At 65.3% G+C, this 100,416-nt stretch carries 98 protein-coding genes and 1 rRNA gene; 43 read left to right on the top strand and 56 right to left on the bottom strand.

The window, feature by feature from the left end:
• Positions 1–199: 199 nt before the first annotated feature.
• On the bottom strand, positions 200–1,525 hold the full coding sequence (locus CR919_RS19395; protein ID WP_099821410.1) for a GTP-binding protein: 1,326 nt from the start codon (positions 1,523–1,525) through the stop codon (positions 200–202).
• 69 nt (positions 1,526–1,594) lie between these two features.
• Here CR919_RS19395 and CR919_RS19390 point away from each other — a divergent pair, with 69 nt between their 5' ends.
• On the top strand, positions 1,595–1,966 hold the full coding sequence (locus CR919_RS19390; RefSeq protein WP_099821409.1) for a MerC domain-containing protein: 372 nt from the start codon (positions 1,595–1,597) through the stop codon (positions 1,964–1,966).
• 90 nt (positions 1,967–2,056) lie between these two features.
• On the opposite strand, the gene CR919_RS19385 is transcribed toward CR919_RS19390, so the two are convergent.
• The gene (locus tag CR919_RS19385; protein ID WP_099821408.1) at positions 2,057–2,341 is read right to left on the bottom strand and encodes a metal-sensing transcriptional repressor; all 285 of its coding nucleotides are present in this window, start codon (positions 2,339–2,341) and stop codon (positions 2,057–2,059) included.
• A gap of 46 nt (positions 2,342–2,387) precedes the next feature.
• On the opposite strand from CR919_RS19385, the gene dmeF reads away from it, so the two are divergent.
• From dmeF to CR919_RS19365, 4 genes are all read left to right on the top strand, one after another.
• Entirely contained in the window at positions 2,388–3,356 is a 969-nt protein-coding gene (gene dmeF / locus CR919_RS19380) for a CDF family Co(II)/Ni(II) efflux transporter DmeF (RefSeq protein WP_099821407.1), read from the top strand.
• Between the two features lie 91 nt (positions 3,357–3,447).
• Positions 3,448–3,864, top strand: a complete 417-nt coding sequence (locus tag CR919_RS19375; protein ID WP_099821406.1) for a hypothetical protein — start codon at positions 3,448–3,450, stop codon at positions 3,862–3,864.
• A 75-nt stretch (positions 3,865–3,939) separates the two neighbouring features.
• Positions 3,940–4,263 (top strand): hypothetical protein, encoded by a 324-nt coding sequence (locus CR919_RS19370; protein ID WP_099821405.1) that lies wholly within the window; start codon positions 3,940–3,942, stop codon positions 4,261–4,263.
• A gap of 76 nt (positions 4,264–4,339) precedes the next feature.
• On the top strand, positions 4,340–5,182 hold the full coding sequence (locus CR919_RS19365) for an MnmC family methyltransferase (protein WP_099821413.1): 843 nt from the start codon (positions 4,340–4,342) through the stop codon (positions 5,180–5,182).
• Positions 5,183–5,185: 3 nt separating this feature from the next.
• On the opposite strand, the gene CR919_RS19360 is transcribed toward CR919_RS19365, so the two are convergent.
• The 3 genes from CR919_RS19360 to CR919_RS19350 form a co-directional block, all read right to left on the bottom strand.
• The gene (locus CR919_RS19360; protein WP_099821404.1) at positions 5,186–6,154 is read right to left on the bottom strand and encodes a polysaccharide deacetylase family protein; all 969 of its coding nucleotides are present in this window, start codon (positions 6,152–6,154) and stop codon (positions 5,186–5,188) included.
• An 82-nt stretch (positions 6,155–6,236) separates the two neighbouring features.
• Entirely contained in the window at positions 6,237–6,953 is a 717-nt protein-coding gene (locus CR919_RS19355; protein WP_099821403.1) for a hypothetical protein, read from the bottom strand.
• Between the two features lie 98 nt (positions 6,954–7,051).
• Positions 7,052–7,720, bottom strand: coding sequence for a hypothetical protein (locus CR919_RS19350; protein ID WP_099821402.1), 669 nt, complete (start codon positions 7,718–7,720; stop codon positions 7,052–7,054).
• Between the two features lie 120 nt (positions 7,721–7,840).
• Here CR919_RS19350 and CR919_RS19345 point away from each other — a divergent pair, with 120 nt between their 5' ends.
• Positions 7,841–8,530, top strand: a complete 690-nt coding sequence (locus tag CR919_RS19345; RefSeq protein WP_099821401.1) for a hypothetical protein — start codon at positions 7,841–7,843, stop codon at positions 8,528–8,530.
• A gap of 4 nt (positions 8,531–8,534) precedes the next feature.
• On the opposite strand, the gene CR919_RS21255 is transcribed toward CR919_RS19345, so the two are convergent.
• Together CR919_RS21255 and CR919_RS19335 are read right to left on the bottom strand one after the other, a co-directional pair.
• A complete protein-coding gene (locus CR919_RS21255; protein ID WP_099782623.1) occupies positions 8,535–8,705 on the bottom strand; it encodes a hypothetical protein in 171 nt (56 codons plus the stop codon).
• A 24-nt stretch (positions 8,706–8,729) separates the two neighbouring features.
• Complete coding sequence (locus CR919_RS19335; protein WP_099821400.1) at positions 8,730–9,542, bottom strand: alpha/beta hydrolase; 813 nt, start codon at positions 9,540–9,542, stop codon at positions 8,730–8,732.
• A 224-nt stretch (positions 9,543–9,766) separates the two neighbouring features.
• On the opposite strand from CR919_RS19335, the gene CR919_RS19330 reads away from it, so the two are divergent.
• The gene (locus tag CR919_RS19330) at positions 9,767–10,246 is read left to right on the top strand and encodes a DUF4440 domain-containing protein (protein WP_099821399.1); all 480 of its coding nucleotides are present in this window, start codon (positions 9,767–9,769) and stop codon (positions 10,244–10,246) included.
• A gap of 22 nt (positions 10,247–10,268) precedes the next feature.
• Here CR919_RS19330 and CR919_RS19325 read toward each other — a convergent pair whose 3' ends face one another.
• Complete coding sequence (locus tag CR919_RS19325) at positions 10,269–10,727, bottom strand: hypothetical protein (protein ID WP_165787294.1); 459 nt, start codon at positions 10,725–10,727, stop codon at positions 10,269–10,271.
• Positions 10,728–10,961: 234 nt separating this feature from the next.
• Here CR919_RS19325 and CR919_RS19315 point away from each other — a divergent pair, with 234 nt between their 5' ends.
• A complete protein-coding gene (locus CR919_RS19315; protein ID WP_243380336.1) occupies positions 10,962–11,360 on the top strand; it encodes an XVIPCD domain-containing protein in 399 nt (132 codons plus the stop codon).
• A 49-nt stretch (positions 11,361–11,409) separates the two neighbouring features.
• Here the strand turns inward: CR919_RS19315 and CR919_RS19310 are convergent, their stop codons facing one another.
• From CR919_RS19310 to CR919_RS19285, 6 genes are all read right to left on the bottom strand, one after another.
• Positions 11,410–12,510 (bottom strand): hypothetical protein, encoded by a 1,101-nt coding sequence (locus CR919_RS19310; RefSeq protein ID WP_099821395.1) that lies wholly within the window; start codon positions 12,508–12,510, stop codon positions 11,410–11,412.
• A gap of 42 nt (positions 12,511–12,552) precedes the next feature.
• Positions 12,553–13,128: a hypothetical protein gene (locus tag CR919_RS19305; RefSeq protein ID WP_099821394.1), complete on the bottom strand. Its 576-nt coding sequence runs from the start codon at positions 13,126–13,128 to the stop codon at positions 12,553–12,555.
• A gap of 144 nt (positions 13,129–13,272) precedes the next feature.
• Positions 13,273–14,421 carry a YncE family protein gene (locus CR919_RS19300; RefSeq protein WP_099821393.1) on the bottom strand — a complete coding sequence of 383 codons (1,149 nt, stop codon included), beginning with the start codon at positions 14,419–14,421 and terminating at the stop codon, positions 13,273–13,275.
• A gap of 180 nt (positions 14,422–14,601) precedes the next feature.
• The gene (locus CR919_RS19295; protein WP_099821392.1) at positions 14,602–15,609 is read right to left on the bottom strand and encodes an XVIPCD domain-containing protein; all 1,008 of its coding nucleotides are present in this window, start codon (positions 15,607–15,609) and stop codon (positions 14,602–14,604) included.
• Between the two features lie 3 nt (positions 15,610–15,612).
• Positions 15,613–16,242, bottom strand: a complete 630-nt coding sequence (locus tag CR919_RS19290; protein WP_099821391.1) for a hypothetical protein — start codon at positions 16,240–16,242, stop codon at positions 15,613–15,615.
• On the bottom strand, positions 16,242–17,168 hold the full coding sequence (locus CR919_RS19285; protein WP_099821390.1) for an XVIPCD domain-containing protein: 927 nt from the start codon (positions 17,166–17,168) through the stop codon (positions 16,242–16,244). The genes CR919_RS19290 and CR919_RS19285 overlap by 1 nt, the downstream gene beginning before the upstream one ends.
• 341 nt (positions 17,169–17,509) lie before the next feature.
• Between CR919_RS19285 and CR919_RS19280 the strand changes: the two genes are divergently transcribed.
• The 6 genes from CR919_RS19280 (at position 17,510) to CR919_RS19250 (ending at position 22,658) form a co-directional block, all read left to right on the top strand.
• Positions 17,510–18,268: a hypothetical protein gene (locus CR919_RS19280; protein ID WP_243380333.1), complete on the top strand. Its 759-nt coding sequence runs from the start codon at positions 17,510–17,512 to the stop codon at positions 18,266–18,268.
• Between the two features lie 20 nt (positions 18,269–18,288).
• Positions 18,289–19,614: an XVIPCD domain-containing protein gene (locus CR919_RS19275; protein WP_099821388.1), complete on the top strand. Its 1,326-nt coding sequence runs from the start codon at positions 18,289–18,291 to the stop codon at positions 19,612–19,614.
• A 117-nt stretch (positions 19,615–19,731) separates the two neighbouring features.
• Entirely contained in the window at positions 19,732–19,941 is a 210-nt protein-coding gene (locus CR919_RS19270) for a hypothetical protein (RefSeq protein WP_207761054.1), read from the top strand.
• Between the two features lie 91 nt (positions 19,942–20,032).
• Positions 20,033–20,458: a TonB family protein gene (locus CR919_RS19265; RefSeq protein ID WP_099821386.1), complete on the top strand. Its 426-nt coding sequence runs from the start codon at positions 20,033–20,035 to the stop codon at positions 20,456–20,458.
• Between the two features lie 452 nt (positions 20,459–20,910).
• Positions 20,911–21,279, top strand: coding sequence for a hypothetical protein (locus CR919_RS19260; RefSeq protein WP_099821385.1), 369 nt, complete (start codon positions 20,911–20,913; stop codon positions 21,277–21,279).
• A 767-nt stretch (positions 21,280–22,046) separates the two neighbouring features.
• Complete coding sequence (locus CR919_RS19250; RefSeq protein WP_165787293.1) at positions 22,047–22,658, top strand: HNH endonuclease; 612 nt, start codon at positions 22,047–22,049, stop codon at positions 22,656–22,658.
• Positions 22,659–22,957: 299 nt separating this feature from the next.
• Here the strand turns inward: CR919_RS19250 and CR919_RS21135 are convergent, their stop codons facing one another.
• The 4 genes from CR919_RS21135 to aceE all read right to left on the bottom strand — a co-directional run bounded on the left by CR919_RS21135 (position 22,958) and on the right by aceE (position 30,196).
• The gene (locus tag CR919_RS21135; RefSeq protein ID WP_133119644.1) at positions 22,958–24,157 is read right to left on the bottom strand and encodes a hypothetical protein; all 1,200 of its coding nucleotides are present in this window, start codon (positions 24,155–24,157) and stop codon (positions 22,958–22,960) included.
• Positions 24,154–26,175, bottom strand: a complete 2,022-nt coding sequence (locus tag CR919_RS19235; protein WP_099821380.1) for an ATP-binding protein — start codon at positions 26,173–26,175, stop codon at positions 24,154–24,156. Before CR919_RS19235 ends, CR919_RS21135 begins: the two co-directional genes overlap by 4 nt.
• A 119-nt stretch (positions 26,176–26,294) precedes the next feature.
• Positions 26,295–27,374, bottom strand: a complete 1,080-nt coding sequence (locus CR919_RS19230; RefSeq protein ID WP_099821379.1) for a DNA cytosine methyltransferase — start codon at positions 27,372–27,374, stop codon at positions 26,295–26,297.
• Positions 27,375–27,508: 134 nt separating this feature from the next.
• Positions 27,509–30,196 (bottom strand): pyruvate dehydrogenase (acetyl-transferring), homodimeric type, encoded by a 2,688-nt coding sequence (aceE, locus tag CR919_RS19225; RefSeq protein ID WP_099821378.1) that lies wholly within the window; start codon positions 30,194–30,196, stop codon positions 27,509–27,511.
• A gap of 635 nt (positions 30,197–30,831) precedes the next feature.
• On the opposite strand from aceE, the gene CR919_RS19220 reads away from it, so the two are divergent.
• A complete protein-coding gene (locus tag CR919_RS19220) occupies positions 30,832–31,392 on the top strand; it encodes a PadR family transcriptional regulator (RefSeq protein WP_099821377.1) in 561 nt (186 codons plus the stop codon).
• A gap of 60 nt (positions 31,393–31,452) precedes the next feature.
• Complete coding sequence (locus tag CR919_RS19215) at positions 31,453–32,250, top strand: siderophore-interacting protein (RefSeq protein WP_099821376.1); 798 nt, start codon at positions 31,453–31,455, stop codon at positions 32,248–32,250.
• A 92-nt stretch (positions 32,251–32,342) separates the two neighbouring features.
• Here CR919_RS19215 and CR919_RS19210 read toward each other — a convergent pair whose 3' ends face one another.
• Positions 32,343–33,164, bottom strand: a complete 822-nt coding sequence (locus CR919_RS19210) for a hypothetical protein (protein ID WP_099821375.1) — start codon at positions 33,162–33,164, stop codon at positions 32,343–32,345.
• A 91-nt stretch (positions 33,165–33,255) separates the two neighbouring features.
• Between CR919_RS19210 and CR919_RS19205 the strand changes: the two genes are divergently transcribed.
• Positions 33,256–33,657, top strand: a complete 402-nt coding sequence (locus CR919_RS19205) for a hypothetical protein (RefSeq protein ID WP_099821374.1) — start codon at positions 33,256–33,258, stop codon at positions 33,655–33,657.
• 149 nt (positions 33,658–33,806) lie between these two features.
• Here CR919_RS19205 and CR919_RS19200 read toward each other — a convergent pair whose 3' ends face one another.
• Positions 33,807–34,517, bottom strand: coding sequence for a YceI family protein (locus tag CR919_RS19200; protein WP_099821373.1), 711 nt, complete (start codon positions 34,515–34,517; stop codon positions 33,807–33,809).
• A gap of 85 nt (positions 34,518–34,602) precedes the next feature.
• The gene (locus tag CR919_RS19195) at positions 34,603–35,193 is read right to left on the bottom strand and encodes a malonic semialdehyde reductase (protein WP_025878215.1); all 591 of its coding nucleotides are present in this window, start codon (positions 35,191–35,193) and stop codon (positions 34,603–34,605) included.
• A gap of 122 nt (positions 35,194–35,315) precedes the next feature.
• Here CR919_RS19195 and CR919_RS19190 point away from each other — a divergent pair, with 122 nt between their 5' ends.
• From CR919_RS19190 to CR919_RS19165, 6 genes are all read left to right on the top strand, one after another.
• Complete coding sequence (locus CR919_RS19190) at positions 35,316–36,275, top strand: mitochondrial fission ELM1 family protein (protein WP_099821372.1); 960 nt, start codon at positions 35,316–35,318, stop codon at positions 36,273–36,275.
• Between the two features lie 78 nt (positions 36,276–36,353).
• Positions 36,354–36,572, top strand: coding sequence for a hypothetical protein (locus CR919_RS19185; RefSeq protein ID WP_032975596.1), 219 nt, complete (start codon positions 36,354–36,356; stop codon positions 36,570–36,572).
• 57 nt (positions 36,573–36,629) lie between these two features.
• Positions 36,630–37,478 (top strand): DUF2145 domain-containing protein, encoded by an 849-nt coding sequence (locus CR919_RS19180; RefSeq protein WP_099821371.1) that lies wholly within the window; start codon positions 36,630–36,632, stop codon positions 37,476–37,478.
• An 18-nt stretch (positions 37,479–37,496) separates the two neighbouring features.
• Positions 37,497–37,991, top strand: a complete 495-nt coding sequence (locus CR919_RS19175) for a hypothetical protein (RefSeq protein WP_099821370.1) — start codon at positions 37,497–37,499, stop codon at positions 37,989–37,991.
• 33 nt (positions 37,992–38,024) lie between these two features.
• Positions 38,025–38,540 (top strand): hypothetical protein, encoded by a 516-nt coding sequence (locus tag CR919_RS19170; RefSeq protein WP_099821369.1) that lies wholly within the window; start codon positions 38,025–38,027, stop codon positions 38,538–38,540.
• A gap of 74 nt (positions 38,541–38,614) precedes the next feature.
• Entirely contained in the window at positions 38,615–39,175 is a 561-nt protein-coding gene (locus CR919_RS19165) for a queuosine precursor transporter (RefSeq protein ID WP_099821368.1), read from the top strand.
• Between the two features lie 437 nt (positions 39,176–39,612).
• Here the strand turns inward: CR919_RS19165 and glnE are convergent, their stop codons facing one another.
• Positions 39,613–42,408, bottom strand: coding sequence for a bifunctional [glutamate--ammonia ligase]-adenylyl-L-tyrosine phosphorylase/[glutamate--ammonia-ligase] adenylyltransferase (gene glnE, locus CR919_RS19160; RefSeq protein WP_099821367.1), 2,796 nt, complete (start codon positions 42,406–42,408; stop codon positions 39,613–39,615).
• Positions 42,409–42,776: 368 nt separating this feature from the next.
• Here glnE and CR919_RS19155 point away from each other — a divergent pair, with 368 nt between their 5' ends.
• The gene (locus tag CR919_RS19155; protein ID WP_099821366.1) at positions 42,777–44,291 is read left to right on the top strand and encodes an acetyl-CoA hydrolase/transferase family protein; all 1,515 of its coding nucleotides are present in this window, start codon (positions 42,777–42,779) and stop codon (positions 44,289–44,291) included.
• Between the two features lie 100 nt (positions 44,292–44,391).
• Here CR919_RS19155 and CR919_RS19150 read toward each other — a convergent pair whose 3' ends face one another.
• From CR919_RS19150 to CR919_RS19110, 9 genes are all read right to left on the bottom strand, one after another.
• Positions 44,392–45,753: a VOC family protein gene (locus CR919_RS19150; protein WP_099821365.1), complete on the bottom strand. Its 1,362-nt coding sequence runs from the start codon at positions 45,751–45,753 to the stop codon at positions 44,392–44,394.
• Between the two features lie 162 nt (positions 45,754–45,915).
• Positions 45,916–46,404, bottom strand: a complete 489-nt coding sequence (locus tag CR919_RS19145) for a hypothetical protein (protein WP_099821364.1) — start codon at positions 46,402–46,404, stop codon at positions 45,916–45,918.
• Positions 46,405–46,435: 31 nt separating this feature from the next.
• A complete protein-coding gene (locus tag CR919_RS19140) occupies positions 46,436–47,188 on the bottom strand; it encodes an HAD family hydrolase (RefSeq protein WP_032975604.1) in 753 nt (250 codons plus the stop codon).
• Between the two features lie 97 nt (positions 47,189–47,285).
• On the bottom strand, positions 47,286–47,705 hold the full coding sequence (locus CR919_RS19135; RefSeq protein WP_099821363.1) for an EF-hand domain-containing protein: 420 nt from the start codon (positions 47,703–47,705) through the stop codon (positions 47,286–47,288).
• Between the two features lie 227 nt (positions 47,706–47,932).
• Entirely contained in the window at positions 47,933–48,304 is a 372-nt protein-coding gene (locus CR919_RS19130; RefSeq protein WP_025878234.1) for a hypothetical protein, read from the bottom strand.
• A gap of 604 nt (positions 48,305–48,908) precedes the next feature.
• On the bottom strand, positions 48,909–49,622 hold the full coding sequence (locus CR919_RS19125) for a M15 family metallopeptidase (protein ID WP_099821362.1): 714 nt from the start codon (positions 49,620–49,622) through the stop codon (positions 48,909–48,911).
• Entirely contained in the window at positions 49,555–51,105 is a 1,551-nt protein-coding gene (locus CR919_RS19120) for a serine hydrolase domain-containing protein (protein WP_099821361.1), read from the bottom strand. The genes CR919_RS19125 and CR919_RS19120 overlap by 68 nt, the downstream gene beginning before the upstream one ends.
• Before the next feature lie 55 nt (positions 51,106–51,160).
• Complete coding sequence (locus CR919_RS19115; protein WP_099821360.1) at positions 51,161–54,184, bottom strand: TonB-dependent receptor; 3,024 nt, start codon at positions 54,182–54,184, stop codon at positions 51,161–51,163.
• Between the two features lie 50 nt (positions 54,185–54,234).
• Complete coding sequence (locus CR919_RS19110) at positions 54,235–55,707, bottom strand: transglutaminase-like domain-containing protein (RefSeq protein WP_099821359.1); 1,473 nt, start codon at positions 55,705–55,707, stop codon at positions 54,235–54,237.
• A gap of 132 nt (positions 55,708–55,839) precedes the next feature.
• On the opposite strand from CR919_RS19110, the gene CR919_RS19105 reads away from it, so the two are divergent.
• The 6 genes from CR919_RS19105 to CR919_RS19080 all read left to right on the top strand — a co-directional run bounded on the left by CR919_RS19105 (position 55,840) and on the right by CR919_RS19080 (position 61,909).
• Positions 55,840–57,285: an SH3 domain-containing protein gene (locus tag CR919_RS19105; RefSeq protein WP_099821412.1), complete on the top strand. Its 1,446-nt coding sequence runs from the start codon at positions 55,840–55,842 to the stop codon at positions 57,283–57,285.
• Positions 57,286–58,380 (top strand): dipeptide epimerase, encoded by a 1,095-nt coding sequence (locus CR919_RS19100; RefSeq protein ID WP_099821358.1) that lies wholly within the window; start codon positions 57,286–57,288, stop codon positions 58,378–58,380.
• Between the two features lie 190 nt (positions 58,381–58,570).
• The gene (locus CR919_RS19095) at positions 58,571–59,419 is read left to right on the top strand and encodes a MurR/RpiR family transcriptional regulator (RefSeq protein WP_099821357.1); all 849 of its coding nucleotides are present in this window, start codon (positions 58,571–58,573) and stop codon (positions 59,417–59,419) included.
• A 12-nt stretch (positions 59,420–59,431) separates the two neighbouring features.
• Positions 59,432–60,196 carry a L,D-transpeptidase family protein gene (locus CR919_RS19090; protein WP_099821356.1) on the top strand — a complete coding sequence of 255 codons (765 nt, stop codon included), beginning with the start codon at positions 59,432–59,434 and terminating at the stop codon, positions 60,194–60,196.
• A complete protein-coding gene (locus CR919_RS19085; protein ID WP_099821355.1) occupies positions 60,193–61,494 on the top strand; it encodes an amino acid permease in 1,302 nt (433 codons plus the stop codon). Before CR919_RS19090 ends, CR919_RS19085 begins: the two co-directional genes overlap by 4 nt.
• A gap of 82 nt (positions 61,495–61,576) precedes the next feature.
• Positions 61,577–61,909, top strand: a complete 333-nt coding sequence (locus tag CR919_RS19080; protein ID WP_099821354.1) for a hypothetical protein — start codon at positions 61,577–61,579, stop codon at positions 61,907–61,909.
• A 184-nt stretch (positions 61,910–62,093) separates the two neighbouring features.
• Here CR919_RS19080 and yiaA read toward each other — a convergent pair whose 3' ends face one another.
• Positions 62,094–62,546 (bottom strand): inner membrane protein YiaA, encoded by a 453-nt coding sequence (yiaA, locus tag CR919_RS19075; protein ID WP_099821353.1) that lies wholly within the window; start codon positions 62,544–62,546, stop codon positions 62,094–62,096.
• A gap of 172 nt (positions 62,547–62,718) precedes the next feature.
• On the opposite strand from yiaA, the gene CR919_RS19070 reads away from it, so the two are divergent.
• Positions 62,719–63,882, top strand: a complete 1,164-nt coding sequence (locus tag CR919_RS19070; RefSeq protein WP_099821352.1) for a PQQ-dependent sugar dehydrogenase — start codon at positions 62,719–62,721, stop codon at positions 63,880–63,882.
• A gap of 70 nt (positions 63,883–63,952) precedes the next feature.
• Here the strand turns inward: CR919_RS19070 and CR919_RS19065 are convergent, their stop codons facing one another.
• From CR919_RS19065 to folB, 4 genes are all read right to left on the bottom strand, one after another.
• Positions 63,953–64,543, bottom strand: a complete 591-nt coding sequence (locus tag CR919_RS19065) for a hypothetical protein (protein ID WP_099821351.1) — start codon at positions 64,541–64,543, stop codon at positions 63,953–63,955.
• Positions 64,544–64,682: 139 nt separating this feature from the next.
• On the bottom strand, positions 64,683–66,857 hold the full coding sequence (locus CR919_RS19060; protein WP_099821350.1) for a glycoside hydrolase family 3 N-terminal domain-containing protein: 2,175 nt from the start codon (positions 66,855–66,857) through the stop codon (positions 64,683–64,685).
• A 128-nt stretch (positions 66,858–66,985) separates the two neighbouring features.
• Entirely contained in the window at positions 66,986–68,257 is a 1,272-nt protein-coding gene (locus tag CR919_RS19055) for a mechanosensitive ion channel domain-containing protein (RefSeq protein ID WP_099821349.1), read from the bottom strand.
• A 62-nt stretch (positions 68,258–68,319) separates the two neighbouring features.
• Positions 68,320–68,673: a dihydroneopterin aldolase gene (gene folB, locus CR919_RS19050; RefSeq protein ID WP_025878255.1), complete on the bottom strand. Its 354-nt coding sequence runs from the start codon at positions 68,671–68,673 to the stop codon at positions 68,320–68,322.
• A 329-nt stretch (positions 68,674–69,002) separates the two neighbouring features.
• On the opposite strand from folB, the gene CR919_RS19045 reads away from it, so the two are divergent.
• Positions 69,003–69,686, top strand: a complete 684-nt coding sequence (locus CR919_RS19045; protein WP_343124864.1) for a hypothetical protein — start codon at positions 69,003–69,005, stop codon at positions 69,684–69,686.
• 41 nt (positions 69,687–69,727) lie between these two features.
• On the opposite strand, the gene tsaD is transcribed toward CR919_RS19045, so the two are convergent.
• On the bottom strand, positions 69,728–70,753 hold the full coding sequence (gene tsaD / locus CR919_RS19040) for a tRNA (adenosine(37)-N6)-threonylcarbamoyltransferase complex transferase subunit TsaD (protein WP_099821347.1): 1,026 nt from the start codon (positions 70,751–70,753) through the stop codon (positions 69,728–69,730).
• Between the two features lie 167 nt (positions 70,754–70,920).
• On the opposite strand from tsaD, the gene rpsU reads away from it, so the two are divergent.
• The 6 genes from rpsU to CR919_RS19010 all read left to right on the top strand — a co-directional run bounded on the left by rpsU (position 70,921) and on the right by CR919_RS19010 (position 76,100).
• Positions 70,921–71,136 (top strand): 30S ribosomal protein S21, encoded by a 216-nt coding sequence (gene rpsU / locus CR919_RS19035; RefSeq protein ID WP_002808376.1) that lies wholly within the window; start codon positions 70,921–70,923, stop codon positions 71,134–71,136.
• Positions 71,137–71,269: 133 nt separating this feature from the next.
• On the top strand, positions 71,270–71,713 hold the full coding sequence (locus CR919_RS19030; RefSeq protein ID WP_099821346.1) for a GatB/YqeY domain-containing protein: 444 nt from the start codon (positions 71,270–71,272) through the stop codon (positions 71,711–71,713).
• A 200-nt stretch (positions 71,714–71,913) separates the two neighbouring features.
• On the top strand, positions 71,914–72,762 hold the full coding sequence (locus CR919_RS19025) for a YihY/virulence factor BrkB family protein (protein ID WP_240196691.1): 849 nt from the start codon (positions 71,914–71,916) through the stop codon (positions 72,760–72,762).
• Between the two features lie 59 nt (positions 72,763–72,821).
• A complete protein-coding gene (gene dnaG, locus CR919_RS19020) occupies positions 72,822–74,561 on the top strand; it encodes a DNA primase (protein ID WP_099821345.1) in 1,740 nt (579 codons plus the stop codon).
• Positions 74,562–74,587: 26 nt separating this feature from the next.
• Positions 74,588–75,088 (top strand): protein tyrosine phosphatase family protein, encoded by a 501-nt coding sequence (locus tag CR919_RS19015; RefSeq protein ID WP_099821344.1) that lies wholly within the window; start codon positions 74,588–74,590, stop codon positions 75,086–75,088.
• A gap of 40 nt (positions 75,089–75,128) precedes the next feature.
• Positions 75,129–76,100, top strand: coding sequence for a bile acid:sodium symporter family protein (locus tag CR919_RS19010; RefSeq protein ID WP_099782541.1), 972 nt, complete (start codon positions 75,129–75,131; stop codon positions 76,098–76,100).
• A 134-nt stretch (positions 76,101–76,234) separates the two neighbouring features.
• On the opposite strand, the gene CR919_RS19005 is transcribed toward CR919_RS19010, so the two are convergent.
• From CR919_RS19005 to CR919_RS18985, 5 genes are all read right to left on the bottom strand, one after another.
• Positions 76,235–77,041 (bottom strand): calcium-binding protein, encoded by an 807-nt coding sequence (locus CR919_RS19005; RefSeq protein ID WP_099821343.1) that lies wholly within the window; start codon positions 77,039–77,041, stop codon positions 76,235–76,237.
• Positions 77,042–77,241: 200 nt separating this feature from the next.
• Complete coding sequence (gene cyoE / locus CR919_RS19000) at positions 77,242–78,135, bottom strand: heme o synthase (RefSeq protein WP_099821342.1); 894 nt, start codon at positions 78,133–78,135, stop codon at positions 77,242–77,244.
• A 4-nt stretch (positions 78,136–78,139) separates the two neighbouring features.
• Complete coding sequence (locus CR919_RS18995; RefSeq protein ID WP_099821341.1) at positions 78,140–79,303, bottom strand: COX15/CtaA family protein; 1,164 nt, start codon at positions 79,301–79,303, stop codon at positions 78,140–78,142.
• A 10-nt stretch (positions 79,304–79,313) separates the two neighbouring features.
• A complete protein-coding gene (locus CR919_RS18990; protein WP_089238227.1) occupies positions 79,314–79,883 on the bottom strand; it encodes a hypothetical protein in 570 nt (189 codons plus the stop codon).
• Positions 79,884–79,933: 50 nt separating this feature from the next.
• Positions 79,934–80,650, bottom strand: a complete 717-nt coding sequence (locus CR919_RS18985) for an SURF1 family protein (RefSeq protein WP_099821340.1) — start codon at positions 80,648–80,650, stop codon at positions 79,934–79,936.
• A 57-nt stretch (positions 80,651–80,707) separates the two neighbouring features.
• On the opposite strand from CR919_RS18985, the gene CR919_RS18980 reads away from it, so the two are divergent.
• On the top strand, positions 80,708–80,926 hold the full coding sequence (locus CR919_RS18980; RefSeq protein WP_099821339.1) for a twin transmembrane helix small protein: 219 nt from the start codon (positions 80,708–80,710) through the stop codon (positions 80,924–80,926).
• Positions 80,927–80,979: 53 nt separating this feature from the next.
• Here CR919_RS18980 and CR919_RS18975 read toward each other — a convergent pair whose 3' ends face one another.
• From CR919_RS18975 to CR919_RS18950, 6 genes are all read right to left on the bottom strand, one after another.
• A complete protein-coding gene (locus tag CR919_RS18975) occupies positions 80,980–81,855 on the bottom strand; it encodes a cytochrome c oxidase subunit 3 (RefSeq protein ID WP_099821338.1) in 876 nt (291 codons plus the stop codon).
• A 14-nt stretch (positions 81,856–81,869) separates the two neighbouring features.
• Positions 81,870–82,460: a cytochrome c oxidase assembly protein gene (locus CR919_RS18970; protein ID WP_099821337.1), complete on the bottom strand. Its 591-nt coding sequence runs from the start codon at positions 82,458–82,460 to the stop codon at positions 81,870–81,872.
• Entirely contained in the window at positions 82,457–82,711 is a 255-nt protein-coding gene (locus CR919_RS18965; RefSeq protein ID WP_099821336.1) for a hypothetical protein, read from the bottom strand. Before CR919_RS18965 ends, CR919_RS18970 begins: the two co-directional genes overlap by 4 nt.
• A gap of 8 nt (positions 82,712–82,719) precedes the next feature.
• Positions 82,720–84,327, bottom strand: a complete 1,608-nt coding sequence (gene ctaD, locus CR919_RS18960) for a cytochrome c oxidase subunit I (RefSeq protein WP_025878294.1) — start codon at positions 84,325–84,327, stop codon at positions 82,720–82,722.
• A 61-nt stretch (positions 84,328–84,388) separates the two neighbouring features.
• Positions 84,389–85,345 (bottom strand): cytochrome c oxidase subunit II, encoded by a 957-nt coding sequence (gene coxB / locus CR919_RS18955; RefSeq protein WP_099821335.1) that lies wholly within the window; start codon positions 85,343–85,345, stop codon positions 84,389–84,391.
• An 11-nt stretch (positions 85,346–85,356) separates the two neighbouring features.
• A complete protein-coding gene (locus CR919_RS18950) occupies positions 85,357–85,833 on the bottom strand; it encodes a DUF2244 domain-containing protein (RefSeq protein ID WP_089238213.1) in 477 nt (158 codons plus the stop codon).
• A gap of 273 nt (positions 85,834–86,106) precedes the next feature.
• Between CR919_RS18950 and putA the strand changes: the two genes are divergently transcribed.
• On the top strand, positions 86,107–89,325 hold the full coding sequence (gene putA, locus CR919_RS18945) for a bifunctional proline dehydrogenase/L-glutamate gamma-semialdehyde dehydrogenase PutA (protein WP_099821334.1): 3,219 nt from the start codon (positions 86,107–86,109) through the stop codon (positions 89,323–89,325).
• 89 nt (positions 89,326–89,414) lie between these two features.
• On the opposite strand, the gene CR919_RS18940 is transcribed toward putA, so the two are convergent.
• The 4 genes from CR919_RS18940 to CR919_RS18925 all read right to left on the bottom strand — a co-directional run bounded on the left by CR919_RS18940 (position 89,415) and on the right by CR919_RS18925 (position 93,094).
• Positions 89,415–90,482, bottom strand: a complete 1,068-nt coding sequence (locus tag CR919_RS18940; protein ID WP_099821333.1) for an AAA family ATPase — start codon at positions 90,480–90,482, stop codon at positions 89,415–89,417.
• Positions 90,469–91,068 (bottom strand): nicotinamide riboside transporter PnuC, encoded by a 600-nt coding sequence (gene pnuC, locus CR919_RS18935; protein WP_099821332.1) that lies wholly within the window; start codon positions 91,066–91,068, stop codon positions 90,469–90,471. Before pnuC ends, CR919_RS18940 begins: the two co-directional genes overlap by 14 nt.
• A gap of 42 nt (positions 91,069–91,110) precedes the next feature.
• Complete coding sequence (locus CR919_RS18930) at positions 91,111–91,587, bottom strand: hypothetical protein (RefSeq protein WP_099821331.1); 477 nt, start codon at positions 91,585–91,587, stop codon at positions 91,111–91,113.
• Between the two features lie 79 nt (positions 91,588–91,666).
• On the bottom strand, positions 91,667–93,094 hold the full coding sequence (locus CR919_RS18925; RefSeq protein ID WP_099821330.1) for an outer membrane protein transport protein: 1,428 nt from the start codon (positions 93,092–93,094) through the stop codon (positions 91,667–91,669).
• Positions 93,095–93,320: 226 nt separating this feature from the next.
• On the opposite strand from CR919_RS18925, the gene CR919_RS18920 reads away from it, so the two are divergent.
• The gene (locus tag CR919_RS18920) at positions 93,321–94,013 is read left to right on the top strand and encodes a rhomboid family intramembrane serine protease (protein WP_025878304.1); all 693 of its coding nucleotides are present in this window, start codon (positions 93,321–93,323) and stop codon (positions 94,011–94,013) included.
• 118 nt (positions 94,014–94,131) lie between these two features.
• Here CR919_RS18920 and CR919_RS18915 read toward each other — a convergent pair whose 3' ends face one another.
• The 3 genes from CR919_RS18915 to CR919_RS18905 form a co-directional block, all read right to left on the bottom strand.
• Positions 94,132–94,542, bottom strand: a complete 411-nt coding sequence (locus tag CR919_RS18915) for a hypothetical protein (protein WP_099821329.1) — start codon at positions 94,540–94,542, stop codon at positions 94,132–94,134.
• A gap of 83 nt (positions 94,543–94,625) precedes the next feature.
• Positions 94,626–96,107, bottom strand: coding sequence for a S41 family peptidase (locus CR919_RS18910; protein WP_099821328.1), 1,482 nt, complete (start codon positions 96,105–96,107; stop codon positions 94,626–94,628).
• Between the two features lie 107 nt (positions 96,108–96,214).
• Positions 96,215–97,447, bottom strand: coding sequence for a peptidoglycan DD-metalloendopeptidase family protein (locus CR919_RS18905; protein ID WP_279324061.1), 1,233 nt, complete (start codon positions 97,445–97,447; stop codon positions 96,215–96,217).
• Between the two features lie 169 nt (positions 97,448–97,616).
• Here CR919_RS18905 and CR919_RS18900 point away from each other — a divergent pair, with 169 nt between their 5' ends.
• Together CR919_RS18900 and CR919_RS18895 are read left to right on the top strand one after the other, a co-directional pair.
• Positions 97,617–98,279 (top strand): hypothetical protein, encoded by a 663-nt coding sequence (locus tag CR919_RS18900; protein ID WP_099821326.1) that lies wholly within the window; start codon positions 97,617–97,619, stop codon positions 98,277–98,279.
• Positions 98,280–98,356: 77 nt separating this feature from the next.
• Positions 98,357–100,072, top strand: coding sequence for a M28 family metallopeptidase (locus CR919_RS18895; protein WP_099821325.1), 1,716 nt, complete (start codon positions 98,357–98,359; stop codon positions 100,070–100,072).
• A gap of 231 nt (positions 100,073–100,303) precedes the next feature.
• On the opposite strand, the gene rrf is transcribed toward CR919_RS18895, so the two are convergent.
• Positions 100,304–100,416: ribosomal RNA gene (gene rrf, locus CR919_RS18890) — 5S ribosomal RNA — on the bottom strand; the annotation flags it as partial.

The following is a 100,416-nucleotide window of genomic DNA, read 5'->3' as shown; positions in this document are numbered from 1 at the left end:
CGACGTTAAGGTGCGGGATGGGGATCGCTCGGCTCGTCTGTCGGCTGCTACCCGCAGATATCATGTTGACGGTCCCTCCACCCTGGCTCCTACATACCTCGTAGGAGACGGGAGGAACATACAAGCCCATGCTCGGCTCCTGCCGGCTGGCATCCACGCATGGCGTGGATCTACTGCCAGCCGAGCATTCATCCACGCATCAACGTTTCCACACTGGGAACGTCTGCGGCATCTGCTGCCACAGCAGGGGCCCGGCCTGCAGTTCGTCGTCGTTGAGCAGGCATGCGTCCAGCGCATTCCGCACCGCGCGCTCGTCCATGTGCACGCCAATCACCACCAGCTCCTGCCGACGGTCACCCCACAGCGGGTGCCACAGGCCTGCCATCGCCGCGTGCGCGGCCGCGTCCGGGAATTCCTGTGCATCGGGCAACGGCGCGCTCCAGCAGTCGGCCTGCTGCCGGGCCCAGCCCAGATCGCTGTAGGGCAGTGGCGTCGGCGGCAGCAGCGGCGTGGTGTCCTCCTGCCCAGCGCGCACGCGCTCGCGCGCCGCATACCAGAAGCCCGCGGCCTGCGTGCGCGTGGCCGCGCCCACACTGTTCAACTCACCCACCCAATCCATGCGGTTGGCCAGCCAGAACCAGCCCTTGCTGCGGATCACCCCGGGCATGCCGTGCTGCAACGTGCGTGCGAAGCGGGCCGGATGGAACGGTCGCCGCGAGCGGTAGACGAAGCTGGCAATGCCGTATTCCTCGGTTTCCGGCGTGTGCTCGCCGCGCAGCTCCTTCACCCAGCCCGGAGCCTGCTGCGCACGCTCGAAATCGAAGCGGCCGGTATCCAGCAGCTCGGCAAGCGGCACGTCGCCGAAGCGGGACAGCAGCAGCTTCGCGTCGCGGTTCAAGCCGCGCAGCACCGCCAGCGTGTCCTGCAGCAGCTCCTCTTCCACCTGGTCCACCTTGCTGACCACGATCACGTCGGCGAACTCCACCTGCTCGCACAGCAGGTCGACCACGCCGCGGTCGTCGTCCGGCCCTGCCTGCTGGCCACGCTCGGCCAAGCGCAGCGTCGACCCGAAATCGGCCAGGAAGGCGCTGCCATCCACCACCGTCACCATCGTGTCCAGCCGCGCGATATCGCTCAGGCTGAAACCGTGCTCATCGCGTACCGCGAAGGTGGCCGCTACCGGCATCGGCTCGCCGATCCCGGTTGATTCGATCAGCAGGTAGTCGTAGCGGCCGCTGTCAGCCAGGCGCCGGACCTCCTGCAGCAGATCATCGCGCAGCGTGCAGCAGATGCAGCCGTTGCTGAACTCCACCAGCGTCTCTTCGGTGCGACGCAGCTCCGCGCCGCCATCGCGTACCAGCTGCGCATCGATGTTGACCTCGCTCATGTCGTTGACGATCACCGCCACCCGCAGGCCATCGCGGTTGCGCAGGATCTGGTTGAGCAGGGTGGTCTTGCCGGCCCCAAGGAAGCCGGAGAGCACGGTGACCGGAAGGCGACGGTCGGCGCGGGAAACAGTGTTCATGTCGGAGCGGGTTGGCTGCGGAACGGAAATGTTACTGTATAACAATTGTCGCGCAAGGAACCTCCCCGCATGAAGTCGCCCTCCGCCGCCCTGCTTGATGCCGGTGCCGTCGCCCTGTCCAGCCTGTGCCTGCTGCATTGCCTGGCACTGCCCCTGCTGGCGGCCGCGCTGCCGCTGTTCGGCGTCTGGGCCGAAGCGGAATGGGTGCACCTGGTCTTCGTGGCCATCGCGCTGCCGCTGACCGGCTTCGCCCTGTGGCGGGCCGAACGCCGCCATCCTCTGCCCGCACTGGCGTGGCTGAGCGCCGGCATCGGCCTGGCCCTGTTGATGGCCGGCGCGCTGGCGCTGCCCTCGCACGCGTGGGAGACCCCGCTGACGGTCACCGGCAGCCTGCTGCTGGCCGCCACGCACCTCTGGAACGCGCGGCACCGGCACCGCTAACGCCGCAGGGGTGGTGCCGGCCGTTGGCCGGCAACCTCATGACCTGCGGAAGTCGTCTGCAGTTGCCGGCCAGCGGCCGGCACTACCTGTCTACTTGCCGTAACGCCGCAGCAGCTCCACCAGCACCTCGGCTTCGGCCGCCCGCTGGGCCGGGTCTTCCGCGCCCACCACGTGTTCCTGCAGGTGCTCGTGCAGCAGTTCCATCAACAGGCTGTGGGCAGCGCCACGCACGGCGGCTACCTGCACCAGCATGTCGGCGCAGTCGCCTGCCTCGCTCTCGGGCGTGTTCAACGCCTGCTCCAACGCCGCCACCTGCCCGCCAATGCGACGGACCCGGGTCAGCAGCTGCTTTCGATTCCTGTGTACATGCGCCATGAGCGGATCATATACCCTATGGGGGTATCCATCCATCACTGCCGCCATGCACCTGGACGCTCTCGCCGCCGCCCGCCGCCACGAACACCGCTTCGACGACGGCAACCCGCTGGCCGAACGCAATACCCGTCGCGCGATGTGGCTCACCGTCAGCATGATGCTGGTCGAGATCGTCGGTGGCTGGTGGTTCAATTCCATGGCCGTGCTCGCCGACGGTTGGCACATGAGTTCGCACGCACTGGCGCTGGGCCTCTCGGTGTTCGCCTACCGCTGTGCACGCCGCTACGCGCACGATCCGCGCTTTGCATTCGGCACCTGGAAGATCGAGATCCTGGCCGGCTACACCAGCGCCATCGCCCTGCTTGGCGTTGCCGCCCTGATGGCCGTGCAATCGCTGCAACGGCTGTGGGTGCCTGCGCCCATCCATTACAACGAGGCCATCGCCATCGCTGCAGTCGGCCTGGGCGTGAACCTGCTGTGCGCGTGGTGGCTGCACGACAGCCCCGGTCATGCGCATCACCATCATGGCCACGGACACGGGCACGACCATGGCGATCATGGACATGACCACGATCACTCCCACGGGCACGACCTCAACCTGCGCTCGGCCTACGTGCACGTGCTGGCCGACGCCGCCACCTCGGTGCTGGCCATCGTCGCCCTGCTGGGCGGCAAGCTGCTCGGCCTGACCTGGCTGGACCCGGCGATGGGCCTGGTCGGTGCGGTGCTGGTCACCGTGTGGGCGATCGGTCTGCTGCGCGACAGCGGTCGCATCCTGCTCGACGCGCAGATGGACGCGCCGGTGGTGGCCGAGGTGCGCGAGGTGATCGAGCAGGGCCCGTGGCCGGCACGCCTGGCCGACCTGCACGTGTGGCAGGTGGGGCGTGGCAAGTACGCCGTCGCCGCCAGCGTGGTCACCAGTGATGCCACGCTCGATCCGGACACCGTGCGCCAGGCGCTGGCGATCCATGAAGAGCTGGTGCACGTGACCGTGGAGATCCACCGCAGCGCGTGACCCCGGCGCGCCGCGGTTCTTGCCGAAAATCTGTACCGGGCGCCACCGCGTGCTGCCTACACTGGCCGCACCTGCCCCGTCGGGACATCCCATGCGCGCGCTCCGCCTGCTGCTGCCCGCTGCCCTCCTGCTGCTGGTGGCCTGTTCCGGCGACACCCAGCTGCCGTTCTCCTCCGACCCGATGCTCGGCTGCTTCGCTACGAGCCCGCGCAGGTCCGCCGAGTTCCGCATCGAAAAGGAAGGAAGCCAGTACTTCGTGTCCTTCGAGCGCGACGGCCAATGGCAACGCGAACCCAATGCGCTGTACAAGGCCGGCCGCAGCGACGTCCAGCAGTACTTCCGCGACGACGCCGACCAGATCGACAGCGCGCTGATCCGCATGGCCGGCGGCTTCGGCATTTTCCACGTCAAGGATGGCGCCACGTTGAAGGCCCGCGCACGCGACAGCGACTACATGGCCCTGCTGTTGATCGGGGCGGGGCCGGTGTATGCGGTGAAGTGTCAGTAGCGGCCAGATTGCAATTCTTCCCATGGCCTCAGCGATGCCGCTGGCACACGCTGCCGGTTTCGAGGAGGAATACCGATGCTCATTCTTCTCCTGCTGGCCGCTGGCACCGCAAAGACCCAGGGTGCCTATGACGAGGTGCGTGAGACCGATGACGGCAAGGTCGTGGTGATGCGCACCTTTGACTGGGAAATCGAAGGGGAACGCGCCGAGCGTGTAACCGTGCACTGGTTGCTGCAGGAAGATGGCAGCATGCGCTACGACTTCGACCGGCAGCCAGCCGCCACCCAGGATGCCCATCGCCGTTCGTGCGCGTTGCAGGGCATGCAGCCCTCACGAGGCGTCGGCATGATCTCAGGAGAAGGAACCCTCCACGGATTCAGCTGCACCGACCTGCGGTAGCGCCGCGCCCATGCCCGGTTCGGCTGCACAGCGCCTGCGGTACCATGCCCTCCCCCGAACCACCCCAGTACCCACCGTGCCCCACTACTCCGGCCCCCTGCTGACCCGCGACAGTGCTGACACCCTGCGCCGTGCCCACGACAAGGGCGCCACCGAATGGCAGGGCTCGCTCGACCTGGGGCGCAGTGAAGCGGCTGTACAACTGGACGCCGAGGGTTTCACCTTCCGTGGCCAGCACTACCCGTGGCCGGGCAAGCTGAAGGACCGCACGCTGTACTACTGGGATGGCGAGGAGTTCTGCTCCATCTCCCGCTTCAGCGGCTCGCTGATCAAGCTGGTGCCGACCGAATGGGGCGCACCGACCTTCGAGATCGACGGCATCAAGATGCTGCCGACCTCCAAGCTGTCGCCGTTCGAGGACGCGCGCCGCAAGGTCGAGCTGGTCGCCCCGGCCGGCAAGATCATCCTCGATACCTGCGGTGGCCTGGGCTACTTCGCCGCCTGTGCATTGGAGGCCGGCGTCGGCCAGATCCGCTCGTTCGAAAAGAACGCCGACGTGATGTGGCTGCGCACGCTCAACCCGTGGTCGCCCGATCCGGATTCAGCCGCCGCTGGCGGTCGCCTGCACTTCAGCCACGGCGACGTGTCGCAGCAGATCGAACAGGTGGCCAGCAACAGCGTCGACGCGATCCTGCACGACCCGCCGCGCTTCGGCATCGCCGGCGAACTGTACTCGCAGGTGTTCTACGACCACCTCGCCCGCGTCATCCGCAAGGGCGGTCGCCTGTTCCACTACACCGGCGCGCCAAACAAGCTGACCAGCGGCCGCGACGTGCCGCGCGAAGTGGCCAAGCGCCTGGAAAAGGCAGGCTTCAAGGCCGAGCTGGCACTGGACGGTGTGCTGGCCGTCAAGCGCTGAGCCTCACTCGCCATCCACCTTGGCCAGCTTCATCACCCATTTCGGCACCTCCGGCTCGCCAGCATAGAATTCCTTGGGCTTGTTCTCGGCCATCGCCCAGCGGTGCAGCCAGCTCGGTCCATAGCGACCGCTGTAGCCCTCCGCACCGCGCGCATAGGCGGGGTCGCGCACCGCCTCCTGCAGTGACACGAAGCGATAACCGCGACGCTTGGTGGCCGCCACCAGCTCGGCGAAGGTCGCTGCATTGAGTTCGTTGGCATGCATCAGCCACACCTGCGGCAGCGCATACCCCAGCAGCGCCTGCGACTGCTTCTCGTAGTAATCCACCTTGTTCAGCATGTACGGCACATAGCCCTTGCGCAGGCTCGCCAGCGTCGCCTCGCGCTGCGGTGAATCGGGCTGCTCGTTCATCACGTTGGCGTAGGCGAAGGCCCACACCCACTCACCGTTGTCGACCGTCACCGGCGCAACGCGGTAGCCATGCTGCTTGAAGAACACGTCCATCGCCGCGCGATCTTCCGGCGTACGCCCCGCACGCAGATACGGATGACGCATCCACTGTGGCGTCTGCCCGCGTTCGGCCAGCAGCGGCCGCAGTACCTGCTCGCCGCGCAGGAAATCCTGCTGGAATGCCGGCACGCCCTTGGCGTTGAGGTCCATGTGCGACCAGGTGTGGTTGCCCAGCTCGTAGCCGGCATCCAGCCAGTCACGCAGCATCTGCACGCGCGCCGGCTGCACCTGGCCATCCACCTCCAGCTTGTTTTCGTTGACGAAGCCGATCACTGGCACCTCAGCCTGGCGCAGCTGTGCCATCAACGCAGCATGACGCGCCTGCAGATCGGCCGGAACGATCTCATCCAGGCGCGCCCAGGGCAGATCGTCAATGGTCACCGCAATGCGCCGATCGACCTCGGCAGCGTGGACGGTCAGGGACAGCAGCAGCAAGGGCAGTGCATGCAGCAATGAACGCATCAGGTCGGCCTTGGGAGAGAAGGTGTCCGCGACTCTAACCCAGCTTCTGGAGATCGTCCCAGCCCCGCCTCCAGATTCGCCCTTACATCACAAGCATCATGAGTATCAGCGGGACAATCAACAGCGGAATGACCGCAAGATCAACGCACGTCGACGCAAGCGGTGACCCATAAAGCTCAACGTGTGCCGCTCTTCTATTGCGCCAGCCGACGAAGTTGGCGATTCCAAAAACAGCCAATAGCGCAGCAAACCACGGCGATACCACAACACTCTCGATGAGTGCGCGGTGTTCAACACCATAGCGCTGGACCAAGCCGAACAGCACTCCTGCAATGCCATACAGGAACGCCGTTGACGACGTGGAAACGAGAAAGTACTTCCTGGGAATGACCGGCCCCGGCACCGAAAATCGCGCAACCACGCTCCGCGCCAGAAGGTAATAGCCGTGACGGATGTAGGAAGAAGCGACCACCATCACCAGGATCAGCAGCGCCGTTTCCCACTTCACCAGGCTGTTGAGAAGGTTCATGCGGCGATAGGCTGCCATCTCGCCAAGTGTCTCATTCAGTCGTGGAACCAGTTCAGTGGCAACGCCATCAAAAAACAGGACCATGGCATAGACCCAGATGCCTGCTGCCGCAAGGGGAAGCGCGACTGTACCGAACCGCGCCGATGCATAGCTCCTGCGGCCTTCCCCTGCTACAAAGTGCAGCGGCCGGCCGAACATCGGAAACGCCAGCAGAAGCAAATACTTGGCCACGCCGGTGCTGCGCGCCCATTTCCAAAGCGTTTGAATCATTCCTGCTCCTGGTATCGCAGTTTCGTTCTCGTTGAACATCAACACGCAGACAGTGTTCTGACCTGATGCAGCACGATTGCGGCCTTCCACAGGACGCGCTACACAGTCTGTCGCGTCTGTACCCTGTTGTAGCGCAGCTGCGAGGTTGTGCGCCACAGCCACACACCAACCACCATCGCGGCCAGCAACAGCCCACACAGGATGATGGCCAGCGCGTCAGGCGCGTGCGGTGGCGTCAGCTCGGCCCTGGCGAACAGCTGTAGCAACCATCGCCGCATCGAGGACGGCAGCGCCTGCCCGTCCGGTGCCAGATCTGTCATGCATGCAGCAGGCAGTGCCGTGGTGATGCCTTCCCAGACATGCTCATACAGTCGCAGCATCACGCTGGCCAGCAGCAGCGCCGCCGCATGCAGGGAAAGCAGGCCCCACGCACTGCGGCGCAGCGGCGCGTCCACATGCCGCAGCCAGTGCACACAGACCAGGAGCGTACCCAGCAGGGCGAGCAGCAGCGCTGCCATCGGCAACCAGAACAGCGGCTGCCAGTCATCCAGCGCGCTGGCACGCGCCAGCAGATGCTCGGCCACGTGCAGGCGCGCGGCCGGATCGGTACCACCACAGGCCAGCGACAGTGGCTCCAACAGCAGGTCCACGCGGTGATGGAAGTACCCTGCGGCCAGGCCAACCGACAGCAGCGCCACCACCTGCAGCAGCAACAGCATCAGGCCAGCGCCAAAGAAGCGGCCGAGGCGGGCAGTAAAGGCGGTCATCGGTGTATCCCCAGCAAGTGACGCGCATGCTAGCCAAGCCAATCGATGCTGTCGGCTGGCAGATGCGACACCATCGCCGGTGATGCGCGATCATGTGCGTTCAATGCAGGAGTGTTGGCGATGCTGGGGTTGTATCTGTTCGTGCGTACCGTGCTGCCGGCACTGCTGGGCGGGGCGGTTGCGATGCTGGGCGCGCGGGTGATCAATCGACGGCTGGCCCGTCTACCGCCACGCCTTATTGCCCTGCCTGATGACAGCCTGCTGCCCAGCCCCGCTGCACAGCGGCGTTATCGCCGCCTGCGGCGCCGCAGCCCCGGCCTGAACAGCATCACCCTACCGCCCAAGGTGCCGCGGAGCTGGATCTGGCTGGCAGCAATGGTTTTCATCGGCACGATAAGCCTGGCCGTCTACCTGACGCCCGACGGCCCACGCTTTCAGGTGATGGTGGAGAGCTTCGTGGGCTATCCCTCCACCGTCATCGAGGTCCGCGCGCCGGCAGAGCAGCAGTTGCGCCTGCTGGACACCTGCACGCCGGTCCTGCTGCAGACTATCCGTCCCATCACCATGCGCTATCGCAAGACCCGAACCGGCAACCCGGTCGAGGTACATGGCGTGCTGCCGGTGCAGGTGCGTCGCCGAGGCACACTGTTGCAGGTGGCCACGGCGAAGCCGGTGGATGCAGCCGTGCTGCGCGATGCCCTGCGCGCCTGCAGCGCATCGTCCGGCGCTGCACTGACAATGCATGCCCGCACCGTCGCGCCATGGCGGGAATGGGGTTGGCAGCCGTGGGCGGGGCGCGGCAGCCAGTAAGGCTTCAACCGCGCGGCAGTTTCGCCGCCCACATGTTGTCCACCAGGTTCGGGTAACGGCGCCCGTTCTCTTCCGCCCGCTGCCGCGCCGCCGCCTTCTGCGCCTCCGTCAGCGGCTGCGTCTTCTGGCCCTTCGGGTTGGGCTTCTTCCAGGGCGGCGTGCGGGCAGTAGGCATGTGCGGATGATGCCGTAGTCGGTGTTACTTCTTCAGGAATTCCAGCAGGGCCAGATTGAAGTCATCGGCGTGGCTGGTGTTGCAGCCGTGCGGCGCATGCTTCAGCACCACCACCTCGCTGCCGGCGATGGCCGCGTGCGTGCGTTTGCCCGAACCTTCAAACGGCACCGTGGCATCGCTGTCGCCGTGCAGCACCAGCGTCGGTACCGTCACCTTCTTCAGGTCCGCACGGAAGTCGGTGGTGGCAAACGCTTTCATGCAACCCAGCGCGGCGTTCTGGTCGGACTGATGGGCGAGTGCAATGGCGGCCTGGCGCTCGTCCTCGGTGACCATCAGCTTGCCGTCGGCACTGAAGAAGTCACGGGTGAAGCCGTCGAAGAACGCTTCCCGGTCTTTCTCCAGCCCCTGGCGCATCTCATCGGCCTTTTCCTGGGTCAGCGGCCCGTCCGGGTTGTCCGCGCCCTTCAGCAGGTACGGCGGCACGGCCGAAGCGAACACCACGCTGTGCAGGCGATCCTCACCATGGTTGGCGACGTAGCGCGCCACCTCGCCACCGCCCATCGAGAAGCCGACCAGGGTGACATCGCGCAGGTCGCGCTCATCGATCAGGCCGGAAAGGTCAGCGGCCAACGTGTCGTACTCGTAACCATCGGCGGGCTTTTCCGAGCGACCGAAGCCGCGGCGGTCGTAGCTGATCACGCGGTAGCCGGCATCGCGCAGCAACGGCACCTGTGCCTTCCAGGATTCGGCCGACAGCGGCCAGCCGTGGATCAGGATCACCGGACGGCCGGTGCCGCCGGTGTCTTCAATGTGCAGGCGGACGGAGGAGGTAGGCATGGGAGCTCCCGGGGAGAATGGGGAATCCAGCCTAGGCACTGGCAACGGAGCCCCCTGTGATGGAATCGGCGCAGGCCATGACATCGCGTACACGGGCACCGGGTTGCATCGGTTCGCACCCGCCAGTACGGCATTGGTCGGGCCCTCCCCGGGTTTCGTCAGCGACCGCTTACGGTGAGACGGCCCCCGTGGCAGTCTGCGCCGGTCCTCAACGGAGCCTCGCCATGCTGCTCGCCCTGCCCCTGCTCGCCGCCGCACTCGCCGGCACCGCCCCCGCCAGCGACACCCTGCGCGAGCAGATCCGCGCGGCCGACACGCAACTGTTCGCCGTGGCCTTCGATGCCTGCGATGCCGACAGGGCCGCCGCGATGACCACCGAGGACATGGAGTTCTTCCACGACAAGGATGGCAAGTCCGCCAACAGCCGCGAGGACTTCCGCCGCAGCGTGGCCAACCTGTGCGACAGCGCGCGCAAGGGCGGCTGGCACCTGCGGCGCGAGCTGGTGGAGAGCTCGCTGCAGGTCTTCCCGCTGCAGGATGATCGCGCACTGGAGATCGGCGACCACCGCTTCCATGAGCGTGGCACCGATGGCGTTGAACGCTGGACCGGGCAGGCCCGTTTCATCCAGGTCTGGCGCCGGGTGGACGGTCAATGGCAGGCCGAGCGGGTGATCAGTTACGACCACCGCCCGGCGGACAAATGATCATCAGCGCCGCAGCGCCCGCTCAGTCACGCAGGTTGCTGGCGCGCGTCAGCATCCAGCAGCCGTAGCGGCGCGCGAAGGTGTAGGTATCGCGCTCGTCGTCGCTGCCGAAGGTCACGCGCTGTCCGTTGTCGTCGATCGCTTCGATGCGTGTGGGCGCGTTGTAGGTACCTGCGCGCATGCGCTCCAGCGCGACCGGGTCACGACTGACCGGCGAAGGCACGAACAGATCGAACGCAGCGAGGTAGCGGTAGCTGAAACGTTTCAATCGCGCGCCGCCCTGTTCCAGCACGACGTGCGTGGGTGCCAGCCCCTGGTGGTCGTCGCGGACGGTGTGCATCGGCACCTCGTACTCCAGCGGGTCGGAGGTATAGCGCAGGCGCACCCGGTCATCGGCCGGGTCGGCAAAGCGTTGCAGGAAACGCGTGAAGTCCTGCGATGGGCAGGCGGGATCGTCCGCTGCTACCGGCGTGTCAGCCACCGCAGCACCTGCGCAGGCCCACACCCCCACGCCCAGCAGCAACCGCGCGGCCGCCTGTCCCCGTATCCGGATTGTCTCCCCGTGCACCACGCTCTCCCCCGCTGCCATTGCACCGGACGCCATCCCCTGCGTCGCCGGGCCACAGGCTAGCAACAAAGCGGTTACCGGCGCAGCCCGTGACCGTTTTACACTGGCAGCATCCGGCCACACGGTAGCGGCCACATGGAGCCCCCAATGACCCCTGACGATTCCCTCCACCAGCAGATCCGCCAGAACGTGGCCGCACTGGACGAGAAGCACGGCCGCGCGTTCGACGCCACCAGCGAGAACGTGGCCGCCAGCCTGGCCGTCAAAGCCCGCGAACAGGGCCTGGAACGCGCCGACCACGTGGTAGTGAGCAACGCCACGGCCAACCACCCGGCCGGGCACAACATCTTCGTGGTGCAGGGCGACCCGGCCAACCCGGCGCACCTGCGGGCGATGCTGCCGACCGCCGTGGCCGCGCAGACGCCGGCCGAGGAGTCACTGCAGAAGCTGGGACTGGGTGGGCAGCAGCCGGTGCAGGCCGAGCAGCAGACGCTGGATGCACAGGCGCAGGATCAGCAGCAGAACCCTGCGCATCGGATGGGGTGAACACCGGCAGGCGTCGATGCGATCGACGCCTTTGTGGCATGGGCCGATATCAGCCCATTCGCGGCTGGGACTGCTGCGTCTGTTGCTGCAGCTGATCCTCATGCGCAATGCGGCTGGACTCACGCCCCTGATGCTGCACGCTGGCTTGTTGGTACACCTCTTCAACCGTGCCCTGCTGGGCATCGACCAGCGACAAGCGCTGGCGGTTCGCTGCAGGGTCCGGTGAAGCGGTGTCGCCAGTGCGCTGCAGAAAAACATAGCCCGGCGAATCCACAGCGCCGCCACTGCTGAAGGCCACCTGCAAGGTATCGCGTTCGGTGTAGCCCCCCTGCACCGCCAATCGCGTCAGGTGGCCCGCCAAGAGCTCGGGCTGCTGTCCCGCCGGCAGCCCTTGGCGCTCGGCCGCTTCCCCCAGCGCCGCCCGCACCCGCTGGTCGAGCGGATGCAATGCGTCGCCAGGCACGCGTGCGTCGTTGGCCACCCGCTCGCCGCTGCGCTCGCCGATGTCGTCGTTGTCGCTCAGCAGGCGATGCTTCCACGTACGATCGGGCATCGGGTTGGTTTTCGTACGATTGAGATCACTGTTGGGGAACGGCGGATCGATGCTGTCGACGCCGTGGATGTTACGCAGCGGACGATAACCGTCCTTGCCCCCGCCATTGATGTCCAGAGGAATGCGGACATCCGGGAAAAGCTGCCCGGCGGGACCTCCCAGCGCATTCACGTCGATGCTTCTTTTCCGCTCGATGCCCGCGTGGTTCAAGGCTTCCCAGGTGAAGTCCACGCAGTTGTTGCGGACATCCTGGTAGTGCTTGCTGAAGCCAAACCCCTCGGGATCTTTGCCGAAGGTGTCGAGCTTCTTGTATTGCTCCTCGCTGATTTCGAGCGTCCGGGTGTATCGCGGATCCTTATAGATCAGATCATCTTTCTTCACGATGTCGCCCGGCCCATTGATGTCGCCATGCACCACAGGTGCAAAGCCGTAGCTCTGGGGAGGCACACCCGTAGCGTGCAGGACGTAGAACATGTGCCCCGGCGCGGAGGTCTGCAGAACACCATCCACGACCTCCTGCTTACCGGTCGAAAGATCAAGCAGAGGGGTCCCAGGTGCCGCAATGACGATATCTACGGTGTAGCGTGGCTTGTCCATAAGATTGTTCCTTCAGTTCCTTCCAAGGGATGTAAATAGAGCCTACTTACCAACGGGTCGTGCAGCGTGGACGCGAAGACGAGCCGAATACTCGCCCAGTTCCGGGGTCACTTTGACGGTGCGAACCTGCACTCGATAGCGGTTGTCGTTCTGCAGGGGCAAGGCAACGACACTCAGCATGTACTGCCCGCCGCTACCTGACCGCAACATTGCATAGCGCCAAGTATCCGACGTATGCCACGCAGGAAGCGGCTGACCTGCGTTGAGTGCTAGTGCCTGGTAATTGTCGTAGGTAGGCACATCCTTCCAAGCCCCTCCTGTCCAGCGCTGCAGGACCACTTCGAACGGAATGTTCAAGCGCTCCAAGTCCGGCGCATCTGCGCTGTACGGTCTTTGGCGTTGCATCTCGAGTTCCAACGCATGAATGCGGCTGGGAGTGAAGTTGCGTCCGTTCATCTCGAACTCGAAAATCACCTCTTGGCCCGGCTGATCCACAGCGATCGGCTGCGTGAGGTCCAGCGGCTCGGGTGGAACAGGATCACGGCTGGAACAGGCGCCCAGCACGGAGCTCAAGATGATCAACAGGCCAGCGCGCAGCCAGCGGTGGATTCCCAGCATGATTCAGACCCTTTGGCTCCCTGCCATGGGCTTCAACCCTAGCGGGTTGGCGGTCGGCACTGCAACCGGGCAAAGAAAAAGGCAGGGCAAAAGCCCTGCCTTTTTCACGCGTCAGGACGCCGGGCGTGGCCCAGCGTCATCGCATCACAGCTGAATCCGCGCCACGCTCTCTTCCGAGCCCTTGGCATCCTTCTCGCCGTTCTTGATGCTCACGTACAGCACATTGTTCTTCGCATCCAGCGCCAGGCTGTTCGGATGCGTCGGCACGGCGTAGGTAGCCACCTTCTGGTAGCTGTCGCTGTTGTACGCGGCCACCGTACCCGCTTCACGGTTCGTCACGTACAGGCGCTTGCGCGGTGCATCCAGCAGGATGCCCAGCGGGCCGGCGTCGGTCGGGATGCTGGCCAGTTCCTTGCCGTTGCTGCGGTCGAGCACCAGCACGCGCTGGCCCGGGTGCTTGCTGACCAGGCCGCTGCTCTTGGCCTGGTAACCACGCAGCATTTCCGAGCCCTGGTCGGTCACGAACAGGCGCTTGCCGGCCGGGTCCAGCGCGATGTTCATCGGCTGCTCGGCGGCGATCCTGTGCTGGGCTTCCACCTTGTTGGAGTCGGTGCCGACCACCACCAGATCGGCCAGCAGATTGCTGGTGTACACGCGCTTGTTGGCGGCATCCAGCGCCAGGCCCGGCGCCTTGGCATTACCCAGGCCCGGAATGGTGTTGATCACCTTCAGCGTGGTGGTATCGATCACGAACAGCACGCTGCTCACATCGGGCTGGCTGCTGTGGCCGGTCACGTACAGGCGGTTGGCGGCGCTGTCGACCACCAGCTCACGCAGGTCGTGGGTGTAGGCGGCCTTGCCGTCCTTGCCGGTCTTCTTCTCCATCAGCTGCACGGTGACGATGGCCTTGTTCTGTGCGGTGTCGACCACGGTTACCGACAGGTCCACGGTGTTGCCCACGTACAGGCGGTTGTGGGCGTCATCCAGCACCACGCCGAACGCCTTGCGCTCCAGCGGGATGCGGGTTTCCACGGCGAGCGTAGTGGGGTTCAGGCGCAGCACCTGGGCCGGGCCGGCGTTGTCACCGAAGCCACCGGACGAGGCAACGAACACGGCGTTCTGCTTGGGGCTGTAAGCCAGCTCGTACAGGCCCTGCGCGATGGCCTGGCGCTGCACGGCGGTGGCGGGGCTGCTGGCGGCGGCGGCGTCAGTGGCGAAGGCGGTCGGGGCACCAAGGCTCAGCGACACGGCCACGGCCAGTGCGGCCGAACGGAAAAGGGAATTGCGGATCATGCGAGCGTCCTTCAATGGGCACGGAGGGTGTCCTGGCTCGCGGGGCCGTTCTTCGACGGCCCGGCCCTGCATCTGTCTGCGCGGGGTGGGGCTGGCTGGGTAGCGGGGGAATGGTAGCAGGTGAGGCCCGTGGCGTCCGCCTGCGGATGCATGGCGGACGCGCGATCCTGCACCGGGCGCCTACGCCATGCGGGGGGCGTGCGTCTGGGCCAGCTGCTGCTCTTCCTGTTGCCGCTGGGCATCCCGCTGCGGCTGCGCCTGCGCCAGCTGCTCGATGCGCTCGAAGGAGGCCACCACCGGCGTCTGCGCGGCAACGTCAGCCGGCAGGCTGGCGCGCTGGTGCGCCGGGTCGTTGCGGTCGCCTTGCACGATGAAGAGATTGGGGGCCGAATCGCCACGACGTTCGCCGAGCAGCACGTCATCCACGCGGGCGAACTGCTGCTCTTTGGAGAGTGCGAGAAGGCTGGCGCTGACGTTGCCGTTCTGCGCACCGAAGGTACCAAGGTCGGCCACCTGCTGGTGGATCTGGTTGAGGCGAGTGTGATCGGCGTGGGATGGATCGGCGGGCGTTCCGCTCAAGGGATGGGCATCCTGCGTCCGCTCGCCATTCTGCGAAATCCACCACTGACCGAAGGTCTGCGTCGGCATGTCATTCCACTTCACCTTGTCCAGCTCGCTGTCCTTGACCTGCTGCGGGATAGCGTTGATCGCGGGGATGTTATCCAGCACCTTGATCGAGCCTTCGTAGTTCCTGATCTCACCGGCCAGCCCTACCGGGCGCAGACCCGCGTGATTCAACGCCCCCCAGGCGAAGTCGGTGCAGGCATTGGTGACCAGGTTGTAATTGTTCTTGTCGAAACCATGCCTTTCCGGGGCTTCGGCGAACTCCATGATCTTGTCGTACTGTTCCCTGCTGATCTCGATCGTGCGCTCGTAGCGCGGATTCCTGTAGACCAGATTGTCATAGGTATCAACTTCACCTGCGTCCGGGTTGGTTGGCGTGGGCGCACGCGTATAGCCGTAGCTTTTCGGATCACGTCCGCTGCCATCATCGATCGTCAGGAACATGTGCCCCACGGACGAGTTCCCGAGCCGTACTGGCACGGAATCCCTTTCGCCCCAGCGAGGCGTTCCCGGAGCAGCCACATGGATCGTGACGGTGAAACGCTCTGCAGTGTCCTTCTGCATCTCTCATTTTCCCAGTAGTTGGAAGCCGACAATAAACTCGGCCAATATGTCATTGAGCTGGGGTCGATCCTCCAGCAGGTCCACGGTCAAATGGTATCTGCCGGCATCCAGCAGGCCCGCATCGGCCAGTTGCAGCATGTGGTAGGAAACATCCTGCGAGTACAGTCCAGCCTCGATCAGCATCCCGCTTTCAACTTTCCCCTGAACCAACTTGCCGACGTGGCCGTCAGGCGGAAGAGGCTCCATGCTGCGGCCTCCCGGGGCCGTGGTCATCAGCCGCACCGATGTAGCGTGGTCACCCTCCAGGCGCTCCAGGCGAACGCGCGCGGGGACACCGACGTCCCTTATCCGCTCCGCCTCGGCGAGCAGCGGCTTGACGTCTTGAGCCTGCAGGCGGAACCCGATCTTCAAACTGGGAATCGCGGGAGGTACCGCAGGCGGCAAATCAAATGTCACGTCGACGATGCGCCCCGCCTTGTCCAATCGCACGCCGCGCGTGAAAGGCACCACGGTGCGTGCATCAGCCTCGGCCCGGGTCAACAGCTTCGGCACTTCAGCTGGCGGTGAGGCGCTGCCGCAGCCCGCCATCAAGGCAAACGCAGCAAACGCAACAACCGCACGCACTGCCCGCATCATTGCTCCTTCAACCGCAGCGAATCAGCCACATCGGTCTGCGCCGCCACCTCCGTAGCGATGCTCGCACGACGATGCCCAGGGTCATCGCGGTCGCCCTGCACGATGAAGATGCTCTCGGCCTCGTGGCTGCTCTTGGTCGGCCGGCTGAGCAGCACGTGGTCCACGCGGGACAGGTTGTTCTGCTTGGCCAGCACCAGCAAGCTGGCGCTGATGCGCTGGCTGGTGTCGTCAAAGGTGCGGCCGTGGGCGGCGTCCAGCTCAGCGACCTTCTGGATCAGCTGCGCGAACAGACGGTGGTCGGGGTGCGAGGGGTCCAGCAGCGTACCGGCCACTTCCATCGGGCTGGGCGGCGGCTCGTGGCTCGGACGACCGCCCTCGCGGTGCAGCTCGGCCTCGCGTTCGGGCATCGGGTGGTGCTGTTCGCCATTCAGCTCGCTGGCCGGGAACGGCGCCGCAATGCACTGGATTTCCGGCAGGTTGAACAGCACCGCGAACTCGCCCAGATTGCTACCGCCATCCAGCGGTGCCGGCTGCGAATGCAGGCCGGCATAGTGCAGCGCGGCCCAGACGAAATCGCTGCAGCGGTTGATGGTGGCCGGGCGATCGACATCGAAGCCGAACTCGGCCGGCTCCTCGGCGAAATCGCGCAGGCAGCCGTAGTGCTCCTCGCTGATTTCCAGCGTGCGGCTGTAGTACGGGTCGCGGTGCTCGTCGGCATCGTCGTGTACCACCTCGGCGTACTGCACACCGGCAGCGGCCTCACCGGGCGGCAGGCGCGGCGGTGCGAAGCCGTAGCTGTGTACTTCTTCACCGGCGGCGGTCTGGAAATACATGTGGCCACGCGGTGAGCTGCCGCCGCTGTTCAGCGGGGTGCCGGGCGCGGCCAGAAAGAGGGTTACCGTGTAGCGTGTTGCTTGCTCCATGCCTGCTCAGCCTTGTTGGGTACTGCGGTCCTGGCCGGATGATCGCATAGGTGGGTTCGCGGGCAGGTGGAGAGCCCGTGCCGGGGTGGCGGTGGCTTGCTGAATGTGTGAACCAGCGTGCAGTACGGAGTGCTCCCGAGCCTACATGCCAGGCTACGCACTCGGGCAGAAGCTGGAGCTTCCCTCCCCGCCGCTCTATAGTCGTTTTCGATCACGCAAGGAAATCGCCCATGAGCAGAGCACCGGCTCGCCGGCTCGCGTCCTTCGCCTTGGTGGCTGTGTTAAGCGCAACCGCCTGTGCGAAGTCTCCATCCACGGAAAAGGATCAGAACGGAACCGCCATGTCCGAAGACGCAACCAGCCCGCGCACGGTGGGCGGACATACCTATACGACGCAACCGGTCGAGGCCACATTGGGGCCGCACCGTTTCATGTTCCCGGCCAATCTCTACTACAACCAGATCGGTCCCTTCGCCGATGGTGGGGTCATGCTCACCGTGTTCTGGCCCGACTTTGACGCAGCGCCGCCGGGTGACCGTCCAGTACGTACAACCCAGGACAGCCGACGGCAGGTCCTGATCGAGCTGCACTACCTGGACCGGGTACCCATCACCGATTACCTCGCACGACGGTCCAGCAACGACGCCACGACCGAGGCAGGATCGCTGGAACGCAGGGACCCGGTAGAGCGCTTGGACCTGCGGGTAGCACAACCCGAGCGATGGGGATTGACTCCCTATGCAATCGATCCCTTGTTGCTGGCCGCCTATGCGAAGGAGTCGGAACAGGAGCTGGGCGTGCCTTATGTGCACAATCCGAAGATGGAACCGGACTGGTACGTGGCGCGTTCAACAGATGGCCAGCTGAGAACGTTCATCAGCTGCGATCCTGCGGACAGGATTCCCGATGGCTTGGTTGCGCATGGCAAGGCACTTGAACGCGCCGACGGTGATCGAGTTGCCATGTGCCGTCATTCCCTGGTGGATCTGGACGACAGCATCACTATCGAGATGACCTACGCGCGCGTGATGCTGAGCGACTGGCAGCGCATGGAAGCTGCAGTGCGCGAGCTTCTGCGCCGCTATCGCGCCAAGCCGTGATCGAACTTCAAGGATGAACCATGAGCGGACTTACCGATAAGGACATTAAAGTCCTGGATTTCTATGCCAAGCATGGGAACCGAGAGCTTTACTGGAACTACCTCGCACAGCTTCCCGACAACGACGGCTATGGGCTGTTGGCGCTGGGGGTTGTACGCAACGACAGCCTGCCTGGCCGGGTCGCCAACAGCTTTGCAACAGCAGTCGCCGAGCAGCAGGAGAAGCTGTTCGGTAGTAACGAAAATGTAGATTTCACTGAACGCAGGCAGGAGACGTTCGGTCAAGAACTGATCAGCAATGATCTGGCCGAACGCAAAAAGTGGATGGGAGCGGGTAGGCCAGAGCTGGCCCTCAACCTGCCCTATACCAGCACACTCAAATCCCACGATGTCTCGTTCGAGGCCAACGATCTCAACGTGAACTGCTGGACACCGCGAATGCTGCTGGTCGCCACAGAGCACAGCAAGGGCGGGCAGGCGGCAGAAAAAGTCTGGCAGAACATGCTCGACAATACGGCCGGCGGTGCGTTCCGTGCTGGCAAGACCGCGGTCAGCGTGCACCTGGACATGCCCCAGCCCGCCGGGCACTTCTACTTCGTAGAGCTGAGCAAGTTCGAGGCATTGGCGACCCTGCAGCGCGACGCTGTCGACCCCAACGTCATCGGTACCAAGATCGATTACCACACGTACAACGCGAAGGATGGCAGTTGGAGCCACACCCGGGGCATTCCTCCCATCGATGTAACAACGAAGGAAACCGATGCGAAGGAGATTTCGCGCCTGAACGAGACCCGTGAGGTTCGCCTGGAGCGTGAGGTCAAAGCGACTCAGTTCCATCCCGATGATCCCTACAGGGAAATCGCCAAGAGCCCACTTGTGGTTTCCAACCAAGAGCCCGAACTTCCTTCCGGAGAAGGACGCCGCTTGGCGAGTATTGCGCCGGGTCATCCCGACTACGCATTGCACAAGCAGATTCGCCAAGGTGTAGCCGCGCTGGATGAGAAGCACGGCCGGCCATTCGACGCGACCAGTGAGAACTTGACCGCCAGCTTGACCGTGAAGGCGCGTGAGCAGGGCTTGGAGCGTGCCGACCACGTGCTGTTGAGCAATGCAACGGCCAGCCAGCCGGCCGGGCACAACATCTTTGTCGTGCAGGGCGATCTGGCTGACCCTGCCCACTTGCGCGCAGTCATGCCCACAGCGGTGGCGGCACAAACGCCTATGGTGGAATCCCTGCAGCAATTGGCTATTGTTGGCGACCAACGCGCGCTTGCTCGCGAGAACGAGCAGCAGGCGTTGGACGCCCGCATCCAGGAACAGCAGAGTCACTCCATGCGTATGGGGTGAAGTCCGTCGCGATTGGCGCCTCCGCGAATGCTCCCCCAAGAAATTGACTGGGGCAGCGTCATTCCAAGCACATGAGACACCTTCAGGCCATCCTCCCTGCACCGGCGGAGGATGACCATGACCAAGATCGACCCCACATGGCTGGAAGCCTTCGACAAAGAGCTCCTCCACCTGTTCGCCATCGACCATCGCGATGCCGGCATGGATGAGTACCTGTTGCGCTGCTACGCAGACCTTCCACCACGCGAGGCAGCGCTCGCCTTCGGCAGCGACTACGACCTGGAGCGCGACGATGCATTGTGGCCACGACCGGGCGTGCCTGTGTGATCCGTACAGCAGTCCGGCACGCCGACATTCAAGGCAAGCGATGCCAGGGCATGACCGCTATGCTGGCAGCGCACCGGAATGGAAACCACGTATGCCCCGTTTGAACACCGCCCTGGCACTGAACCTTGTTCTGATGCTGCTGGGCGCTACACCTGCCATGGCCATGGCGGCAGACCCGCAGGTTTCCACCGAAGTGTTCGTAGAGCGCGGTGACAACCCCACCTTCGAGCTGCAACAGGCGCCTGCCGTTGTGTATTCGACGGCCCCTGCCACCCTGCCCGATACCGTGCTGCAGGTTCCCATGGAGGTGCTGTTGGTTGCTCAACTGGATGAGCTGGGCCACGTTTCCAACGTGATGGTGGCGCGGTCCAGCGGACTGCGGGAGATTGATCGTGCAGCCTTTACCGCTGTGGACCAGTGGCGCTTCGAACCGGTTGTGGTTGAGGGCGTCGCGCGGCATGCGCGGGTTCGGGTCCGTCTGACCTTCGTGCCCACGGCCGAGGCGCCGCCGGGCTGAACTGCCGCTCCAATCTGTCGTAATTGGTCCTACGCCGTGGGCTTGGCTGTGAGCATCCTGCGCTTGGGGCCAATAGCGCCAAGCCCTTCAAGACCGTTGCGGCGCAATCGCTTGCTGGCTTAACACCGTGTGCGACAATCCCGAAAGCGTCAGGACTGGCAATCGTCAGTTCTGCAGTTTCTTGGCATTTGGCATCTGTGCGGGTATCTCTTGGCGTGCCACCGGAAAAGGGTGGCGCGGGACTCGAAAACCCGTGTATCTGCCAGTTGTATGCGCTTGCCAGCCGGCGTCACCTTTTGTGTGGCGTCGGCTGGCAATCCGTTCGCGTTCCATGGCGGGCGGTGCGTGGGGGCCTTCGTGCCCGCCGGTCTGGCATTTACCGGTTTTCGAGCCACGCATCGTCCGCCGCCTTTATTGGTGGCGCTGCTATCTGTCCTGTACGGAGCATTGCCATGAACACATCGGACTTCCGTTCCCTGCACGCGCAGTACGATCCGGACAACGCTGAAGCCGAGCGCGAACCGTCCGTCGATCCCAACACCTTCGTTGCCACGCTGCGCCGCATCGGAACCGGTGCCGCGGCAGACGGCCAGCCTTGGCCGGAGCGGCATCAACTGCCTGGGCGGTGCCTTCAGTTGGCGGATGCGGATTGCGCGCTGGCTGGGCTGCGCGTGGTGGCGGAGTTGATGCTGGCTGCAGAGCGCACGCGGCAGAATGGCGCGCCCGAGGAGTACCTGGGGGATCGGGTGATGGAAGGGTTGAAGATGGCGTGTGTGGCGTTGACTGCGCAGGTGGCTGAGCGGTTGCAGGTGCGGGGGTAGAGCCCAAGGCCTGAAGCTCGAGCAGTAAGCTGCGGGCTGTCGTCGCTGCCCCCTTATCCGTTCGCCTCTGATCTGCAGGACTTCCGATGAAGTCTCTGACGTACGCAGCACTGTGTTTGGCAGCGTTGATCGGTTCAGCGCTCGCCCACTTCCACCTGCTAAAAGGCGATCTGGAGCTGAAGACCTACCCAAAGGTCTCGGCTACAGAGTTTGCTGTCATGCGCGAGGAAGCCCTAAGCCTAGTGGCTGAAGATGCAGCCCTCGGTGCCGGACGCTTTGATGCAAGGTACTTCGAGCTCACTTGCCGAGGTGAGCCCGCTCTGCTGGTGGACAACTCCTCATCACAGTTGCTCTTCCTAGGCTTCATAGGCCGAGCCAGTGAGACGCCTTGCGATCAACCTCTACTCCAGCCTTGGAGTAGCCGACTACTTCCGGCCGACTAGGGATTTGTAACTGAACTCCATATACGAGACGTACCGACGGGCCTGAATAGTCTGTGGTTTGCGCTGACAGCGCTACGCTCTTCCGTCCCAAGCCATTTGCGGCTCATTGTGTCGTTTACGGCATACTTTCCCCAGAGCGCCACGTGCGGTCGCGGAAAGAGGAAGGCTGTGAGCAGGTGGACTGAAGACGAATTGGCTGCTGCCGTTGAGGCGTATCGCCAAATGGAGGCCCGTCTTGCCAATGGATCAGCCCTTGAGAAGGCGAGGGTCTATCGGGAATTGGCGGCCCAACACGGACGCACGTCCAAGGCGTGGGAGTACCGCATGCAGAACATCTCCCATGTTCTAGATCAGGCAGGTAAGCCTTGGCTACCCGGGCTTCTTCCAGCATCGAACGTGGGTGCAAAGGTTGAGCCGAAACTTGCCAAGCTCCTCGGGCTTTCTGGCGAGACGCTCACGTCGGTCTCTGGTCCTACAAGAGGACTGTTGGATCAAGAGGCCAAAGCGGCGGAGGCATCTGGCAGTTTCTCCCCAACAGACGAGGTGGACGAACGGCAGCGTGTGCTGGCAGCTATCGTTCGGCGCCGCGGGCAGCCCGCCTTCCGTAAGGCACTGCTGGACGCATACGGCGGCCGCTGTGCTATGACGGGATGCAATGTGGTCGATGCGCTTGAGGCGGCCCACATCCGACCCTATTCTGGCCTGAAGAGCAACGATGTCAGGAACGGCCTTTTGCTCCGTGCTGATGTGCACACTCTGTTCGATCTGTATCTAGTGACCATCAACCCCGATTCCCTGCGGATCGCCGTGGCACCTACTCTGCAGAACTCTGCTTACTTAGAGTTGGAGGGCCGTAGGCTGGCTGCTTCAATGCCAGGTGGACTGGCAGCCTGCCTACAGTCGCTCGCTTGGCATCGCTCGCAATGCCCCTGGTAGAAGGCAATTCGCGAGCATTGATTTTCACTTAGCTGATAGCCCAACCTAAACCCGGGGATGAGGTGTTTCTCCCGAGCGGACGCGGGCTCACCAGTGCCAAAACTCCCAGCAATGAGCTATAAAGCGAGCGGAATTCCAGGATCTGCGTTTGGAAAATGAGTCTAAGAGGGCTATTTCAGCGGGCAATACGTCGTCATTCACAGATGATGTGCGACTGATAATCGCACATCGGCCGGCGGCTTGAAATTGGGCCTACCAGATAGCAACCAGCCGCCGCATTTATTTAATCCAATTTCCGCCTACACGACATGAGGCCTAAATCCATGTGCACCTAGCCATTCACGGTACTTTGAAACATCGTAATTCCCAGCTGCCAAAAGAGCTTCTGTCTTTTCCACGAGATTCACAAGAACAGCTCGATCGTTGACAACAGCATCAACATCCACAGTCGCACCTGCCTTGCGTACAATCTGAATCGCACTTGCCATCTCAATAGCAGGTATTTCGATGTTATTTTGCTGCTCCGCAGAAATCATAAGCTTCTCCCTGGGCGTAACCCTGAATACAACAGAGAGCATATCTAGACTCTTCGATTCGACTCTATAGGCGCAACAGCTTGCCAACTCCACCGACGCGGGATCTTGAATTTGATTGTGAAGCAAATGCAATAGATATTTACCCAACCCAACTGCAAATATTTTTATCAGCGGATCCCCGGCGACCTTCCAGTACCGCTCCACATCCTTGGCAATACAGATGTCAACCCCTATGAGTTCCGCGAGCTTCTCGGAGAATTCGGGACCAAGCTCAATATTCTTCCGCAATGGAGGGGAGAACTTCCCTTCCGCCTTGCCGAGGAAATCAGGATGCACCCTCGTAGTCAACATGAATAGCCATGGAGTTGCATACCCCCTTTGATGCAGTACTATTTTCTCGATGACATCAAAGATCCCAGGGCCGGCGGTTTCTGCCCCGAGATGATCACAGAGATCGATATTAATTACATCGAACTTCCCGTAGGACTCCATGATCCGGTAAACATGAGATCGCTTTTCCGCAATATCTTGCAGCCTATCGGGCAGCGTCCTGGAGTCATCAGTGATTATCTTTTCCTGCCGCAGGACAGATTCAGCATTTATCTGACTTCCAGCATCTCCCATCCCGGGCTTTCTAGAGTTAAATCCGAGAAGCCTAACTTTTCCACCCCTTCGCTTCACCGATTCGCCGATTACCCTGACATCAAACATGTCCTCTCCAGGAAGCGAAAGATAGCCAAGATCCCTACCTGGCGCCTGCCCCAATCGCTCTACCTGCAACAACCATTGTTTCTCACGAACAAATTGCTTTACGGGATGGTGCCATGGTTTGAAGTCGGATCTTTTCCTAGCAGAGACAATCTCTTCGGCAACGTCGACCTCCGCCGCCTCGCCATAAACAGTTTCTTGGTCAATCTCGTCCAGAGGATCTAGACCTTGGCCGTTTGGGTCAGCCTGCATCATTTCGATTCCACTCCATAGAATACGTGCAAGATTGCTGCAATCAGATTCTCCTGCTCCGCGTATTCAAGCCCCTGCAGAACGTCGTAGGCGAGAAGGACTTGGACCAGCGCAGTCACCTTGCTTTCGCCTTGGCCCGCAGGCATTTGTTGAAGCGCTTTTACTGAAGTCAACGTGGCCCTATGCAGCGCAACATTACCCATACTTCTGGCGCTTCGCACACCTACTTCGTCGGAAATCGTAACTTCAGGCGGAACATCATCCGACTGCCGCCCGCTCCAAACCGTTCTCACAAACTTATCGAGAGCGCTACTTTCTGCAGCTGCTTTGGTCCCGAGCCGCTCTTTCCTCAACTTGGAAGCTAAGTCTTTGTGCTTATTAGTAAGTTGGCGGATGGAGCGCTGAACCCAGCCAGCTACGAGCTGGACGTGCGGGTGGGAGAAGTTAAAAGACTCCCGATCAATATTCAGCGCCGCGTCCAGCCCTCGACGAATAAATATCTCTGACGTAATCTGACGAAGGCGAGTCAGCTCTGAAACCTGATAATTAAAGAAAGTCGGATCAAATGCGGCACCACTCGCCCCCCGTATTCGCACCAAAACGCCATTATTCTCCTTCGGTACAATCCTTCCCGTCCAGAATGCGTACCCCTCCAATGACAACCCCCCTCCCCGCCTATCCACCGATATCTTGCTGAGATCCGGGTTATAGCTCCCAACGAACAGGAGAGACTTGGATAGATTTTTCTCACCAGCGGGGAGGTACTTAAACCGAACGGGGTGCTTAATCTCAACCGAATCAATGAACACCCTAAAGCCGCCGCCGGCCTGCGCCAGCCCATCAACTAACTCTTTGTTGCCTGGAGCGCGCTCCTTGACGGCTCGCCGCACTGTCTCACCGGGCATCATTTTTACTTCGGTAGCCTGGCCCTTTGCCTCGTTTGATATCCAGAAAAGATCAAAGTTCTCTGATGCCTTCAGATCAAATGGATGCTTATCAACATATCGAACCGGCGCAGATAGCCCCAGCGTCCAGAGCATATTAAGGTATGCGTCAAGCGTCGCAGCAAGATCGGGCCGATCCTTTTTTTCTCCCTGTTTTTCGACAGCATCCATCAGTGCAGCCATTCTATCGCTAGGATCAGTGTCTTCGGTCCACGGGAAGTTTGGCCCAACCTCTACAGTTGATGCTTCACCAGGAGGAGAAGCACCGATCCAACCCGAATGAAATACTGGGCGCTGAACTCGAATCGCATTGGCAGTCTCTTTATCGCCAACGCTTATGGCGCGCTCGCGTTCGAAAACCTTGGCCCATCGATCAGAATCCCTCAGCAGGTCACGAACACGCGGCTTGACGTCCTCGAGTATGAGGTCGGTTCCGTGAGAATCTATGTCTTCCGCGGGCTGGCTGACCACCTCCACAACGCCACTGATGTAGTTATCGTCACCTTCCGCAGAAGCATGATCCAGCTCTGTCCCGTCTTCCGTGTAGGTTCTAAGCGAGATCTCAGCGATCAGGCGATAGCTCTGGCCCTTAACCTTCGTAACAATTCGAAAGCGACGCGCGAGCTGGCTAATTGAGAACAGTCCAATACCGATCTTTCCAATCAGTTGACGTCCACCTGGGGACTTGTCAACATCACCACCAGTTACACCAAGCCCTTCGCCCTTGGCGCTTCTCTTTGCACTACCGCCAATATTTTTAATCAGATGAGATAGGGTTTCGAACGACATGCCATTTCCGTCGTCTCGAACATATACTCGGCCGAATCGAGGAGCGTCGGTGAGAATAGTCACCTGCGTAGCGTCTGCATCCCAAGCATTAGATATCAACTCTCGAAGAGCCGAAGCGGGCTCTCGATAGATGCCATCCGTGACCCTTGCAATTACCCGATCACTTGCCTGGAGATGCGTTCTAACCGGTCTTCCAGCAACACCGGGATCGGACAGATATGAAGCAAGAGCACCTTGCTCTTCGATGTATTTGACCTCATCCTTCCGATTCTTTACGTCGTTCGTCATATCCCACTCCATTGGCGGACTTTCACCCGAGACGCGCGGCATTTCACATGAACGCCAACGACCATATTTAATTCTAACCGCATTGCGAGTTAATTCGAAAATACTGAAACTCAATTGAACTAGCTAAGCTTGAGCTGCTCCTTAATTGAGCTTGCGATAACCTCGGCCAACGGAGGGGGTACCGCTTCACTGACTTGAGTGATTTGAGCGGACAGAGTTCCCTTTAACACGAATCGATCAGGAAACCCCTGCAGCCTCATAGCTTCGAGAACACTGAGTCTTCGATGTTGATCGGGGTGTACATGGACCTCTCGATTGCCATAAGCAACCGTCGGACTCGGCTCATGCCAACTTAGAACCTTGAAACACCGTCTATTCTTGCTCCCCACACTCATCAGCCCGTTACTGAACTTTGGCGACTTCGGCTTCATGCACCAATGGTTAGGGTGAAATGGAATTTCATTCTCCGACAGGCCTCGCTCAAAGTGAACTGGTTCAGGTAGCTCACCAATGGCGTCTCTCACGGTGGCTCTACCACCCGTTGCCTGAGGCGGAATCCACCGCAGCTCTCCATAAATCGACTTATTAAATCCAACGACAATGACTCGCCTCCGACGCTGCGGGAGTCCAAAATCGTGGGCATCTAAGATCGCTTCGCTCAGATTGAAGTCAACCTCAAGATCCTTCTTTAGCTTCTCGAACACATGCGCGTGCTTTGGCCCAACTAGGCCGACTACGTTCTCGAATGCGAAGAAATGTAGCGGCGAATCCGCATTTAGCTCCCGCACTAATCGTGCGTACTGCTCCGGGAGCGAGTGACGTGGATCGTCAATCTTATCAGCCGTGTTCGCACCGCTAAAGCTTTGACATGGCGGGCCACCTATCAAACCGATCGGAGCAAAACTGGCCTTCGCCGAGTCTGCGCGAACCCTCTCGACCGTCAGACCTCGCACATCCGCTACGTGTCCTCTATGTGCACCTGTTCGGTTAGCGTTGTAAGAGTCGATGCTTACCGTACGAATATCGTAAGCGCACGGCACGGTGAAGCCGCTCTGCTCGAAACCCAAATCGAGTCCACCAGCGCCACAGAAAATACTGACTACATCACCGAGACTCTCAGCAATTTCAACTGGTTGCTCAGATCTGTTTGTTTCATCACCACGTAAACAGGCGGCGATTTGATAGACATTCAGAGCCATCCCACATCTCTCGGTTGCGCTGAGGCAAAGGTAGCTAGACGCGTAGCTGTCAGTTTTCTCAGCATATATAAGTTCTCTCAAATGGAATAGGGCGGCACTTAGGCCGCCCTATTCATCACGCGTACTGATCGAAATCAAACCCCAACAGGGTTAGCCTTCTCCGGATCAATCTTGTACTGCTTGATCGCCCGGGCCACATCCTTCGCGGTCATCTTCCCGTCCTTCGCCAGCGCCGCAATCGCGGCATGCGCGATGTAGTACCGGTCAACCTCAAAGAACCGGCGCAGGTTCGCACGCGTATCCGAACGGCCAAACCCATCCGTACCCAGCACCGTGTACGACATCGGCACGAACGCACGGATCTGGTCCGCATACGCACGCACGTAGTCGGTGGCGGCAATCGCCGGGCCCTGGCGGCCTTCCAGCAGCTCGGTCACGTAGGCCTTGCGCTGCTCACCTTCCGGATGCAGGCGGTTGGCACGTTCCACGTCGAAACCATCGCGACGCAGTTCGTTGAAGCTCGGGCAGCTCCAGATGTCGGCGGTCACGCCGAAGTCCTTGTCCAGCAGCTCGGCCGCGGCAATGGCTTCGCGCAGGATGGTGCCCGAACCCAGCAGCTGCACGCGCAGCTCGCCCTTCTTCGGCTTGCCGGCGTCGGTCAGCAGGTACATGCCCTTGACGATGCCTTCGGCCGCACCTTCCGGCATCTCCGGGTGGGTGTAGTTCTCGTTCATCAGGGTGACGTAGTAGTACTCGTCAATCTGATCTTCCATCATCGCCTTGGTGCCGTGCTGCAGGATCACCGTCACTTCGAAGCCGAAGGTCGGGTCGTAGCTGCGCACGTTCGGAATGCCACCGGCCACCAGATGGCTGAAGCCATCTTCGTGCTGCAGGCCTTCACCGTTCAGCGTGGTGCGCCCGGCGGTACCACCCAGCAGGAAGCCGCGGGTACGCATGTCGGCGGCCTGCCAGGCGATGTCGCCCACGCGCTGGAAGCCGAACATCGAGTAGTAGATGTAGAACGGCAGCATCGGCACGTTGCTGACCGAGTAGCTGGTACCGGCGGCCATCCAGGAGCTGATCGCGCCCGGCTCGCTGATGCCCTGCTGCAGCACCTGGCCGCTCTGGTCTTCGCGGTAGAACATCAGTTGGTCGGCGTCGACCGGCTTGTACTTCTGGCCGAACGGCGCGTAGATGCCGATCTGGCGGAACAGGCCTTCCATGCCGAAGGTACGGGCTTCGTCGGCCACGATCGGCACGATGTGCGGGCCCAGTTCCTTGTCGCGCAGGGTGATGTTCAGGCTCTGCACGAAGGCCATGGTGGTGGAGTAGCTGCGCTCGCCGCTGCTCTTCAGCAGGCGCTCGTAGCTTTCCAGCTTCGGTGCATTGAAGCTCTTTTCGGCCTTGCGGCGGCGCTGCGGCAGGTAACCACCCAGCGACGCACGGCGCTCCTGCAGGTACTGCACTTCCGGCGAATCCGGGCCCGGGTGGTAGAACGGCACCTGGCCGTCGGCCAGCTGCGCGTCGGTCACCGGAATGTTGAAGCGGTCGCGGAAGTGGCGCACCGCTTCGTCGTCCAGCTTCTTGGTCTGGTGGGTCGGGTTCAGTGCCTCACCGGCGCTGCCCATGCCGTAGCCCTTGACCGTCTTGGCCAGGATCACGGTCGGCATGCCCTTGGTGTTCACGGCCTGGTGGTAGGCGGCGTACACCTTGTGCGGGTCATGGCCACCACGGTTCAGGCGCCAGATGTCGTCGTCGGACAGGCCGGCCACCATCGCGGCGGTTTCCGGGTACTTGCCGAAGAAATGCTCGCGGGTATACGCGCCGCCGAAGGCCTTGCAGTTCTGGTACTCGCCGTCGACGGTTTCCATCATCAGCTTCTTCAGGACGCCGTTGGTGTCCTTGGCCAGCAGGGCATCCCAGTAACCGCCCCACAGCAGCTTGATGACATTCCAGCCGCCGCCACGGAACACGCCTTCCAGTTCCTGGATGATCTTGCCGTTGCCGCGTACCGGGCCGTCCAGGCGCTGCAGGTTGCAGTTCACCACGAAGATCAGGTTGTCCAGGCCTTCACGGCCGGCCAGCGCGATGGCACCCAGGGTTTCCGGCTCGTCGCTCTCGCCGTCGCCGATGAAGCACCACACCTTGCGGTCGGACTTCTCGATCAGGCCACGGTTTTCCAGGTAGCGCATGAACTGCGCCTGGTAGATGGCGGCCAGCGGGCCCAGGCCCATCGACACGGTCGGGGTCTGCCAGTACTCCGGCATCAGCCACGGGTGCGGGTACGACGACAGGCCGCCGCCGTCCACTTCCATGCGGAACTTGTCCAGCTGCTCTTCGTTGATGCGGCCTTCCAGGAAGGAACGCGCGTAGATACCCGGGGCGCTGTGGCCCTGGATGAACAGCAGGTCGCCCGGGTGGCTTTCGCTCGGGGCGCGCCAGAAGTGGTTGAAGCCCACGTCGTATAGCGTTGCGCCGGAGGCGAACGAAGCGATGTGGCCGCCCAGGTCACCCGGCTTGCGGTTGGCGCGCACCACGGTGGCCATCGCGTTCCAGCGGATGATCGAACGGATGCGCCATTCCAGTTCGGCGTTGCCCGGGCTCTTGGCCTCCAGCTGCGGCTCGATGGTGTTGACGTATTCGGTAGTGGGAGAGAACGGCAGATAGGCACCCGAACGACGGGTCAGTTCCACCATGCCTTCCAGCAGCTGATGCGCGCGCTCGGGGCCCTCGACATCAATAACGGCCTTCAACGACTCGATCCACTCCTGGGTTTCCACAGGATTCGGGTCGTTGTTCAGCACCTCGTTCAACCAGTTCATTAGCGCTCCCATTACCGCACGCACGCGCGCGACTGTTGATAGATTTCTAGACCGCAAAGTGTAGCGCACCAAGGGCTTTCGTCACTTGGCTACGCTGGCGTATGGAGGCAGGCCACCCCTGTCTGCATGGCATGTCCCGGGACGTCCACCGGCGGGACAAAGCACTGCTGCAGGCCGCTGTGGCTGCCTGCAAGGGCTGCGCCAGCTGTCGCTTGCGGCCTGCTGCGCCCATGCGCAGGACGCAGTGTTACTGCTGCGGATGACCGTTGTAGGGCAAGGCCGGCGCCGTGTCGGCGTTGTCTGACGGGCTGCCGCTGAACCCGCGACAACGTGTCGCGCGTGCCTCTCGACGCGGGCGGGGCGGCTGCGCACGGTTGGCGGCGAGCAGGCCCCTTCCCGCGGTTCGCCGCTCGTCTGCTGCGCCCCGCCCGGGGCGAAAACCCGCAGCGCCGTTGCGTGGCCCGATACGGATGTCAGGCCGCGCAACGGTGGCTTGCGTCTCGCGCAACCCTGCCCTGATCCCTTGCAGTACCTGGCTGCGTGGCCCGATCTGGCAAGCGTTGTGGCCGAAACCATGCTTGTCGGGTCCGGCCTATCGATATATCGTTTACGGCACACGTTACCGATATATCGAAATGGGCCGCTCCCCCTCCCCCAAAAGCCGCACCGACGATGCCGCGGTACCCCGCCGCAACGGCCAGCCGCGCGTGCTCAGCCGCGGCGACCTGCGCCTGCTGGTGCTGGCGCTGATCGGTGAGCAGCCGCGCCATGGCTACGAGTTGATGCAGCACATCAGCACCATGTTCATGCAGGCCTACACCCCCAGTGCCGGCACCATGTACCCGCTGCTGGCCAGCTTCGAGCAGGCTGGCTGGGTGGAATCGGAAGAGGTGGACGGCCGCCGTGTGTTCCGCATCACCACTGCGGGCGAGTTCGAGCTGAAGGTGCAGCGCACCCAGGTGCGATTGGCGCAGCGACGTGCGTTCGACCGCGCCCGCGAGATCACCAAGGCCTCGCTGCCGGCGCCGCTGGCCGCTGCGCTGCGCGAGTTCAAGCTGGCGCTGGTGCACCACCACGGGCGCTGGGCCGACGGCGAAGCCGAGCAGGTGGCCGCGCTGCTGACACGCGCGTCGGTGCTGATCAATGGCCAGGCCGGCAACGTGTCCTCTCCCTTTTCTACGACCCAGCCAGACTGAATCCAGCCAGGTCTTCCCCCATGCCGCGCGCCCCCGCGCGACCTTCTGACAGGTACCCCCATGACCGAACATCACAACTCGCGCCTGCGCCTGGATGTGCGCTTCCGTGAACTGACGGTGCTGCGCACCGAGACTGTCACCCCGCACATGCGCCGCATCGTGCTGGGCGGCGACGACCTGGCCGGCTTCGATTCGCCCGGCGCCGACGACCACATCAAGCTGTTCTTCCCCAACGCCAGCGGCGAGATGGTGCTGCCGGTGCTGACCGCCGAGGGCCGCAGCTATCCGGACGGCAAGCAGCCGTCGCCGGCGCGCGACTACACTCCGCGCTGGTGGGACCACGAAACCGGCGAGCTGGCCATCGACTTCGTGCTGCACGACCAGGGCATTGCCGGGCCGTGGGCCGAGCGCGCACAGGCCGGCGACACGCTGGTGATCGGCGGCCCGCGCGGTTCGTTCGTGGTGGCCGACAGCTACGACGCCTATGTGCTGATTGGCGATGAAACCGCGCTGCCGGCCATCGCCCGCTGGCTGGACGTGCTGCCCGAAGGCGCGCAGGTGCAGGCGTATATCGAAGTGGCCGACGAGGACGAGCGCCAGGACCTGCCGCAGTACGAGAACGTGCGCATCCACTGGCTGGAGCGCAATGGCTTCCCGGCCGCCAGCAGCACGCTGCTGGAAGACATGCTGACCGACTTCGAGGCGCCGGACGGCGATGCGTTCTACTGGATCGCCACCGAATCGCGCCGCGCACGGATGATGCGCAAGTTCATCGAAGGCCACCTGGGCGTGCCGCGCGACTGGATCCGCTCGACCGGTTACTGGAAGGCGCACCCGGACGAACAGGACGGCGATTGACCGCAAAACGGTAGGTGCGGACCGTTGGCCCGCACGTCTTTGACTATGTAGAGCCGAGCCCATGCTCGGCTGCTGTTCTATCCGCCCTCGTGCTACGCGCGATGAGCCGAGCATGGGCTCGGCTCTACAGGAGCGCTGGGCGCCACCTGCCGCACCCACCCGAACCGGTGCGCGGCCCAGATCTCCAGCGCCAGCAGCAGCGCGATGATCGCCAGCGGCAGCAGCAACCCCAGGTACACGCCCGGCATCATGCCGTTGATCTGCGCCTTCACCAGCCGCAGCACCCCGCGCGTATGCAGCAGTTCGTCGATACGCATGGTCAGCGCCTCGCGCACCATCTTCGGCTCCAGGCCGACCGTGCCGGCCTTGTCGATCAGCGTGTCTTCCACCATCGCGCGCAGCAGCCCGGCGCGCACCTTGCCGATCACCCAGCCCACGCCACGTGCCATCGGCCCGTCACCCAGCCGGTCCACGCCGGGCAGCGGATGCTCGCTCAGGTAGATCGCAGCCAGCGAATCCGCGACATCCCCCACCGTGCCCTGGCTCTGCAGCGCGGCACGCATGCGCTCGTCCTCCAGCGAAGCGGTGAAGCCACTGCTCCAGCCTTCCACCATCGTCTGCAGGTGCGGCTGGAAGTGATCGAGCTGCTTGAACAGCGCGCGGTGCGCGCCGGCGGTGAAGCCCAGCTGCAGGCCGAAGAACGCGACCAGCAACGGCAGCAGCACCACATACGAGGCCAGCAGCCCGTGGTGCCAACGCCGCTGTCGCCGCAGCCAGCCGCGTCGATGCAGCCAGCGCCAGGCGAAGATGCCCAGCGCCAGCCCCAACAGGGTGCCCAGCACGCTGCCGCCGATCAGATCGAGCACGCTCAGGCCGGTCCAGAATTCGCCGAGCCAGTACTGCGCTTCCTGCATGGTGTTGTCTTCCGTGGTTCAGTGCGGCCGCCATGGTAACCGCGACCCCATGCGACAATCGCGCTCCTTTCCTGCACCAACGAGGCCCCACGTGGGCAAATTGACCCTGAGCGGCGTGGACACGCTGCGTACCCGCCTGGCCGACGACAGCGCCTGCGACGCAGTGCTGTCTGCCTTCGCCGACCCGGCAGCGGCGCGCGCACCGCTGCGTGAGCTGGTCGAAGCGCAGCACCGCTACCTGCAGGCCGAACATGAAGTGGCACAGGTGGCCGACATCCTGCGCCGCGACCAGAAGTACGCGCCGGTCGGTCGTCCGTCGGTGCATATCGTGCAGCTGCGCAAGCAGCAGGCGTCCACCAGGCAGGCGGCGCTGATCGCCCGCCAGGTGGTGGCACAGGCCGCGCAGACGTTCGTGCGCGCGAGCGGGTTGGTGGTGAAGGCCAAGCAGAGCCCGAGCGAAGCGTCGGCCGCGTGGCTGGGTACGCTGCGCTGAGCGCGCATACCCGGTAGTGGCCAACCTTGGTTGGCCTGCGGATTGAGTGTGTGCCGACCAAGGTCGGCACCTACCGGAGCACGCAAAAAAGAAGGCCCGCTTTTCAGCGGGCCTTCTGCCTTCTCACGACGAGTGAGCGGGATATTGCATCAAGCCGCCGGCTTCTCGCCGGTGGCTTCGGTGGTGATGCGGATCTTCACTTCATCGCTGACGTTCGGGGCGTAGGCGCCGACGCCGAAATCGCTGCGCTTGATCGTGGTGGTGGCATCGAAGCCGGCGGCCGGAACCTTGGCCATCGGGTGCTCGCCGCCACCGTTGACGGTCACATCCAGGGTCACCGGCTTGGTGATGTCCTTGATGGTCAGGTCGCCGGTGACGGTCAGCTTGTTGGTGCCGGCCGATTCGACCTTGGTGCTCTTGAAGCTGGCGGTCGGGAACTTGGCAGCGTCGAAGAAGTCGGCGCTCTTCAGGTGCTCGTCGAACTTGGCGGTGAAGCTGTTCAGGCCGCTCAGCGGCAGCTTCACTTCCACGGTGGACTTGGTGACGTCGGTGGCGTCGTACACCAGGGTGCCTTCGGCGTTGCCGAAGTGCGCGCTCGGGTTGGAGAAGCCGAAGTGGCTCCACTGCGCCAGCACGTCAGTGTGGGTCGGGTCGAGCTTGTAGGTGCCCGAGGCGATGGTGATGGCGGCAGCCGCCGGGGCAGCAGCAGCGGCATCGGCGGCCGGGGTGGTGGCAGCCTGCTCGGTGGTGGCCGGGGCAGCAGCATCGGCGGCCGGGGCGGCGGTGTCGGCCGGCTTGGAGCAGGCGGCGATGGCCAGGGTCAGGGCCAGCGGCAGCAGCAGTTTACGGGTGGCGCTCATCTCAGGAACTCTCCGGATCGTAGGGTGGGAACACAGTGCAGCAATGGCCCGCCACGGCGGGCGGGCCCGAAACCGATACAGCGACTTACGCGATGCGCGCCGCTTCGTCGAAGGACAGACGCGGCAGACGGGGGAACAGGCCCGAATCGTCACCGTACCCCAGGTTGACCAGGAAATTCGACTTGATGCTGGTGCCGGCGAAGAACGCTTCATCGACCTTGGCATTGTCGAAGCCGGACATCGGGCCGGCATCCAGGCCCAGCGCGCGTGCGGCCAGGATCAGGTAGGCACCCTGCAGGCTGCCGTTGCGGAACGCGCCTTCGTGGCGGCCTTCGCGCGGGCCGTCGAACCAGGCCTTGGCATCGGTGTGCGGGAACAGGTACGGCAGCTTCTCGTGGAAGTCCTGGTCGAAGGCCACGATGACGGTGACCGGGGCGGCCAGGGTCTTGTTGTGGTTGCCTTCGGACAGCGCCGGTGCCAGTTTGGCCTTGGCTTCGGCCGACTTCACGAACACAAAGCGCGCCGGGCTGCCGTTGGCGGCGGTCGGGCCCCACTTCAGCAGGTCGTACAGAGCGTGCAGCTGTGCGTCTTCGACCGGCTTGTCGAGGAAGGCGTTCTGGGTACGGGCGGTGCGGAACAACTGGTCCAGTGCAGCAGCGTCGAGCGCGTGGGACATCGGTGGATCTCCAGGGCGGCTAAGGTCAGTGCCCGCGGGCGGCGCGGGGCGGAACGTCGATCCGCAGTGTAGAGTGTCGCGACTGTTGCAACACCCAGCAGGATTGAAACGAATTAATGCCAATGGTGAAACGATCGAGCACGCCATGGACGGTCACCGATGGCCGTGCCGGTAATGTCCGCCAGGCGGTCGCGCTGGCGACGGCGCTGCGCCTGGGCAGCCACCGCCCCCTGGTACTGCAACCCCGCGCGCCGTGGCGCTGGCTGTCGCCGCGGCGCTTGCCCGGTGATGTGAACGGCTACGGCGAGGCGTTCGCGTCCCTCGCTGCCGAGGCGCCTGCGCTGGCGATCGGTTGTGGCCGCCAGGCCGCCGGTGCCCTGCGCGTGCTGCGTGCGCGCGGCAGCCAGGTGGTGCAGATCCTCGATCCGCGCATCGGTTCGCGCCACTGGGACGTGGTGGTGGTGCCCGAGCACGACACCCTGCGCGGCAGCAACGTGCTGACCCTGGTCGGCAGCCTGAACCCGGTGGACGATGACTGGCTGGCCTTGGGCCGCGCCGCGTTCGCCAGCTTCAGCACCCTGCCCGGCCCGCGCACGGCACTGCTGGTGGGCGGCCCGACGCCGCTGGCCCCCTGGGATGAGACGGCGATGGTGCACGTGTTCCAGGCGCTGGCCGAACAGATCCGCAGCGAGGGTGGCAGCCTGCTGGCGACGACCTCGCGGCGCACGCCGCCGGCGCTGGCCGAGATCCTGCGGGCGAAGTTCGCCGACCTGCCGCATGTGATCTGGGGCGATGGCGGCGATGGCGTGAACCCGTATGCCGGTCTGCTCGGCTGGGCCAACCGGGTGGTGGTGTCGCCCGATTCGGTGAATCTGCTGTCCGAGGCCAGCGCCACGCGCATGCCGGTGATGGTGGCCCTGGCCGATACGGCGCAGGGACGGCTGGCGCGCTTCCAGCAGCAGCTGCGCGAGCGCGGGCGCTTGCAGCCACGCTGGCTGGACTGGCAGTACGACCGCATCGAACCACTGCGCGAGACCGCGCGGATTGCCGCCGAGGTCAAAGCGCGGCTGGCGTTGGGGTGATGCCGTCCAGCGCTTTTTGAACATTTCGATCCGTCGGCGCAGTTAGAGTCCAGCCTCCCCCTCGGACTGGACGTCCCCATGCGTACCCTGCTTCTGCTGCCGCTGGCCCTGCTGGCGGCCTGTTCCACCACCCCCACCGAACTGGACCCGTTGTCGCACGCGTGCCAGCAGCAGCTGGATGCCTACCGCGAGCAGCCGGCGCTGCGTAATCCGCGCAACGAGCGCCCGCCGTTGCCGATCGCGCCGATCAGCGATGCCTGCGACAAGGAATTGCGGCGCAAGGGCGTGGAGCGTTGATTCCAGCGATACGGGTATGATCGGCGCGCGGGCCTGCCCGCGTCTGGAGCGGTATACATGGAACGTCTGCATCGCCTGCGCTGCGGTCTGCTGTTGTTGATGGGCCTGCTGGCTTCCGCGCCGGCATGGGCCGACAGCGGCACCTGCGTCGAGCGCTACCCCAGCGTCGCCGCACAGGCGGCGATGTTCGATGTGGCGTGGGCCACGGCCGAGCGCCTGGATGCGCTGCCCGGCGTGGAGGTGGTGATCGCCGCGCGTGGTGGCCAGGACCTGAGCCGTTACGGCCTGCGCCACAGCCACCTGGCCTTCCTGCTGCGCGAGGACGACGGCCGCTGGCGGGCGCTGCACCTGCTCAACCGCTGCAAGACCGACAGTTCGCAGCTGTACCGCGAGGGCCTGGGCAATTTCGTCGGCGAGAGCGGCACCCATACCGACCTGCGCATCGGCGTGCCGCCGCCGGCGTTGCAGCTGGCACTGAAGCGGATGCTGGCAGCACCGGCGATCCAGCCCAAGGCGCTGCACGAATCGAAGTACAACGTCGTGGCCTATCCGTTCGCCACCGACTTCCAGAATTCCAACCAGTGGATCCTGGAAGTGCTGGCCGCGGCGATGGCGCAGGCTGAAGGTGGCCCGGTGATCGTCAAGCGCGAACAGGCGCAGCAATGGCTGCGCGCGCAGAAGTACCAGCCCAGCGTGCTGCATATCGGCCTGGGCAAGCGCGTGGGTGCGCGCCTGTTCGTGGCCAACGCCACCACCACCGACCATCCGGCCAGTGAACGTATTTCCGGCAACTACTCGGTGGTGACGGTGGAATCGGTATTCGACTTCCTGCACCAGCACAGCCAGCTGCAGCAGGAACTGACCATTGCGCACGCGACGGCCGACACTGCCGCCGCTGCGCCCTGACCTGGCAAGGAGAAGATGATGCGCAACCTGCCGTTTTCCGCGTTGGCCGTGCTTGTGTGCGGCAGCCTGTTGTCTGCAGCGCCGGCACATGCCGAGCGCCGCATCGTGATCATCCAGAACAGCGTGCCCGAGGGTCCGAGCCTGGAGATGTCCGCACCGATGGTGGAACGGGCGCGCGCTGCCGCGGCTGGGGAAACCAACGATGCGGGCATGCCTCCGGGCCAGGGCCCGCGGGTGACGCTGCCGCAGATGCAGGTCAGCGCCATCTCCACCACCGTCGATGGTCGCCGTGAGGTGCTGCTGCAGGACCCCGCCAACCCGCAGAACACGGCGTCAATGCAGTGGCCCAAGCGACCCGGCGACCCGGCCGTGCAGTTCAACGTAGGCCAGACCGTGAACTTCGAACCCGCTGAATCGGGCAACGGCTGGCGGGTGAGCGACAACCAGGGCCGGCCGCTGGAGTACCTGCCCGAGGCCACCGGCCCACGCGATCTTTTCGATACGCAGCGCTGAGCCGCTGCTTCTCTTCCCGACCAGGAGGTCACCATGCTTCGTTCCCTGCGCGCCCCCGCCGCCGCCCTGCTGTTGTCTGCCCTGACGGTGCCGACCGTGCACGCTGGCGCCGCCCCGCATATCAACAGCGGCCAGGCCAGCGTGCTGGTCACTTCACTGATCGTGGTGTCGGTTCCGCTGGCTACCTCGATGGGCCTGGCCGCGCTGTCCAAGGCGCCGTTCAAGGCCAGCGAGCGCAATGGCAAAGTCGCCGAGCGCACCCCGGCGGTGCCGCTGCCGCCGATGGAAGTGAAGCAGGTGGCGACCACCGCCGCCGGTGAGCGCCAGGTGCAGCTGCAGGTACCGGACAAGGCTGACCAGACTGCCACCCTGCAGTGGCCGGCGATCGAGGGCGATGACCCGGTGGCCGGCTTCGTGGTCGGCCAGCAGGTGCGCTTCGACCCGACCGATGCCGGTGCCGGCTGGACGGTGAAGAACAGCGACGGCAAGGCCCTGGCCTATGTGCCCACGGCCTATGCCGCCGGCGACGCGCTGAGCGAGCAGCTGTAAAGCTGAACGGCCGTTTTTGGCTTTGCGGCGGGCCGGGCGGATAATGGACGATCCCCTTTTTCCCTTGGCTCGCCATGTCCGTGCGTCCTGCGCCTGTTTTTGCCCCGTTGACCGCCCGCGCCCTGGTGCTGGCGGTGCTGGCCATGGGCGCGGTGGTGCTGCTGTCCAACGTGCTGGTGCAGTACCCGATCAATGACTGGCTGACCTGGGGCGCCTTCAGCTATCCGGTCGCGTTTCTGGTCAGCAACCTGATCAACCGCCGCTTCGGCCCGGGCCCGGCCCGCCGCGTGGCGTGGATTGGTTTTGCGGTGGCGGTGCTGCTGTCGGTGTGGGTGGCGACGCCGCGCATTGCGATCGCTTCTTGCTCGGCCTTCATCGTGGCCCAGCTGCTGGACATCACCGTGTTCGACCGCCTGCGCCGTGGCAGCTGGTGGCGCGCGCCGATGGTGGCCACCACCTGCAGCGCGACGGTGGACACCACCATTTTCTGGTCGATCGCGTTTGCTGGCTCCACCCTGCCGTGGGTGAGCTGGGCCGCGGGCGACCTGGCGGTGAAGCTGGCGATCGGCGTATGCCTGCTGGCCCCGTTCCGCGCGCTGCTGTGGAAGATGGCGCCGCCGCGTACGGCGGGCTGACCACCGTTGCACGGGTAGGTGCCAACCTTGGTTGGCACGATCCGTCAGCGTTCATGGCGCCGGCAACAGCGTGCCAACCAAGGTTGGCACCTACCAACAGCGAGCCGTCGCACGGCGGGTGCCAACAGCGGGCCATCACCCGGTAGTTGCCAACCTTGGTTGGCACGATCCGTCAGCGTTCATGGCGCCGGCAACAGCGTGCCAACCAAGGTCGGCACCTACCAACAGCACGCCATCGCACGGTGGGTGGCAACAGCAGGCCATCACCCGGTAGTTGCCAACCTTGGTTGGCACACTTCGTCAGCATTCCTGGCGCCGGCAACAGCGTGCCAACCAAGGTTGGCACCTACCAACAGCGAGCCGTCGCACGGTGGGTGCCAACAGCGGGCCATCACCCGGTAGTTGCCAACCTTGGTTGGCATCCACACCAACTGCACTCAGCCGAACGGCAGCTCCGCGGCGATGCATGCGGCGCTGATCGCCGCACACGCCTCTTCGATGGCCGGCGTCGTCGGCGCCAACCGTGGGCGGCGATCCAGCGTGCAGGCCAGCCCTACTTCCAGCAGCGTGGCGTGCGCGCCATGCAGCGCCTGTGCGGTGGCGTCGGGCAGGAATCCCGCCGCTGCCAACGCGTCGATCAATGCCGGCGTGGCGCGCGGCTGCAGCAACGCAGGTGTCTGCGCACTACGTGCCAGCACGCCGGTCTGCAGCAGGAACTCCAGATCGACCACGCCGCCTGCGCCCTGCTTCAGGTCAAGCCGCGCGGCGTCGCTGCGATCCAGTTCGGTACGCATGCGACCGCGCATCTTCACTACATCGGCATACAGCGTTGCGCGATCGCGTTCGCGGCCCAGCGTCTGCGCGCGTACGTCTTCGAAATCCTGCAACAGGCTGGCATCACCGGCCACGCCGCGCGCGCGCACTAGCGCCTGGTGCTCCCAGGTCCATGCGCGATCACGCTGGTACTCGGTGTAGCTGGCCAGCGAAGACACCAGCGAGCCCTTGCCACCGTCCGGACGCAGGCGCACGTCGATGTCGTACAGGCGGCCGGCGGCGGTGACCGCAGCCAGCAGCGCCATCACCTTCTGGGCCAGGCGCGCATACCAGCGGCCCGGCTCCAGCGGGCGCGCGCCATCGCTGGCCTCCACGCCGGCGGGATGGTCGTGCAGGAACACCAGGTCCAGATCCGACCCAAAGCCCAGCTCCAGGCCGCCCAGGCTGCCGTAGCCGATGATCGCGAAGCGGCCGCCGGCGATAGCGCCGTGCGCGGCGTGCATATCGGCCTCGGCCATCGCCAACACCGTGATGACCACCGCCTGCGCCAGTTCGGCCAGTTGCCGGGTGCTGTCGACCGCGCCCTGGCGGCCGTCCAGCGTGGCCATCGCCATGCGGAAGCTGAGGGCGAGGCGCGTTTCATTGAGCCAACGCAGCGCCGATTCGGGATCCTCCACCGTCAGCACCTGCTGGCATTCGGCCAGCATGCCGGCCGCATCGGGCATCGGCCCGGACACGCGAACATCCAGCAGCTCGTCCAGCAGCAGCGGGTACGCGGCCAGGCGCTCGGCCAGCAATGCACTGCGGGCCAGCACGTCAACCAGGCGCGCAAGCGCGCTGGGCTGTTCGTCCAGCAGCGCCAGGTAGCTGGTACGGCGCAGCACCGCCTGCAGCAGGCCGAGCACGCGCTTGAGTGCAGCGTCGGGCTGCGGTGAACGGGTGGCAGCGTGCAGCAGCGCGGGCAGCACGCGGTCCAGGCGCGCACGTGCCGCATCGGACAGCGACTTCACGCCCGTGCCCTGGGCGAAATCGCGCAGTGACTGGTCGGCGCCATTGGCATCGAGGAACCCCGCCTCGGCCAGCAGCGGCGCGTTGCTGCCCTCGGGCAGGCTGCGCCAGTAATTGGCCAGCGCATCCGGCGCGGCCTGGCCCTTGCGCGGGGCCAGCAATGCGGCGAACTCGGTACTGACGCGCTGCTGCTGCACGGTCAATGCGGCGCGCAGCGCATCCCAATCGGCATAGCCGAGGCCGACGGCAATGCGTTCGCGATCCAGTACATCAGATGGCAGCACATGGGTCTGTGCATCGCGCAGCATCTGCAGGCGGTTTTCCAGCCGGCGCAGGAACAGATAGGCCTCGCGCAACGCGGCGCCATCATCGCGGGCGATCTGCCCGGCGGCGACCAGCGCCTCCAGCGCGACCAGCAGCCGTCGCTCACGCAGCGCCGGCTCGCGGCCACCGCGAATGAGCTGCAGTGCCTGGCACAGGAACTCGATTTCACGGATGCCACCGGCGCCACGCTTGATGTCGTCGTGCATCTCGCGGCGCGCAACTTCGGCGGTGATTGCCGCTTTCATCTCGCGCAGGCCGTCGAGCGCGGTGAAGTCCAGGTAGCGGCGGTACACGAACGGACGCAGGGTCTGCAGCCACGCCTCGCCGGCCGCGATGTCGCCGGCCACGGCTCGCGCCTTCAACCAAGCATAGCGCTCCCAGTCGCGGCCTTCGCGCTGGAAGTACTGATCCATCGCCGCGAATGACAGCGCCACACGGCCGGCGCTGCCGAACGGGCGCAGGCGCAGGTCGACGCGATGGCTGAAGCCATCGACGGTGGTTTCATCCAGCAGCTTGGCCAGGCGCTGGCCGAGCCGGGCGAAATACTCTTCGGCCGCCAACGCGCGCGGGCCATCAGATTCACCGCCCTGCACGTAGGCGTAGACCAGATCGACATCGGAACTGAAGTTGAGTTCGCCCCCCCCCAGCTTGCCCAGCCCGAACACCACCAGCTGCTGCGCTTGGCCGTTGTCATCGGCAATCACCCCGTGGCGCTGGGCGAACTCCTGCTGCAGGGCGTCCAGCGCCAAGCGCAGGCAGTCCTCGGCCAGCGCGGTGGCTCCGGCGAGAGTCTGTGGCACATCGTCGAGCCCGGCCAGGTCGCGCCAGATCAAGCGGGTCGACATCGCCGTGCGCCAGCGCCGCAGCTGCGCCGGCCAGTCGCTGGGCTGCAGTGGGTCGAGCACCGGCGCCGGCAGGGGCGGACAACCGGGCGCGGCCAGTTGCGTCAACAGGCCGGGCTGGCGCACCAGGGTATCCATGGCGAAGTCGCTGCTGACCGCCAGTTGCACCAGCATCGGCTGCAGCTCGGCCGGGATGGGATCGGGCACTGCCTGGGTCAGGCGCGTCAGCGCGCGGTCGACGAGGGGCTGCAGGGTGGCGGGCAATTCGGCGGGGGCGAGGGTCATACCCTGATTCTCGCGGGGTCGGATCCCTTTGCCAACGGCGAAGGGCTGTGACCCGTTGCCGTGGCCTGTGGGGTCAGCGCCTTTTGCCGTTGGCAAAAGGATCCGACCCCGGCACCGCGTATTCATACTGGGCGACAGGCAATAAAAAAGCCCGCTTGCAGCGAACTGCCAGCGGGCTCTGCTCCCTCCCCCACGTCGGGATGCAGGGCCATCGTGCGGTGTACGAAAGTACTTTGCACGCTGCACTGCAAAACAAAACTGGCGGGTATGGGAGAGGCGTTGCCGGAAACACCATTCCACGAAGGTAGAACCCCCCGTACGGCAGGGGATGGCCGATAATCGGGATTCCCCCCAGAAACGCTGTCGTCATGACTGTTGATCGCATCGCCAACGCGCGTCTTCGTGACCGCGTGGTCTCCGCCGAGGCCGCAGCCGCGCTGATCCAGCCCGGTGAAACCGTGGCCATGAGCGGCTTTACCGGCTCCGGTTACCCCAAGGCCGTTCCCGTTGAACTGGCCCGCCGCATGGAAGCGGTGCATGCCCAGGGCCTGCCCTTCCAGATCAGCCTGATGACCGGTGCCTCCACTGCGCCGGAACTCGATGGCGCGCTGGCCAAGGCCGATGGCATCGCCATGCGCATGCCGTTCCAGAGCGACCCGGATGCGCGCAACCGCATCAACGAGGGCAAGCTGGATTACATCGACATCCACCTCAGCCACGTTGCCCAGCACGTCTGGTTCGGCTTCTACGGCGAGATCGATACCGCCGTGATCGAGGTCTCGGCCATCCGCGAGGATGGTTCGCTGGTGCCGTCCACTTCGCTGGGCAACAACAAGACCTGGCTGGACCTGGCCAAGAAGGTGATCATCGAGGTCAACGAATGGCAGCCGGCCGGCGTGGATGGCATGCATGACATCTACTACGGCACCGCGCTGCCGCCGCACCGCAAGCCGATTCCGCTGGTCAATGCCAACGACCGCATCGGCGAGACCGCGCTGCGCTGCGACCCGGACAAGATCGTGGCGGTGGTGCGCACCAATGGCCCCGACCGCAACAGCCCGTTCAGCCCGATCGATGCGACCAGCGAGCAGATTGCCGCGCACCTGATCGAGTTCCTGCAGCACGAAGTGAAGCGCGGCCGCCTGCCGGCCAACCTGCTGCCGCTGCAGTCGGGCGTGGGCAACATCCCCAACGCGGTGCTGGCCGGCCTGGCCAAGAGTGGTTTCCGCGACCTGGCCGCGTTCACCGAGGTGATCCAGGACGGCATGCTCGACCTGCTGCGCGACGGCGTACTGAGCTATGCCTCGTGCACCGGCTTCGCACTGAGCCCGCAGGCCAACGAGACGTTCAAGGAAAACATCGATTTCTACCGCGAGCGCATCATCATGCGCACGCAGGAAATCTCCAACCATCCGGAACTGGTGCGCCGCCTCGGCTGCATCGGCATGAACGGCATGATCGAAGTGGACCTCTACGGCAACGTCAATTCGACGCACGTGATGGGCACGCGGATCATGAACGGCATCGGCGGTTCGGGCGACTTCGCGCGCAATGGTTTCCTGTCCGCGTTCCTGAGCCCGTCGACGGCGAAGAACGGCACCATTTCGGCGATCGTGCCGATGGCCAGCCACGTCGACCACACCGAGCACGACGTGTCGGTGATCGTGACTGAACAGGGCCTGGCCGATCTGCGTGGCCTGACCCCGCGCAAGCGCGCGCAGGTGCTGATCGACAACTGCGCGCACCCGGATTTCCGCGCGCAGCTGCAGGACTACTTCGACCGCGCCAGCCGCGAGAGCTACGGCAAGCACACCCCGCACCTGCTGCCGGAGGCGCTGTCGTGGCACCAGCGATGGCTGGATACGGGCACGATGAAGGGCTGACGCCCGCTTCTGAGGAGCCGAGCATGGCTCGGCTCTACAAATGGCACCACCGCAACATCCCTGCAGAGCCGAGCCCATGCTCGGCTCCGCGGCATGCGGCTTATCCGCGCAGCGCCGCCAGCGATTCGGCCTGGATGCGCTCGTAGATTTCGAACTCATCGTTCACCGCCGCGCCCAGCGCCTGTTCGAAGGCTTCGCGATTGGCATGGGCGGCGTACGCGCGCTGCTCGCCACCACCCAGGTTCGACTGGAAGATGCCGGCGGCGCTGACCGGCAGGAAATCCTCGTAGACGATCGGATCGGCCGTGGCCAGGCCCGCTGCAACCAGCACTTCGGCCGGCAGGTCGGCCACGCGTTCCGGTGCGGCGCGGCCCGCGTCGGTCAGCTGGTAGCGGTAGTAGCCCAGGCCTTCCTGGCGCAGGGTGTCATGGTCATCCGGGAAACTGGCGAACACCGCCTGCAGGCGCTGGCCGTAGTCGCCGCCGGTGCTGCCCGCGCCGCCGGCATCGCGCGCCTGCGTCAACAGCTGGTCGTACAGCGCGCGGCCCTTGGCGGTCAGTGCCAGGCCGCGCTGTTCGATCTCGCCGAAGCGCGCGGTATGGGTACCGGCGTCGCCGCCCTCGTTGTCCGGGAAGTGCACGGCCTCTTCCAGCGCCTTGAAGCTGGTCTGCCGCAGCAGGATCGGGCAGGCGCGGCGCGGCGGGCCCTCGATCACCGCCTTGGCGGCCATGCCGTGCTCGATCATCGCCACCTGCGCAGCGTCGATGTCCAGCGTGCGCGGGGTCAGGTGGTTGATGTGCGGGCCACGGAAGCTGACCACGTCGGCCACCAGCCGGTGCGCCTTGTGCAGCGCGTGGTAGGTCGGCAGATCTACGGTGGCGTCGCCATGCCAGCGGAAGGTCTCCAGCGCCTGTTCGACGAAGCGTTCTGCATCGGCCTGGGTCAGGCCACCGTCACGCTCGGCCTGGTCGATCAGCGCCAGCGCGTCGTCGGTGAAGATGCGGCGGCGGGCGAGAATCTCAGCCGACTGCGCACGCAGCACCTCGTCTTCGATCAGTTCCAGACGCAGCAGCGAGGTGAACACGCGGAACGGGTTCAGTGCCAGCGCAGCGGCGGTCAGCGGGCGGAAGGCCGTGGAATGTACCGGCACGCCGGCCACCGACAGATCGTAGTAGCCCACCGGGTACATGCCCATCACCGCGAACAGGCGGCGCAGGGTCGCCAGTTCCTGCGGGGTGCCGACGCGGATCGCGCCATGGCGTTCTTCGTCCAGGCGGGCGCGCTCGTCGTTGCGCAGCAGCTGCGCGGCCAGCGCCGGGTCCTGCGCCAGGACCTGCGTGTTGATCCGCTCCACCAGTTCCACCAGCGTGCCGTACAGCGGCACTTCGGTGCGGTACATGCGGGACATGGCCTGGGCGAACAGGCGGCGGATCACATCAGGCGAAACGAAAGAGGCGCTCATCAGTCACTCGGTTACGGGAACGGGGAACGGCGAGAACCCGTATTGTCGCCGGAGTGCGCGGCGGCGGCGATACGCATAGCAACATGAGGAACATCGGTAGCGCGGGGCCATGCCCGGCGGATCCCAGGACCGTGCTGCGCGCTCGCCGGGCGTGGCCCGGCGCTACCGTTTCAACTGGCGCTTCAGCGTGGCATCCAGGGTGATCGGCCGGTCCCAGTGCTCGTAACTGGCGACGATGGCGTGGCGCACGGCGCGGTAATGCAGGTTCTGCGGCTTGGCCGGCATCCGCTTCACCACCTCGGCCCAGCCGCCCTCGGGGTCCTGGCTGAAGGCGCGCACGCTGTCGCGGCAGGTCTGGCCACTGGCCTTGGCCCAGAAACAGGCGAAGTAGATGTCGCCGGCCTGCCACTGGTGGGTGGTGGCCAGCGCGGCGATGTAGCCGCGCGGTACACCGGCATAGCGCGATACCTCGTCGAGGAAGGCATCGGGGTAGCGCTCGGCGTAATGGTTGATGTCGGCCAGCTGGGTGTCGACCCAGGTGTCGCCGGTATCCACCTCGTAGGTCGCCGAACGTTCGGCGGTCTGCTGGGCCAGCACGATGGCCGGCGCCAGCAGCAGGGACAACAGCAGCGCGCGCAGTGGCAGTTTCATGACCCGATTCTGCCGCAGCCGCCGCGCCGTGTCAGGCCGCGGCAGCGGCCTTGGCCTCGATCGTCGCCAGCGCGGCCGGCCAGTCCCAGGCGGTATCGGCGTTGACCATGCGCGGTTCGTCGTCGGCCACGCCGTGCTGGGTCTCGTGCGCCCAGGTCACCGCGTACGGGGTATGGATGCCCCAGCCGCCGAGGGTGATCACCGGTTCGATATCCGAGCGCAGCGAATTGCCGACCATCACGAACTGCTGCATCGGCAGGTCGAATTCGGCCAGCACGCGGGCATAGGTTTCCGGGTCCTTCTCGGACACGATCTCGATGCGTGGGAACAGGTCCGCCAGCGCCGCCACCTTGATCTTGGCTTCCTGATGGAACAGGTCGCCCTTGGTGATCAGCACCACCGGGTACTGCGCGGCGATGGCCGCCACCGACTCGCGTACGCCGTCGATCAGTTCGACCGGATGGCGCAGGGTGTCGTGGCCGATGTCGAGGATGCGCTGGATGTCCTTGGCCTCGATACGCTGCGAGGTGATCTCGATGGCCGCTTCGATCATCGACAGCGTCATGCTCTTCACCCCGTAGCCGAACACGCCGAGGTGGCGCTGCTGCACTTCCAGCAGGTGGCGGGCGGTCTGGGTGTCATGGACGTCGATGTAGCGCGACAGCAGGTCCAGGTAATCCTGCTCGGCCTTGCGGTAGTAGTCCTCGCTCTTCCACAGCGTGTCGTCACCGTCAAAACCGACCAGGCCGATGGCGCGCGAAGGCGCAGGCGTGGAGGTGTTCATCGCCCTAGGATACAGGCGCTGAGATGACGAAAAAAACCCGGGTGGCCGAAGCCACCCGGGTTGCCCATGCACCGGTTGTCCCGAATTCAACCGTGGATCAGCGGCCCTGGCCTGCGGCCGTGCCAGCCGCGCCGGCACCGGCCTGCTGGGCGGCCACGTAGGCCTTGTACTCGTCGGCGCTCAACTGGCCGTCCTTGTTGGCATCGGCCTGGTCGAACACCTGGGCAAGGCCCGCATTCACCTGTGCTTCGCTCTTGCTGATGGTGCCGTTGCCATCGGTATCGATGCTGGCCCAGGTCTGGCCACCGCCATTGGCCTGCGCCGACGCTGCTGCGGCCGCATCGGTCGCCTGGTCGGCCGCCTGGCCTGCCTGTGCCGCCGCCTGCTGGGCCTGCGCCGCTTCGTTTTGTGCATGCGCGGCCTGCTGCTTGGCCGACTGCGCCATCGCCGGGATGGCCAACACGCTGCCGGCGGCGACGATCAGGGCGATCAGGGGCTTGCGGTTGCGAATAGTCATCTGGGGTGTCTCCTGAAGGGTGGTAGTGCGCGGTCGTTGTTTCCGCACGGCACCTACCCTGCCACCGCGTTTCTGAATCGATTTTGCGCGGCGATCGCCGCGAACACACATGGTTAACCACCCACGCAGACGCATGCGTTAGCGCGGTGGTTAGTGCGAAGTGAGCAGGGAGTAAGACGAGCATTCAGCGCTACCGGATTTAACCGGCAGCGAACGAAAAACCTGCGTCAGTCGACGGTTTTTTCCGATGACCGCGAACTGAACAACACCCATCCCAATGCAACACCGGAAAGCGCGCCGGCGATCTCCAGCACCACGCGGCTGCCCAGTTCGTTCGGATCGTGGATGGTGGACAGGAACAGGCGCGCATACAGCGGCGACTCCAGCCGCACGATGCCCATGTAGAACAGCTTCCAGGCGTCGATGCCGGCGGAGATGATCACCGCGATGACGCACGACCAGCCGATCGCATGGCCCACGGTCCAGTGCAGCAGGCGGCACAGGTGGTGCCACAGGAAGTACACCAACAGGCCGACCAGCAGGGCGATGAGGCCCGCTTCAAGCGTACCGAGCAGGCCGAAATGCAGGGGAAGGTTCATCGGGCGGGGACGCAGGAGAAGGCGGCCAGTGTAAGGGGTAAGTGTATAGGCAGGGCTGCGCCCTGCACCTGCAGAGGCCACTGCGCAAGCAACAGCAACAGCGGCATTCCGTGGGATGGCGGGACGGTGTGGGCATGCAGGACACGCCGTGAACCCATCCATGGGGGCTCGATGGCGCCATCCATGGCGCCAACGGTCCTGCATGCCCACACCGCCCCACCCTCGACAGTTTCCCGACAACGGTTGGTAGATCCACGCCATGCGTGGATGAATCTCCATCGAAATCGAATATCTCGACAATTGATCGAAGAGCATCCACGCATGGCGTGGATCTACCTGTCGACCAAGGTCGACACCCACCGAGCGCAGGCCATGCCATTCCGACAGATCGCGGAAATCCGTCGAAGGCGGGGTGGGTCCGGTTGCGGGGGTGTCCGCGGCATGGATGCCGCGGCCAAGCCTACAGGGACGTATTTACGGCGTCCCCCGCAACCGGAACCACCCCGCCATCCCACGGAATGCCAGCTTCTGCTGTTGCTGTTGCTTCTGCTGTTGCTCGCGCAGTGGCCTCTGCAGGTGCAGGGCGCAGCCCTGCCGACACCCCCTACCGCACTGGCACGTCGTAGGCGGTACCCGCATCCGGCTCGGGCTGCAGCGTGTAGTGCCACCACTCCTGCGCATAGTTGGCGAAACCACGTCGTGCCATCGCCTGCACCAGCTGTTGGCGGTTGGCGTTCTGTGCATCACTCAAGCCCGGCGTCTGCGTATGCGCGCGTAGGCCGAAGAAATCGAAGTCGGTGCCCATGTCCATCGGCGTGCAGCGCCCGCTGCGGCAATCCAGCAGGCCCAGATCCACGGTGGCACCGCGGCTGTGGCCGGAACGCTCGGCGATGTAGCCGTCGCTCAGCAGCTGCGGCTTGTCCAGATCCGGATACTGCAGCGCCTTGCGCGACTGTTCCTGCGGATCGTTCACCCAGGCCATGAACGCCTGCACCGCGCGCACCGGGCGATAGCAGTCGTAGAGGCGCAACGCGAAGCCCTGCGTGCGCAGGTCCGCCTCCACAGCGGCCAACGCCTTTGCCACCGGCGCCAGCAGATAGCATGCAGGCGCCTCATAACCGGGCACGGGCGCAGCGGTGAAGTTGTTGCCACCGGCATAGCGGATGTCCATCTCGATGCGCGGCGACAGCGTGCGGATATCCACCAGCCCCGCCGCGGTGGCGTCGGTGGCGGGGGAGATGCGTGGTGGCTCAGTGGCGTGGGCCGCCGGTGTCAGCGCAATCGCCAGTACGAGTGAAATGGAGGTCCTGGAAGTCATAGCTGAAGTCGATCTCCGAATCGATGGCGCGCAGCTCCAGCGTCGGCGTGTCTGCGCCGGGATTCAGCCACGCCTGCGCCGAGGGCTCCAGCGTATCCCACTGCAACAGCCAGCGACCTTCCAGCCGCTTCACTGTTGCCTGCAGCGTGGGCGACTTGTCCACGCTGAAGCGCAGGCCATTACTGGTGGGGCATAGCGAGGCGGGGCCAAGCCAGGGATCGCGATAACGCCCCTGCCACTGCGACAGATCGGTGGCGGCAGCCGGTTGCGCAGCCCGGGTGGACGGCGCACGACTGCCCGTGGCGGCACGCACGGCTCGATCGGCGGCCAGCTCGGCCAGGTAGTACCCGACATGTTGCGCGTCTTCCGGCGCGGTGAACTGTTTCAGCGTCGACTGCATCAGCGCGGTACGCGCGTCTTCGGCCTCGCCGTTGATCAGCATCACCACACCGACCTTGCGATCCGGCAGCAGCGCCAGCGAGGAATACATGCCCGACAGTGTCCCGGTGTGCGCGACCTTCCAGTGCCCGTCCATGTCCGACACCCGCCAGCCCAGCCCATAACCGTAGAAACGGGCGTTGTCCCAGTCGCGTTGGCGTTCGCCCAACGGCATCGGCATGTGCAGTGTCCACAGCATGCGGCGTTGCTCGGCACCCAACCACGTCGGCGCCAGCGACGGGTCCAGCAGCACCTGCATCCAGCGCGTCATGTCGCGCAGCGAACAACGGATGCCACCAGCCGCCATCGACGTCAGGTCGGGGCTGAGCGTTCCATCCGCACCGACCACCACATTGCGGCCGTCGCGCCGCACATGCGGTTGGGCGACATTGCCGACCTGCTCCACCGACCATGCGCCCACCTGGCAGCGGGTCAGCCCCAGCGGTTCAAACATCTGCTCGCGCATCAGCTGGTCATACGGCTTGCCACCGGCGGCCGCGGCCACCTCGCCGGCAACGACGTACATCAGGTTGTCGTAGGCGTAGCCGCTGCGGAAGCTGGTGACCGGCTTCAGGTGTGCCAGCCCGGCGATGACGTCGCTGCGGGTGAAGGCATTGGGCTCGGGCCACAGCATCAGGTCGCCGGCACCCAGGCCGAGGCCGCTGTTGTGGATCAGCAGATCGCGTACCTGCAGGTGTTCGCCCACCCACGGGTCATGCATGCGGAACGCCGTCAGATGACGCTGCACCGGATCATCCCAATGCAGCTTTCCCTGCTCCACCAGCGTAGCCAGCAGCGCGGCGGTCATCGCCTTGCTGTTGGAGGCGATCTTGAACAGCGTGTCCTCGTCGATGCGGCCGCCGTCACCGCGCACTCCTTCGGTGTGGCGATAGACCACCTGGCCATCCTCGACCACTGCCATCGCCATCCCCGGCAGGTGCTCGTGCTGGACCACGAAGGCGATGTCGGCGTCCAGGCGTGCCGTATCCACGGCCCCTGCAGGGGCGGCGGCAAGCAGCACGGCTAAGGTCAGCAGGCGATACACGGTCGGTCTCCATCGGCAGCGCCGGGCAACGCCCGGCACTGCGCATCCTCATCGATCAGAAGTTCCAGGTCACCACCAGCTGGGTGTAGCGCGGGGCCTGCCAACGGGTACCGGTGGCGAAGGTGTTCTCGCGGTACTGGCCAGGCTGCGCTTCGTAACGCTGATGCACGTTGATGGTCTTCTGGTTGTTGAAGATGTTGTACACCGACAGTCGGGCACTCAGGTCGATGCCCTCCACCGGCAGACGCCAGGTCACGTTCGCCCCCATGGTCCAGGTCCACGGCAGGCGACCGAAGGCACCACGCGGGCTGTATTCGAACTGGCGCTTGTCATACGGGCCGGAGCAGTTGGCCACGCACAGCCAGCCGGTGCCACCACCACTGCCTTCACTGGACGTGCTGCCACCGGCGATCGAATCGTTCGGCCACATCACGCCATAGGCGGTGATCGGGCCGCCGGACTGCACCTGCAACGTGGTGCCGAACGACCACTGCTTGTTCAGTGCATACGCAGCACGCAGCTTGAACTGGTGACGGAAGTCGTTGAACAGCACGCCATAACGTTCGTTGGTGGCCGGGTGATCCCAGAACTGGACCATGCCGGTGTCGCCGTAGTTGGTATCGGAGTTCACCGGCCCTTCGAAATTGCCCTCGCTCTTGGACCACAGGTAGGACGCGTTGAGCATCCACTTCTCGTCCCACGCGCGGTCGATCTGGAACTCAAGCGCCTTGTAGGTACGCTTCGGCTTGGAATAACCGATCACCTCGCCGCTGCCACCCTTGCGATAGCCGCTGTTGGCGGTATCGATGGTGATCCAGCCTTCGTTGGCGCAGCCGATGCTCTTGTCGCCCCAGATGGTCAGGCTCTCGCCCGGGTTTGCGATCGGCCACAACGTGCTCGGCGTCGGTCCGCAGGGGGTGTAATTGATGCGGATGTCATCCAGTGCGCGGGTCATGCGCCGGTAGGTGGCATTGACGCCCCACGACCAGGCCTGGTTGATCATGTTCTGGAAGCCGAGGATGTACTCGTCCTGGTAGACCGCCTTCAGATCCTTGTCCACGCTCTGCCGCAGGTCGGCACCACCGGTGTTCATGCGGGTGTCGGTCGGCCCGATCTGCTGGCCGATGACCGGTGCCATGTACGCCGAACCGGTGGGCGAGGTTTTCCGTTCCCAGCCCTCAAGCACGTAGTAGCTGTACTCGTCGGTCAGGCCGCCGGCGAAGTTGACGTTGATGTTGTTGGTCACCGGCAGGTAGTAACGGCCCGCGTTGCCGAACAGCTTGGTGCTGCCATCGCCCTTCATGTCCCACGAGAAGCCCACGCGCGGCGCGATCAGATCGTCCATCTTGATGAACGCCTTGCCGGCGGCGGTGCGGTTTTCGAAGCGGTCCCAGCGCACGCCCAGGTTCAGCATCAGGTTGGGGGTGATGTTCCAGATGTCTTCCAGATAGAAGGCATTGGCTTCGGTCTCGAACTTGCCGCCGGATTGCCGGTTGCGCGCGCGCAGCATCTCGGTGACACCGGCCGGTACGTAGGCATTGGCACCGTCCCACACTTCATCCCCGGGACGCGCCACGTACGCGGTGTAGCTCAAGGCGGTCGGCCCGGGATAACGGGTGGTCTGGTCGGTGGTCATCAGCTCGCGGTCGACGCCGAAGCGCAGCAGGTGATCCCCCAGCTGCCATTCGAAGTCCAGGCGCGCCACGTCGCGCGTGTCATCACGTTCGGCCACGGCCGTGCCGGTCGGATGGCAGCCGGCGCGCAGGCCCTGCAGCTTGGACAGACGGGTGCCATAGGTGCTGTCGGTGAACACCGGGCTGCAGGCCTGGTCCAGCGACGAGTTGGTGAACGCGCGCTGGTTGTTCTGGCCGACCATCGCGCGGGCGGTGAAGTTCTGTCCGAAGTGGCCGGTGTAGGTGGCTGACCAGTTCTTGCCGCCAGTCTCGGTGATCGAATCACCGCCCCAGTCGCCAAGGCGGTTGTCATCCCAGTCGTAAGCATAGGACGCGTTGGTGACATCGCCCTCATCGGAGAACGCCAGCAGCGCCAGGCTGTGGTTGTCATTGATGTTCCAGTCCAGCTTGGTGCCCCAGAACCCATTGCCGGACTTGTTCTTGAACCAGGTGCTGCCATCGGACGAGGTGTTGTGGCCGCGGTCGTTGCGGTCCTCGTACATGGCGAACAGGAACAGCTTGTCCTTGATGATCGGCCCAGAGCCCCAGACGTTGGTTTTCAGGAACGAGTTGTTGTCGCGGCTGCCGTAGGAATGCGGCGTACCGTCGCGATGGAAGTGGTCGCCGCCGCTGGAGCGCCCCGCGCTGGGCTCGGCAGTGACTTCCACACCGCCCTTGAACTCGTTGCTGCCCGAGCGGGTGACCGCATTGATCACGCCGCCGGTGGAACGGCCAAACTCGACCGAGTAGCCGCCGGTCTTGACCTGGAATTCATTGAAGAACGCGAACGGTGCCGTGCTGAAGCCGCGTCGCGTGTACATGTCGGTGACGTTGAGGCCGTTGATGAAGACCGCGTTCTCGGCCACCGAGGAACCAGCGAAGGACAGGCCGCCGAACGACGAGTTACCGCCGACCACGCCCGGTGCCATCAACGCGACAGCGGACAGGTCCTGTGCCACCGGCAGCCGGGAAATCTCCTGGCGGTTGATGTTGAATGAGGTCTCGGTGGAATAGACGTCCACCCGGTTGATCACGCGGGTACCGACCACCTGCAGTGCATCGAGGTTGGTGACGCCGCCACCACTGGCCAGGTTGACGGTCGTGGTGCCACCGACAGCGACGCTGACCGCCACCTGTTCGCCCAGCGTCTGCCCATCGCGGCTGAGCTGCAGCCGGTAGTCACCCACCGGCAGCTGGCCGAGGCGGTAGCTGCCATCGGCACCGACGGTGACCGTCCGGGTCAGACCGGTGCCGGCATTGACGACGGTGATCTGGTCGCCCGCGGTCGCGCGGCCGGCAACGGCACCCGACACGTTCTGGGCCATGGCCGTGGTGGGCAGCATGATGCCAAGGCACGTCCCGAGGGCGACGCACAAGGCCGCCCGCTTGATATTGTAAGCCTTCATCCCCTGCTCTCTCCTGCAAGAATTGAATGGTGGTGGGGTGGTGTGTCGCGCTAGCGTTGCCCGGCTGGCAGTACCCGCCACTGGAAGTCATAGCTCCATTGGTCGAAGTACAGGTTGCCGCCTGACCACTCGGCCTCGCCGCGCTGCGAGTCGACCGTTTCCGAGCGGTAGTGCTGTTTGGCCGGCACGAAGGCCTGGCCGAAATCGTCGTTGAACGCGATGCGGTAGCCATCGAGGCCACCGAGGTAGAAATCACGCAGCGCGGGCGTGTCGCTGGCCAGCGCACCGGTGGTCACATCCATCGGCAGCCAGCCATACGGCGCCAGATAGACCTGGCCCCAGTCGTGCAGGTTGTTGTAGCCGCTGCCATCGTCGGAAAACACCATGCCCGACTGCCAGCGCGCGGGAATGCCGTTCATGCGCAGCAGGGCGATCAGCAGCAGGGTCTGCTGCCCGCAATCGGCGTGGCCGGCACGCAGCGCGTAGTCGCTGATGTTGCTGATCGTCGAGTACTCACGCGCCCCTGCCCACGGAATGCGGTCGACCGCCGCGAACAGCCTGCGTACCACTTCATACGGGCGTGTCTCGCCCTGCAGCACCTGGTCGGAGAACAGCCTCAACGCTGGGGTGAAGCGTACGTGCGGCAGCTGCTCGGCCAGATAGGGCTTCAATGCGGGATCATTCGCCGTCGCCGGCACCTTGGTCGCGTCGATTGCCGTGTGACGCGCGAAGATCGTCACCGCGTAGCGGATTTCAAAGCGCGTCGGCTGGCCAGCCACGGCCTTGGCTTCCAGATAGGCGGTTCGCTGCTGCGTGCTGGCCGGGGCGATACGCGCCTTGCCCGGCGAACTGGCAACCCACTGCACGCGCTCCTGCTGGCCGGGAATCTCGCGCGGGTACGGAATCCATGCGCGCACGGTTTCGCCTGCCGGCACTGCGTCCGCTTTCACCGTCAACGACTGGGTGAATTCGATTCGCTGTGGTAGCACGGAAGCGTTGCCGCTCTGTTCGGCGGCAGCAACCACACGCACGTGGTGTGCATTGAGCACTTCATTCGGGCCGGGCGGTGGCATCGGTGCATCTGCCCGACGACGCGCACGCGCCTCGTCGCTGAGCAGGAACAGGTTCGACGGTGCGCGCTTGAAGTACCAGCGTGTGCCGTCGATATCGTAGTGCTCGATCAGCCCCTGCTGGTCCCAGCGCGCGAACTCCTCGTCGGTCAGGTCGGGAATCCAGCGGCGAACGGCGGCCTTGGCTGCGGCTTCGTCGAGGCTGAAATCCATCTTGATGCGGCGCATGCGCTCGTACTGGAAGTCGGCGGGTGCGGGCACGCCGTCTGCGGCGAACGTCGCATCGACATCCCTGAAGCGACCGCTGTCGACCAGATCGATCAGCTGCGTTTCCCGCTCACGATCGACGGCACTGCGCTGATCCGCGGCCGGTGCCGCCCACGCCCACAGCAGCAGCGCGGCACCAAGGCCGGCAGCGGCAGGCAGAGACGGTTTGCGAACGGCAGGATCCACAGCGACACTTCCCAAGCGCGGGTGGTAACGGCTGTGTAACACGGGCCGGAGGACCGGTCAATAATTTATTCTTGCTTTCGCGGCCGAAAGGAATAAATATTCCAACAAGCTTTCGAGGAGGGTGTGCAGCGCATGATCCTGGCTTCCCGCGAACCGCGTCGGCACTGGCCGCGCAGGTTGACCCTGGCGCTGGCCCTGGGCCTGCTGGCCGTACCGGCCTTTACCCAGGCGGCCACGCCTGCACCCGACCCCGGCGCACCGCTGCCCTACGTGATCGGCCTGCATGAGGCCTACCTCACCCCGGATTACTGGGCGGCACGCCTGGACAACGCCGACGCACCGATCCTGGACCGCGCGCAGATCAATGCGCAGAACGCGCGGATGCGCGCCCAGGACAACCACATCCAGGACATCGCCACGCTGCCCGCACAGCTCAGCGCCACGCAGGTGCGCGACAGCATCGGCGCGCTTTCGAGCTGGCCCAAGCGGGCGCTGTATGACGAGAAGGGCCAGGCCATCGCCCCCGGCCTGCGCACCGCAATCGAAGGCAACCTCGGCCTCGACGCCGTTCCTGCGCAGGTTGCACCGTCGTACGGGTTGGTGGTGAAGCGTGCCGCGCTGCGTACCTTCCCGACCCGCCAGCGTGTTTTCAGCACCGCCGGCGATACCGATATCGACCGCTTCCAGGAGTCGGCACTGTTCCCCGGTGACAAGGTTGCCGTGGTCCACCGCAGTGCCGATGGCCGCTGGCTGTTCGTGCACAGCGAGCGCTACAGCGCCTGGATCGAAGCCGATGCCGTGGCCAGTGGTGACAAGGCCACGGTGCTCGGCTACGGCGCGAAGGGCCCGTACCGCATCGTCACCGGTGCCACCGCGCACACCGCCTACACCCCCGAAGAACCGCGCGTATCGCGCCTGCAGCTGGACATGGGCGTGCGCCTGCCGGTGCTGGCCGACTGGCCAGCCGCCGAACCGGTGAACGGCCAGCAGGCACACGCCTCGTGGGTGGTGCAGCTGCCGGTGCGCGAGGCCGATGGCCGCCTGCGCCTGGTGCCGGCATTGCTGCCGCGCTCGCAGGACACCGCCGCCGACTACCTGCCGCTGACCCCGCGCCTGCTGCTGCAGCAGTCGTTCAAGTTCCTCGGCGAGCGCTACGGCTGGGGCCACGACTACGACACCCGCGACTGCAGTGGGTTCGTATCGGAGATCTACCGCAGCTTCGGCGTACTGTTGCCGCGCAATACCAGCGCACAGGCGATCAGCCCGGCGCTGGACCGCCTGCCGTTCACCCCCAAGGACAGCAAGGCCGTACGCGACCGCGCCGTCACCGATCTGCAGGTGGGCGATCTGGTCTACATCCCCGGTCACGTGATGATGGCCATCGGCCACGTCGACGGCCGCACCTGGGTGATCCACGATACTGCGGGCGGCAGCTGGTTCGGCGCCGACGGCAAGCGTGTGCAGGCCCATCTCAATGGCGTATCGGTCACGCCGCTGGAGCCGATGATGGCCAGCGACAGCGTCCGCTACATCGACCGCATCACCAACATCCAACGCCTGCGTGCCAAGAATCCCTGAATGAAGATCACTGCCATCGAACTGGGCATGCTGCGCGTGCCGCTGAAAACACCGTTCAAGACCGCGCTGCGCACCGTGGAGACCGTGGAAGACGTGGTGGTGCTGATCCGCACCGATACCGGCCACACCGGCTACGGCGAGGCGCCGGCCACCGCAGTCATCACCGGTGACACGCACGGCTCGATCATCGAAGCGATCCGCCACTTCATCGCCCCGCGCCTGATCGGCCAGGAGGTGGTCAACCTCAACCGCCTGTGCACGCTGGTGCAGACCGCGATGGAGCGCAACACCAGCGCCAAGGCAGCGGTGGAAATCGCGCTCTACGATCTGTGGGCGCAGCTGCATGGCGCACCGCTGTACCAGATGCTGGGTGGCGGCGACCCGGTGATCACCACCGACATCACCATCAGCGTGGACTACATCGACAAGATGGTGGCCGATTCGCTGTCGGCGATCGAACGCGGCTTCGAGTCGCTGAAGATCAAGGTCGGCAAGGACATCGGCGTGGACATCGAGCGGGTCAAGGCGATCCATGCCGCCGTGGAGGGCCGAGCCCTGCTGCGCCTGGACGCCAACCAGGGCTGGACCGCCAAGCAGGCCGTGCATGCGATGCGCACCCTGGAAGACGCCGGCGTGGTGCTGGAACTGCTGGAACAACCGGTGAAAGCGGCCGACATCATTGGCCTGAAGTATGTCACCGACCGCGTCAACACGCCGGTGATGGCCGACGAAAGCGTGTTCAGTCCCAGCCAGGTGATGGACCTGATCCAGCAACGCGCCGCCGACATCATCAACATCAAGCTGATGAAGACCGGCGGTTTGTCCAATGCGATCCGCATTGCCGACATCGCCGGCATCTACGGCGTGCCGTGCATGATCGGCTGCATGATCGAGTCGAGCATCAGCGTCGCCGCGGCAGTGCATCTGGCGGTAGCCAAGAGCGATGTGATCACCAAGGTCGATCTGGATGGCCCGTCGCTGGGGCAGTTCGATCCGGTCAGCGGCGGCGTGCGCTTCAACGAGTCGGAGATCAGCATCAGCGATGTGCCGGGGCTGGGTATCACCGAAGTGCGGGGGCTGGAGATGCTCGGTTGAGCCGATCAGTCGAGCATGGCTCGACTCTACTGGGGCCGCGCCACGGTAGATCCACGCCATGCGTGGATGTCCTTGCTCCCGCTTTTGCCCCACTCCGTACATCCTTCGCGGCTGGCACCCGCCCGACCCAACCCATGACACGCTCTACGCGACCAACCGCAACGCGCCTACACATGCCCGGACACCCCGCATGCCGCCCCTGCTGAAAATCCGCACCGAGCGCGGGCAGATGTCGGCCATCGAACGCCGCATCGCCGACTTCATCCTCGACAACGCCCACCTGCTGCGCGATTACTCCTCGCAGCAGCTGGCCAGTGCCCTGGGCATCAGCCAGTCCAGCGTGGTCAAGTTCAGCCAGAAGCTCGGCTTCAAGGGCTACCCGGACCTGAAGTATTCCATCGGCGAGGATGTTGCCCGTGCCGGTGCCGACCCGCAGCAGGCGCCGGCCGCACCGGACATCAGCGATGACTACCTGCGCCTGGGCGATGCCCTGCGCCGCAGCAAGGCGCAGGCCGAGGAAGAAACCCGCCAGGCCAACCCGCGCGAGGAGATCGAACGCATCGTGCAGCTGCTCGACGGCACGCCGAAGCTGTTTGTCCACGGCCTCGGTGACGACGGCCTGTACGCCCGTGAATTCGCCATGCGGCTGTCGCTGCTCGGCCTGCTGGTAGTGCCCCATACCGATCCGATCCTGATGCTGGCCAACCTGTCCGCCGCGCGCCCGGGTGATGTGCTGTTGATGTTCTCCGAGTTCGGCAACCTGCCACAGCTGTCGCAGCTGTCGCGCCAGTTCCAGGACATGGGCGGCAAGGTGGTGTCGATCACCCGCCACACCGCCAACCCGCTGCGCGCGCATGCCGATGCGGCGCTGGTGGTGTGCGCGCACGACCGCGCGCCGCAGGTGGCACAGCTGCTGTACCGTAGCGCCATGCATGCCCTGCTCGATTTCCTGTTCGTGCTGCTCTGCCACGCCAATCCGGATCGCCAGCAGCAGCTGGCGGTGAACCTGGAACGGATCGATCACCTGCTGGATTCCTGACCGGAGCGCCCGATGAACCTGTTGCTGGCCCGCCTTGCATCCGCCGCGCTGCTGCTCGCGGCGGCCGTCACTGTCCATGCCGCACCGTTGGATGAGGCACGCCAATTGATCGTCGTCACCAGCGAGAACTGGGACAGCACGCAGGGGCAGCTGCAGGCCTTCGTGCGCGACGGCAAGCAATGGCGCAAGCACGGCCAGGCCTTCCCGGTGGCGCTGGGCCGCACCGGTAGTGCCTGGGGCCTGGGCCTGCATCCTGCCCAGGCCGATGGTCCGCAGAAACAGGAAGGCGACGGCCGCAGTCCGGCCGGTGTGTTCGCGCTGGGCAGCGCGTTCGGTTATGCCGTCACCCGGCCCGGAACGGCGATGACCTACCAGCCGATGAGCAGCACCAGCTACTGCATGGACGTACCGGCATCGCCGTTCTACAACCGCATCGTCGATGCAAAGAAGGTTGGCAGTGCCGCCATCACCGGCTCCACCGAACCGATGCGGCTGGACCTGCACAACAAGGGCGACGTACGTTACCAGGAAGGCTTCGTGATCGCGCACAACCCGGACAACCAGCCCGGCAAGGGCAGCTGCATCTTCGCTCATCTGTGGCGCCAGCCCGGCGAGGCCACCGCTGGCTGTACCGCGATGCCACAGGCGCGCATGCAGGCATTGCTGGACTGGCTGCGCCCGCAGGACACGCCGCGTTTCGTGCTGCTGCCACGCGCCGAATACCAGCGCCTGCAGGCGCAGTGGAAACTGCCCGCGCTTGAAGGAGCCGCACGTTGAGCGCCGCCGACGAACCCCAACTGCAACGCGCGGTCAGCCGCTGGCAGATTGTTGGCCTGTCGATCAACGACGTGGTCGGCAGTGGCATCTACCTGCTGCCGGCGGCTACGGTCGCCCTGCTCGGCCCCTTCAGCCTGTGGGGCGTGGTTGCCGCCGGTATCGTCGTCGCCCTGCTGGTGCTCTGCTACGCGCAGGCAGCCAGCTATTTCGATGAACCCGGTGGCAGCTACCTGTACGCGCGCGAAGCCTTCGGCCGCTTTGCCGGCTTCGAAATCGGCTGGATGATCTGGCTGACCCGCATCAGCTCCGCTGCAGCGCTCAGCAATGCGCTGGCCGACGCCGTAGCGCGGTTCTGGCCGTGGGCAGGCGCAGGCATGGGCCGCATCGCGATCATCGTGGTCTCGCTCGGTTTCCTGACCGGGGTGAACATCATCGGCGTGCGGTCGGCCGCGCGTACCGGCATCGTGCTGGTGATCGGCAAGATGCTGCCGCTGCTGTTGTTCGTGGCCATCGGTGCGTTCTACATCGACCCGCAGCTTGCCTTCTCCGGCCAGCGCCCGGATCCGCACGACCTGCAACGCATGGGTGAGGCGGCGCTGTTGCTGCTGTATGCCTATGCCGGGTTCGAGAACATCCCGGCCGCGGCCGGCGAATACCGCAACCCACGCCGCGACATCCCGTTCGCGCTGATCACCATGATCGTCACCGTCACCGTGATCTACGCGGCGGTGCAGATCGTGGCCCAAGGCACCCTGCCCGGGCTGGCCAGCTCGGCCACGCCGCTGGCCGATGCCGCCTCCAGCTTCGGCGGTGAGGCACTGGCGCTGATCCTCACCGTGGGCGCGACCATCTCCATCCTCGGCACCAACAGCAACACGATGATGATGGGCCCGCGCTTCCTGTTCGCGCTGGCCCGCGATGGCTACGGCCCGAAGGTGCTGGCACAGGTGCACCCGCGCTTCCGCACCCCGGCCGCAGCGATCTTCTGTCAGGGCCTGATCGCCCTCGGCCTGGCGCTGTCCGGGTCGTTCGTGCAGCTGGCACTGTTGTCGATGACCACGCGCCTGTTCGCTTACATCGGTACCGCAGCAGCGGTGCTGGTGTTGGCCAAGCGCTATGCGGACCGCCCCGGTGCGTTGAAGCTGCCCGGTGGCCCGTTGATTCCGGTGCTGGCCCTGCTGTTGTGCGTGGCCCTGTTCGCCAGTGCCAGCTGGCAGAACATCGCCGCGGCGCTGGTCGCCTTCGCGGTTGGCGCGGTCATCTACACGTTGCCGCGCAAGGACGCCAGCGCCGGTTGACCTGCCGATCACGCTGCCGGCCCGATGCGTTAACCGGCCGATGGGCACGATCATGCTTCGTCCACCACGGAGCCTCCTGCCCATGAGCACTGATTACCAGATCCCCGGCCGCGTGCCGGAAGACGGCACCCCGCGCCAGGCTGTTTCGGACTACTGGCGTGATCGCTATACCAGCGAGCCGTATTACGACAACCAGCTGTTCTTCGACGATTACGAGCCGGCGTACCAGATCGGCCACACTGCGCGCGCGCAGGACATGATCCGCGCGTACGAAGAGATCGAAGGCGAGCTGGAGTCGCGATGGGCGAAGGAGCGCGGCAAGAGCCGGCTGGAATGGGCGCAGGCGCGCAGCGCCGTGCGTCGCGGCTGGGAAGAAGCGGTCAACCTGGACCCACGCCGGGACCGCAACGCATAACAGCACGTTGTAGAGCCGAGCCCATGCTCGGCTGAAGCCTCAGCTGTAGAGCCGAGCCATGCTCGGCTGAAGCCTCAGCTGTAGAGCCGAGCCCATGCTCGGCTGAAGCCTCAGCTGTAGAGGCGAGCCCGCTCGGCTGCCGATACACAGCAGCCGAGCGTGGGCTCGGCTCTACCTCCGCCCGTCAGTCCTGTTCCGGCAACGGCGGAATCGACGAAGCGCGCTTGGGCTCGGCCGCATTCGCGGCAATCAGGTCGCGGGTATTCTTCTGCACCGCCACCGCGCCAAACAACGACAGCGCGAACGCCATGCCATAGAAGCCTTTCTCGCTCAGCACCAGGGTGGCGTTCCACAGACCGACCAGCAGCAACAGCAGCGCCGACAGCAGCGCGAACCAGCACAGCGCGTAGTACAGGCCGCTCACCGGAATGCTCTCGACGCGGTCGCGCACACTCTTCTGCAGCGATACCGCCGCAAACAGGCCGAACAGCAGCAGGGTCAGGTAATAGCCCTTTTCGTTCAGCGGCATTTCGGCATTGAACAGGCCTACCAGGTAGGCCACCGCGCCCAGCAGCAGGGCCACCCACGAGGCGGCGATGAAGGCGGGCGAAGGTCGATGGATGAGGGGTGCGTTCATTGCAGATCCTTGGCAGACAGGCGGGCATGCTTTGCCCGGGCGAGAACACCCTAGACGATCCGCGCCATGCCGCACAGGGGGGTAGCAGGACCTTCGGGCCACGACCGTCACCTGCCCGGTGGTATACAAGGGAGAGCCTGGCCATCCGCATCCCCTTCCGCTGGAGATACCCATGACCCGCACGCCCCTGCTGCTCGCACTCGGCCTGCTGCCGATCCTCGCCACCACCGCCTGCAATGCCGCCGGTCCTGATGCGACAGGTCAGAAGGCACCGGCAGCCGCCACCGCCAACGACCAACGCCCCTTCACCGCCACCGAGGTCAGCCGTTTCGACCAGCCGTGGGCGATGACCTTCCTGCCCGATGGCAGCCTGCTGGTGACCGAAAAGCGCGGCAAGCTGCAGCACCTCGACTTGGCCAGTGGCCAGAAGCATGAGATCACCGGTGTCCCCAAGGTCGCCTACGGCGGCCAGGGCGGTTTCGGTGATGTGGTCCTGCATCCGGATTTCGCCCGCAACCATGTGGTCTACGTCAGCTATGCCGAGGAAGGCACGCTGGATACGCGCGGCGCGGCCGTGGCCCGTGCCACCCTCGCCCTCGACGCCAACGGCGGCGGCCAGCTGAAAGACCTGAAGGTAATCTGGCGGCAGACGCCGAAGGTCAGTGGCGAAGGCCACTACGGCCATCGCCTGGCCTTCGGCCCGGACGGCAAGCTGTGGATCAGTTCCAGCGAACGGCAGAAGTTCGATCCGGCGCAGGACATGAGCGGCAACCTGGGCAAGATCATCCGTCTCAACGACGACGGCAGCCTGCCGGCCGACAATCCGTTCGCCTCGCAGGGCGGCGTGGCCGCGCAGGTATGGTCGCTGGGGCACCGCAATGTGCTGGGCATCGCCTTCGATGCCAATGGCAAGCTGTGGGCACAGGAAATGGGCCCGGCCGGCGGCGATGAGCTGAACCTGATCGTGCGCGGTGCCAACTATGGCTACCCGATCGTGTCCAACGGTGACCACTACGATGGCCGTCCGATTCCGGACCACGACACCCGTCCGGAATTCGCTGCACCGAAGGTGACCTGGAACCCGGTGATTTCCCCGGCAGGCCTGATGTTCTACAACGGCAACCTGTTCCCGCAGTGGAAGGGCAGCGCCTTCATCGGTGGCCTGTCGTCCACGTCCCTGGTGCGCGTCACTTTCGATGGCGACAACGCACGCGAAGCCGAGCGCTTCAACATGGGCGAGCGCATCCGTGAAGTGGAACAGGGCCCGGACGGCGCGCTGTGGCTGCTGGAAGACGGCAGCAAGGCGCGGCTGCTGAAGCTCACGCCGAAGGCCTGATTGGCCGGGTTGCCGGCCAGCGGCCGGCACTACCTTTCCAGAACGGCCCCGCATGCTGGGCCGTCTGCTTTCACTGGATGGTGATGACCTTCACTTCCGTGCGCGTGCAGGCCTTGTCCAGGCACTGGCCGTTCAACCACACCTGGCCATCGCCGATCATCACGCCCTGCTGGTTGACGAAGGCCTTGCCGAACTCCTGCGCGGATACGGCCTTGACCACCGCCGGGGTGATGATCTTTTCGTAGTTGCGCTGGAATTCACCGGGTCCGGTGATCTTCTTGCCACCACTGATGTTCAGCGGGAAGCGCACTTCTTCAACCACGGCAGGACGGTCACCCGCGACCACGGCGGTCTTGAAGGCATTGAATACTCTTTCATATTGCGCCGCATCGCCGAGCAGCGTCTCGATGCGCGCGCGGGCGTCGTCTGCTGCGGGTTCGACGGGGCTGGAAGCATCCGCCGGCGCCGCCGCCACATCCTTCGCGTGTTCCGCCGCAGCCTGCGGTGCCGCAACGGCATCGGGCGTGGTGCTGGCGGCCGCCTCGGCCGGCGTCGCACCGGTCATCGGCGGTGGCGCGTCGGCAGCGGGCTCGGGCGGCGATGCTGGCTGCGAACAGGCCGCCAGCAGCAGGGCCGGGATCAGGAAAGCAATCGTGCGCATGCGCGGGCTCCATCGATACAGGGAGTCCGATGGTAGCGCCGGGCCGCGCCCGGCGTGTTCGCCATGGGTGAGGACGCCGGGCATGGCCCGACGCTACTCATTGCCAGTAGATCCACGCCATGCGTGGATGCTCTACCGATCAGGCCTTCAGCAGCTCGAACTGCACCGCCTCACCGGCCATCGACGAGGCGCACACCCACACGTCGAACAGGCCCGGCTCAGCACGCAGCACGCCGTCGCGGCCGGTGAATGCCAGCTGCTCGCGGGTCAGGGTGAACACCACCTCGGTCGACTCGCCCGGCTGCAGGGCCACCTTGCGGAAATCCTTCAGCTCACGCACCGGCCGCACGCGGCTGGCCACGCGGTCATGGATGTACAACTGCACCACTTCCTCGCCGGCCACGTTGCCGGTGTTGGTCAGCGTGGTGGTCAGGGTCAGGGTGTCGTCCCAGCCGACGCGCGCACTGCTCAGCTGCGGCACGCCGTAGGCGAAGGTGGTGTAGCCGATGCCGTGGCCGAACGGATACAGCGGCTCGTTCGGGATCTCGCGCCAGCGTGCCTTGAACTCCGACATCGTCGGCAGTTCCGGGCGGCCGGTACGCGGGTGGTTGTAGAAGTACGGCTGCTGGCCGGACACCTGCGGGAAGCTGACCGGCAGGCGACCGGACGGGCTGTAATCGCCGAACAGCACATCGGCCACGGCATGCCCGGTCTGCGTGCCCAGGTACCAGGTGATGGCCACGGCATGCGCATTGCGCACCGCGCCCTGCAGTGCCAGCGCGCGACCATTGCGCAGCAGCACCACCAGCGGTTTGCCGGTCATCGCCACTGCTTCGGCCAGCGCCTGCTGTGCCGGCGGCAGGGTGATCTCCACGCGCGACTGCGCCTCACCGCTGTAGCGCTGCGGCTCGCCCAACGCCAGTACCACCACGTCGGCACGCAGCGCGGCGGCCACGGCCGCTTCGGTGCCACCGGCAATGGCGGCTTCCAGTTCGCAACCCGGCACCACTTCCAGCAGCGACTCGTCGCCGATGGCCGCGCGCACGCCGGTTTCCAGATCCACGTAACGCTGCTTGTCGCCGAACAGCGTCCAGCAGCCTTCGATGTTGTCGCGGTCCTGCACGAACGGGCCGATCAGCGCGATCTTCTGCCCGTTCTTCTGCAGCGGCAGCACGTTGTCGCGGTTGTTCAGCAGCACGATCGAACGACGCGCGGCATCACGCGACAGTTCGTCGTGGGCGGCAATGTGCGAGGTATCGGCTTCGCGCGCCGGGTCCAGCGAACGGTACGGGTCATCGAACAGGCCGATGGTTTCCTTCAGCCACAGGATGCGGCGCACGCCTTCATCCAGCACGCTCATCGGCACCTCGCCGCTCTCCACCAGGCCCGGCAGGTGCTCGGCGTAGAAGCCGCTCTGCATGCTCAGGTCGAGGCCAGCGGTGAACGCCTTGGCAGTGGCATCGCGGTCGTCGGCGGCATAGCCGTGCGCGACCAGTTCCATGTCGGCGGTGTAGTCGGAGATCACCACGCCCGGGAACTTCCATTCACCGCGCAGGATGTCGGTCAGCAGCTCGGCGTTGGCGCTGGCCGGCACGCCGTTGATGTCGTTGAACGAGGACATCACGGTGATCGCGCCAGCGTCGAAGGCCGCCTTGAACGGCGGCAGGTGCACGTCGCGCAGGGTCTGCGGCGAGATGTCGACCATGTTGTATTCCATGCCGGCCATCACCGCGCCGTAGGCAGCGAAGTGCTTGGGCGTGGCCAGCAGCGAATCGGCGGCGCGCAGGTCGCTGCCCTGGAAGCCACGCACGCGGGCAGCGGCGAAGGCACAGCCCAGTACCACGTCCTCACCGGCACCTTCGGCACCACGGCCCCAGCGCTGGTCGCGGGCGATGTCCACCGCCGGTGCGTAGGTCCAGTGCAGGCCGGCAGCGGTGGCTTCAACCGCGGTGGCACGCGCGGTGCGCTCGGCCAGGTCCGGCTCGAAGCTGGCCGCTTCGCCCAGCGGAATCGGGAACACCGTGCGCATGCCGTGGATGACGTCGGCGGCCAGGATCACCGGGATGCCGAGGCGGCTCTCCTCGGTGGCGACCTGCTGGATGCGGCGGCCGAGCTCGGCGCCGACACCGTTGAACAGCGAGCCGACCTTGCCCTCGCGCACCTGCTGCAGCACCTGATCGGCATTGCGCACGTTGGCTTCCGGGTTCACGTCCGGGGCGAACGGGCGGACCATGTCTGCGAAGACACCCAGCTGGCCGACTTTTTCCTCGACGGTCATCTGGGCAATGAGGGATTCGATGCGATCGGAGGCCACCGGCAGTCCTTGATGAAAACGTTTACAAGCCCGGCATTCTAGCGATCCCGGACGATTTGGCGAGAGGTTTCGTCATTCAGTTTCAGCCACCAGCCGGATCCGTACGGTCCGGCCGGGGGCATCGCAGCTTACTCCGAGCCGGCCAACTGGCGCTGCCCGGCCATCAACATGGCGTCACTGGACGCCTGGAACACCCGCAGGCCAAAGGCCGGCAGGATCGCCAGCAGGTGGTCGAAGATGTCCGACTGCACCGCTTCGTACTCGCCCCAAGCGGTGCTGCGGGTGAAGCAGTACAGCTCCAGCGGCAGGCCTTCGGTGGTCGGCTGCAGCTGGCGCACCAGCAGGGTCATGTCGGTATGGATGCCCGGGTGGCTGGTCAGGTAGCGCTCCACGTACGCCCGGAACGTGCCCAGGTTGGTCACCCGGCGGCTGTTGACCTCGGCCACGCCCTGCTCGCGCAGACGCCCGTTCCACTGGCCCAGCTCCTGCTGCTTGCCGCGCAGGTAGTCGCCCAGCAGGGCGAACTGGCCAAGGAAGGCCAGGTCGTCCTCTTCCATGAAGCGCACGCTGTGCTGATCCAGGTACAGCGCGCGCTTGATCCGGCGGCCCCCCGCTTCCTGCATGCCACGCCAGTTCTTGAACGACTCGGTCACCAGCTTCTTGGTCGGGATGGTGGTGATGGTCTTGTCGAAGTTCTGCACGGTGACGGTATGCAGGGCGATATCGATGACATCGCCGTCAGCGTTCTGGCTGGGCATCTCGATCCAGTCGCCGATGCGCACGCGGCCATCGCCACTGATCTGTACGCTGGCCACCAGTGACAGGATGGTGTCCTGGAAGATCAGCATCAGTACTGCAGTAGCCGCGCCCAGGCCGGTGACCAGTGGTCCCAGCGCGACACCCAGCAAGGTGGCAACGATGGACAGGCCCGCGGCCACGAACACCACGATCTTGACCACCTGCAGGTAGCCCTTGATCGGCTTGTTGCGTGCATCGGGCTTGCGTTCGTACAGGCTGTTGGCCGCATCCAGCGCATGCGAGAACGCCATCGACACGGTCAGTACGGCCCACACGATGCACAGCTTGATGATGACGTTGACCAGGCCTGGCGGCAGGTCGGGAATGAGGGTGATGCCCGAGGCGATCACCTGGCTGGGCACCACGTTGGACAGGCGCGCGATGACCCGCATCAGGTGGCTGCCACGCCCGGACTCGGCGCCGGGCAGGCGGTTGAGCAGCCGCCGCAGACCGCGCAGCAGGATGCGCTTGGTCACCCAGTTGGCCAGGCCGGCGGCAAGCAGCAGCGCCGAGATCATCAACGCCAGGTAGGCGCCAGGATAGGGTTCCAGTGTGTTCTGCAGCTGTTCCAGCCACTGTACCGCCACCACTGCGTCCACCATCGGTTGTCTCCTGTCTGTATCAGTGTTCTTGAGGTTGCCGGCCAGCGGCCGGCACTACCGGGTCAGTCCCGCGAGCGTTCGATGATCACGCCGACCGCGCGCGCGCCGCGCACCGCACCGGGCTTGCTCAGCTTCAGGCGCAGCCACTTCACGTCGAACTCGTCCAGCACGATCTGCGCGCAGCGCTCGGCGAGCGTTTCCACCAGGCCGAACTCCGATTCACGCACGAACTGCTCCAGGCGCTTGCTGACTGCCTTGTAGTTCAGGGTATGGGCAATGTCATCGCTGGCGGCCGGACGACGGTTGTCGAAGCCCATCTCCAGATCGAACACCAGGTCCTGGCGGATCCGCCGCTCCCAGTCGTAGATGCCGATCAGGGCGTCGATCGTCAGCCCTTCGATGAAAACCTTGTCCATTGCGGTTACCAGCCGGAAAACAGGCGGTCATGGTAACGGGACGGCGGTGAGCCTGCCCGGAACGGGCGATGGGCCGCCGGGCATTCACAGGGGCTGGAAAAGACAAAGGGCCCTGCTAGCGGGGCCCTTTGGTACCTCTCAACGTCCTCGGGGGGAGCTGGAATCCAGCCGCGAGTCCCGAAGCACACGCTGCGAAGGATGAAGATCATTTCCCCTGTCGTCCAGAGGCATTCACGACATTCCGGAGAAATCCGAATGCCGTTGGGAGTTCTGCCAGGCAAGCGGCTGGCATTGCCCGATATCACCTGTTCGGCTTCCGGCGCACGCTGGTGATCCACAACGTGATGCCGCCGACAATGAAAGAGCAGAGGATTCTGCAAGCAGCACTATCCCGACCACGCTGGGCAACCTACAAACGCATCGCGGTTCGTCATTCCCTGGATGCGACCTCGCTGTATGTCTGGAACATGCAGATGTGTGGCGCTTTGCTATCGCCGCTTCACATCTGCGAAATCGTCATCCGCAACGCAGTCGCCGCAGCACTGGCGCATGCCTATGGTCCCCGCTGGCCATGGCATCCAGCATTGCTGCAGCGCATGCCCGCCGATGGTGCGCTGTCGGCGCTGCAGGACCTGCACAGGCGATCGAATCAGCAGATGAACACGCCAGAGATCATCGCCAGCCTCCGATTCGCATTCTGGCAGCACCTCTTTACACGACGCTTTGAGGGGCCCCTGTGGACGCGAAGCCTGAAGATCGCTCTGCCCAACGCTCCACAGAACACTGTCGGCATCGTCCGCACCACCATCCATGCCGACCTAGACCGCATCCGCCAGCTGCGCAACCGCATCGCCCACCACGAACCCATCCTCGAACGTGACATCGGTGCCGACCTGGCCGCGATCGGGCGGCTGATCCACGCCCGTTGCCCGCACACCCTGGGCTGGCTGCAGCGCCATGAACGGGCGACGACGGTGCTGGCGGCCTCGCCGCTGCTTGGCAAACGTCGATGACGTTGCCGGCCAGCGGCCGGCACGACAGGAACAGGTCCGGCTCAGACGGCCGGCAGGGTTGCCATGTCCCAGCGCGGGGTCACTTCCACCTTCGGCGGACTGTGCTGGCCGGCCTGCAGACGCAATGCGCCAGCGAAGGCAATCATCGCGCCGTTGTCGGTGCACAGCGCCGGCCGCGGGAAGCAGGCGCGGCCGCCGAGGCGCTCGGCCATCTGCTGCAGGCGGGCGCGCAGGCGCTTGTTGGCGCCGACGCCGCCGGCCACCACGATCACGTTGGTGCCCGCCGCTTCCAGCGCGCGCTCGCACTTGATGGACAGGGTCTCGACCACGGCGTCTTCAAAGCCACGGGCGATGTCGGCGCGGGTCTGCTCGCTCTGGTCACTGTCGCGCCAGGCCATCAGGACCTGGGTCTTCAAGCCGGAGAAGCTGAAATCCAGGCCCGGGCGATCGGTCATCGGCCGCGTAAAGCGGTAGACGCCCGGCGTGCCCTGTTCGGCCAGCTTGGCCAGCTGCGGTCCACCCGGGTACGGCAGGCCCATCATCTTGGCGGTCTTGTCGAAGGCTTCACCGGCCGCGTCGTCCAGGGTTTCGCCCAGCAGGCGGTACTGGCCGATGGCATCGACGGCCACCAGCTGGGTATGGCCGCCGGACACCAGCAGGGCCACGAACGGCGCCTGCGGCGGGTCGTCTTCCATCAGCGGCGCCAGCAGATGGCCTTCCATGTGGTGCACACCCACGGCGGGGACCTCCAGTGCCCAGGCCAGCGACCGGGCCACGCCGGCGCCCACCAGCAGCGCCCCGACCAGGCCGGGGCCGGCGGTATAGGCCACCCCGTCGATGTCGTTCACGCCGAGGCCGGCTTCGGCCAGCGTCTGCCGCACCAGCGGCAGCAGCTTGCGCACGTGGTCACGGCTGGCCAGCTCGGGCACCACACCGCCGTACTCGGCGTGCAGGGCAATCTGGCTGTAGACCGCATGGGCGCGCAGGGCCGCGCTGCCGGACAGGTCGGTGTCATACACCGCCACGCCGGTCTCATCACAGGAAGATTCGATGCCAAGGACTCGCATGCCTGCTATTATGACGCCCCTGCCAGCCCCTCGGGGGAACTGGCAGGTCTCACTGCAATCCAACAACTTGCCCCTATTCAGGATTTGTGGCTTGCAGTTTGTTTATTCGCCACTATAATGTGCGGCTCGCCGGGCGTGACCCGGTTCTACTGTGTCCCGGAGATTCCATGCCCAGCGTCAAAGTCCGCGAGAACGAACCCTTTGAGTTTGCTCTTCGCCGCTTCAAGCGCACTTGCGAAAAGGCCGGTGTGCTGGCCGAAACCCGCAAGCGCGAGTTCTACGAAAAGCCGACCCAGGAGCGTAAGCGCAAGGCCGCCGCTGCTGTGAAGCGTCAGCTGCGCCGTTCCTCGCGCGACGTCACCAAGCGTCAGCGCCTGTACTGATCGGACGCATCTTCATTGCGGTGGGCATTCCCTGCCGCGATGGAGTCGAAGCCGGCACGCGCGAGCGTCGCCGGCTTTTTGCGTTTCCGGGCCTGGGCGTCCGCCCTGCCCCACCACCACCACGAGGTTCGCCATGAGCATGAAGCAGCAGCTCACCGAAGACATGAAGGCCGCCATGAAGGGCGGCGAGAAGCACAAGCTGGGCGTCATCCGCCTGATCAACGCGGCCATCAAGCAGAAGGAAGTCGACGAGCGCATCGAGCTCGACGACACCGCCGTGATCGCCGTGCTCGACAAGATGGTCAAGCAGCGCAAGGATTCGGTCAGCCAGTTTGAAGCGGCCAACCGCGAAGACCTGGCGGAAATCGAGCGCGCCGAGATCGTGGTGATCGAAGCCTACCTGCCGGCCAAGATGGGCGAAGCCGAGATCGTCGCGGCGATCCAGGCGGCCATCGCCGAGACCGGCGCCAGCAGCGCAGCCGACATGGGCAAGCTGATGGGCGCGCTGAAGCCCAAGCTCGCCGGCCAGGCCGACATGGGCCTGGTGTCCAAGCTGGTCAAGCAGCAGCTGGCGTAAGCCAGCATCCAGGGTCGGATCCCTTCCGCATCGCGGAAGGGATCCGACCCCATTGATGCACCCGTTTCACCGCCCCTTCGACCCCCGGCTGCTACAACATCCCCATGGTCGAGCAATCCAACGCCCCCACCGACACGCGTCCCCACGGCTTCCCCGCACGGCTTCGCCACTACGCCGATCGCCTGCAGGACAGCTTCCCGATGGCGGTGGCCAAGCGCTTCGTCGAAATCGACGTGCTGACCCAGGCCGCTTCGGTTTCCTTCTATGCCCTGCTGTCGATGGCTCCGCTGCTGGTGCTGCTGCTGTGGCTGACCGCCTCGTTGTATCCACCGGCGCAGCAGGCACTGATCGGACAGATCGGCTCGGTGGCCGGCAGCAGCGTGGCCAGCGTCGCCGACACCGTGCTGCACAACGCCAACAGCCAGCCCAGCGTCGGTTCGCTGGCCGGGGTCTGGAGCACGTTGCTGTTGTTCGTCGGCGCCACCGCCGTGTTCGCGCAGCTGCAGAACGCGCTGAACCGGATCTTCCATACCAGCGGGCAGCGCCTGGACGGGATCAAGGCCTGGCTGCGCAAGCGCGTGTTCTCGTTCGGCGTGGTGCTGGCACTGGGCTTCCTGCTGATCCTGTCGATGACCGCCACCACCGCGCTGCAGGTGGTGTTCGCGCAGCTGCCCTCGGTGCTGCCCGCGATCGGCTACCTGACATCACTGCTGCTGTACACGCTGGCCTTCGCCTTCCTCTATCACTACCTGCCGGACCGGCGCGTGGCCTGGCGCCAGGCGTTCATCGGCGGCGCCATCACCTCGTTGCTGTTCACCCTCGGCCGCTATGGCATCGGCGTCTACATCAGCACGGTTGCCCCCGGCAGCGCCTACGGCTCGATGGGTGCCCTGGTGATTTCGCTGGTCTGGATCTACTACGCCACTGCCGTGTTCTTCGTCGGTGCGTTGATGACCGCGGTGATCGACGAACGCCAGTACGCACGTGCGCGCCTGGCCAGCGCCGATGTGGCCCCGCAGGAAACCGGCCCGGCCACCGCCAGCGAGTAAACTAGGGGACTTGCCGCCCCCGCAGCGCGCCCTGGCGGCCGCGCCCCGTCCTGTTGCCCATGGCCCGTATCCCCGACGCTTTCATCGACGACCTGCTGGCCCGCTCCGACATTGTCGAGGTGGTGGGCAGCCGCGTGCCGCTGAAGCGCCAGGGCAAGGAGTACGCCGCACGCTGCCCGTTCCATGACGAACGCTCGGCCTCGTTCACGGTCTCGCCGACCAAGCAGTTCTACCACTGCTTCGGCTGCGGCGCGCACGGCACCGCAATCAGCTTCCTGATGAACTACGACCGCCTCGAGTTCCTCGACGCGGTGGACGAACTGGCCAAGCGCGCCGGCATGGAAGTGCCGCGCAGCGAGAACCCGCGCAGTGCCCAGCAGCAGGATGACAGCCGCGAGCTGTACTCCGCGCTGGACGCCGCTACCAAGTTCTTCCAGAAGAACCTGGAAGGCAGCGAGAAAGCGCGCAGTTACCTCGATGGTCGCGGCGTGGACGAAGAGAACCGCGCGCGCTTCCAGATCGGCTATGCGCCGGATGGTTACAGCGGCCTGCGCGATGCGCTGGGCAAGGACGAGCGGCGCATGAAGCTGCTCGACCGCGCCGGCCTGTTCTCCAAGAACGACCGCGGCCACGTCTACGACAAATTCCGCGACCGGGTGATGTTCCCGATCTTCGACCGCCGTGGCCGGGTGATCGCCTTCGGCGGGCGCGTGTTCGAGAAGGACGACGGCCCCAAATACCTCAACTCGCCCGAGACCGCGCTCTTCCACAAGGGCCGCGAACTGTACGGCCTGTGGCAGGTGCGCCAGGCCAACCAGAAGATCGAGCGCCTGATCGTGGTCGAGGGCTACATGGACGTGGTCTCGCTGTTCCAGTTCGGCGTCACCCAGGCGGTGGCGACGCTGGGCACGGCAACCACGCCGGACCATGCAGAGCTGCTGTTCCGCAACGCGCCGGACGTGTTCTTCTGCTTCGACGGCGACGCCGCCGGCCGCCGCGCCGGCTGGAAAGCGCTGGAATCGGTGCTGCCACGCATGAAGGACGGCCGCCAGGCCTTCTTCCTGTTCCTGCCCGATGGCGAAGACCCGGACAGCATCGTGCGCAAGGAGGGCGCTGAGGCTTTCAACGAGCGCCTGAAGCAGGCCACGCCGCTGTCGCAGTTCTTCTTCGACGAGCTGACCCGCGAAATCAACCTGGGCACGCTGGACGGCAAGGCACGGCTGGCCGAGCGCGCCAAGCCGATGCTCGCGCAGATTCCCGACGGCGCGTTCGGCGACCTGATGAAACAGCAGCTGGGACAGCTGACCGGCCTGGGCGGCAACGCGCAGGCGGGCCGTCCGCAGATGCCTCAACGCGCCGCGCCGCGCACGATCCAACCCGCGGCCAAGCGCAGCCTGGTGCGCGGCGCGATCGCCGTGCTGCTGCAGCAGCCCTCGCTGGCCCTGACCCTGGGCGGCAAGCACCACTTCCAGGGCCTGCGCCTGCCGGGGGTGGAGCTGCTGCTGGAACTGCTGGGGCTGGTCGAACAACGCCCGGACATCAGTACCGGCGCCTTGCTGGAGCATTTCGACGGCCGCGAGGAACAGGCCTCGCTGCACACCCTGGCCGCGCAGACGCTGGCGGGCGATGAAGCGATGTGGACGGTGGAACTGCATGACGCGGTCGGGCAGCTGGAGAAGCAGCTGCTGTTCCAGCGGATCGACGACCTTAACGCCAAGCAGCGACAACAGGGTCTGGACGATACTGACAAGTACGAGATGCGCGAGCTGCTCAAGGCCCGCGCCAATCTGCGCCTGTAGCGGCAGAACACAGCCCCGGAGAGACCATGCTGCTGCGCCTGACCTGCCTGCTGTTGTTGTCGCTCTGCCCGGTTCTGCCGGCCTGGGCTGCGGACCCCGCCCTTGCTGAAGTCCGCCCCGGCCTCTACGCCGGCGGCCAGCCCTCGGCCGCGCAACTGCGCGAACTGGCGGCACAGGGCGTGCGCACGGTGATCGACCTGCGCCAACCCGATGAAGATCGCGGCTTCGATGAAACGCGCGAGGCCGAAGCGCTGGGCCTGCGCTATGTACGCATTCCGGTGGCCGGTGCCGAGGGCCTGGATGCCGCCAACGTGCGCGCCGTGCACCAGGCCCTGCAACAGAGCCAGGGGCCGGTGCTGCTGCACTGCGCCTCCGGCAACCGCGCCGGTGCCGTGCTCGGCCTGCTCAACGCGCGCTACGAACACGCCAGCCCGGAACAGGCCCTGCAACTGGGCCAGCGTGCCGGCCTGAAGTCGCTGGAAGCGGCCACCCGCGAGCGCCTGGCGATCCCTTCTCCCACCCCCTGATTTCCGGGGTAATCCCCCCGCACCAAGGAGCCTATCCACCATGACCCGCTGGTGGTCGCGCCTGCGACCGGACAACTTCACCCTCGCCCTGCTGTGCACCGTCGGCTTGGCCTCGCTGCTGCCGATGAAGGGCGCTGCCGCCCTGGTGCTCGATGATGTCACCACCGTCGCCATCGCCGCGCTGTTCTTCCTGCACGGCGCGCGCCTGCCGCGCGAGTCGATCATCGGCGGCATGCTGCACTGGCGCCTGCACCTGACGATCCTCGCCTGCACCTTCATCCTGTTCCCGCTGCTGGGGCTGTTGTTCAAGCCGCTGTCGGGCTGGCTGCTGACGCCCGAGCTGTACCTGGGCGTGCTGTTCCTGTGCACCCTGCCGTCCACCGTGCAGTCGTCCATCGCGTTCACCTCGATGGCGCGCGGCAACGTGCCGGCGGCCGTGTGCAGTGCCTCGTTGTCGAGCATCCTCGGTGTGTTCCTGACGCCCCTGCTGCTGACCGCGCTGGCCGGTACTTCCGGCGGCGTGCACGACCCGCTGCATGCCATCGGCGGCATCATGCTGCAGCTGCTGGTGCCGTTCGTGGCCGGCCACCTGCTGCGCCCATGGATCGCCGGCTGGGTGGAGAAGCAGCGCGCGCTGCTGCGCTACACCGATCAGGCCACCATCCTGCTGGTGGTGTACTCCGCGTTCGGTGAAGCGGTCACTGAGGGGCTGTGGAGCAAGACACCCCTGCTCTCGCTGTTCGCGGTGGCTGTGGTGGCGGCAGTACTTCTCGGCATCGCCATGCCGCTGATCACCTTCATCGCCCGCCGCCTGCGCTTCAACCGCGAAGACGAGATCGCCATCGTGTTCTGCGGCTCGAAGAAGAGCCTGGCCACCGGCGTGCCGATCGCCAAGGTGCTGTTCGCTGGCGGCAGCCTCGGCGCGATCGTGCTGCCGGTGATGATCTACCACCAGATCCAGCTGATCGTCTGCGGCGTGATCGCCCAGCGCTACGCCAAGCGCGCGCCCTGACCCGACCGGCAAATCATCCACGCATGGCGTGGATCCACTGAACGCGCGGGCTGCTGTGGGAAATCCTCCACGCATGGCGTGGATCTACTGTAGAGCCGAGCCCATGCTCGGCTGATGAGTGGCCCTGCGTGAACTCACGGTTCTGCCAGGGTGCCGACGCTCAGCTGAGGCATCCACACCCACAGGTCGTACTGCCGCCCGGCATCGGTATCGACCTCCGGTGCACGCGCAGATCGCTCGAGCAGAGCCAACGCCTTGCAACGATCCATGCACCCCCAGAAGTGGCCGCGCAGGGCTTCCAGCCGCACGCTGTAAATGTCCAGGTCGCGCAGCGCCGATGCCATCGGTTGCGTCTGCATTTCCGGTGGCGCATCGGCCGGCCGCTGCAGCATGGCGTGGACATTGCCAGTCAGGACGACCATCCGGGCGTCATCCGGCAGGCGCCGGTACAGGCGCCGCAGCTCTGCGGCCATGCGATCATCGCGCGCTTGGCTGCCGCCATCACTGTTGTTGACGTCATAGCCGACCACCTCGATGGTGCGCCCCTGCGCCTTCAGCGCGCGCATGCCTTCGATCAGCGCCAGCATGTCGCGACTGCGGCGGCCATCGTGCTGATCATCGCGCACGGTCCAGAACGCACGGCCTCGCAGGTGTTGGCGTGCCACCGCCCCGCCATCGGAATCCAGATAGTCACGCAGTGTGGTGTTCTCACCACGCGGCAGCTCCAAAGCCAGCACCACCGGGCCGTTACGGCTGTAGTCGTCCACCAGTCGGCGCACCAGCAGCGGTGTCTCGCGGGTACCGTGGAATTCGCCCAGCACCAGCACGCGGTGGTCTCCGGCATGCTGGCGGATCTGCATGGCAGCGTCGTCGGCGCGCGCGCTCATCACCATGCCCAGCGCCAGCAGCAGGGTGGCGGTCCAGCGGAAGATCGAATGCATCCCTGCTCCTTCCTTTCCTTGGGGTCAGGAACAGCAATGGCGACGCGGCTGGAAGAGATCAAGTGTAGAGCCGAGCCCACGCTCGGCTGCTCTTCCAATACACCCTCAGCCGAGCATGGGCTCGGCTCTACATGGGACTGGCGCCTTGGATCAGGCGGGGTCACAGCCCCTTCGGGGATCTGCCCCCGAACATCAGCCCATCACAACCAGGGCAGAATCCAGTGGTCCACCAGCAGGAAGGCGAACAGCGCCATCAGGTAGACGATGGAGTAGCTGAACATCTTCATCGAGAACAGCTCATCCGGCGGGTTCAGCATGCGCCAGGCGTACCAGAGGAACACGGCGTTGAGCACGATCGCACCGCCCAGGTAGAACGCGCCGCTCATGCCGACCAGATAAGGCAGCAGGCAGACCAGTGCCAGCACCACCGAGTACGCCATGATCTGCTTGCGCGTATGCACCACGCCATGGGTGACTGGCAGCATCGGGATTTCCGCCTTGGCGTAGTCCTCGCGACGGAAGATCGCCAGTGCCCAGAAGTGCGGCGGCGTCCAGATGAAGATGATCAGCACCAGCAGCGACGAGTACGCCCAGTCCGACGAGCCCTGCATGCCGGTCACCGCCGCCCAGCCCAGCATCGGCGGCATCGCGCCGGCCAGACCACCGATGACGATGTTCTGCGAGGTCGCACGCTTCAGGTAGACGGTGTAGATCACCGCATAGCCGATCAGCGAAGCGAAGGTCAGCACCGCGGTGATCCAGTTCACCCACAGCACCAGGATCGCCATCGACAGCACGATCAGCACGCCGGCAAATACCAGCACCTGCCATGGCTTGACCTTGCCCACCACCAGCGGTCGCCACGAGGTGCGCGCCATCTGCGCATCGATATGCGCATCCAGCAGCTGGTTGATGGCTGCAGCGGCCGAGGCGGCAAGCCAGATGCCGAGGAAGCCGAGCAGGCCGGCACGCACCTGCTCCCAGCTGGGCACGCCGGGAATGGCCAGGACCATGCCGACCAGGGCGGTGAAGACGATGAGGGCGACGACCTTGGGCTTGGTCAGGTCCCAGTACTGGCGATAGTTGGAAAACATGGGATCAGTCCGGGGCACGCAGGCGGGCCAGCAGGCTGACCAATACGAACAACAGGGCAACGGCAACGCCGTTGTGCGCCACTGCCACTTCCAGCGGCAGTGCAAGCTTCACATTGAGGATGCCGAGGGTGACCTGCAGCACCAGCAGCGCGACCAGGGCCGAGGCCCAGCCACGCATGCTCGGCAGCCGGAACAGGCGCAGGCCCAGCCACAGCAGGTAAACGGCAACGACAATCGCGAACAGGCGGTGGGCCATCTGGATGGCGATGCGCGAGGCACCGTCGAGCACGCCGCCTTCGTAGTCCACGCCAATGCCACGCCACAGGGTGAAGCCCTCGGCGAAGTTGTGCTGCGGCCACCACTGGTTGGCGCAACGCGGGAAGTTGTCCAGCGAGGCGCTGCCACCGCCGCACGCCAGTGCCGCGTAGTTGGCGCTGACCCAGCCGCCGAGCGCGATCTGGGTGACCAGCACCGCCACACCGATGCGCAGCAGCCACTTCAGCTTCGGCGCCTCGGCCAGCGTGATCGGCATGTGCGTTGCACGCCAGGCGATCCACACCAGCAGGCCGAACATCAGCATGCCGCCCAGCAGATGGCCCATCACCACGATCGGTTTGAGCAGCAGGGTCACCGTCCACATGCCCAGCAGGGCCTGGAAGATCACCACCGCCAGGGTCAGCAGCGCAGCGCGCGCCAGGTCGATGTTGCTCCAGCGCAGTGCGGCGATCAGCAGGATGGCCTCGCCGATCAGTGCCAGCGCGCTGGCGGTTCCATGCCAGCCCATCATGTACAGCGGTATGCCCGCAGCCACCAGCACGCAGGCGGTGACCACGGCCGTGCTGCCGAATCGCCGCTTGCGCGTGGCCAACAGTGCCAGGGTCAGGATCTCGATGCCGAGCGCACCCGCCAGGAAGCGGTGCACCTGCTCACGCCAGGCCTTGTGTGTTTCCAGCGGACGGATCTCCGCCGCCGGATGCCCGATGGTCTCTTCCACGTGCTGCGGCCAGGTCGCCTGCCCATAGCAGGTCGGCCAGTCCGGGCAGCTCAGGCCGGCATCGGACAGGCGCACGAAGGCCCCGAACATGATCGTGCTCGCGGTCATGATCATGGCGAACCACGCCAGGCGGTGGAAATTGCGGTGCAGCGCCGGACGCGCGGAAAGGCTCATCAAACGGGACTCACTTCAGTTTCAGCAACGTGGCCATGTCCTTGCGCAGGCCGCCGAGATCGCTCCCGGGGGCATGACGCATGATCACGAAGCCGTTCGGATCGATCACGTAGACCGGCAGACCCGCCGGATCATCGACGCCGGGCAGCGCCGCGCGCAGGGCTGGCGACGGGGCCAGCGGCCGCAGCGCGGGCAGCGAGGCGATCGACGCCGGTGGCGTTCCCAGCCACAGGATTTCGACATTATCGGCGTTATGGCCGAACAGCTGCCACACCTTGCCCAGTCCCTGCGACAAAGTGACGCACTGCGCGTCGCAGGCACCGGCCGGTGCCACCAGCAGGCGCCAGGTGCGCGCGTCGGGGTTCCAGGGGTAGGCCGCGCCATTGGCCAGCGTCGGTGGCTGCTGGCGCAGATCCACCGGCGGCTTCAGCAACTGCCCGCTGTTGCGATGCGCGGTCGGCTGCCAGCCGGAGAAACGCAGGATGGCGGCCAGCGCCATCGCCCCGAAGAAAACGGCGAACAGCAGCACCAGGGTCCGGCGGCCATTGCCGCGCGCCTGCGGGGAGGTAGCAGTGTTCATGCGGGGCATTTTCTCATGGTTGGGAAAGGGATGCCGGCCAGCGGCCGGTACTACCGGGCAACGGGCCGCCGCCTGCGCCATTCCAGTACCAGCGCCACCACCAGCACAGTCAGCGCCAGCCCGAACCACTGCACGGCATAACCCAGGTGGCGCTGTGGCGGCAGCGTGTTCGGCAGCAGGTCGAGATCGCGCTCATCACCGAACGGCAATGCCGGGTCCAGCCGCAGCACGCGCTCGGGCAACGACGGCAGGCCCAGCGCCGCGGCCAGGCCATCGGCGGGAAGGCGGCTGGCCAGCCAGCGCCCGGCAACATCGGTGGGGGTGAACGCCGGCCCCAGCGCCAGCCCGGCCGAGGGTGGCGGCGCCAACAGGCCACGCACGTCCACCGGCGACGGCGGTGCCGGGACCACCGGCAACGTACGGTCGGGCGGCAGCGCGCGCCAGCCCAGGTCCACCAGCAACACGCTGCCCGCATCGCTGCGGAACGGACGATAGATCTTCACTCCCGCGCGGCCGTGGCGGGTCTGGTTGTCCAGCAGCACCACGCCCGGCAGGAAGCGACCGTGATCGACCACGCCATGCAGCGCCCCCTGCGCGGCCAGCGCCTGCGCCAACGGCATCGCCTGCGCCACGGCCGGGCCCTGTGCATCCAGCAACGCCTGTTTGGCATGCATCCGCTGCAGTTGCCACAGGCCCAGCGCGGTGAATCCGGCCATTGCCAGCACCGCCATCAGCCATCCGATCAGGCGCGTGTGCTGGCGCATCATGACAAGTCCGCGCAAACGCGGTCAGATAGGGACATCCACCCTGCCCTCGAGCCGCGCATGAGTGATTCGCTGAAGACCCTGCTGGTAATCGCGTTTCTGATCGTCATCGTCTGGAATCTGGGCGCCGGCCTGTATTACCTGCTGGTGGACCGCGGCCAGACCAAGCGCACGGTCAATGCACTGACCCGCCGCATCGGAGTGTCGGTGGCGTTGATCGTCGTGGTGATCGTGTGCATCTACATGGGCTGGATCAAACCGCACGGCATCGGCGGCTGATCCCACGGCAGACCAGGCAGCGTCGGCGGTCGAAGCTGCCGACGCCTGCGCGGTCAAAGCACGTAGACAAACAGGAACAGCATCAGCCACACCACGTCGACGAAGTGCCAGTACCACGCGGCCGCTTCGAAACCGAAATGGTTGTCGCGGGTGAAGTGCCCCTTTGCCGAGCGCAGCCACATCACGATCAGCATGATCGTGCCCAGCAACACGTGTGCGCCATGGAAGCCGGTCAGCATGAAGAAGGTCGACCCGTAGATACCCGAGCCGAGCGTCAGGTTCAGTTCCTTGTAGGCGTGGATGTACTCCTCCGCCTGCAGGGTCAGGAAGCCGAGGCCGAGCAGTACGGTCAGGCCCAGCCAAGTCAGCAGCTGGCGGCGGTTGCCCGCCTTCAACGCATGATGGGCGATGGTCAGGGTCACGCCGGAGGTCAGCAGGATCAACGTGTTGATCAGCGGCAGGCCCCAGGCCGGAATGGTCTGGAATGCGCCACCGATCGCTGCCGGGCCATTGGTCGGCCAGCCGGCCGAGTAGCCCTGCCACAGCAGCTCGTTGGTCATCACCCCGCGCCCTTCGCCGCTCAACCATGACAGGCCGAGGTGGCGGGTGTAGAACAGCGCACCGAAGAAGGCACCGAAGAACATCACTTCGGAGAAGATGAACCAGACCATGCCCATCCGGAACGAACCGTCCACCTGCCGGTTGTAGTTGCCGGCCTGCGACTCGCGCACCACATCACTGAACCACCAGAACAGGGTCAGCACCAGCATCGCCACGCCGATGTAGAAGGTCCAGCGGCCCCAGCTGGCGTCGTTGAGCCAGCTGGCCACGCCGACCATGGTCACCATCATCGCGATGGAACCGACGAACGGCCATTTGCTCTGGGCCGGGACGAAGTACACGTTGGCGTCGCTGGGTGTCTGGGCCATGGTCGGTATCCGGGTCAGGGAGCAGCGTGGGCGCCTTCCGAGGTGGCGGCCGGAGCCAGCCGATCGGACAACGCATCGTTGCGGTAGAAGGTGTAGGACAAGGTGATCGTCCGGATTTCCGGCGGCAGGTCCGGATCGACGATGAAGCGCACCGGCATGTCGCGCTTCTCGCCGGCCTGCAGTGTCTGCGCGGTGAAGCAGAAGCACTCGGTCTTGCTGAAGAATCCCGACGCGCGTGCCGGTGCCACCGACGGCACCGCGCTGCCGACCACGGCCTGCTGGCTGTCGTTGCGGGCGAAATACAGCGCTTCGTTGAGCTCGCCGGGCACCACATCCATGGTCAGCTGCTCGGGATGGAACGACCACGGCAGCCGTGAATTGACCCCGCCATCGAACTCCACCCGCACGGTGCGCTTGCCACTGGCGGCACCGGTACTGGCCTCGCTGCCCGGGCCACGTTCCAGGCGCACGCCGAACACCTTCTCGCAGGCGATGCGATACAGCGGCACCAGCGAGAACGTCAGCAGGAACACCACTACCGCCACGCCGATCAGGCGCGGCAGGCCGGCGCTACGTGACGGGGTGGTGGCCGGCGCTTCGCTCATCGACCGATCACGCCGCTGAGGATGAAGCCGACGTAGACCAGCACGGCGATCGCGCCCACCCACAGCGCGGTGCGCTTGGCGCGCTGGCGCTGCTGCTCGATGCCGGTGCTCTGGGCTTCGCCTTCGCGGTTGTAGAGCCGAGCCATGCTCGGCTGCTCTTCGGTGTTGTAGAGCCGAGCCATGCTCGGCCGCTTTTCGTCAGTCGAGCATGGCTCGACTCTACAGCTCTGGAGCGGGCTCTCGTTATGCATGCACCACCTCAATGACCGATATCGTCGTGGGCCAGGTCACCCGGGCGGATGGTCGGCGGCGTGGTGAAGGTGTGCGCCGGTGCCGGCGACGGCAGCGTCCACTCCAGGCCACGCGCGCCTTCCCAGGAGCGCGCCTCGGCCTTCTCGCCATTGCGCAGCGAGGACAGCAGGATCGCAGCCATCATGAACGGCGTGGCGAACATGCCGAACGCACCAATCGAGCTGATCAGGTTCCAGTCGGCAAACGCCACCGAGTAATCGGGGATACGCCGCGGCATGCCGGCCAGGCCGAGGAAATGCTGCGGGAAGAACAGCAGGTTGACGAACACGATCGACCACCAGAAGTGCACCTTGGCCCACTTCTCGCTGTACATGCGCCCGGTCCACTTCGGCCACCAGTAGTACACCGCCGCGATCAGCGCGAACACCGCGCCGGTCACCAGCACGTAGTGGAAGTGGGCGACCACGAAGTAGGTGTCGTGATACTGGAAGTCGGCGGCCACGATCGCCAGCATCAGGCCGGAGAACCCGCCGATGGTGAACAGGATGACGAATGCCACCGACCACAGCATGGGGGCTTCGAAGGTGAGCGAACCGCGCCACATCGTGCTGACCCAGTTGAACACCTTCACCCCGGTCGGGATCGAGATCAGCATGGTGGCGAACATGAAGTAGATCTCACCACCCAGCGGCATGCCCACGGTGAACATGTGGTGGGCCCAGACGATGAATGACAGGAACGCGATCGCCGCGGTGGCGTAGACCATCGCCTGGTAGCCGAACAACGGCTTGCGGCTGAAGGTCGGGATGATCTCGCTGACCACGCCGAAGGCGGGCAGGATCATGATGTAGACCTCGGGATGGCCGAAGAACCAGAAGATGTGCTGGAACATCACCGGGTCGCCACCACCGGCCGCATTGAAGAAGCTGGTACCGAAGAATTTGTCGGTCAGCAGCATCGTCACCGCACCCGCCAGCACCGGCATCACCGCGATCAGCAGGAACGCAGTGATCAGCCAGGCCCAGCAGAAGATCGGCATCTTCAGCAGGTCGATACCGGGCGCGCGCATGTTCAGCACCGTGGCGATGATGTTGATCGCACCCATGATCGAACTGATGCCGGCCACGTGGATGGCGAACACGGTGAACGCGACGTTGTAGCCGCCCTGCAGCGACAGCGGCGGATACAGCGTCCAGCCACCGGCCGGCGCACCACCGGGCAGCAGGAAGGTCAGCAGCAGCAGGCTGAAGGCCACCGGCAACAGCCAGAACGACCAGTTGTTCATGCGCGGCAGCGCCATGTCCGGCGCGCCGATCTGCAGCGGGATCATCCAGTTGGCCAGGCCGACAAAGGCCGGCATCACGCCGCCGAAGATCATCACCAGCGCGTGCACGGTGGTCAGCTGGTTGAAGATTTCCGGACGGATGTACTGGATGCCGGGCTGGGCCAGTTCCAGCCGGATCAGCACGCTCATGAACGCGCCAATGACGAACATGATGAAGCTGAAACCCAGGTAAAGCGTGCCGATGTCCTTGTGGTTGGTCGAGAAGAACCAACGCTCGAAGAAGCTCTGCGGGTGATGGTGATCGTCGTGCCCAACTGCCGAGTGCGCCATTGCAAAACACCTCTCAGGATCGGTTGTCGCCGCGGCCGCGACACGGCCGCGGACAGTTACATCAGGCTCCGCTGGCCGCCGCGGCAGGCGCGTTGCCGGCCTCGGCGGCGGCCGGTGCTGCCGGCTGCGCCGGCGATTCACTGGCCGGCGCGGTGGGTTCGGCGGGCGCGGCAGGCGTCGCGGATGCAGGCGCCGGTTTGCGCTGCGCCAGCCACTGCTTGAACTCTTCCTTGGACACCGCCTCGACCACGATCGGCATGAAGCCATGGTCCTTGCCGCACAGCTCCGCGCACTGGCCGCGGTAGACACCGGGCTGCTCGATGCTGGTCCAGGCTTCGTTGATGAAGCCGGGAATCGCGTCCTGCTTCCAGCCCAGCGCCGGCACCCACCAGGCGTGGATCACATCGTCGGAGGTGATGACGAAACGCACCTTGGTGTCCACCGGCAGTACCAGCCGGTTGTCGACATCCAGCAGGTAGTGCGGATGGCTCTCGCGGGTCGGTACCTTGCCACTCTGCCGCATGCGGTCGGACTCACGGTCCAGGCGGCTGGTGAAGGTCACGTTCTCGCCCAGGTACTCGTACTTCCACATCCACTGGTAGCCGGTGACCTTGACCGTCATCTCGGCATCGCGGGTGTCGTACATCTTGATCAGGTTGGCCGTGGCCGGCCACGCCATCACCACCAGGATGATCACCGGGATCACGGTCCAGATGACCTCGGCCTTGGTGTTGTGGCTGAAGGTGGCGGCGACCGCGCCCTTGGACTTGCGGAACTTGAACATCGCGTAGGCCATGGCGCCGAACACGATCACGCCGATCACCGTACAGACGATCAACGAGAGGTTGTTCGATTCCCAGGCCAGGCGCGAGGTCTGGGTCACCCCCTTGCCCATGTTCAACTGCCACGGCTTTGGATCGGCCGCCTGGGCCAGCGCCGTCCCCGGCATCGACAGCAGGGCCCCCATCGCGGCGGCCATTGCAACGCACTTCGTGCCCCACCCTCTGCTTTGCTTCATTGCCTAGACCCTTAGCGTCGTCGGTTGCCGCCATCGCTGGCGGCGAGCAAATCTTCAAGCGTTTCAACAAGCGTTTGACGTTCGGCCGGCGCGAGAAAACTCCCCACCTCCACCTGCCGGCCGCTGGATGCCAGCCGGACCCTCTGGTCGTCGGTGAGCAGGCGCACCCAATGCGGATGAGCCCGGAACACCGGCGATCCACCGGGCACGGGGATGACCTCCACGTACGCCGGCACTACCCGGATCTCCTCCTGCCGTTCACCGCTGCGCCACAACGCGCGCAACGCAGCTGCCAGCAACAGGCTGTACAGCAGCGCGAACAGGGGGGCGAATGCGTTGCCGGCCACCCACCCGAAGGCGGACACCAGCCACATCACTCCCGACAACACAGCAAACAACAGGACGAACTGCCGGGCATCGAGCGCCCGTGGGGGACGCAGTCGCAGCTGCGTACCTGACCCATCCGGAGCTGTAAGCACCTCGATCATGTCGCAACCGCGTTCCTGCCGCGGGAAACGCCTCGATGGTAGCCCCGCCCTCTCGCCAGTAGCAAGGGTGCATTCACACTTTTTCCGATGCTGCAACACAGCATGACCCCAACAGCACGAATGACGAATTCGGCACAAAACGACCCGACTTTGCTGAACACGCTGAATCCACCACCGCTAGGGGCTATCAGCATTCATGAAGGTGGCTGCGCGGGCCTTCCTGAAGTCGAAAAAATGATTAAAATCGCCAAGTTTTCCACTGGCCGGACCGGCATGAACGCACCTTCCTCTCCCATTGCCGCCAGCGACGCTCCGCGTCCCTCGGCGCTGCTGTCGCCGGAACTGCCGGCGTCCCCCAACCCGTTCCGCCAGGCCATCACCGATGGTTGGTTGAAGGACGAGGCCAGCCATGTGCGCGAACTGCTGGAGCAGGCACGCCTGCCGGCAGACGAGCAGGCCAAGGTGCAGGCGCTGGCCGCCGACCTGGTCGCCCGTGTGCGTGTGCGCGCCAAGGACCAGGGTGCGATCGAAGCCTTCATGCGCCAGTACGACCTGGGCAGCGAGGAAGGCGTGCTGCTGATGTGCGTGGCCGAAGCGCTGCTGCGCATTCCGGACCAGGAGACCGCCGACAAGCTGATCCGCGACAAGCTGGCCGATGCCGACTGGGAAAAGCACCTGGGCGGCAGCGACTCGGTGCTGGTCAACGCCTCCACCTGGGGCCTGATGCTGACCGGCAAGCTGGTGCAGATGAACGACGCCACCCGCGCCGATGCGCCCAGCGCGTTCAAGCGCCTGGTCGGCCGCGTCGGTGAGCCGGTGGTCCGCCTGGCCGTGCGCCAGGCGATGAAGATCATGGGCCACCAGTTCGTCATGGGCCGCACCATCAGCGAAGCGCTGGCACGCTCGCACAAGGGCGACAGCGCCAGCTACCGCTACTCGTTCGACATGCTCGGCGAAGGCGCGCTGACCATGAAGGACGCCCTGCGCTACCTGGAAGACTACCGGCGTGCGATCCACGCCATCGGTGGTGACCACAAGGCGCGTGGTGGCCGTGCCGATGGCGACGTCAACAACGCGCCGGGCATCTCGATCAAGCTGTCGGCGCTGTACCCGCGCTACGAGCATGCCAAGCGCGCGCGCGTGCTGAAGGACCTGGTGCAGGGCGTGCTGGAGCTGGCGCAGTTGGCCAAGAGCTACGGCATCGGCTGCACCGTCGACGCCGAAGAATCCGATCGCCTGGAACTGTCGCTGGACATCATCGAGCAGGTGTTCGGCGATGCCTCGCTGGCCGGCTGGGATGGCTTCGGCGTGGTCGTGCAGGCCTACCAGAAGCGTACCCCGTACACGATCGACCACCTGGCCGACATGGCCCGCCGCGCCGGTCGTCGCCTGCAGGTGCGCCTGGTCAAGGGCGCCTACTGGGACGCCGAGATCAAGCGCGCACAGATCGAAGGCTATGCCGGCTACCCGGTGTTCACCCGCAAGCAGAACACCGACGTGTCCTACCTGGCGTGTGCCAAGCGCCTGTTCACCCATGCCGACGCGATCTACCCGATGTTCGCCACGCACAACGCGCACACCATCGCCGCAGTGCGCAGCATTGCCAATGGCGGGGTGTACGAGCACCAGAAGCTGCACGGCATGGGTGATGACCTGTACGCCGAAGTCGTGCCGGCCGATCGCCTTGGCCTGCCCTGCCGCGTGTACGCGCCGGTCGGCTCGCATGAAGACCTGCTGCCGTACCTGGTGCGTCGCCTGCTGGAAAACGGCGCCAACTCCAGCTTCGTCAACCGCATCACCGACGAGCGCGTGCCGATCGCCGACCTGGTCCGCGACCCGGTCGAGATGGTGTCCTCGTTCGAATCGATTCCGCATCCCAAGATCCCGCTGCCGGTTGACCTGCTGCGCAGCCAGAACCACGACAGGAAGAACTCCATGGGCGCCAACCTCGCCAACGACAACGAACTGCGCGCCCTGGCCGAGCAGCTCAACGCTGCAGTGAAGCCCTGGCAGGCCGCACCGCTGGTGCCGGGCGCGAACCCGACCGGCGCATCGCTGCCGGTGACCAACCCGGCCGACACCCGTGAAGTGGTCGGTCAGTGGCAGGCCGCTGATGCCGCCACCGTGCAGAAGGCGCTGGCCAATGCCGTGGCCGCGCAGCCGGGCTGGAACCGTACCCCGGCCGCCAGCCGCGCCGCCATCCTCGAGCACGCCGCCGACCAGCTGGAAGCGCGGATGCCCGAGTTCATGGCGCTGTGCGTGAAGGAAGCCGGCAAGAGCCTGCCCGACGGCATCGCCGAAGTGCGCGAAGCGGTGGACTTCCTGCGCTACTACGCCAAGCAGGCGCGCGAGCAGTTCAGCCACGCCGAGAAGCTGCCGAGCCCGACCGGTGAATCCAACGAACTGCAGCTGCATGGCCGCGGCGTTTTCGTCTGCATCAGCCCGTGGAACTTCCCGCTGGCGATCTTCCTGGGCCAGGTGGCTGCGGCACTGGCCGCCGGCAACAGCGTCATCGCCAAGCCGGCCGAGCAGACCAACCTGATCGGCTATTACGCGGTGAAACTGCTGCACGATGCCGGCGTGCCGGCGGACGTGGTGCAGTACCTGCCGGGCGACGGCGCCACCGTCGGTGCTGCGCTGACTGCCGACCCGCGTGTGGCTGGCGTGGCCTTCACCGGCTCCACCGACACCGCCCGTGCGATCAACCGCGCGATGGCTGCACGTGACGCCGCCATCGGTGTGCTGATCGCCGAAACCGGCGGCCAGAATGCCTTCATCGCCGACTCCTCGGCGCTGCCGGAACAGCTGGTCAAGGACGCGATCGGTTCGGCCTTCACCTCCGCCGGCCAGCGCTGCTCGGCTGCACGCGTGCTGTTCGTGCAGGACGACATCGCCGACAAGGTCATGACCATGCTGGCTGGCGCGATGAAGGAACTGAAGGTCGGCAACCCCGGCCTGCTGTCCACCGACGTCGGCCCGGTGATCGACGCTGATGCACTGCAGATCCTGCAGGACCACGCCGTGCGCATGGACCGCGAAGCGCGCCTGATCGCGGCTGCCGAACTGTCCGCCGAAGCCGCCAATGGCACCTTCTTCGCACCGCGTGCGTATGAGCTGAAGGACCTGGGCCAGCTGCAGAAGGAGATCTTCGGGCCGGTCCTGCACGTGATCCGCTGGAAGGGCGACCAGCTCGATGCCGTGATCGATCAGATCAACGCCACCGGCTACGGCCTCACCCTGGGCGTGCATTCGCGCATCGACGAGACCGTCGACCGCATCAGCAACGGCGTCCACGTCGGCAACGTCTACGTCAACCGCAACCAGATCGGTGCGGTGGTCGGCGTGCAGCCGTTCGGCGGCCAGGGCCTGTCCGGCACCGGCCCGAAGGCCGGCGGCCCGCACTACCTGCTGCGCTTCGCCACCGAGAAGACGGTGACGGTGAACACCACCGCCGCCGGCGGCAACGCCTCGCTGCTGACCCTGGGCGACTGATTCCAGGCGTCATGCAGTGAACGAAAAACCCCGCGAAAGCGGGGTTTTTTTGTACATTGCCGGTAGCGCCGGGCCATGCCCGGCGACGATCACGCCGCCACGCTGAACCGGTTGTCCGCACGCTTTGCCAGCTCCACCTGCACGCGCGCGATACGCGTTTCCAGATCGCCTTCCAGCAACACGTAGTCGACCCCACGCGCCTGCAGCTGCTGCAGATACCACGCGTGCTGCTGCATGCGGAATTCCTGCCCCACCCGCGTCCCATCCTGCTCGAACGGGATATCCGGCGCACACAGGAACAGCAGGTCGTACGCACGCGCTGCGGCCCGCTGCAGCGGTTCGGGCGCTGTGCCGAACATCCAGCCGCTGTAGCCCAGCGTCACCAATGGCGTGGTGTCGCAGAACAGCCAACGATGCGCGTGCTGCGCGGCGCGATCCTCGTGCTGCGGCTGGGTCGCAGCGATGCGCAGCAGATCCTGCGCCTGCAGCTCACCGCCCTGCTGCTCCCACAACGTACGTCCGAACTCCGGCACCCATGCCGTGCCCAGGCGTTCGGCCAGCACCTGCGCGAGTGTGGTCTTTCCGCTGGACTCGCCACCAATGAAGGCCACGCGCCGCACGTAGGCCGCATACACATCAGCTGACAGGCTGTGCCGGTGCACATGCGGATCGGCGCGCAACTGGGTCCCGCAGGCCTGCCCGATATCCAGGGTGCGCTCCAGGCGCTCATGGCGTACCGGTGCGCCGAAGTGCGCAGCCAGCGCCTGCGCGAAGCCGTCGCCATAGTCCTCGCCGGTAAACACCGCCTGCACCGGTCCACCGAACAGCGTCATGCACAGCCATGCGGTAAACGCGCGCTGCACCTGCTCGTCGTCCTTGTCCTGCGGCAGCTCGCGTACCGGTACCCCTTGCTGCTCGCACATCGCCGCCAGACGCGCATCATCGAGTACCACGATGGTGGCCTGCGGAAAGCGCACGCGCAGCCAGCGTTCGCGGCGCTCTGCGCTGTAGCCGGCAAAGCCCGGTTGCGACCAGCCGATCACCAGCAGCTGCGCGCAGCGTGTAGAAGCGAATTCGATCAGGCGCTCGTGGCCAAGGTGCAGCGGGCAGAACTTGCCGACCACCAGGCCCCGCGCAGCGTGCTCAGGCAACAACATCGGCCGCCTTGGCCTCATCCCGCATCAGGTGCCGCCAGTGACGCAGCGCCACCAGTGCGTTGATCCAGAAGCCGATGTACAGGATCGAGGTCAGGTGCAATCCACGGCTGTAGTACAGCGGCACCGCGACGGTGTTGACCAGCAGCCATACCCACCATGATTCCAGCTTGCGCCGCATCATCAGGATCTGCGCGATCACGCTCAGCACCAGCACCGCCGAATCGATGTACGGCGCATAGGCATTGGTCAGGCGGGTCAGCATCCAGCCGTAACCGAAGGTCGCCAGCACCGCCAATGGCAGCAGCCAGGTCCACGCGCGTGCTGGCAAGCGGGTGATGGGCAGCGGCGCACCATGGTCACCGCGCAGCCACTGCCACCAGCCGAACACGCTGATGACCACGAAGAAGAACTGCAGGACCATGTCCGCGTACAGGTGCGAGCGCTCGAACACCGCGGCGAACAGCGCGCAGCCAACGATGCCCAGCCACCACGTATGCACGTTGTTGCGGCCAGCGAGCAGGATCGAGCCGGCAACGGCGATGTTGGCGGCCAGCTCCAGCTGGAAGTTCGGGTCGGACAGGTTCATCGCGTTATTGTCGCGTAGATCCACGCCAAGCGTGGATGGGAATCATGGGCGCACGCGCACCAGCAACCGCTGGCTCTCTCCGCTTCCCCAGCGCCCTGCCTGCAGGCCGTCTGAAGAGAGCAACGGTGCAAGCCAGCCCGGCAGCTCGATATCCCAGGTCACACCATCGAACGGATGCGGCCAAGGCGTTCCCTGCGGATTCGGCGAATGCAGGTACAGCGCACTCTGGCCGGTATCCTGCGCCAGCATCACCCAACACTGCACATCCTCCCGCTCGCTCGATACAGCCCGCTTGAGCAGCCGCAGCAGCCCTGCGGCAACGGTGGTGCGATCGCTGACATGACGATTGCCGCGCCCCTTCCAGTCAAGATGCGTGTGCCAGTAGTCGAACCATTCCGACTCCTGCACGCGATCCAGCGTCGCGTTCGCCTTGGTCTCTTCCGCAGCCCAGTAGCGGGTCATCTTCTTCAGGTATCGGCGATCGGCCATGAAGCCATTGTCGCAGTAGATCCACGCCATGCGTGGATGCAGATCCCCGGAAAAAAGAAGCCCCGCTTGCGCGGGGCCTCCTTCGTACTGCTTCAGGCAATCGCCGGAATCAGAACTTGTACTGCATCGACGCAGCCAGCACGTCGCCGCTGACCTTGTACTTGCCGGTCACGGTGTTGGCGGTGGCCGAGGTCGAGTTGACGTTCGGATCCTTGGTGAACAGGTGGGTGTAGCCCACGCTGTATTCCATCTTGTCCGAAGCGGCGTAGGTCATACCCAGCGACAGCCATTTGCGGGTGGTGTCCGGCACGCGCACGTCGCGGTGGGCGTCGGTGGTCGGGGTCTGGTCGTACGCCAGGCCGCCACGCAGGGTCAGCTTGTCGTTGACGCGGAAATCGGTACCGATCGACGCGAAGGTGGTGTCGCGGTAGTGGAACGGCAGCACGCTGTCCGGCTGGTTGGAGTCGTAATCGACGACGACCTGGTCGAACTTGCTCCACGCAGTGCGCGTGACTTCGGCCATGATCTGCCACTGGTCGTTCACGCGATGGGTGAAGCCGACGGTGGCGCTGGCCGGCAGGGTGATGGTGGCACGGCCGTTGCTGTCGATGAAGGTGCCCGGGGCAGCGGTGGCCAGGAAGGCGGCAGCATTCTGCGGGATGGTGAAGTCGGCCTTGCCGTCGTTGATCTTGTGCTCGACTTCCGAGCGGTAGCTGAAGGCGATGTTGGTGCCTTCCACCGGGGTGACGGTCATGCCGAGGGTGTAGCCGATCGACACCTCATCGCCCTTGATGCGCAGGTAGCCATCGGCGGTACCCGGCGAGAAGCCGAGCTGTGCGGCCTGTCGGGCAGCGGCCTGCGAAGCGGCAGCGGCCTGGGCCGGGGTGCCACCGGCAGCCAGCACGCGCGCAGCAGCGGTGCGCTGGGCGGTTGCATTGATGGCGGTGCCGGTATCGACGGCGCTGGTCAGGTCGACATTCAGGCGCTCGGCAAACACCGACGCACCGAACGACAGGTACGGGTTGACGTCATAGGAGAACGCAGCGCCCAGGTCGACGGCCTGCAGCTCGGTCTTGACGCCGTTGTAGCGGCCGACCCAGTCACGGTCGTATTCGGTCTTGAAGCCGAACGGCACGGTCAGCGACACGCCGAAATGCATGTTGTTGTTTTCGCCGAACGGGACGTGGAAGTAGGCTGCCGGAACCGGGGCGATCATGCCGGCGTCGCCGCCGTTGCCGCCGGAAATCGGCGCGCCGTTACCGTAGCGGCCTTCGCCGCGGAACTTGGCGCCGAAGCTGATGGCGCTGACGTCGCCCTGCACCATGGTGCCGTCGAGCAGGCGCATGGAGGCCGGGTTGGTGGCGATGACCGAGGCGTCGCCTTCGGTCGAGGTGGAACCAGCGAAGGCGCGGCCCAGGCCCTTGGCGCTGTTTTCCTTCAGCTGGAAGGCGGCGGCGTTGGCATCGGCGGCGGCCAGCGCACCGGCAACGCCGACGGCCAGCAGGGTCAGGCGGGCAATGGTGGAAGCAGTTTGCATCGTAGTTCTCTCTCCGGTAAGCGGTGATGGTGCTCTGAGTGCGCCTGCGCCCGTCAGGCCGGATGGCCCTTCGAAGCGCGCCGGATTCCCCTCCCGACATACGACGCCGTATGCGAGTATTACCCAGAGCCGTTAATGAAACAATAACAGCGCCGGGGCTTTCTTCGTCGCAAAAGCTGAACAGGCTCCCTCCCCGCCAAAAGTGCCCGCACGCTAGGCTAGTGCCATGTTTGTCTCCCTCCCCTCGCGCAAGAAGGCTACCCTGCGTTGGGCTACACCCGTGCTGTTTGCGGCACTGTGGCTGGCATTCCTGTGGTCGATCTCGCGCCCGGACGATGCCCGCGGAAGCCTGTGGCTGGACTGGGGCGCCCTGTCCACCGGCCTGACCCACCCGCTGGACTGGTGGGCGACCCTGCAGGACGGCAGCGTGCTGCGCCTGTTCACCGCCCTGTTCCTGCACGCCGACTGGTCGCACCTGCTGGGCAACCTGGTGTTCCTGCTGATCTTCGGCCTGCCGGCCGAGCGGGTGCTGGGCCCGTGGCGGCTGCTGCTGCTGTTCCTGGTGGGTGGTGCGATCTCCAACCTGGTCGCCATCTACACCATGGGCAGCCCGGACCAGATCATCATCGGCGCCAGTGGTGCGGTGTCGGCGTTGATCGGCGCCTATCTGGCGCTGTTCCCCGGCGCGCGCCTGGGCGTGGTGATTCCGCTGGGGCTGTTCCTCGAATTCGTACGCGCCCCGGCCTATCTGCTGATCGGTGTATGGGCGGCGCTGCAGGTGGTGTTCGCCTACATCGGCCCGACCTTCGGCATGGTCGCCTGGTGGGCGCACATCGGCGGCTTCGTGTTCGGCGTGGTGTACGGCATGTACGTGCGCGCGGCGATCGCGCGGCGCCTGCGCAAGCGGCACGGATTCTGAGTCCCGGGTAGTGCCGGCCGCTGGCCGGCTTCACGCTCACCCGCTCGTCCGTGGCGTCGAGCGCGCTCGACTGCTTCACTGATATGGATCTGCTCCGTCCGCGATGATGCCGGAAACGTCACTCGCGACTGACCACCAGGGTGTTGTGGTGGGTATCAAACAGCAGCGTAGCGCCGCCATCCAGCACCAGGAAGTACTCGAAGAACGGCAGCTCGCCAAGCAAAGGAATCACCTCGCCAGGCCGCAGTGCCCACACCGGCCAAGGCGATGCGCGTTCGTCTGACGCCACCAGACAGATTTCCCCGCGCACGTCCGCCAACAGCACGCTCAGGCGGGAAAGGCCTTCTTCACTGCCCTCATATTGAATCTCACGATCCATCAAGGGCGCACCCGCCCACCAGAAGATGCGGCGGGAATCGATCCCATGGCGTACGGCCAGAGAGTCCAGCAGGAGGGCAGCCCGATCCGTCGGAAATGGTCCGCGTTCAAGCAGATCGCTGATCGCGGTGGCGAGGGTCGAATCGTCCATCGATCGATTCTATCGGGCGACACATGTGGCCGTGCCGCCTCACTTATGTACGTAGCTTCGCCGGGCATGGCCCGGCGCTACCGTCAGGGCTTGGCTGGGGCTGGGACGGGCTTCGCTTCCGGCTTCGCTTCGGGCTTTGATTCCGGATTCGCTTCCGGCTTCGCTTCAGCCTTGGGCTCCGCCTTCGGCGCCGGCTTGGCGGCGGCCTTCGCTGCCTTGTCCGCTTCGGCCTTCGCGGCTTCTGCCTTCAAGCGCGCCGCCACCGAACCCGGGTTCTTCAGCTCGGCCAGCGCATCGTTGATCGGGCCATCGCCCGGCAGCACGGCGCCTGCGTGGTAGCCCTCGGTGCCTTCCTCGTCACCACGCAGGTGGCCCGGCAGGGTCGCTTCGCTGTAATCACTCAGGCTGGCCGGCAATGCCTCGTCTTCCGGACGCGGTGCGGCCTTCAGTTCCACTTCCGGCACGATGCCGGTGGCCTGGATCGATTTGCCGCTGGGCGTGTAATAGCGAGCCGTGGTCAGCTTCACCGAATCGCCGTTGTCCAGCGGCAGTACGGTCTGCACCGAGCCCTTGCCGAAGGTGCGGCTGCCGATCACGCGCGCGCGCTTGTTGTCGCGCAACGCACCGGCCAGCACTTCCGATGCACTGGCCGAACCGGCATCCACCAGTACCACCACCGGCGCCCCCTTCAGCAGGTCGCCCGGAGTGGCGTCGAAGCGTGCATCGCTGATGCTGATGCGGCCACGGGTGCTGACGATGTTGCCCTTGTCGAGCAGGTCATCGGCCACCTGCACGGCAGCGGTCAGCAGACCACCCGGATTGCTGCGCAGATCCAGCACCAGCCCCTTGAGGTTGCCGCCGGACTGCTTCTGCAGCTGCTGCAGGTGCTTCTGGAAATCAGAGCCGGTGTCGGCCTGGAAGGTGCTCAGGCGGATGTAGCCATAGCCCGGCTCCAGCAGGCGGCTGCGCACGCTGGTCACGCGGATCGTCTGCCGGGTCAGGCTGACGTCGAACGGCTTGGGCTTGCCGTCGCGGACGATGGTCAGCACCACCTTGCTGCCGGCCGGACCACGCAGCGGTTCGCTGGCATCGATCGCGCTGATCGGCTTGCCATCGATGGCGATGATCAGGTCACCGGCGAGGATGCCGGCCTTGGCCGCCGGGGTGTCGTCGATCGGCGAGATCACCTTCATGCTGGCGTTGTCCGGCTGCTGCTGCAGCTCCACGCCGATGCCTTCGTAGGCGCCGTTGGCCTGCTCGTCGAACGCCTCCGCGTCTTCCTTGTTGAAGTAGGTGCTGTGCGGATCGAGGTCGAGCAGCAGCCCGCGCACGGCCGACTGCATCAGCTTGTTGTCATCGACCGGATCGACATAGGCCGCGCGCACCGCGTTGTAGACGGCCACGAAGCGGCGGATGTCGTCCAGCGGCACCTTCGAGGTCACCGCCTCCTCGCTGCTCGCCGCCTTCCCCGGAGTTTCCTTCAACGGGATGGGGGCGGTCTGCTGAGCCCAGGACAGGGCCGGCAACAGAGCCAGCAAGAGGGTGGCGGTACGGGCTGCGCGCATGGATCACTCCTGTCGACGATGGCATCGTGCCCAAGGCACATGCACCGATTATGCGCGAAGCGTGGCTAAATTCCCGTTGAATCCGGCCTCGTGCGGCCAGCCGGAATTCAGCGCCGCTGCAGCCAGCTGTCCGGATTGACCGGTTGCCCACCACGGCGCAGCTCGAAGTACAGCGCCGTCACGCCCTGGCCACCGGAATTGCCGACCTTGGCCACCGCATCGCCGCGGCTGACCCCCGCGCCGGCATCCTTCAGCAGGGTGTCGTTGTGGGCGTACAGGCTCATGTAGCCATTGCCATGGTCGACGATCAGGATCATGCCGTAACCGGTCATCCAATCGGAGAACACCACGGTACCGTCGGCCACGGCGGTGACGGTGCTTCCGGCAGGTGCGCCGATCAACACACCACTGCTGGTGCGGCCGTCCGGCAGCTTGCCGCCATAGCGGGCCAGCAGATTGCCCGACAGGGGCCAGCCCAGGCCTCCGACCTTCGGCGCTGGCGCCGAGGCAACCGCGGGGGGAACCTTGGTCGGCGGCGGCGGTGGCCGGCCGGCGGCAGCGGCCTGGCGGGCCGCGCGCTCGGCGGCGGCTTTTTCGGCAGCGGCCTTCCGGGCGGCAGCACGGCGCTCTGCCTCGGCACGGGCCGCAGCCGCGCGCAGGTTGGCCAGCAGGGTTTCCAGTGCCTTGGCATCCTGGCCCAGTGCCTGTTCCTTCTCGCGCTTGTCCTTGAAACGTTCTTCCAGCGAAGCCACGGTCTGCGCGCGTTCGCGCCGGTCCGACGCGAGCGTGGCGACCTGCTGCTTCTGGTCGCGATGAACGCCCTGCAGCTGCTGTTGACGCTGGGCGATCTGCGTCTGCAGTGTCTCCAGCTCCTTCAGGTCGGCCGTCAGCGTGGTGATGCGCTGCGCACGCTCGCGCTGCAGGTAGCGGTGATACGCCAGCGCACGGTTGGCGTCGGCCACCGTGTCCTGCGAAAGCAGCAGCTTCAACGGCGCGTGGTTGCCCAACTGGTAGGCGGCGCGCAACAGGCCCGCCAGTTCGCGATTCTGCTTGGCCAGGTTGGACTGCAATGCATTGCGCCGCTGTTCGGCCTGGGCCAGCGCCTGGGTCTGCTCACGCAGCGCCGCCTCGGTCTGGGCCAAGGTGCGACCACTGCGCGCGACTTTTTCATCGGCCTCGCGCAGCTGCTGCGACGCCTGTCCGCGCTGGCCCTCGATCTGCCGGCGCTCCTGCGCCACACCCTTCAGCTCGGTACGCAGCTTCTGCAGCTTGCGCTCGGCCTCGCGGGTCGAAGCGGTCTGCGCCGCACCCGGCAATGGCAGCGCCAGGGCAAGCGCCATTCCCAGCAACAGGCAACGTCCACCGCGCAGGGTGGCGATGTGATGCCGGCGTGAGGGGAAGACGTTGTTGCGCAAGGGCTTTCCAGTGACTTCAGGCAGATGCGGAGACGTGCGGGGAATGGTGACATCTCCGCACGCGGCCTGCCAGCCGCACAACAACGAGGTTCCCATGAAAGCTCTCTCCATTCCGCTGCTGTTGGGCATTGCGCTGGCCAGTGGTCCGGCCTGGGCCCAGGCGGACGTCAGCAAGGTCAATGGCAGCATCAGCGCCGATCCGGGCCAGCGCTACGGCAAGCTGGACACCGTCAATGGCGGCATCCGTGTCGGCGAAGGCGTGGAAACCGGCAGCATCGACACCGTCAACGGCGGCGTCAAGGTCGCCGATCGGGCCCGCACCGGCAGCATCGAGACGGTCAACGGCGGCATCCGCATGGGCCGCGAAGTGACGGCTCACGGCGATGTCAGCACGGTCAACGGCAGCATCTTCAGCGACCAAGGCAGCCAGATCGAAGGCGGCGTGGAAACCGTCAACGGCGGCATCGGCCTGGTCGGCAGCCGCGTGCGCAAGGACGTGGAGACCGTCAACGGCGACATCACCGTCGGCATCGGCTCGCAGGTCGGCGGCGGCGTGCATGTGCGCAAGCCGAACTTCAGCGTCTCGCTGACGGCCAGTCGCAAGCCGCGGGTCATCATCGGCCCCAATGCGGTGGTCAACGGCAGCCTGCTGTTCGAGCGCGAGGTGGTGCTGTACGTCCACCGCAGTGCACGCATCGGCGCGGTCACCGGCGCCGATCCGATCCCCTTCGATACCGATACCGCCCCGGCCGACTGAGCCTGCGGCTTGGGCGATACTCCAGATACCGGTCGCGCCTGCTGCGCGGCCGTCCCTTGTGTTTCCAGGAACCGATGATGCCCCGCAAACTCCTCCTGTGCCTGGCCGCTGCGGCCGCGCTCAGCGCCTGCAAAGGCGAAGATACCCCGGCGCCGGCGCCCAGCGCCGACAGCACCGCCAAGCCGGCCCCGCACACGTTCTCAGCCGCGATCAACGCCGCCGACTTTGCCGAGATGGTGAAGACCCTGGCCTCTGACGAATTCGAAGGTCGCTCGCCCGGCAGCAAGGGTGAAGAACTGACGGTCAACTACATCCGCGACCAGATGCAGCGCATCGGCCTGCAGCCCGGCAACGGCGACAGCTGGTTCCAGGACGTGCCGATGACCGAGACCACGGCCGATGAATCGACCGTGCTCACCCTCACCCAGGGCGGCAAGACGCGCGAACTGAAGTTCGGCACCGACATGGTGGTGGGCACCCGTACCGGCCAGACAGAAGTGAAGGTCGATGCCAGCGACCTCGTCTTCGTCGGCTACGGCGTGGATGCACCCGAGCAGAAGTGGAACGATTACGCCGGCCAGGACTGGAAGGGCAAGACGGTGGTGATGTTCGTCAACGACCCGGGCTTCCATGTCGGTGATGAAAAGCTGTTCGACGGCAAGCGCATGACCTACTACGGGCGCTGGACCTACAAGTTCGAGGAAGCCGCGCGCAAGGGTGCCGCCGCCGCACTGATCGTGCATGACACCGCAGGCGCTTCCTACGGCTGGGACGTGGTGAAGAACTCCTGGGCTGGCCCGCAGTACGACCTGCCGGCCAAGGACGACGCCGAACCGCGCCTGCCGGTGCAGGGCTGGTTGAGCGCCGACGCCGCCAGGGCGCTGTTCGCCGGCGCCGGGCTGGATCTGGACCAGGCTTACAAGGACGCGAGCAAGCGCGGTTTCAAGCCGGTGCCGCTGAAGGCAACCGCGTCGGTGGACCTGAAGAGCAAGGTCGCGCAGAAGCAGTCGCGCAACGTGGTGGGCGTACTGCCTGGCAGCAAGCGCGCCGATGAGGCCGTGCTGTACATGGCGCACTGGGACCACCTCGGCAAGCACGAGGGCGAACAGGGCGACAACATCTACAACGGTGCCGTCGACAACGCGACCGGCGTGGCCGGCATCCTTGAGGTGGCCGAAGCGATGGCCCACCAGGAGCCGAAGCCGGAACGTTCGGTGGTGTTCCTGGCGGTGACCCTGGAAGAATCCGGCCTGCTGGGTTCGAAGTACTACGTCGCCCACCCGACCTTCCCGCTGGACAAGATCGCCGGTGTCATCAACATCGATGCGATGTCGGTGACCGGTCGTGCCAAGGACGTGACGGTGACCGGCTTCGGCAGTTCGGAGCTGGAAGACATCCTCAAGCCGCTGGCTGCAGCGCAGGATCGCACCCTGCACGGCGAGACCTCGGTACAGAGCGGCTTCTACTTCCGTTCGGACCACTTCAACTTCGCCAAGGCGGGTGTGCCGGCGCTGTATGCCGACGGCGGTGAGGACCTGCGCGACGGTGGCGTCGAGGCCGGCCGCAAGGCGGCCGCCGACTACGGTTCCAACCGCTACCACGGCCCGAAGGACGAGTATGACGCGGCGACCTGGAAGCTGGATGGCACGGTCGAGGACCTGCAGCTGATGTACGGCGTCGGCAAGGAACTGGCCGGCGGCGATCGTTGGCCGAACTGGTACGAAGGCAATCCGTTCAAGGCTGCGCGCGACACGATGATGAAGGCCAAGGCACCGGCCGCTGCGGCGAAGTAAGTCCGCCTGCCGTTGAGCTGTACAGAAAGCGGCGCCCCTTGGGCGCCGCTTTTTTGTGCGTGTGTGGAGGGCGCATCCGGCCCCGCTGTTGGTAGTTGCCAACCTTGGTTGGCAGCACCGTACGCGGCGGCGGCATCCACGCATATGCCGGCCCGCGGCCCGCACTAGCCGGTATTTCCTGCGCACAAAGAAAAACCCCGCTGCGTGAGCAGCGGGGTTTTTGGGTATAAACCCTGGCGATGACCTACTCTCGCATGGCTTAGGCCACACTACCATCGGCGCAGCTACGTTTCACTTCCGAGTTCGGGATGGGATCGGGTGGTTCCATAGCGCTAATTTCACCA

It is taken from the genome of Stenotrophomonas sp. LMG 10879 (assembly GCF_002750935.1).
Classification (GTDB): Bacteria; Pseudomonadota; Gammaproteobacteria; order Xanthomonadales; family Xanthomonadaceae; genus Stenotrophomonas; species Stenotrophomonas lactitubi_B.
This window is presented reverse-complemented; position numbering and strand designations above follow the sequence as displayed.

Excerpts from the sequence above, each read along its gene's own strand:
- CR919_RS19395 (WP_099821410.1), bottom strand. The coding sequence starts at position 1,525 with ATGAACACTGTTTCCCGCGCCGACCGTCGCCTTCCGGTCACCGTGCTC.
- CR919_RS19390 (WP_099821409.1), top strand. The coding sequence starts at position 1,595 with ATGAAGTCGCCCTCCGCCGCCCTGCTTGATGCCGGTGCCGTCGCCCTG.
- CR919_RS19385 (WP_099821408.1), bottom strand. The coding sequence starts at position 2,341 with ATGGCGCATGTACACAGGAATCGAAAGCAGCTGCTGACCCGGGTCCGT.
- dmeF (WP_099821407.1), top strand. The coding sequence starts at position 2,388 with ATGCACCTGGACGCTCTCGCCGCCGCCCGCCGCCACGAACACCGCTTC.
- CR919_RS19375 (WP_099821406.1), top strand. The coding sequence starts at position 3,448 with ATGCGCGCGCTCCGCCTGCTGCTGCCCGCTGCCCTCCTGCTGCTGGTG.
- CR919_RS19370 (WP_099821405.1), top strand. The coding sequence starts at position 3,940 with ATGCTCATTCTTCTCCTGCTGGCCGCTGGCACCGCAAAGACCCAGGGT.
- CR919_RS19360 (WP_099821404.1), bottom strand. The coding sequence starts at position 6,154 with ATGCGTTCATTGCTGCATGCACTGCCCTTGCTGCTGCTGTCCCTGACC.
- CR919_RS19355 (WP_099821403.1), bottom strand. The coding sequence starts at position 6,953 with ATGATTCAAACGCTTTGGAAATGGGCGCGCAGCACCGGCGTGGCCAAG.
- CR919_RS19350 (WP_099821402.1), bottom strand. The coding sequence starts at position 7,720 with ATGACCGCCTTTACTGCCCGCCTCGGCCGCTTCTTTGGCGCTGGCCTG.
- CR919_RS19345 (WP_099821401.1), top strand. The coding sequence starts at position 7,841 with ATGCTGGGGTTGTATCTGTTCGTGCGTACCGTGCTGCCGGCACTGCTG.
- CR919_RS21255 (WP_099782623.1), bottom strand. The coding sequence starts at position 8,705 with ATGCCTACTGCCCGCACGCCGCCCTGGAAGAAGCCCAACCCGAAGGGC.
- CR919_RS19335 (WP_099821400.1), bottom strand. The coding sequence starts at position 9,542 with ATGCCTACCTCCTCCGTCCGCCTGCACATTGAAGACACCGGCGGCACC.
- CR919_RS19330 (WP_099821399.1), top strand. The coding sequence starts at position 9,767 with ATGCTGCTCGCCCTGCCCCTGCTCGCCGCCGCACTCGCCGGCACCGCC.
- CR919_RS19315 (WP_243380336.1), top strand. The coding sequence starts at position 10,962 with ATGACCCCTGACGATTCCCTCCACCAGCAGATCCGCCAGAACGTGGCC.
- CR919_RS19310 (WP_099821395.1), bottom strand. The coding sequence starts at position 12,510 with ATGGACAAGCCACGCTACACCGTAGATATCGTCATTGCGGCACCTGGG.
- CR919_RS19305 (WP_099821394.1), bottom strand. The coding sequence starts at position 13,128 with ATGCTGGGAATCCACCGCTGGCTGCGCGCTGGCCTGTTGATCATCTTG.
- CR919_RS19300 (WP_099821393.1), bottom strand. The coding sequence starts at position 14,421 with ATGATCCGCAATTCCCTTTTCCGTTCGGCCGCACTGGCCGTGGCCGTG.
- CR919_RS19295 (WP_099821392.1), bottom strand. The coding sequence starts at position 15,609 with ATGCAGAAGGACACTGCAGAGCGTTTCACCGTCACGATCCATGTGGCT.
- CR919_RS19290 (WP_099821391.1), bottom strand. The coding sequence starts at position 16,242 with ATGCGGGCAGTGCGTGCGGTTGTTGCGTTTGCTGCGTTTGCCTTGATG.
- CR919_RS19285 (WP_099821390.1), bottom strand. The coding sequence starts at position 17,168 with ATGGAGCAAGCAACACGCTACACGGTAACCCTCTTTCTGGCCGCGCCC.
- CR919_RS19280 (WP_243380333.1), top strand. The coding sequence starts at position 17,510 with ATGTCCGAAGACGCAACCAGCCCGCGCACGGTGGGCGGACATACCTAT.
- CR919_RS19275 (WP_099821388.1), top strand. The coding sequence starts at position 18,289 with ATGAGCGGACTTACCGATAAGGACATTAAAGTCCTGGATTTCTATGCC.
- CR919_RS19270 (WP_207761054.1), top strand. The coding sequence starts at position 19,732 with ATGACCAAGATCGACCCCACATGGCTGGAAGCCTTCGACAAAGAGCTC.
- CR919_RS19265 (WP_099821386.1), top strand. The coding sequence starts at position 20,033 with ATGCCCCGTTTGAACACCGCCCTGGCACTGAACCTTGTTCTGATGCTG.
- CR919_RS19260 (WP_099821385.1), top strand. The coding sequence starts at position 20,911 with ATGAACACATCGGACTTCCGTTCCCTGCACGCGCAGTACGATCCGGAC.
- CR919_RS19250 (WP_165787293.1), top strand. The coding sequence starts at position 22,047 with ATGCAGAACATCTCCCATGTTCTAGATCAGGCAGGTAAGCCTTGGCTA.
- CR919_RS21135 (WP_133119644.1), bottom strand. The coding sequence starts at position 24,157 with ATGATGCAGGCTGACCCAAACGGCCAAGGTCTAGATCCTCTGGACGAG.
- CR919_RS19235 (WP_099821380.1), bottom strand. The coding sequence starts at position 26,175 with ATGACGAACGACGTAAAGAATCGGAAGGATGAGGTCAAATACATCGAA.
- CR919_RS19230 (WP_099821379.1), bottom strand. The coding sequence starts at position 27,374 with ATGGCTCTGAATGTCTATCAAATCGCCGCCTGTTTACGTGGTGATGAA.
- aceE (WP_099821378.1), bottom strand. The coding sequence starts at position 30,196 with ATGAACTGGTTGAACGAGGTGCTGAACAACGACCCGAATCCTGTGGAA.
- CR919_RS19220 (WP_099821377.1), top strand. The coding sequence starts at position 30,832 with ATGGGCCGCTCCCCCTCCCCCAAAAGCCGCACCGACGATGCCGCGGTA.
- CR919_RS19215 (WP_099821376.1), top strand. The coding sequence starts at position 31,453 with ATGACCGAACATCACAACTCGCGCCTGCGCCTGGATGTGCGCTTCCGT.
- CR919_RS19210 (WP_099821375.1), bottom strand. The coding sequence starts at position 33,164 with ATGCAGGAAGCGCAGTACTGGCTCGGCGAATTCTGGACCGGCCTGAGC.
- CR919_RS19200 (WP_099821373.1), bottom strand. The coding sequence starts at position 34,517 with ATGAGCGCCACCCGTAAACTGCTGCTGCCGCTGGCCCTGACCCTGGCC.
- CR919_RS19195 (WP_025878215.1), bottom strand. The coding sequence starts at position 35,193 with ATGTCCCACGCGCTCGACGCTGCTGCACTGGACCAGTTGTTCCGCACC.
- CR919_RS19190 (WP_099821372.1), top strand. The coding sequence starts at position 35,316 with ATGGTGAAACGATCGAGCACGCCATGGACGGTCACCGATGGCCGTGCC.
- CR919_RS19185 (WP_032975596.1), top strand. The coding sequence starts at position 36,354 with ATGCGTACCCTGCTTCTGCTGCCGCTGGCCCTGCTGGCGGCCTGTTCC.
- CR919_RS19180 (WP_099821371.1), top strand. The coding sequence starts at position 36,630 with ATGGAACGTCTGCATCGCCTGCGCTGCGGTCTGCTGTTGTTGATGGGC.
- CR919_RS19175 (WP_099821370.1), top strand. The coding sequence starts at position 37,497 with ATGCGCAACCTGCCGTTTTCCGCGTTGGCCGTGCTTGTGTGCGGCAGC.
- CR919_RS19170 (WP_099821369.1), top strand. The coding sequence starts at position 38,025 with ATGCTTCGTTCCCTGCGCGCCCCCGCCGCCGCCCTGCTGTTGTCTGCC.
- CR919_RS19165 (WP_099821368.1), top strand. The coding sequence starts at position 38,615 with ATGTCCGTGCGTCCTGCGCCTGTTTTTGCCCCGTTGACCGCCCGCGCC.
- glnE (WP_099821367.1), bottom strand. The coding sequence starts at position 42,408 with ATGACCCTCGCCCCCGCCGAATTGCCCGCCACCCTGCAGCCCCTCGTC.
- CR919_RS19155 (WP_099821366.1), top strand. The coding sequence starts at position 42,777 with ATGACTGTTGATCGCATCGCCAACGCGCGTCTTCGTGACCGCGTGGTC.
- CR919_RS19150 (WP_099821365.1), bottom strand. The coding sequence starts at position 45,753 with ATGAGCGCCTCTTTCGTTTCGCCTGATGTGATCCGCCGCCTGTTCGCC.
- CR919_RS19145 (WP_099821364.1), bottom strand. The coding sequence starts at position 46,404 with ATGAAACTGCCACTGCGCGCGCTGCTGTTGTCCCTGCTGCTGGCGCCG.
- CR919_RS19140 (WP_032975604.1), bottom strand. The coding sequence starts at position 47,188 with ATGAACACCTCCACGCCTGCGCCTTCGCGCGCCATCGGCCTGGTCGGT.
- CR919_RS19135 (WP_099821363.1), bottom strand. The coding sequence starts at position 47,705 with ATGACTATTCGCAACCGCAAGCCCCTGATCGCCCTGATCGTCGCCGCC.
- CR919_RS19130 (WP_025878234.1), bottom strand. The coding sequence starts at position 48,304 with ATGAACCTTCCCCTGCATTTCGGCCTGCTCGGTACGCTTGAAGCGGGC.
- CR919_RS19125 (WP_099821362.1), bottom strand. The coding sequence starts at position 49,622 with ATGACTTCCAGGACCTCCATTTCACTCGTACTGGCGATTGCGCTGACA.
- CR919_RS19115 (WP_099821360.1), bottom strand. The coding sequence starts at position 54,184 with ATGAAGGCTTACAATATCAAGCGGGCGGCCTTGTGCGTCGCCCTCGGG.
- CR919_RS19105 (WP_099821412.1), top strand. The coding sequence starts at position 55,840 with ATGATCCTGGCTTCCCGCGAACCGCGTCGGCACTGGCCGCGCAGGTTG.
- CR919_RS19100 (WP_099821358.1), top strand. The coding sequence starts at position 57,286 with ATGAAGATCACTGCCATCGAACTGGGCATGCTGCGCGTGCCGCTGAAA.
- CR919_RS19095 (WP_099821357.1), top strand. The coding sequence starts at position 58,571 with ATGCCGCCCCTGCTGAAAATCCGCACCGAGCGCGGGCAGATGTCGGCC.
- CR919_RS19090 (WP_099821356.1), top strand. The coding sequence starts at position 59,432 with ATGAACCTGTTGCTGGCCCGCCTTGCATCCGCCGCGCTGCTGCTCGCG.
- CR919_RS19080 (WP_099821354.1), top strand. The coding sequence starts at position 61,577 with ATGAGCACTGATTACCAGATCCCCGGCCGCGTGCCGGAAGACGGCACC.
- yiaA (WP_099821353.1), bottom strand. The coding sequence starts at position 62,546 with ATGAACGCACCCCTCATCCATCGACCTTCGCCCGCCTTCATCGCCGCC.
- CR919_RS19070 (WP_099821352.1), top strand. The coding sequence starts at position 62,719 with ATGACCCGCACGCCCCTGCTGCTCGCACTCGGCCTGCTGCCGATCCTC.
- CR919_RS19065 (WP_099821351.1), bottom strand. The coding sequence starts at position 64,543 with ATGCGCACGATTGCTTTCCTGATCCCGGCCCTGCTGCTGGCGGCCTGT.
- CR919_RS19055 (WP_099821349.1), bottom strand. The coding sequence starts at position 68,257 with ATGGTGGACGCAGTGGTGGCGGTACAGTGGCTGGAACAGCTGCAGAAC.
- folB (WP_025878255.1), bottom strand. The coding sequence starts at position 68,673 with ATGGACAAGGTTTTCATCGAAGGGCTGACGATCGACGCCCTGATCGGC.
- tsaD (WP_099821347.1), bottom strand. The coding sequence starts at position 70,753 with ATGCGAGTCCTTGGCATCGAATCTTCCTGTGATGAGACCGGCGTGGCG.
- rpsU (WP_002808376.1), top strand. The coding sequence starts at position 70,921 with ATGCCCAGCGTCAAAGTCCGCGAGAACGAACCCTTTGAGTTTGCTCTT.
- CR919_RS19030 (WP_099821346.1), top strand. The coding sequence starts at position 71,270 with ATGAGCATGAAGCAGCAGCTCACCGAAGACATGAAGGCCGCCATGAAG.
- CR919_RS19025 (WP_240196691.1), top strand. The coding sequence starts at position 71,914 with ATGGCGGTGGCCAAGCGCTTCGTCGAAATCGACGTGCTGACCCAGGCC.
- dnaG (WP_099821345.1), top strand. The coding sequence starts at position 72,822 with ATGGCCCGTATCCCCGACGCTTTCATCGACGACCTGCTGGCCCGCTCC.
- CR919_RS19015 (WP_099821344.1), top strand. The coding sequence starts at position 74,588 with ATGCTGCTGCGCCTGACCTGCCTGCTGTTGTTGTCGCTCTGCCCGGTT.
- CR919_RS19010 (WP_099782541.1), top strand. The coding sequence starts at position 75,129 with ATGACCCGCTGGTGGTCGCGCCTGCGACCGGACAACTTCACCCTCGCC.
- CR919_RS19005 (WP_099821343.1), bottom strand. The coding sequence starts at position 77,041 with ATGCATTCGATCTTCCGCTGGACCGCCACCCTGCTGCTGGCGCTGGGC.
- cyoE (WP_099821342.1), bottom strand. The coding sequence starts at position 78,135 with ATGTTTTCCAACTATCGCCAGTACTGGGACCTGACCAAGCCCAAGGTC.
- CR919_RS18995 (WP_099821341.1), bottom strand. The coding sequence starts at position 79,303 with ATGAGCCTTTCCGCGCGTCCGGCGCTGCACCGCAATTTCCACCGCCTG.
- CR919_RS18990 (WP_089238227.1), bottom strand. The coding sequence starts at position 79,883 with ATGAACACTGCTACCTCCCCGCAGGCGCGCGGCAATGGCCGCCGGACC.
- CR919_RS18985 (WP_099821340.1), bottom strand. The coding sequence starts at position 80,650 with ATGATGCGCCAGCACACGCGCCTGATCGGATGGCTGATGGCGGTGCTG.
- CR919_RS18980 (WP_099821339.1), top strand. The coding sequence starts at position 80,708 with ATGAGTGATTCGCTGAAGACCCTGCTGGTAATCGCGTTTCTGATCGTC.
- CR919_RS18975 (WP_099821338.1), bottom strand. The coding sequence starts at position 81,855 with ATGGCCCAGACACCCAGCGACGCCAACGTGTACTTCGTCCCGGCCCAG.
- CR919_RS18970 (WP_099821337.1), bottom strand. The coding sequence starts at position 82,460 with ATGAGCGAAGCGCCGGCCACCACCCCGTCACGTAGCGCCGGCCTGCCG.
- CR919_RS18965 (WP_099821336.1), bottom strand. The coding sequence starts at position 82,711 with ATGCATAACGAGAGCCCGCTCCAGAGCTGTAGAGTCGAGCCATGCTCG.
- ctaD (WP_025878294.1), bottom strand. The coding sequence starts at position 84,327 with ATGGCGCACTCGGCAGTTGGGCACGACGATCACCATCACCCGCAGAGC.
- coxB (WP_099821335.1), bottom strand. The coding sequence starts at position 85,345 with ATGAAGCAAAGCAGAGGGTGGGGCACGAAGTGCGTTGCAATGGCCGCC.
- CR919_RS18950 (WP_089238213.1), bottom strand. The coding sequence starts at position 85,833 with ATGATCGAGGTGCTTACAGCTCCGGATGGGTCAGGTACGCAGCTGCGA.
- putA (WP_099821334.1), top strand. The coding sequence starts at position 86,107 with ATGAACGCACCTTCCTCTCCCATTGCCGCCAGCGACGCTCCGCGTCCC.
- CR919_RS18940 (WP_099821333.1), bottom strand. The coding sequence starts at position 90,482 with ATGTTGTTGCCTGAGCACGCTGCGCGGGGCCTGGTGGTCGGCAAGTTC.
- pnuC (WP_099821332.1), bottom strand. The coding sequence starts at position 91,068 with ATGAACCTGTCCGACCCGAACTTCCAGCTGGAGCTGGCCGCCAACATC.
- CR919_RS18930 (WP_099821331.1), bottom strand. The coding sequence starts at position 91,587 with ATGGCGTGGATCTACTGCGACAATGGCTTCATGGCCGATCGCCGATAC.
- CR919_RS18925 (WP_099821330.1), bottom strand. The coding sequence starts at position 93,094 with ATGCAAACTGCTTCCACCATTGCCCGCCTGACCCTGCTGGCCGTCGGC.
- CR919_RS18920 (WP_025878304.1), top strand. The coding sequence starts at position 93,321 with ATGTTTGTCTCCCTCCCCTCGCGCAAGAAGGCTACCCTGCGTTGGGCT.
- CR919_RS18915 (WP_099821329.1), bottom strand. The coding sequence starts at position 94,542 with ATGGACGATTCGACCCTCGCCACCGCGATCAGCGATCTGCTTGAACGC.
- CR919_RS18910 (WP_099821328.1), bottom strand. The coding sequence starts at position 96,107 with ATGCGCGCAGCCCGTACCGCCACCCTCTTGCTGGCTCTGTTGCCGGCC.
- CR919_RS18905 (WP_279324061.1), bottom strand. The coding sequence starts at position 97,447 with ATGGCGCTTGCCCTGGCGCTGCCATTGCCGGGTGCGGCGCAGACCGCT.
- CR919_RS18900 (WP_099821326.1), top strand. The coding sequence starts at position 97,617 with ATGAAAGCTCTCTCCATTCCGCTGCTGTTGGGCATTGCGCTGGCCAGT.
- CR919_RS18895 (WP_099821325.1), top strand. The coding sequence starts at position 98,357 with ATGCCCCGCAAACTCCTCCTGTGCCTGGCCGCTGCGGCCGCGCTCAGC.